The sequence below is a fragment of the Mucilaginibacter sp. GW821-FHT07G05 genome, assembly GCF_059418565.1.
Genome location: NZ_JBWKQC010000005.1, coordinates 403,700 through 519,042, shown reverse-complemented (window position 1 = coordinate 519,042; position 115,343 = coordinate 403,700). Strand labels below are relative to the sequence as shown.

The following is a 115,343-nucleotide window of genomic DNA, read 5'->3' as shown; positions in this document are numbered from 1 at the left end:
TGTTACTTTTGCCCTCAAAAGTAATGGGGCCCTGCGCCCAAGAGCAGACCAACGTTAATTACAGCACAAGCTTCAGCCTAAGTAGAGATTGCTTCGTCGTTCCTCCTCGCAATGACGATAGTACTATAAAAATACAATCAATAAGCCGCCATTTTCCCGCAAGAGCAAGCACAATTAACATCTGTAGTACCTAATAGGGTTAAAAAATGCTGATAAAAACCAATACGGTCTTTCATGTTATACATATCCTCACCTTTGCCGCATTCTATGGCGCCGTTGATGATATTGATGGTGCTGCCGAAGCCGGGTACCCGTCCTTTGGCTTTTTCGGTATCGCTGGGTTGCCACGAGCCGGTCATAGCGGCATGGGCCGATGGTTTGGGGGCTTGCGGCGTCATCCAAAAGTATATGGCGGTTTTAAAGGCCACTACCGGGTCGGTTTCTACCAGGTCGGGGTTATTTAGCAAAACCCTTTTATCACCGAATATACAGTCGGAAGCGTAACCATAATTGCCATTGTAGCTTAGCTGCATAGGACCGCGACCATAATATTTTTTACCGACAGCGGGTGGGTATTCGTCATTATTGGCAATGTAGGGCAGCGAGGTGTCGTTTTCATGTTTAAGCATCAGGCCGTCGTTGTATTGGCCGTTTTGCCCGTGGCGGGTTTCATGCGCTATATGCGCGAAAAAGGCTGCCAGTTCTTTTTTGTTAGTAAGCGCGTCTTTCTCTGTACAGAACTTAGCGAAGTCGATATAATAAACGCTATCAGGTTTTGATTTGGCCCAGCTTTCATTAAAGCCCTTATCTTCACGTATAATGGTAGCCTTGCCGGTGCTGTTATCAATACGTGATAGCTGCAAGGCCGAATAAGCCCGTTTAACGATCTTTATCTTAAATGCCGAAAGTTCCTTTGCCGCTTTTATAAAAGCCGCGTAGCTGTAAAATTTATCGCGCTGGGGGAATAGCGTATTAAACTGCTTTTCGCTCAATATGCTTTCTATGGATGCCGGTGGGGCAGTGGCAGCAGACGTATCGGCGTGGGTGCCGCCGCATTTAAAACTAAGCAGCGTGAGTATAAATAGTGAGGCAAGGGTAAGCCTGGCCGAAGTGATCATTGATTTCATACGATATTGCTACAAATAAATGTAAACATTTAGCTAATTACTCACATTTGTAATAATAACAACTGCAAATTTGTTTAATTGCATCGATATGAAAATTTATACCAAAACGGGCGATAAAGGTTATACCTCGCTTATTGGCGGCACAAGGGTACCAAAGCATCATTTGCGTATTGAAAGTTATGGTACAATTGACGAACTAAATTCTTATATTGGCTTAATCCGCGATCAGGATATTGCTGTACATGATAAAGACATATTGAAGCATATTCAGGACAGATTGTTCACTATCGGGGCTTCGCTGGCTGCCGATCCTGAAAAATCAAGAATGGTGATACCCGATCTGCATTTATCAGACATTGAATTACTGGAGCACGAGATGGACGAGATGAATAAAGTACTGCCCGCGCTGAAGCATTTTATTTTGCCCGGCGGTAGCATCGCGGTATCGTATTGCCATGTAGCCCGGTGCGTATGCCGCAGGGCCGAACGTATAGTAGTACACCTGAATGAAGCGGATGTGGTAGATGAAAAAGTGATAATTTACCTGAACAGGTTAAGCGATTATCTTTTTACACTGGCCCGTAAAGTTGGTTTTGATGCAGATGTATCTGAAAATCAATGGATACCGAGGGTGTTAAAAATGTAAAAAAAATATTGATTTTCAATTTGAAAATATTATACTTTTGCGAAAAAGTAAATTTACCGAACATTAAATATATAGAAAAAACATGTATTGGACACTTGAATTAGCATCGCACCTTGAAGATGCACCATGGCCGGCAACAAAAGATGAATTAATTGATTACGCTATCAGATCAGGCGCGCCTGTTGAGGTTATTGAAAACCTGCAAGCCTTAGAGGATGATGGTGAGCCGTATGAAAACATAGAAGAGATATGGCCTGATTATCCTACAAAGGATGATTTCTTTTTTAACGAAGACGAATATTAAATTCGTAAAAAGATAATTGCAGGCTAATATTAAATATTTTTATTAGCTACTACTTTTTGGAATGATTTTGGTTATTTAGCTATAAACATTATCAACTAAAAACATTTGCAATATGAGAGGCTTACTGTACATTATCGCTGTCATCCTGGTTATAGGATGGATATTTGGATTCTTTTTCCAACACGCGACAGGATTAATTCACGTATTATTAGTTATAGCAATTATAGCTTTACTATTAGGCGTAATCAGACGAGCGTAAAGCTTATTAAATACTATTATAAAGCCACTTGTAGTTTATACAAGTGGCTTTTTGCTTAACAATAATTCCGCTATCGCGATATCCTCCGGAAAGGTGATCTTTAAATTTCTGTGGCTGCCTTCAATTAAACTGATCTTAAAGCCCGCTTTTTCAACTACGCTGGCATCATCGGTGAACAGATTGCTGTATGGCTGCGTGTAAGCCTGCTTTAATTGACTGTATTGAAAGGTTTGCGGAGTTTGTATCAGGTACACCTCATCGCGGTTTAAAGCCGCTGAAATGCCCTCTTTTAATACTCTTACCGAATCCCTGCTTTTCACGGCCACCACAGCGTTGCCATGTTGGGCAGCGTGTGTATAAGCATTATCTATAATCACTTGTTCGGTAATCGGCCTTACAGCGTCATGCACGGCTATTACAGCATCTTCAATGTTTATGGTATCCAGGCCATTCTTTACCGAATGAAATCTCGTTTCGCCTCCGCTTACCAGCAGGTGGGGTAGTGCAAATTGATATTCGCGGCACAGGTTATTCCAGTACTTGTGGAAGTCGGGATGTAAAACGAGGATGATCTCCGGCTGATAAGTGCTGTTATGAAATGCTTCGAGCGTATAAAATAAAACCGGCCTGCCATTCAGCAGCAAAAACTGCTTAGGTACTACCGATTGCATGCGGGTGCCCGAACCACCTGCTACTATGATGGCTTTATATTTAGATTGAACAGGTAAGGTAGAAGACATGAGACGATCAATTAGTGCTTGATTGGTTCTGTTATTCTTGTCATTGCGAGGTACGAAGCAATCTCGTAGCTATGTAGGTCTGCTCTGTATTCGACGAGATTGCTTCGTACCTCGCAATGACAATTTGTTGCTTGTTGAACTGACATTACAGCGCCATAAAAGTAAAATTTAAGGACGATTAATTGAGGCAAAAAAAAGAGATGTAAGAAAAATCTCACATCTCAATTCTAATATCTCACATCTAAAAATGAATTAGATGATCAGCATGGCATCGCCGTAGCTGTAAAAACGGTATTTCTCTTTAATGGCTATTTCGTAAGCATTCATTACATTTTCGTAACCGCCAAACGCGCAAATCATCATCAACAATGTCGACTCCGGTGTGTGGAAGTTGGTGATCATTGAATTGGCAATGCTGAAATCGTATGGAGGGAAGATGAACTTGCTGGTCCAGTCGTTAGCTGCTTTCAATGTTTTGTTGGCAGATACTGCAGATTCGATAGTACGCATTGAAGTAGTACCTACAGCGCAAATACGTTTCTTTCTTTCAATACCCCTGTTTACAATATCCGCTTGTTTTTGCTCAATAATGAATTGCTCCGAGTCCATCTTGTGCTTGGTTAAATCTTCCACCTCAACCTGGCGGAAAGTGCCTAAACCTACGTGCAGCGTAACCTCGGCAAACTCAACACCTTTTATTTCAAGGCGTTTCATCAGCTCGCGGCTAAAGTGTAAACCTGCGGTTGGGGCTGCTACCGCGCCTTCGTGTTTAGCGAAGATGGTTTGGTAACGCTCTTTATCATCGGCAGTGGCTTTGCGTTTAATGTATTTAGGAAGTGGTGTTTCGCCCAGGATCTCTACGTTACGACGGAACTCCTCATCGGTACCGTCAAACAGGAAACGGATAGTACGGCCGCGAGATGTAGTGTTATCTACCACCTCGGCAATCAGCAAATCGTCATCACCAAAATATAGTTTATTACCAACGCGTATTTTACGGGCAGGGTCAACCAATACATCCCATAAGCGAAGCTCCTTGTTTAACTCTCTAAGCAAAAATACTTCAATGGTAGCACCGGTTTTTTCTTTGTTACCGTACATGCGGGCAGGGAATACTTTTGTGTTGTTAAGAATCATAACATCCTTATCATCAAAGTAATCCAATACATCCTTGAATATTTTATGCTCAATTTTCCCCGAATCGCGGTGCAGCACCATCAGGCGCGACTCATCGCGGGTATCAGAAGGCGTGTGGGCAATAAGTGACTCTGGTAAGTTGAATTTAAACTGGGATAACTTCATATCTTATAAATATTGTTGGATTTTCAAGGGCGCAAATGTATAAAAATTTTAGCAAATAAATAACAGATAATAGTCAGCTTTGTGTTATATTATCCGCAATAAATTTATTGACTGTTAATGTGTAACCAAACGAGGGTATCGTAGTCTAAAACCAAATACGATTATGATATTTTTAAAACTCTTCCGCGAAAGCTTCCTGTTCGCCTGGGACGCGCTCAGGCAAAATAAACTGCGCACCATGCTATCCCTGCTTGGGGTTACCATTGGTATATTTACCATTATAGCGGTTTTTTCGGCGGTTGATACCTTGCGGGGTAACCTGCAAAATAGTGTTAATAAGCTGGGTAATAATAGTATATACATTCAAAAATGGCCATGGCTGTTCAGTAACGACTATCCCTGGTGGAAGTTTTACCAGCGTCCTGTACCTAACTACCGCGATTTTGAAGAGTTGCAAAAACGCAGCGAAACAGCCGAAGCTATCTCTTTCGAGATCAGCGTAGATAATCGTAACATTAAATATAAAAGCAATACTGTAGAAGGGGCTTCTATTGATGCCGCCTCGCAGGATCATAACCGCACCTGGAACTTTAGTTTTGATGGCGGGCGTTATTTTACACCAATGGAATCGCGTACGGGTGCCCCGGTTGTGGATATTGGTTTTGATATAGCGTCGGCGCTGTTTCCTAACGGCGATGCTGTGGGCAAAAAGATAAAAGTGATGGGCCGTTACGTAACTGTAATAGGCGTTTTCGCTAAAGAAGGCGAAGATATGCTGGGGATATCTAAGGACAAACAAGTGTTGATGCCGCTGAACTATGCCCGTAACCTGGTGGATATTAAAAGCGACCGTTATAACCAGCAAATCGTTGTGAGGGGTAAAAGCAACCTCTCCGAACTGGAAGTTGAAAGCGAGCTGCAAGGCCTCATGCGTTCTATACGCAGGCTGCGCCCGGGAGTTGACGATAACTTTTCGCTTAACAAATCAACCCTGATATCAAATCAGTTGGATAAATTGTTTGATATGGTAAACGTTATCGGGTTTATTATCGGTGGTTTTTCGATATTGGTAGGCGGATTCGGTATCGCCAATATCATGTTCGTGTCAGTAAAAGAACGTACCAATATTATCGGTATACAAAAATCATTGGGGGCAAAAAACTATTTCATATTATTGCAGTTCCTGATAGAAGCCATTGCGCTTTGCCTTATGGGCGGGCTTATAGGGCTGCTATTTGTGTACCTGGGTACATTCGCGGTAAAGGCCATTGCCGATATACAGGTGGTGCTTGATATGGGTAACATCATATTTGGTTTATCTACATCGGTAATTATTGGTATTATATCGGGTATTGTACCGGCTTATTCCGCCTCGCGCCTTAACCCGGTAGAGGCTATACGTTCAAACTAACAACACATTATGAAAGCTCTTAGCATTGCCGCCGCGTTTGTTTTTGCATTATCAGGTTCAGCCTGCAATCAAACATCATCATCTCAAAAAACAGCAGATTCAGCTACATCAGCAACGGCTAATACAACAGCTAAAGTTGCGGCTGAAGTACCTGATAGCGGCAATGTAGATAAAGTATATACTTCATACATCGCCCTCAAAAATGACCTGGTTAAAACAGATGCCAAGGCTGCAAAAAAATCAGCCGCCCAACTGGAGAATGCCCTAAGCGCTGTAAAAGGCTGCGACGAGGCCGCTACCTTCGCCAAAAAGATCGGCGCTACTGATGATATCGTTAGTCAGCGTATATCGTTTTTAACATTGAGTAAAGATGTGATCACTCTTGTAAAAGGTAATAAAGCAGGTAAAGAAACTGCTTACGTAACATTTTGCCCAATGGCAAACGAGGGTAAGGGCGGTTACTGGTTATCTGAAATTAAAGAGATCAAAAACCCGTATTACGGCAGCGACATGCTGGAATGCGGTGAGGTTAAAGAAGAACTGAAATAATACCTGCTTATTCAGCGGGCTTTTCAACACCTTTTTGGTGTAGCAAATGTTTGGCTACTTTCTCAAATAATGCTTCGGCTAAAAACGGTTTGGTGAGGTAATCGCTCATGCCGGCGTAAAAAGCTTTGTTGTGCGTGTCGGGCATGGCATCGGCAGTGAGTGCTATAACAGGCACGTTCGGATGTGTTTTTTTGATGATCTGTGTGGCCTCGAACCCGTCCATTACCGGCATTTGCAGGTCCATGATGATCAGGTCGTAATTCTTCGCCAGTGCCATATCAACTGCAATTTGTCCGTTCAAGGCCTCGTCAACACTGGCATGCCAGCGTTTTAAAAACTTTGAGGCCACCAGCAGGTTCATTTTATTATCATCCACTACTAAAATATGCTTGCCGGTTAAATCGGTAATGGAGGCATTGCCCGGTTCGTGGCTGGTTATCTGCTGCCCTTTTTGCGATATTTCAAAAGTGATAACAAAGCTGAAGTGCGTACCAACCCCTTGCTGACTGTTTACTTCTATACTGCTGCCATGCAATTCTATCAACCTTTTGGTGATAGCCAGCCCAAGTCCCGTGCCGCCGTAGTAATTGCTCAGGTGGGTTTCCTGTGTAAACGGATCAAAAACCCGGCTCAAATAATCGGGTGATATGCCGATACCCGTATCCGTTACCGAAAATTTAATGGTTACAGTATGGTCGGTAGCCTCTTCCTTATCCATTCGGATGATCACCCGGCCCTGCGGCGTAAACTTAATAGCATTGCTGATCAGGTTGTTCAAAATTTGGCTTAAACGTGGCTGATCGCCTTTAAGGGTATCCGGTATGGTAGTGTCGGTGATCAGATCGAGTTGCAGGTGTTTTTCGCTGGCTTTTAAATTAAATGACTGCCATATTTTTTGTGCCAGTTGATGAATATCGAAGGGGGCTTTATGCAGTTCAAATTTACCGGCCTCTATCTTATTGTAATCCAGTATATCGTTAATAATAGCCAGCAGGTTTTCGCCCGAAAATTTAAGTGTGTTGAGGTATTCCAATTGTTCCGGTTTCGGGTCTTCAGTAAGTAATAGGTTAGTAGCACCTATCACCGCGTTCATCGGCGTACGGATCTCATGGCTCATGGTGGATAAGAAATCCGATTTAAACTGCGACGCGCGCTCGGCGTGCTCCTTTGCTGAAATAAGTTCGCGGGTAGCCATTTCCTGGTCGGTAATATCTTCGCCAAGACTGGTGGTTTCTTTAACATCGCCGTTATCATCAAAAGTAACCGTGTTTTGCCAACTAATGATGCGTTCTTCGCCGTTGCGGCACAAAACAGGGTTAACAAAATGGGTTTCGATTGAACGTGTAGTGAACGATTCACGCAATAAAGGGCGCACCTCCTCGGGGATAAAGTTTTCCATCCAGTTCATGCCCGTAATTTCTTTTTGCTCGTAACCCAGCATATCGGCCAGGTGTTTATTACAAAAAATGATGTGCCCGGTAGGGTCGAGGCTAACGGCTGCAAGTTTTACAGTTTCCAGTACAAGGCGGTATTTGTTCTCGCTGATCTTGTATTCTATTTCGGCTGTTTTACGTTTGGTGATATCTTGCAGGGTGCCTATAATTTTGCGCAGATTACCATCGCGTGTAATTAATTTACCTATAATAAGACTCACGTACTTGATATTGCCACCGGCGGTAATTATCCTGAACTCGTGTGACGTATTGGCAATGCGTGCCGGGCTTTTGGTAAGCAGCTTTATGATATACTTATCATCGGGGTAAATGTATTTTAATAGTAAGCGACCAAAGCCTTTTTGTAAATAGCTCCCGGTTTTAACCTCAAAAATATGGCTGATCTCGTCAGACCATGACAGGGCTTCCTCACTTACATCCCATCTCCAGTTACCTATTTTGGCAATTGTTTGGGCATCAATCAATTCACTTTGGCTTATTTTTGCCGTTCGTTCAGATAGCTTTATCTCCGTGATATCCTGTATTACGCCAAATACCCTTTTCAGGCTGCCATCTTCTTTAAATATCAGTTCGCCACGCAATATTTTGAGGTATTTTAAATTACCCCTGGGGGTGATGAACTTATGTTCGAGCGTGTTGGTAGCTACGGTCGCAATGTCCATCAGGAAATTATAGGTAATATCATGATCGTCGGGATGCACCAGTGTCATGTAATAAGTAAACTTATCCATGTCGGGCGGTACATTATCAATTTCCAGCACCGCGAAGAGGTTGTCAGACCAATAATTGCTCTTCGTATCATCATCGTACCACCAATTGCCCAGTTTGGCAATGGCCTGCGCTTCGGTCAGCAGGTTTTCATTCTCTTTAAGGGCTTGTTCGTATTTCTTTTGCCCGGTTATATCGGCTATAGATATAGAAATGCGCGAAGTGTAATACCCGTTACGGGTGTAAATAGGCGCTATACGGGCTACATACCATTTATCGGCCCCAAATACAGAATCGAACTCGAAAGAAGTTGGCTTTTTATGTTTAAGCACATAGTCGGTAGCTATCACAAACGGATCTGCCTTTTCCGCGCCGATGATGTCGCTTAATTTATTATCTATAAAGATCTTCGGATCGAAATGGAGGGGCAGCAGCTCGTTATACCAAACATTGAGGCAGTTTTTATTTTCATCCAGTTCAAAAACAATATCGTTAATGGAGTTGATGAGGGCATGCAGTTGATTGCGGCTGTCGCGTAGCTTTTGTTCGTTGCTTATGAGGGTATGGTTGACCTGTGTAAGGTTGCCCAGCGCTTTTTTGAGCTTAAAGCGATAAACCATGCGTATTAAAAAGGCGATATAGGCAATGGCAATAAAACCCGCGATCAATATAATTATTGATGATAGTGCTACACCCGGTACAGGCAATTCCAGATAAACATAAGTTAGCGCGGCGGTATTAATGAACGATATACCTAAAAATTCGCGGCGTTGGGTACATAAAAGCGTAAGCGCTACAAACACTACCATGGCGCTGAAAATATAAACCCGTGCGAATTGGTTTTCGTAAAGCAGTATACCGCTGTTAATTATTATAAAGCTGGTTAGCGTAATGTACAGGCATATTTTATAATATCTGCGTTGCAAAAACGACGCGCCAAAAGTAACGATGCAAATGCCGCTGCAAACAAGGCGCAGCCAAAGATGATCTTGCAGGGTACCATCATCAAGCAGGTATAGCGCGGGGCTAAGTATGGCCAGCACCAACAATAACAGCCGGTAAATGCTGTTATCATTATGTATTAACGAAACCAATTTGCCATTAAATGACATGCCCATACGATATGCGGAATTATGATTGGCTAAAAAATTGCTGCTATCAGTTAATTTTTTATGTTAAGTTATTATAATTTTTACAATACTAAAGTATATTGAAGATTAATAATACACAGATTTATTTACATTTGTTGCTTATACGAACATTTTCTATGTCTGAAACTGCACAACTAAAAATTGGGGATAAAACATTCGACCTTCCTGTTATTGAAGGTACGGAAGGTGAGAAGGCCATTGATATTTCTAAACTGCGCGACCAAACCGGTTATGTTACGCTGGATATAGGCTATAAAAATACAGGCGCTACCAAAAGCGCTATTACTTTTTTAGATGGTGAACAAGGTATACTTAAATATCGTGGTTACTCGATAGAAGAGCTGGCCGAAAAATCATCATTTATTGAGGTTGCTTATTTGCTGATCTATGGTGAACTGCCAACTGCCGATCAGTTAAAAGGTTTTCAGTACGAGTTGAGCCGTCATACCCTTGTACACGAGGATATGAAGAAGATCTTCGACGGCTTCCCGCAGCGGTCGCACCCTATGGGGCAGCTTTCATCATTGGTTTGCGCTTTATCAGCTTTCTACCCTGATTCATTAAAGCAAAATCAAACAGCAGAAGAGTTAAACCTGAGCATCGTTAAAACACTTGCTAAAATGTCTACCGTGGTTTCATGGATCTACAAGAAATCATTAGGCCATCCATATATCTACCCTAAAAATAAATACGACTACATAAGCAACTTCCTGCATATGACCTTCGGTCAACGCACAGAAGAGGTGGAGATAGACCCGGTTATTGTAAGTGCCATGAACAAATTGCTGATACTGCATGCAGATCATGAGCAAAACTGTTCAACTTCAACCGTACGTATCGTAGGTTCTTCGGAGTCTAATATTTACGCTTCGGTATCGGCAGGTATATCGGCACTTTGGGGCCCGCTGCATGGCGGCGCTAACCAGGCGGTAATTGAAATGCTGGAGAAAATACAGGAAGATGGCGGCGATACCGATAAATGGATCGCTAAAGCAAAAGATAAGAACGATCCTTTCCGCCTGATGGGCTTTGGCCACAGGGTATACAAAAATTTCGATCCACGTGCCAAGATCATTAAAAAAGCCTGCGACGAAATTTTAGAGAAATTAGGTATTGATGATGAGGTGCTTGAAATAGCTAAAAAGCTGGAAGAAGTAGCCCTTAAAGATCCTTACTTTGTTGAACGTAAGCTGTATCCTAACGTTGATTTTTACTCGGGCATCATCTACAGGGCATTAGGTTTCCCTACCGATATGTTTACTGTACTATTCGCTTTAGGCCGCTTACCGGGATGGATTGCACAGTGGAAAGAAATGAAAGAAAATAAAGAGCCTATCGGTCGCCCGCGCCAAATTTACGTAGGTGCTACCAACAGGGATTTTGTTGAAATAGAGAAACGATAATTCAAATATCAACCATATTAAAAGCCGGATGTCAAAAGCATCCGGCTTTTGTTTTTTTAGTACTTTAGATGGATGAGAAAGTGTGTGTTATTGATATTGTTTGCCGCATTATTACCGGTTTGCCTGTTGGCCCAGGTAAAAGTTACTTTTAAAATGGGCAAGCTACCGGTTCCAAAAGGGGCAAACTTGTTTTTAGCAGGCGATTTTAACAACTGGATCCCGGCCGATAAAAGCTGGCAATTTGTTGCCGATGCATCAGGAGGATACAGTCTGGTTAAAGAATTCAATACGGGCTCTATCAGTTTAAAAGTAACCAAGGGCAGCTGGGAAACCGCCGAATGCGATGCCGATGGTAAACCCGTTGGCAATCACACCTATCAAATAAACCGCGATACCACCATTGTACTGGATATAATAGCGTGGCAGGATAATTTTAAAGCAGCCGAAAAGAAACATACGGCGAGTGCCAATGTGCAGCTAATGGCCCAAAAGTTTAACATACCGCAATTAGGCAGGCAGCGCCGAATCTGGATCTATCTGCCGGCAGATTATAAAACATCGCGCAAAAGATACCCGGTGATCTATATGCACGATGGGCAAAACCTGTTTGACGAATACGTTTCCGGTTATGGCGAATGGGGTGTCGACGAAGCGCTGGATAGTCTGCCTGCCAAAAAGCAATGTATTATAGTGGGGATTGATAACGGCGGTGGTCAGCGTATTTCGGAATATGACCCCTACGATTCTAAATACGGTGGCAAAGGCAGGGGAGATGATTATGTAGATTTCCTGGCCAAAACCCTCAAGCCTTATGTTGACAGCGCCTACCGCACCCAAAAAGCAGCTAAATATACTACGGTAGCAGGCAGTTCCATGGGCGGACTGATATCAATGTATGCCGTCTTAAAATATCCCGATGTATTTGGCAACGCGGGCATATTCTCTCCCGCGTTCTGGATAGCGCCCGATATATTTACTTATGCCGATAAAAACCTCAATAAAAAATCCCGTTTCTACTTTGAATGCGGCGATGCCGAAAGTGCCTTAATGACCACCGACATGCAAAAAATGGCTGACCTTGCACGAAGCAAAGGCATCGACATAAAGAATGCCCCTACACTGATAATAAAAGGTGCAAAGCATAATGAGCGGCAATGGCGCAGTGCTTTTCCTGCTTTTTATGAATGGCTTGGCGGGCGTTAGTTCGTCACTTCCTCCACTATCATCCTGAGGTACGAATCATCTATGTGTGGTTAGTTTTTCATTAGGAATGTTTGAGCTTTATTGAACGTTAGTGGATGTAACTTTCTTTTTTCTCTCAAAAAAGAAAGTCACCAAAGAAAAAAGTCGCGGCTGCGCAAGGAGCTATTAAAGTTTGTGCTTAAGCAGGGGCTGTGCTATCCGTTCCTTACGATGCCGCATTTATGTGGGTTATTTACGTTTGTGCTTTTGCATTACGTTGGTCTATCACCCACTCCACAGCCGCTTGGCTCCGGCCAAGTGGCAACTATTACGCGGCCTCCGGTCGCACTATTTCAATCAATACAGCATGATGTAAGCTGAAAGCTTACGCCATGCTGTGTCACGAGTTACGCTATGCTAAACTCGCGACAGTGGGAGAGCTGCTTTTAAAGTCCTCTCCCTTGGAGAAGATTTAGGTGAGGCCTCTTCTACCGTCAGCAAACAGCTTCGGGCGAAAGCGGGCAGAACTGTGGAGGCCATGAGCGCAATGGCGGGCATAGGAGCTTGTTGCATGAGGGTGGGAACAAGAGCGTCGGGGCAAAAGTTCCAGCCCCAAGTTCTGTTCGGTTTGCAGGGCAATGGCCTTGTGCGGCAAAGAAGCCTTTTGCTGGACAAGGGTTTTGTTACTTTTGCCCTCAAAAGTAATGGGGCACTGCGCCCAAGAGCAGGCTGATGTTGATAACAGCACAAGCACAACCTAAGTAATGATTGCTTCTCACCCCAGTTTACAAAAACAGCATATTAAAACAAAAAATCCCCGCTTTTCAGCGAGGATTTAAATACCCGGTTAATCACAATCCTGTGTACCATACAGGTAAGTTTCAGTATTATTTAGCGGGAGGTTGATCATGTTACCGCCGCGGTTCATTTGCCACCAGAAACGCAGGCGCGGCTTTTCGCGGTTGCCGGTTTCGTTCATTGATTCGGCATCGTACATGCGGCCGTTCACCATCACGTATTTTATGTTCTCGCTGTTGCGAATATCATCCAGCGGATTTTCATTCAGTACGATCAGGTCGGCAAGTTTGCCTACTTCCAGCGAGCCTATCTCTTTATCCATACCTAAATAGTTGGCACCATTAATGGTAGCGCAACGTATAGCTTGCAATGGCGACATACCGCCCTGTGCCAGCATCCAAAGCTCCCAATGCGCGCCCAGTCCTTGTATCTGGCCGTGCGAACCCAGGTTCACCTTAGTGCCGCCATCGGCAATGTATTTTACATATTTCGATACATCAATGTGGCCGTAATCGCCATACTCGGCAGTGGTGCGACGGCGTGAGCGGGCATCAATGATCGATGTAGGGGTGAAGCTCAGCAAGTGGTCGTTTTTCCAAACCTCGCTACGATCGTACCAGTAATTTTCGCCGAATTGTGTGCCGTAGCTAACAATAAGCGTAGGGGTGTAGCCCGTGCGACTGGCGTTCCATAAGCCTTTCACATCCTTATAAACCGGCCAAACCGGGATGTTGTGTTCAATGCCGGTATGGCCATCGAGTATCATATTCATGTTATTGAAATAGGTAGAGCCGCCTTCAGGTACCACTTCCATTTGCAGTTCGCGGGCAGCTTCAATAATTTGCTGGCGTTGCTCGCGGCGCGGCTGGTTGTAGCTTTTAACAGAGAATGCGCCAACGGCTTTCAGTCTGCGTAAGCTTGAGCGGGCATCGTCAATACTGTTAATTACTGCTTTAAAATCGCCATCGGCACCATATAATATAGTACCGGTTGAATATACCCTCGGGCCAACCATCGCACCCGATTTCAGCATTTCCGACTGGCTGAACACCATTTCGGTATTGCTCGACGGATCGTGCGCGGTAGTTACACCATAAGCCAGGTTAACGTAGTAGTTCCAATCCTGCTGCGGCGAAATACCATCCGGACTGGCATGTAAATGCGCGTGCACATCCACAATACCCGGCATAATGGTTTTGCCTGCAAGGTCGTAAACCTTAGCGTCGTCAGGTATCTGTATATCTTTACCTATAGCGGTGATTTTGTTTTGGCTGATCACTATACTGCCTTTGTCAATCACTTCCTCGCCCTTCATGGTAATGATACGCACGTTGGTAAAGGCTATTTTGCCTTCCGGCAGATCTGTTTTCAGGCGCAGACCAATATCTGCGGTAGCGGTGGTATCTAACACCGGTGTTTTATCAGGCGATCCATCCGCGTACGGGAAGGCCGCGTTTAACGCGCGGGCATAGTACTTAGGGCCAAGTGTCCACATCAGGTTTTGGCTGTCTTTGCTCCAGTGCAGGTAAGTGCCTGCATCGCGGGTAAGTTTTACAAGCGGTAAAGCCTTGTTGCCTGCCGATAGGTCCTGCGGATTACCTGCGCTTACCATCGGTGTAATATAGCAATTGTACAGTTCGGTAAACGCCATCCACTTGCCGTTAGGGCTTGGGGCAAACTGCGTGGCATAAGTTGATGTGTATAGCGTACGCTCGTGCGCGCCGCTCAAATCCATTATCTTAAATGCCTTTTTGCCGCCCTCGTCGGTTTGGAAATAAAGCTTGCTATCATCTTCGGCAAATTGCGGACGGATACCATAACCAATAATAAATGTAGGTGTGCCGCCATTGGCCGATATGGTGTAAATGCCCGGTTTACGACTGTAAGCAAAGCCCAGCATATCATTACCTTCTCCCTTGCGGAACACGATAGCATCGCCGCGGTTGTTAAATTTAGGGGTGTAGTAAAAGCCTTTTTCAATGGTGATACGGGTAACTACTTTGGTAGCGAGGTCTATTTTGTTGATCGCGCCTTTTAATTCATCGGTCCAGTTTACGTAAACGAGTGATTTTCCATCCGGACTAAAATCAGGATCATATTCCAAATCGGTAGTAGTGGTAATACGCTCGGGTTTGCCATTGGGCAGGTCTTTTACGTAGATGTATCCGGCAGCGTTAAAAGCTACACGTTTGCCATCGGGAGAGGTAGTCAGTTGCCTGATCATCTTGGCCGAAAACTCATCCTGGAAAACCTTTTGCGGAAAGTGCAGCGCGTCTGACAGGGTTTGCTGCGAAGTAACCTCGAACGGAATTTGCGCCGCGTTTAACGAGATGATATCCAAATTCCAGATCTTTCCTTTAGCGTAAAAGATGATGTTCTTGCTATCAGGAGTCCAGCCGAAGTTAGGGTATACGCCAAAAATGGCCCAAGTTTCCTGCTGATCGTGCGACAGGTCGTCATACACCGGCCACTCTTCGCGGGTTTCTAAGTTGTGGATGTATAGTACCGATTTTAAGCGTACCCTCTTTACAAAGGCCATCAGCTTGCCATCGGGCGATAATTGCGGACGGCATGCGCCGCCGGTACCACCCGTAACGGTTTCAATTTCGCCGGTTGTGCGGTTAATGCGTTTTATGTTGTATATGCCTGCGTTAGGGTCTTTATTATATTGAAAATACGGGCCGGGCGTAACATCCTCGCTCCAGTAAACAAATTTACCATCGGGCGATACGGTTGGTTCGCCTGCATCCTGCTGATCATTTTTACGGCTGGTTAGCTGAATACCATCGCCGCCGGTTTTGTAATACATCCACATTTCGCCTGCACCTAACGAGCGTGAGCCGGTAAAGTGTTTGCGCGCTACCAGGTACTGCCCATCGGGTGCCCATGCGGCATTATTTAATAAGCGAAAGTTTTCTTTAGTAATAGAATGTTTGTTATTACCATCGCTGTTCATTATCCAGATGTTGTCGCCGCCCTCTTTATCGCTGGTGTAGCTGATCTGCTTACCATCGGGGCTAAAGCGTGGCTGTACTTCCCAAGCACGGCCGCTGGCTAAAATAGTAGCACGGCCGCCTTTAACCGGCATGCTGTAAATATCACCCAAGAGGTCGAAAACAATGGTTTGCCCATCCGGACTTACATCTAAATTCATCCAGGTGCCTTCATCGGTAGTAATGGATACCTTTTTTGGCTGTCCGCCGGTGTTCTCAATATTCCATTTTTGGGCATAAATATTAGCCGATAACAGCGTACTTATAATAATCAGGTAAACTTTCTGCATGACGTAAGACGTTTTATGGGTGCGAATTTAATTATATTGAACCATTTTAATAGTTTTGAGATTGCCATATTTAAATGACTATCCACCGAATACTACAACAATACTGGAAACACGACACATTTCGCCCTTTGCAGGAGGAAATAATCAATTCGGTATTTGATGGCCATGATACCCTCGCGCTGCTGCCAACGGGTGGTGGTAAGTCCATTTGTTTCCAGGTGCCGGCCATGGCAATGGAAGGGATCTGTATTGTAGTGTCGCCGCTGATAGCCCTGATGAAAGACCAGGTGGAGAACCTGAAAGCAAAAGGTATTGAAGCCGTTGCCATAGTATCAGGCATGGGTAAGCGGGAGATAGATATAGCGCTTGATAATTGCATTTACGGCCCGGTAAAATTTTTATACCTCTCGCCCGAAAGATTATTATCAGAACTGGTGCGCGAGCGGGTACGTTATATGAAGGTGAACCTGATTGCTATTGATGAGGCGCACTGTATATCGCAATGGGGATACGATTTTCGGCCGCCATACCTGCACGTGGCCGATCTGCGCGAGATACACCCCGAAGTACCTGTACTTGCCCTTACTGCAACCGCAACCGGCGATGTAAAGGAAGACATTCAGCAAAAGCTATTATTCGCTAAGGATGCCAAAGTTTTTCAGAAAAGTTTTGAGCGTAAAAACCTGAGCTATGTAGTACAATATACCGAAGATAAGCTGCGTAAGCTACTCGATATAGCCAACGGAGTAAAAGGCAGCGGTATTATATATGTACGCAGCCGCAAAGAAACGGCCGAACTGGCCAAGTTTTACAATGACAACGGCATAGCCGCCGAAAACTACCATGCCGGTTTAAGTATGGATGAGCGCTCGCGCAGGCAACAATTGTGGATGCAAAACCAGGTTCAGGTTATTGTAGCCACCAATGCCTTCGGGATGGGAATTGATAAGCCTGATGTACGTTTCGTCATCCATAAGGATATGCCCGAAAGTTTAGAAGCCTATTACCAGGAGGCCGGGCGTGCCGGGCGCGACGAGCAAAAGGCCTATGGCGTGTTGCTGTATAGTCCGTATGATAAGCAAAAGCAGGAGCGCAAGTACCAAAACAGTTTTCCATCGGTAGATGAAATAAAGCAGGTATACCATTACCTTGCCAACCAATACCAGCTGGCCTACGGCGCCGGTGCCGGGTTGAGTTTCGATTTTGACATTACCGCTTTTTGCGCCCGCTTTAAGCTCGATATCTTTAAAACGCTGAACTCCCTGAAGTTTTTAGAACAGGACGAATACCTTTCATTCAACGAGAGCGTTTTCCTGCCGTCTCGGTTTCGGTTTATTATATCCAGCGAACGCTTGTATAACTTCCAGATAGCCAATTCGGGCTGGGATGCCTTTGTTAAAACGCTGCTGCGCTCGTACGGTGGTTCGTTTGAAGATTACGTACATATAAAGGAGTTCGAACTGGCCAAACGTACCGGCATGAGTGTACAGCAGGTAATAGAAGGTATGCGCCAGCTGCACGATTACAAGATCATCAGCTACCTGCAACAAACCGATCAGCCGCAGGTTACCTACCTGCAACCACGCCTTACCGCCGATGAACTGTTCATCAACAAAGCCTATATTGAAGAGCGTAAAGCCATTTACCGCCAAAAAATAGAAGCCGTGCTGGCTTATGCCATCCATAAGAAATGCCGCAGCCAAATGCTGTTGTCGTATTTTGATGAAGAGAACACCCGCAAATGCGGCGTATGCGATGTATGCCTCGAAGAACGCCGCCAGCAAAACGCCGAAGATATTTTAGATATCATCAGAAACCAGATATTGGAACAGCTAAGCAACGAACCCTCAACCATCACCGCCCTCATAAAATCGATCAACAAAGGCAACGACAAACAAAAGATAGAAGCGCTCCGCCTCCTGCTGGATGCCGGCAGTATCAAAGCCGATGGTGAGCGGTATTATATATGAGTTGTAGGTTGTGTATTGAAAGTTGTGTGTAGGCTTTCTGCACTGTCATGGGTAGAAACGAGTTGTAGGTTGTGAGTTGAAAGTTGTGTGTAAGCTCTCTAAATTGTTATGTTGAGGAAGGAAATATCTGTAACCGAGTTGTAGGTTGTGAGCTTATCGAAGGGTGCGTGGGTGACGGCCTCTGCGCACAATCCTTCGACAAGCTCAGGATGACCCATTTATAAGCACTTTTATTTCCGGTTTTGTCATTGCGAAGAATGAAGCAATCTCGTCGATTTAATTTTACGTCAGTATTAACGGTATAACTCCGTATCCCAGCTTTGACAACTTTTAAAAAGTTGTCAAAGCTATAGTAATCTAAAACCCCGATCCCGGAACCCCGCCCCCCGGAACCTGAAACCTCAAACCCCGAATTTGCAACTCAATTTTCACCGCCAAAATTACCCCGTTTACCGAGGTGTACAGGCTATACACCTAATAAGCCGAATTTGCTGTAACGTTTTAAAATTGGTATCGTCTTATTGGTGTATTTAAAAACATAAATAACATAAAAAATTAATTATCAAAATATTACGATCATGAAAACTACAATATTAACCATCGCCACAGTTTGTTCATTAGTATTAGGAACAGTAAATTCAACTAAAGCAAACGATAAAGACACCAACGCTACAGTGTTAGCAGATGTAAGGAACATCAACAAAATAGAAGTACGCGGAAACGTTGAGCTATTCGTATCAGACGGTACCGAAGATCAGGTAAAAGTATACAACCGCTACTATGCCGAAAACGCTTTGGTACAAAACAGCAAAGGCGTATTGCGCATCACATCATACACTAAAGAAAAATTGGTAGTATGGGTTAAAGCCAGCGATCTGCGCGCCATTTCAGCTTATGATAACGCAAGCGTAAAATCATTCGGTAAACTTTCTGCTATCGCTTTAGATGTTGACTTGCACAACACAGCTTCTGCAAACCTGGCCATCAACACCATCAGCGCTAACGTAACAGTAGCCGATAAAGCTAAGGCCGATTTAAGCGGTAACGTAAACGAGTATGCTTTAAACTACGGCCAGGCAACAAGTGTTAACTACGCTAAACTGGTAGCTGCTTCACCTGCTAAGATCCAAAAATCAAACAGCCCGGTAACTAAAGTAATCACCAACGAGTTAGCCGCTCTTTAATCCACGCAATCACCTTTACCAAGGTCTATCATATATCAACAAGAAAGCCGTCAATTGGAAATGATGGCTTTTTTTGTGCAAATTAGTGTAACTTCAAGTCAATAATCATCGTCAAAAAAACAAATACATAATTAACTATGAAAAACAGATACCTCACTTCAATCATTATTGCAGCTGCAATTGCGGCAGGCGCGTTAACCTCATGCAACGTTAATTGCGAAAAAGGATCGGGCAGTATGCACACCGAAGTGCGCACCATGAAAGATTTTAAGAAGATAGATATATCCGGAGGTTACAAAGTTACGCTGAAGCAGGATAGCTCTTTAACCGTAGCCATTACTGCCGATGATAACCTGCTGCCATACATTAAAACCAATATTGATGGCGGCACCCTTAAAATTGATACCAAGAAAAGTATTTGCACCGAAGGTGATTTTGAACTGGTGATAGGTGTGCGTAACCTCGAAGCCATACGCACAGCCGGCGCGGTTAAAATAATTACCGACGGTAAACTGAATACCAAAGACCTGGAGATTAGCCTGGCAGGGGCGGGCACTGTTGAGATGGACTTAAACGCTGCCGATGTACATACCGAAGGCAGTGGTGTTACTACCTTGAAATTTACAGGGCAGGCTACCTCGCATACCGTAAACTTTAGCGGTACAGGCAAGCTGGATGCCTTTGATTTTGTAGTGGGCAGTTATACCATTGAAACATCAGGTGCCAGCGATAATAAGATCAATGTGCTGCGTACGCTGATGCTTAAAACCAGCGGAGCCGCCAATACCGAATACAGGGGCAACCCCGCTACCATTAAAAATGATGAGTCGGGTTCGTCTACCTTAAAAAAAGTTGACTAACGCTGTAACGACTCATGGGTTTGGTGCGTATTGTACCTAACAATCACAACAATAACAAACCAAACCCACAATGAAAAAAGTAAAGAAGTGGATAGCTTATATCCTTGTAGTATTAGTTGTAGTCGTAATATCGGCTGTATCATACATCAAAATAGCGTTGCCCAACGTAGGCGAGCCCGAAGAGATCAAAGTACAACTCACCCCGCAGCGCATAGCCAACGGTAAATACCTTGCCAACCACGTAGCCGTATGTATCGACTGCCACTCCAGCCGCGACTGGACAACCTTTGCCGGCCCGATTGACAGTAATGTATTAGGCGGCGGTGGCGAACTGTTTGACAGCAGGATAGGTTTACCGGGTGCCATTTACGTGCCCAATATAACCCCCGTAAATTTAAAGGACTGGACGGATGGCGAGCTTTTTCGCGCTATAACAACCGGCGTTACCAAAAGGGGCACGGCCATATTCCCGATAATGCCGTGGCAGGCTTACTCAAAAATGGATAGGGAAGATGTGTATGACATTATTGCCTACATCCGCACGCTTAAACCTTACGGCAAAAACTACCCGGCGCATCAGCTCGATTTTCCGCTGAACCTGATAGTGAATACCATGCCGCAAAAAGCCACCCTGGGTAAACGCCCTGCCGAAAGCGATACCTTAAAATACGGACAATACCTGGTGCAAAGCGCCTCGTGTATTGATTGCCACAGCCAGGATGATAAGGGCAAACTGCTGCCCGGTTTAGAATTTGCCGGTGGCAAAGTATTCAGCCTGCCGGGTGGTAAGTTAAGTTCGGCCAATATAACGCCCGATAAGGCGACAGGTATAGGCAACTGGACAAAAGAGCAATTTGTAAGCCGTTTCAGGCAGTATGCCGATGGCAGCGCCAAGCCATACAAAGTAGGTAAAAACGACTTCCAGACCATAATGCCGTGGTGGAAATACGGAGGTATGAAAACGAGCGATCTGGAAGCAGTTTACGCGTATTTGAAAACCTTGAAACCCGTTAATAACCAGGTGATAAAGTACCAGGCCAACACAATTGCGGCAAACACTAAAAAGTAAATAAAATTTTTCATACTTTTGCGCCTCAAATTTGGTGCGGAAATGCTGCACCTTAGTGATTAATTAAATAATCGGTAAAAGATGAATATTACACAGGAAAAAGTTGATAGCCTGAACTCTATTTTAAAAATTAACATCAACCCGGAGGATTACCAGCCAAAGGTTGAGAAAGCTATAAAGGATCAAGCCAAGAAGGCTAAACTTCCTGGATTTCGCCCGGGTATGGTGCCTGCCGCCCACATCAAAAAAATGTACGGCAAAAGCATCCTGGTTGATGAGATCAACAACCTGTTATCAGATACGCTGAACAAATATATCGAAACTGAAAACCTGGATATATTAGGCCAGCCACTGCCAAAAATTGACGACAGCAAAGAATATAACTGGGATTTTGCCGATAACTTCGAGTTTAACTATGAAGTAGGTTTGGCCCCGGTTTTCGATCTTGATTTTACATCAAAAGATGTATTAACTCAATATGTGATCAAAGTTGATGACGAAACACTGGCATCACGTATCAAAAATATCCGCCGTAGCTATGGCAAAATGACAAATCCTGACGTATCGGCAGATGATGATGTGCTTTATTCGCAATTAGAGCAACTTTCACCGGATGGTAGTGTTTTTGAGGGAGGCATCAATGAAACTGCATCAGTACGTTTAGACCTGATAAAAGATGAAGCCATCAAAACTTCATTGATCGGCTTAAAGAAAGATGATGTAGTGGAGCTGGATATTCAGAAAGCTTATGGTAACGATGCAGCTAAAATTGCAGGCTTATTAAAGATAGACGAAGAAGCAGCGGATGACTTGAAATCGAACTTCCGTTTAACTGTTAAAAATGTTAACCGTTTAGAGGAAGGAGATCTTAATCAGGAGTTCTTTGACAAATTATTTGGTGAAGGTACCGTGACTACCGAAGAGGAGTTCAGGGCTAAAATTACCGAAGAGCTGGAAAGCATGATGGCGCAGGATGCTGATCGTAAACTGCAGGACGAAATTTACAACTTTGCTACCGGCAAAGTTAACTTTGAATTGCCTGATGAGTTTTTGAAACGCTGGTTAAAAACAACCAACGAAAAACTTAGCGACGAAGAGCTTACCGAAGGTTATGCAGAGTTTTCAAAAAACCTGAAATGGACCTTAATTGGTAACAAAATTGTAAAAGAGAACAACATCGAACTGAAATACGACGAGGTTTTCGCTTTAGCTAAACAACGTTTAGACGCGCAATTCAGAATGTACAGCCCTCAGCCTTTAACAGAGGAGCAATTAGGCCAGTACACTGTACAGTTTTTACAAAACAAAGAGAACGCTAACAGGATATTTGAAGAGGTAAAAGGCTTAAAGGTATTTGATTACATTAAAAGCATTGTTACTTTAGATAAGAAAGAAATTTCTTACGCTGATTTTTCGGCCCTGGTAGCTCAGTAAGTAAAACTTACATATCATACTTTCATCAAAAGCAACTTTAACGGGTTGCTTTTGATGTATACAAGCTTGGGTTTTTTGCGGGTAAGGATATCGCACCAAATATTTTACTTTTTACAAACTATAACATAATAATAGTATTTACTAAAAGTATATATTTAACGCCGGGTAAACCGGTTAATTCTTTACATATTATAACATAACATGAGCAATATCGATAGAAACGAATTCAGGAAATACGCTGTAAAACACCACCGCATTAACAGCCTGCATGTAGATAAATTTATTTCAAGTGTTGACAGGGCTTCCCTGCCAATGTCAATGACCCCGTACATCATCGAGGAGCGCCAGCTTAACGTAGCGCAAATGGACGTGTTCTCGCGTTTAATGATGGATCGTATCATCTTTTTAGGTGATGCTATTTACGATAGCAATGCCAACATTATACAGGCGCAATTACTGTTCCTGCAATCGGCCGATGCTAAACGCGATATCCAGATCTATATCAACTCTCCGGGTGGTTCGGTTTACGCAGGTTTAGGTATTTATGATACCATGCAGTTCATCTCTAATGATGTTGCAACCATTTGTACAGGTATGGCAGCCTCAATGGCCGCGGTATTATTGTGTGCCGGTACAGCAGGTAAAAGAGCCGCGTTGCCACATTCAAGGGTGATGATTCACCAGCCATCAGGCGGTGCGCAAGGTCAGCAATCTGATATCGAGATCACTTACCACGAGATCACCAAACTGAAAAAAGAACTGTACCAGATCATTGCCGATCATAGCGGTGCACCGTTCGAAAAAGTTTGGGACGCATCGGATCGTGACCACTGGATGATTGCAGAAGAAGCGAAAGAGTTTGGTATGGTTGATGAGATTTTACGCGGCAATAACGCTAAAAGCTAATCAATTATAAAATAAATTAAAACTAAATGGCAGTTAATGCCGTTTTAACGGAATATAAAAATTAATTATTTTAATTAATTTAGCGAAAAGTATTCAAATGACTAAGAACAGCAAGGAAATCAGGTGTTCATTTTGTGGAGCGGGTAAGCAGGATTCTCTGATGCTGATAGCCGGGCTTGATGCGCATATTTGTGATAAGTGCGTTAACCAGGCTAACGAGATATTAGCAGAAGAGCTGAAAGTGCGTAAGGTAAAATCATCGCCGGCAGCACCCTCAATACTTAAACCCCACGAAATTAAGGTGCATCTTGATCAGTATATTATAGGTCAGGATGATGCCAAAAAGATATTATCAGTAGCCGTATATAACCACTACAAACGCTTAAATCAGCGTATTGAAAAAGATGAGGTAGAGATTGAAAAATCAAACATCATTATGGTGGGCGAAACCGGTACCGGTAAAACTTTACTGGCAAAAACTTTGGCTAAGGTATTGAACGTGCCATTCTGTATTTGCGATGCCACCGTTTTAACCGAAGCAGGTTATGTAGGCGAGGATGTGGAAAGTATCCTTACCCGTTTACTGCAATCTGCTGATTATGACGTTACTGCCGCCGAAAGGGGTATAGTATATATTGATGAGGTAGATAAGATAGCGCGCAAAAGCGATAACGCTTCTATTACCCGCGATGTATCAGGCGAGGGCGTACAGCAGGCATTGTTGAAGATACTCGAAGGTACCATGGTGAACGTACCACCACAAGGCGGTCGTAAACACCCGGACCAAAAAATGATCACCGTTAATACAAGTAACATCTTGTTTATATGCGGTGGCGCGTTTGACGGTATAGAGCGTAAAATAGCCAACAGGCTGCGTACGCAAACCGTAGGTTACAAACTAAAACGCGATGATGGCGAAGTGGATATGAAGAACCTGTACAGGTACATCACTCCGCAGGATCTGAAATCGTTTGGTTTGATACCGGAGTTGATCGGTCGTTTACCGGTGTTAACTTACCTTAACCCGTTAGACCGTGAGGCACTGCACAACATTTTAACCGAGCCTAAAAACTCGTTGCTTAAACAATACAAAAAATTGTTTGAGTACGAAGGTGTAAAGCTCGATTTTGAAGATGAAGTGCTTGAATTTATAGTAGACAAAGCAATGGAATTTAAGTTAGGGGCCAGGGGCCTTCGTTCCATCTGCGAAGCGATAATGATAGACGCCATGTTTGAGTTTCCATCCAAAAAAGATGTAAAAGCACTAAACGTAACGTTGGATTATGCCCGTGAAAAGTTTGACAAATCAGACCTTAAAAAGTTAAAAGTAGCTTAACATTCACAACATAGCTCAAAGCTATCTTTATTAAAACAAACACGAACCCTGGTGCATTGCCGGGGTTTGTTGTATCCGGAAGTTTTATTAATGAGTGATTTAGTGATTGGTGAATGAGTGATTGGGTAAAAGTTAATAAAAAAAAATCGGGGCGAGAATCGGTGAAATCAAAACAAACCGGTGAAATCCCCAAAAAACAAGGATCGGTGAAATCAATAATCATCGGTGAAATCCAAAGAAAATAAAATCAGGGAAATCAATAAAATCCCTATAATCAAGGTTTAATATGAGTGAAGAAATAGAAATAAAGAAAGACGAAGAGATCGTTGCGAATGCGAAAAAAGTAAAAGAAGTGCAAAGCCCGGTTAAGGCGGGATTAAAAACCAAGGAAGCAATTGTGGCCAACTGGTTGCCGCGCTATACGGGCCGTCCGCTTGATCAGTTTGGTGAGTACATCATCCTTACCAATTTCAGCAAGTACATCCAGCTGTTTTCGCAATGGAACGACGACGCACCGGTAATGGGTTTAGATAAGCCCATGCAAAGCGTAACCGCTAACAACATTACCATTATCAACTTTGGTATGGGCAGTTCGGTAGCCGCTACGGTGATGGACCTGCTAACCGCCATTAAGCCCAAAGCGGTAGTGTTTTTAGGTAAATGCGGTGGCCTGAAAAAGAAGAACAACGTAGGCGACTTCATTTTGCCGATAGCCGCCATCAGGGGCGAGGGTACCTCAAACGATTATATGCCTGCCGAAGTGCCTGCACTGCCATCTTTCGCGCTGCAAAAGGCGATATCGACCACCATTCGCGATTTTTCAAAAGATTACTGGACAGGCACCTGCTACACCACCAACCGCCGTGTATGGGAGCATGATAAGGACTTTAAACTTTACCTTAAAAAGCTGCGTGCTATGGCCGTTGATATGGAAACCGCGACTATATTTACTACCGGTTTCGCCAACAAGATCCCTACGGGCGCGCTGCTGCTGGTATCCGATCAGCCGATGATACCTGAAGGTGTAAAGACAAGCGAAAGCGACTCAAAAGTAACCGAAGGCTACGTAGAGCTGCACCTCAAAATAGGTATCGAATCGTTAAAGCAGTTGATCAATAACGGCTTAACGGTTAAGCACCTTATATTTTAATACCAATACACAAGCACGGGTTTACCGGCTTGTGCAATAGTTTTTTGCTTTTACTGCTATATCTGTAAGGGATATATCAGGGCAGAAAGCTATTTTTGCCACATAAAATTGATAAACCCTATAGCTTTGCTATACAAATTATAAAGAAGATGTGGTATAACAACATATTGGAAACCATTGGCCAAACGCCCCTGGTTAAGCTGAACAAAGTAGTTAAGGATATCCCCGCTACGGTACTGGCCAAAATAGAAACTACCAACCCCGGTAATTCTATAAAAGACCGCATGGCCCTCAAAATGATAGAGGATGCCGAAAAAAGCGGCAAGCTAAAACCAGGCGGTACCATTATTGAAGGTACATCTGGCAATACAGGCATGGGTTTGGCCATTGCCGCGGTTATAAAAGGCTACAAATGTATCTTCACCAGTACCGATAAACAATCGAAAGAGAAATTTGATGCCTTGCGTGCCTTTGGTGCCGAGGTAATTGTTTGTCCAACCAATGTTGATCCCGAAGATTCACGTTCATATTACTCCGTATCGTCACGTTTGGAGCGTGAGGTGCCTAATTCGTGGAAGCCTAACCAGTACGATAACTTGTCTAACTCACAGGCACATTATGAGCAAACCGGTCCGGAGATATGGGAGCAAACAGGTGGTAAAGTAACCCATTTAGTGGCTGGTGTGGGCACCGGCGGTACCATATCGGGCATTGCACGTTATTTGAAAGAAAAGAACCCTGCCATACAGGTATTGGGTATTGATACTTATGGTTCAGTATTTAAAAAATATAAAGAAACAGGGGAGTTCGATAAGAACGAGATTTACCCGTATATCACCGAAGGTATAGGCGAAGACTTTTTACCGCAGAACGTTGCCTTTAACCTGATTGATCACTTTGAAAAAGTGACCGACAAGGATGCCGCCCTCATGACACGCGAGATTGCCCGTAAAGAAGGTATCTTTGCCGGTAACTCAACTGGTTCGGCCGTGGCAGGTGTGCTGCAAATGAAGGATATGTTTAAGGAAGGCGATGTGGTAGTGATAATTTTCCCCGATCATGGTACCCGTTACCTCGGTAAAATGTATAACGACGACTGGTTGCGCGACCGCGGTTTCCTGAAGGATGATAAAATGACCGCCCGCGATATCATCGCCAAAAAAGAAAATGCCGAGATCATCACTATCGACTGTGAGAAAACGGTACTGGAGGCTATCAATACTATCAAATCATTAAACATCAGCCAGATCCCGGTTACCCAAAAAGGTATGGTGATTGGCAAGATCACCGAAAGTGATATACTGGATTCGCTGATTGAAAATCCGGGCATCAAATCGCAGCCGATAAAAAATATCTCCACCGCGCCGTTCCCTTTTATCGACCTGAATACATCTATCGACAAAATATCAGGTATGATCAACAAGGACAACATAGCCGTGCTGGTTGAAGATGATAACGGCAAGATAGAGATCATTACCCAATACGATATTATCAACGCTATATCAGCTTAGTTTAAAGCTGAAAGGATTAAGATAAAAGCTGAAAGGTGTTGTGCGGATTGTATGGCACCTTTTTTATTTATTTTATTGTCATTTCGAACGAGGTACGAGGAGAAATCTTCTGCTATAGAAAAGTAGTAGAACATGCACAGTGAAGAAGATCTCTCACTACGTTCGAGATGACAGGATAAAATGGTAAAATCTCAACTATAAAAACCTTTCAGCTTTATCCTTTCACCTTTCCGCTTAAATCACCACTTCTTAAATATCACAAATACTGCCAATACGATCAGTCCAAATCCCAACAGGTGGTTCCAGGCGAATTTTTCGGTTTTGAAGAATACGGTGGTGAAGATCATGAAGATGATAAGCGTGATAGCCTCCTGAATGGTTTTTAGCTGTACAAGGTTGTAGGGGCCGCCGTCGCCTTTAAAGCCTAAACGGTTGGCCGGTACCTGGAAAACGTATTCAAAAAATGCCAGTCCCCAGCTGATAAGGATAATGGAGACGAGGCCTAAATTCTTTCCCCAGGTAAAATCCTTAAACTTCAGGTGCCCGTACCAGGCAAAGGTCATGAAGGTGTTTGATATGATGAGGAAAATAATGGTTTGAATACCGCGGATGTTCATTGTGATGATATTTCTGCCAGTTCTTTACGGTAATACTCGTTAAGCACAGGCGAGGGGTTAGTAAGCAGGTATATGGCTGTTCCTTTTTCGCGTGCCAAAGGCTCTTCAACCTCACCGGCCTGCTGAAAACTGCCCGAATTACTTTGTAATTTCTTTACTGTTTCTTCATCGTTATCGCCTATGTAAATGATGTAAGCGCCGTGTATGTTTTGCGGTGCCCATAACGAAAAACTACTGTTAAGGCATACCACATCGGGCAGGTTATATTGTTTGCGGTAATGATGAATAGCACCCGCTTGTCCGTAATTTTCGGCGAAGATCTGGGTGCGTGATCTTTCTTCGGGCGAAAGCGAATGATATGTTTTGGCCACCTTTTCTGCCATCTCGTCCCAGCCGAGCATGTCGGCATAGTCTTGCGTAGTAGGGTGCTGCTTACGGTCTTCCCACGTAGTAATAAAACCAAGGAAAGGCATTTGCTCTTGAGTGAACTTAAAAAAAGCCAGCGTTTGCTTAAGCGGTAATACGGGCAGTACTATAGGCAGTAAAATTAAGTTGGGTAGAGCGAAAAATAGCACAACGGCTATCCTTAATGGTCTTTGAGCGGTTTTCATCAGCCTGTCGAAACCATAACCACCGGCAGCGAACAACATGGGGTAAGCACCGAAGAGGTAATAATTTTTGCCGTCCATCTTCAATAAAAAAATAAAGATGATGATATAAGCAAAGCCTAAAAACTGAAACTTGCGCAACCTGAATGATAGTAGCAGAAATGCCAAGCCGACAAGCCATACAAATAAAGCGATACCGTTCACCATTAATTGCTGCATAATAAAATCGCCGGCTTTAATGTATTCGAGCTGGGTACTGCGCAGTTCTTTCATGTGGCCAACCACCGGGAAATGGTGTTGCCATTGCCAGATCAGGTTGGGTAAAAAGAGTAATAAAGCCACCGCTATAGCACCTAAAACATGTTTGTTAAGCAATACCTTACGCTGCTTGCTAATAAGCAGACCTATAATTAGCGATAGCGCGAAAAAGGCCATAGTATACTTGGTAAGCATGCCCAAACCAATGGCAATACCTGTTAAATAAATATAAGCAGGCGAGGAGGTATTAATATACTTAATAATGAGCCATACGGTTAACATCCACCACAACTGATCGAACACTACGGGCTGAAAAAGGTAGCCTGAAGCGGCAAAAGCCGGCGCAAAGATCATGGAGAGACAGGCGAGGGTAATGGCAAATTTACGGCCGCCCAGTTCTACGGTTATCAAACCTGTAAGCCAAATGATAATGCCACTGCCTATGGTAGTAAAAATACGTGCCGCGAATACACTGTCGCCAAATACGGCGGTGCTAACTTTAGCCAGTAGCGCTATAAAAGGGGGGACTTCCTTATAGCCCCAATCCAGATGGTCGCCGAGGGCTAAATGCAGCAGCTCATCCCGGTGAAAACCGAAATGACTAATGGCAAGCAAGTTAAGGCCTACCTTAATAACAACAAAAATCAGTATAAAATTACAGTAAGTAGAGCGTCTATTTCTGTAAGGCATGTATAACAGGTTTGGATAAAGGTAATTATTTTATTGTAAAAAATAATAGGTGGGTGGCTGATAGTGCAGACGGCTGTTTGAAGAGCGATCCGGCTAATATCAGCAGCCCACCTATGTAAATAATGTTCTTCTTTGAACCTTATATCCTCACAATATCGGCACCTAAAGCACGCAGCCTTTCGTCGATATGCTGGTAACCACGCTCAATTTGCTCAATATTGTAAATAGTTGATTTACCTTTTGCAGATAAGGCCGCGATCAGCAATGAAACACCTGCGCGAATGTCCGGCGATGTCATCGAAATGCCCCTTAACTGTATTTGTTTATCCAAACCGATAACGGTAGCACGGTGCGGATCGCAAAGAATGATGTTGGCACCCATTTCCAGTAGTTTATCTACAAAGAACAGGCGGCTTTCAAACATTTTCTGGTGTATCAATACCGATCCTTTTGCCTGGGTAGCTACTACCAGCACAATGCTTAACAAATCGGGGGTAAAGCCCGGCCATGGCGCATCGGCAACGGTTAGTATCGATCCATCAATGAAGGTATCAATTTCGTAGTGCTCTTGGGCAGGGATGAAGATATCATCGCCCCTTAACTCTAACTGGATACCCAAACGTTTAAACACGTTAGGAATAATACCCAGTTCTTTATATTGTACATCTTTAATGGTGATCTCAGAACCTGTCATGGCAGCCAAACCGATGAAAGAGCCTATCTCTATCATATCCGGCAACATGCGGTGTTCGGTACCTTTTAATTCGGTTACACCTTCAATGGTAAGCAGGTTTGAGCCTATGCCGCTAATTTGGGCGCCCATGCGGTTAAGCATTTTGCAAAGCTGTTGCAGGTATGGCTCGCAGGCTGCGTTATAAATAGTGGTAGTGCCTTTGGCCAAAACAGCGGCCATTACCACGTTGGCAGTACCGGTTACCGATGCTTCATCTAACAGCAGGTAAGTGCCATGCAGGTTTGAAGCATCAACTTTATAAAACTCGTCGGTTGAATCGTAGTTGAATTTGGCGCCCAGTTTTTCGAAACCCAGGAAGTGGGTATCCAAACGGCGACGGCCAATTTTATCGCCACCCGGTTTTGGTATTGATGCCTTGCCGAAACGGGCCAGCAGCGGACCAACGATCATGATGGAGCCACGCAAACTACCGCCCTTTGATTTAAAAGCATCCGACTCAAAAAACTCAAGATCGATGTTTTTAGCTTCGAAGCTGTAAGTGTCGGGAGCAAGGCGCTCAACGGTTACGCCCATATCGCCCAGCAGCTCAATTAATTTCTTTACATCTACTATATCGGGGATATTGCTTATCGTTACCTTTTCGGCGGTTAACAATACAGCCGAAATTACCTGTAAGGCCTCGTTTTTAGCCCCCTGCGGTATAATTTCGCCTTTTAACTGTTTGCCTCCCCGTATTTCAAATGCGTTCTTCATATTAGTGGTTGGTGATTTTTTAACGAATAAATATGCTTCCTGTATTCATAACAATGGCCATACCCGGATTGTGTTTACCTCCCGGATACATGCTATCATTATAAACAGTAAAATTAATATTTTCTTGCACCGCCATTGTTGCGGTTGCGGTTATTTTGGTTGTTGTTGTTGCGCGGGTTGTTGTTATTCCGTGGGTTATTGTTATTTCGCGGATTATTATTGTTGGTACGGCCCCTGCCGCCGCCGGTATTTTGGTTAGTGCTCACGGCGCGATATTCTACCTTGTTCAGGTTAATGCTGTCGTCGAGTTTTAACTGCCCGCCCGATAATGCTTCCAGGTCGCTCAATATGCTTTCGTCAGATACCGAATCTTTGTTCCATTGTACATAAGCCATCTTCATAAAGTTGGCTATCGACTGTATCATGTGACGTTTACGCTCGGGCTCTTCAATATTCTTAGCCTTTTCAATCATCAGCTCAATGGTTTTGCCATAGTGCTTGTATTTAATACGCTGATGCGGGTAACGCAAAGGCTCGGGCTTCAGGTGGATAGATTCTGGAGTTGGTTTCGGGTATGGTGAATCTACATCAATCTGGTAGTCAGATATAATGTGCAGGTGATCCCATAGTTTATGCTTAAAATCGGCAACATCGCGCAGGTGCGGGTTTAAAAAGCCCATCAGGTCAATCACCACCTGGGCATAGCGGTTACGCTCTTCTTTACTTGGCAGGGCGCAAATGTATTTAACCATATTTTGCACGTTGCGGCCGTATTCTGATAATATAAGTTTATTCCTGGTTGAGTTATAGTCAAACGTAGGCGGAATTTGTTGAGCCATGTATTTTTGTTAATGAAGCTTTATATTTAACCCTATTGATCTGTTTTAATAATAACAGCGGATCGGCGGCTAAAGTTGATAAGTTATTTTAATTTTCTAATTGTAGTAACGCAAATATAACGCAATTGTGTTAATGTACAAATTTGTTATTAACAGGTTGTTATATATTACTTTATTTTAGCATTTGTAAGGAGATATATTTTGGCAGAGCAAGTAATTGTAAATAAGGTAGATATTTATAGGTTCAGTATCCCGATGGAACCTTTCAGCATAGCCACCGGTACTATGGACCACGCGCAGAACGTATTTATACGTGTACATACCAACGCGGGCTTTTACGGTGTAGGCGAATGTTCGGCCTTCCCAATGATCGTTGGTGAAACGCAGGATACCTGCCTGGCCATGGCGCGCGAGTTTGCCCGGTTATGGATAGGGCAGGATGCGCTGGATATTGCCGCCCGATTACAACAACTGCACAGCTTTACGGCCGGTAACACCACTATTAAAAGTGCCTTTGATATGGCGCTGTATGATATTGCTGCCAGGCATGCTGGTATGCCGCTTTATCAGTTTTTAGGCGGAAAAAAACGCCCGGTTGAAACCGATATTACTGTAGGTATAAGCGCCCCCGAAACAATGGCTGAAAAGGCGCTGGCCTTTAAACGATCGGGCGCCACTATATTAAAGATAAAGCTGGGTAAAAACGCGAAGGAAGATGTGGAGCGCATTCGTTTGATCAGAAGTGCCGTTGGCGATGAAATGCACATCCGCGTGGATGCCAACCAGGGCTGGAATTTTGATGATGCCGTGTACGCCCTGCAAAGCATCGCTCCATACAATATTCAATTTTGCGAACAACCCATGCGTACCTGGTACGATGATCGCCTGCCCGAACTGATGCAACTATCGCCGGTTAAAATTATGGCCGACGAAAGTGTTTATAATCATCACGATGCCCGTAAGCAGATCAACGCCGGGCTTTGCCATTATATCAATATCAAGTTCTCCAAATCGGGTGGAATATTTGAGGCTAAACAGATCCACGATACTGCTGCCGAAAAGGGGATAGCCTGCATGATGGGCGGTATGTTGGAGAGCCGGATAGGTTTGAGCGCTAAGCTGCATTTTGCTTATGCCAGCCCTAATATAAAGTTTTACGATATGGATACCTGTATGCTTGGCCACTTGCAAGACTCATGTGTAGGAGGCGTAACTTACAATGGCTACTACTTAAACATTTCCGATACTCCCGGCATTGGAGCCGATGCCGATGAGACGTTCCTTACCCAATGCGAAAAATTCACCGTGGTATAATTAATTAGCTTCAGCCCTTTCCACAACGTATTGTGTGCGATTGCAGTAATAGCAAATGTACCGTTTGAGTGGTTTCCAGAATACGAGGAACTTTACAAGAGCAGGCCGTCTAACCCTTTCGGTTAAAGCCCTGCCACATCTTGAACAGGTGTGGGTACTTTTTGCGCGTGTTGTTATTTCATTCATAATTACGCCGATTTGCCAGTATTTATAGATATGATAACGCAACGGCAGTATAATTATAAAATGCATAAAAATATAGCTTTTAGGAATATTTATTTATAACAAAATCATAAGCGAAATAATCTGTAGTTAAATAATAATTATAAGTAAATAATAAGTTGTCCTGTTCTGCAGTTTTTGTAATAAGCGCGAAATACGACAAGCTGTTCCTTTTGATTGAGATATCGTCAAATAAGAAACGCCCTTCATTTTGATATGAAAGGCGTTTCTGTTTATATAAGCTTAAATGCTATTTCCCACTCAACTCTGTAAAGTGCTTGTAAAACAATGGAATAGTTTCGATGCCTTTATAGTAGTTAAACAGGTCGTATTTTTCGTTTGGTGAGTGCAGGTTATCGCTATCTAAACCAAAACCCATTAGCACCGTTTTGATACCTAATTCGGCTTCAAACAAGGCTACAATAGGGATGCTGCCGCCACCACGGGTTGGGATAGGTTCTTTACCGAAAGATTCGGCTATAGCTTTCTGCGCGGCCTGGTAGGCAATACTATAGGTAGGGGTAACTACCGGTTCGCCGCCATGGTGTGGGGTAACCTTTACCTTAACAAAGGGTGGCGTAATTTTCAAAAAGTGATCGGTAAACAGTTTGGTGATCACTTCTGAGCTTTGGTTAGGCACCAAACGCATGGATATTTTAGCGCTCGCTTTTGATGGCAGTACAGTTTTGGCGCCTTCGCCAATGTAACCGCCCCAAATACCGTTTACTTCAAGCGTTGGTCTGGTTCCGGTACGTTCAAAGGTGCTGTAACCGGCTTCGCCCCAAAGTTCATCAACACCAAGGTCGGCTTTGTATTCGTCGTTATCGTAAGGTGCATTGTTAATGGCCTGGCGCTCGGCATCGGTAAGGTCAATCACGTCATCGTAAAAGCCGGGAATGGCGATGCGGTTGTTATCGTCATGTAATGAAGCGATGAGTTTGGCCAGTATAGTAGCCGGGTTAGCTACCGCGCCACCGTACACACCCGAATGCAGATCGCGGTTAGGGCCGGTTACTTCTACCTCAAGGTATGAAAGGCCGCGTAAACCGGTTTCCAGCGATGGGTGTTCCATACTGATCATGGCAGTATCTGATATCAATATCACATCGGCTTTAAGGCGGTCTTTATTTTGTTTTACAAAAGTGCCCAGGTTATCAGAACCAACCTCTTCCTCGCCCTCTATCATAAATTTAATGTTGCAGGGTAGCTGATCGGTTTGCATCATCAGTTCAAATGCCTTTACATGCATGTAAAACTGACCTTTATCATCGCAGGCGCCGCGGGCAAAAACTTTACCATCGCGCACGGTAGGCTCAAAAGGAGGGGTGTGCCATAATTCCAGCGGATCTGGCGGTTGTACATCGTAATGGCCGTAAACCAGTACGGTTGGCTTTGCCGGGTCAACTATCTTTTCGCCATATACAACAGGGTAGCCTGCCGTTTGGCATATCTCTACATTATCGGCACCGGCATCGTTTAGCTTTTTGGCTACAAATGCGGCGGTGTTTAAAACATCGGGTTTGTATTTAGGGTCGGCACTTACCGATGGGAAACGCAACAGTTCAAATAATTCATCAAGCATACGCTGCTTGTGCTGCTCTATATAATTTTTTATGTTTTGCATAAATCAGTTATTTAGGGCAAATATAGCGGATGTTAACCGGAACTAAAGGCTAAGAAAATTTTAAGAAGAGGAGGTTTTTTTTCGAAAAATACTTTCGAAATGTGGATAACTTTTGATGGGAAATTCTCGTATAAGATTTTTTCTGCGAGTTTTTCTCTAAAAAACTGAAATGCAGTATACGTATTTTTTACGACGATTTACGTCAAAAAATATTATAATATGGTTAAACTCATATTATTTTATTCCTGTATGGAGTAGAATAATAAACGCTTATGAGTATAATGGGCGCGGTTTTTGTACTGTGTACGAGGTTTTGTACTTGTATATACAAGTTTTAGTCAGCCGAAGAGATGTCTGATTTAGGTGAGCTGAAATCGCGGGTTGAAAAATGGGTTCTCTCTATCCTGATTTTTTGAGCTACTTCCTTTTTTGTATCCCTGGTAAAAGATAACGCGGCTACGCCCGATGTTAATAAGATGGCGGCTATAATAATGAACTTTTTCATGAATGGGGTATTAAATTTTTAATGCAAAACAGGGTGATCAATCGGCTTGGCTAATATCTTTTTTATCTCTTTTAGCATCTGCCTGGCTAATGTCTTTCTTGTCTCTTTTCGCGTCGGCCTGGCTAATATCTTTCTTGTCTCTGGCGTCGGCCTGACTGATATCTTTTTTATCGCGGATGGTAGTAGCGGTGGTATTTGCCAACGATGCTGCAACGGTTGAAAGTATTAAAGCGGCTGATAAAATGATCTTTTTCATGGTGTGCATTATGTGTGTATGCTGTGATGAATTTTGTTGTATATGTTTGTGAAAATGTGTGATCGGTAATTAGTCGGCCTGACTGATATCTTTTTTATCTCTTTTAGCATCTGCCTGGCTAATATCTTTCTTGTCTCTTTTCGCGTCGGCTTGGCTGATGTCTTTTTTGTCTCTGGCGTCTGCCTGGCTGATATCTTTTTTATCGCGAATGGTAGTAGTGGTGTTAGCCAGCGAAGCTGCAACTGTTGAAAGGATAAGAGCGGCTGATAATATGATCTTTTTCATGATGTTCGTTAAATGTGTATTATGTGATGTAGTGTGTTATAGCTGTTGTGAAAATGTGTGATCGGTAATTAGTCGGCTTGGCTGATATCTTTTTTATCTCTTTTAGCATCTGCCTGGCTAATATCTTTCTTGTCTCTTTTTGCGTCGGCTTGGCTAATGTCTTTTTTGTCTCTTGCGTCGGCCTGGCTGATATCTTTTTTATCGCGGATGGTAGTAGTGGTATTTGCTAAAGAAGCTGCAACTGTTGAAAGGATAAGAGCGGCTGATAATATGATCTTTTTCATGTTGTTTTTTTATGCGTTGTGTTCGTAGTGGTATGTGTTAATTAAGCTGAGTTGTGTGTTGTAATTAGTCGGCTTGGCTGATGTCTTTTTTATCTCTTTTAGCATCTGCCTGGCTAATGTCTTTCTTGTCTCTTTTCGCGTCGGCTTGGCTAATGTCTTTTTTGTCTCTGGCGTCGGCCTGGCTGATATCTTTTTTATCGCGGATGGTAGTAGTGGTGTTAGCTAAAGAAGCTGCAACTGTTGAAAGTATAAGGGCTGCTGATAATATGATCTTTTTCATGTTGTTTTATATATGTGTATTGTGTGATGTAGTGTGTTATATCTGTTGTGAAAATTTGTGAGCGATAATTAGTCGGCTTGGCTGATATCTTTTTTATCTCTTTTAGCATCTGCCTGGCTAATGTCTTTCTTGTCTCTTTTCGCGTCGGCTTGGCTGATATCTTTTTTGTCTCTGGCGTCTGCCTGGCTGATATCTTTTTTATCGCGGATGGTGGTAGTGGTGTTAGCTAAAGAAGCTGCAACTGTTGAAAGGATTAGGGCTGCTGATAATATGATCTTTTTCATGTTGTTTTATATGTGTGTATGTGTGATGTAAAATGTGTAGTATGTATTGTGAAAATGTGTGAGCTATAATTAATCGGCTTGGCTGATATCTTTTTTGTCTCTTTTAGCATCTGCCTGGCTAATGTCTTTTTTATCTCTTTTGGCGTCGGCTTGGCTGATGTCTTTTTTGTCTCTGTAATCTGCCTGGCTGATGTCTTTTTTATCGCGGTTGATAGTAGCGGTATTTGCTAAAGAAGCTGCAACTGTTGACAGGATTAGGGCGGTTGATAAGATGATTTTTTTCATGATGTTGTTGTATAAATAGGGGGTGTGATTATCTGTTAATTTTATGTGTTATATAAGGTGTAATTAGTCGGCCTGGCTGATGTCTTTTTTGTCTCTTTTAACATCGGCCTGGCTAATATCTTTCTTGTCTTTTCGGGCATCGGCGCTGCTGATATCCTTCTTGTCTTTGTAATCGGCACTACTGATATCCTTCTTGTCGGCCGCTATAATAAAGAGGTTGTTTCCCGCCGGTGCGAATGATGACAATACACCTGTTGTAAGTAATAAGGCGGCTGCAAGGGTTAACTTTTTCATGCTATTATTTTGTATTTAATATTTTAAGTATGTATTATTATTTATTAATCTGCCCAGCTGATGTCTTTTCTGTTGTTCAGCAGGTTTTGAATAGGTACTACCAGCTTCACTTTTTCTTCTTTTTTGCACGAGGTTAAAATGCCTGTGCTTAGTATGGTTGCGGCTATCAGTATGTACTTTTTCATATTGTTGTATATTTTATATTATCGTTTTGTATATCAATTAGTTAATCTGCCCAGCTAATGTCTTTTTTAAAGCTGCCCATATCTTTTGAAAGGGGGAGTACCGGCTTAATCACCTGTTCTTTTTTGCATGAGGTTAATATGCCTACGCTTAAGATCAATGCTGCTGCTACAAACTTTCTTTTCATGATATTTTTGTTTTAAACGATACCGAATAATATTTATTAATCAGCTGAGCTGATATCTTTTTTGAACCCAACGAATTTTTGTAAAGGTGCTTCAAGCCTCTTTATCTCCGGTTTGATGGGTGAGGTCGCATTTAGTGAATATGTCACTAAAGTTAACGTTATTGCTGTTAAATAAATTAAATTTTTCATTTAATTATACTGTTAATTATTAGTTAATGAATAGCCTATGTTTCTTTAACTCTATACACCTTTTTGGGGTAGTATAGGCAGGTTTCCCGCTGTGTTATCTTGTATTTTTTTACAAGCTTAACCGCTTAGGATATATATAGTATTATTTATTATTTTATTATATAACCTGTTGTTTATCAAACATTTAACTACACAAATATAGGTATGTTTTTCTAAAACAAAACTTTTTTTAAAAAAAGTTTTCAACAGGTTTTTAGCGTGAATTTTTGTATTATATTGCTAACTTTATATCTTTCACCATAATAGCACGTAATAGCAGTTAATGAACAAACTCCTGGTTTTTTTGGCTTGGTTAATATCTTGTAGTTCTGTATACGCAAGCGCGTCTTACGGTGCTTTGGCTCAGGATACCAATGCTGTTATCGCGTTAAATAAACAGGCCTTTGAAAGCCGCGAACGCGATCCGGAGGAAACCATTAGTGAGGCCCAAAGAGCGCTTGACATGGCCGGAAAACTCGACTATACGCGCGGTGCGGGCGAGTCCTATCGTGTAATGGGTATAGGGTATTCTTATTTGAACGAGGCCGAGAAAGCTATTGATAATTATATGAAGGCATTAACCGCCTTTAGTAAGATAAATGATTTGCAAAGTGAGGCAAAAGTATATAACAATATAGGTAACCTTTACCGCGATATTGATTACGAACAATCCTTCGTATACCTTAGTAAAGCTTTGGTGATAGCGCAAAAGCTGAACGACAAGGATCTCATCGCAAAGCTCTACCTTAATATAGGTAACATCAAATACAGGCAAAAAAGTTATAACCAAGCCCTCGGTTACTATGATAAAAGCAACGTGCTGTTTAAGGAGCTAAATGATGAAAAGAACCTTATCAAATGCCTCCATAACCGCGGGGTGATCTATTTTAACCTCAACAAGTTTGATATAGCTGAAAAGTTGCTACTGGAGGCCAATAAGCAGGCTAAGGAGAAAGATTTGAATGAAATTGTTGCCAGTGTTAACTTAACCCTGGCATCGTTGTATGTAGCCCAAAATAAGTTTATGCAGGCCGAGGATGTAGTACAGGAAGGTATTACCTATGCCGACATTATAAAGGATAAGAAATTCGCTTACGATTATCAGTATACCTCATACCAATTAGAGTATAAACGCAAGAACTACGAAAAGGCGCTGCACTACCTGCGCGATATTTACCGACAGGATAGCACGGTACATAAGTCAAACGAATCAACTAAAATAAACCTGCTCCAAAAGCAGTTTGAGCAGGAAGCTCGCCAGCGCCAAAGCGATCTTTTATTGCAGCAGCGTAAATACGACAGGGTAAGGTTTGTAGGCGTAACCACAGTAGCCGGTTTGTTGCTGGTAGTTATAGCCCTGTTGGTAGGCAATGTTAAACGCAAGGCCAAAACCAACGCCCAGCTTACCGATCTTAACCTCGAAGTATCCCGCCAAAAAGATAACCTCGACCGCATCAATCATCACCTCGAAGAGATCATTGATGAGCGTACCAAAGACCTCCAGGTTAAAAATAAAAAGCTTTCCGATTACTCATCTTACCTTTCGCACCAGATCCGTGGGCCTATAGCTACGCTCAAGGGCCTCATGAACCTCGAAAAGGAAGGTTTGGTAGATCAGCATGAGTGTATTGATATGATGGATAAATGCGTATCTGAAATTGATGAAAAGATCATCGAAATGAGCGATATGCTGCATAACCCGGCCAAAACCGGTATATCATCATAGGGGAGGAGTACCCGGCCCTTATGGCCAGGTAGGGTGTATCTGCGCCTCAAATAGGCCCAGGTAGCTGCAATACCACGATATCATTTGCAGTATCAGTAATTCGCGGTGTTTATGGTAGCCTTTGGTTTCAAACGCCAGTACCTCTTTGTCTGTAGTAACAAAAAATCTCTTTTCGCCCTCGCTTGGCTTAAAACGCGATTTCAGCAGGTCAAATGCCTTAACCTTCAGCTTGCTTTGCGGGTCGTGGATCATTCCATCTTTGGCCGCCTCGTCGTTCGATATTGAAATTAAGTAATTTGACATTTTTCTGTATGTTGATGCGTTTTCAACATACAATATCTACTCCAAAACCCCTCAAATATGGCATTTGATGAATAAACGAGAAATTATGAGAAAAAAAAATCTCGTTTTTTCTTATATCTAAACATTGTTAATCAATATTTAATTTAAGTAAAAACAAGATTGTTGTCAAAAACAGACGTGTGTCAATTTCTGAACACATTAGCAGAATAAATTACGCGTTTTTGTTGCGCAACTCTTCGTATAATAATATCACCTTACGTTGCAGGGTAGCAATTTCGGTTTCGCGCTCTAATAATTTCTTTTGTGCTACGCTCAGGTTTGAAGGTTCCGGCTCGGCCTCTTCAATATCATAAGCCAGCAGGTACACTACAGCCACTTCAAATATATTGGCTATTTGTTCAAGGCGCGACAGGTTAATGTCGGTAACGCCGGTTTCTATTTTAGAAAAGGCCGGTATAGAAATACCTAAACGGTTTGCTACGTCTTCCTGGCTCCAGCCACGTTGATGGCGCAATATCCTTATATTTTTGCCAATAGATTTATTTGTCTTTTTTTTCTCGCTCATGTCCTTCTAAATGTTTACTCAATAGTTTAATTAGGGAAAGGGTAGTCTTATCATATAAACTACCCAAACTATATGCCACATTTAAAAATTGCTTAAATGAACATTAAATGTTAATCTAAACTTAAGCGGGGAATTTTATTCGGGGAAATTAATCCCCGAATAGGGTAAATGGGGAAAAGTAATTAACTGATGATAAATAGTTTTGCAAATTTCAACAGTAACTGCTTCTGGCCTATCTCTTTAAAAAATATGGTCGCCTTAATGTCAGGTTTGTTGCCTTCAAGGCTTATTACTTTGCCAAAACCAAAGCGTTCGTGCTCCACTTCCATCCCAACTTGCAGGTTTGACGTATCCGACGGCTTAAAATTAGGCGACGGTACGTGCGCCTTGGCCAATACCGATGTTGTTTTAACCGGCGGCGCTGTAGCTGCTTTAGGTTTAGAAAAAGAATCGCCGCTGCTGCTGGTATTGCTTTTGCGGGTCCAGGCGTTTCGCTCATCATCAAAAAACGAGCCGCTGCCTGCCGATGGGGCCGGTTTAGCTGTAAAATCGAGTTCAAGGTAACGCGCGTCAATTTCATCTAAAAAGCGGCTTGGCTCGCAATTGATCAGCGTGCCAAACTTGAAGCGTGAGGTGGCGTAGCTAATGGTAAGTTTATGTTCGGCACGGGTAACGGCCACATAAAACAAACGACGCTCTTCTTCCAGGTCGCTGCGCGAGTTAAGCGACATTTGCGACGGAAACAGGTTTTCTTCCAAACCTACCACATGCACACGCGGGAACTCCAATCCTTTTGATGAGTGGATGGTCATTAAAGAAACGGTATCCGCATCTTTATTTTTATCCTTATCGTCGTTGGTGAGCAGGGCAATGTCCTGCATAAATACGTCGAGGCCTTTCTCTTCAATATCTTCACGTTCCGAAAACTCTTTTACGCCGTTCAGCAACTCCTGTATGTTTTCGTAGCGGTTTAATCCTTCAACAGATTTATCCTCGTACAAGTCTTTCAATAAGCCTGAGTGCTGCGCTATATGCAGGGCGGCATCATAAGCCGTCATGGTTTTGGTAACCACCTGGAAGCTTTGTATCATGGTGGCGAATATGCCCACTGATGCCGAGCTGCGCCCGTCTAAAAACTTCGCCGGGTTCATGATCACCTCGAAAGGGGTAATGTTGTTTTGGCCTGCGCTTAATATAATACGGTCGATAGTGGTATCTCCAATGCCCCTGCGCGGGTAGTTGATCACACGTTTCAGCGCTTCCTCATCGTTAGGATTAAAGGTAAGTCTGAAGTAGGCCACCAGATCTTTGATCTCCTTACGCTGATAAAACGAAAGACCACCGTATATTTTATAAGGTATATTCAGCTTACGCAAGCCCTCTTCCATAGAGCGCGATTGCGCGTTGGTACGGTAAAGTATCGCGAAATCATTCCATTTAAGCCCGTTAGTGGTACGCTGCTGCATAATCTCTTCCGAGATGATCTTGCCCTCCTCGTTATCGCTGAAAGCGCGGATCACTTTGATTTTATCGCCGGTTTCTTTCTCTGAGAAAACGTTCTTTTTAAGCTGTTCTTTATTGTTCGAAATGATGCTGTTGGCAACGCTTACAATGTTTTGGGTTGAGCGGTAGTTTTGCTCCAGCTTAAATATCTTCAGATCAGGGTAATCCTTTTCAAAGTTCAGAATGTTTTGGATGTTGGCACCACGGAAGGCATAGATACTCTGCGCGTCGTCGCCCACTACGCAAAGGTTTTCGTTTACGGCTGCCAGTTTCTTCACAATAAGGTATTGCGAAAAGTTGGTATCCTGGTACTCATCCACCATCAGGTACTTAAACTTGTGCTGGTATTTATTAAGTACTTCGGGGTGATCTCTTAGCAGTTCGTTAGTTTTAAACAGCAAATCGTCGAAATCCATAGCGCCCGCGCGGAAACAGCGGCTGGCGTAGGTTTCGTAAATTTTACCCATCTGGCCGCGGCCGCTGGTGAAATCTTCGGCCTGTATCTGCTCGTTTTGCTGGTAAGCCTGCCACGATACCAAATTGTTTTTGGCGGCCGATATACGGTTAAGCACAAAGTTTTGGTTGTACAGCTTATCATCAAGGTTAAGCTCCTTTAATATGGCGCGTATTACGCTCTTGCTATCGTCGGTATCGTAAATGGTGAAGTTGTTGGGGTAGCCAATTTTATCGGCCTCCACCCGTAAAATTTTAGCGAATACCGAGTGGAAGGTACCCATCCATATATTTTTGGCTTCGTTGCCAACTACCTTATTAATACGCTCGCGCATTTCGCGCGCGGCTTTGTTGGTAAAGGTAAGTACCAGTATGTTAAACGAATCGACACCCTTACGTATAAGGTGTGCAACCCGGTAAGTAATTACACGTGTTTTGCCCGATCCGGCACCGGCAATAATCATTACCGGCCCCTGAATTTGCTCAACCGCGGCACGTTGCTCTTTATTTAAGCCCTCTAAATAATCCAAATTTCTTTCCCTCTTTTCTAACAGGCGAAATTAAGGTTTTAGGTGCGAAAGCTAAATCAGAATTTATAGAAATTTTGTCTGAACCGGAATTTATGGAATTTAGTTGTCTGAACCACAATTTACTGAATTTAGGAATTTGCGGAATTAGTTGTCTGAATCAGAATTTACTGAATTCAAGAATTTACAGAATGATGTATTTTGCCCTCTTTGCGCAGCAGAGAGGGTGATCCAGCGAAGCGTAGATCGGGTGAGTCCCCCTCAGCTCTTGCATCTTCATCACTATAATCTACAAACTGATGATCGAAAAATAAAATATAAGCGGCAGATTTGCAGCTGTAAAAACAAAACACCTGTTCGTGTTTTATTAAATTATACATCAATACAATCTGCACTGCATGAATCATTTGGCTAATTCAACATCTCCATATTTATTACAGCACGTTAATAATCCGGTCGACTGGTACCCATGGGGGCCGGAAGCATTGCAAAAGGCTAAGGACGAGAACAAGCTGATATTGGTGAGTGTAGGTTATTCGGCATGCCACTGGTGCCATGTAATGGAGCACGAGAGCTTTGAAGACGAGCAGGTGGCCGCGGTGATGAACGAGTATTTTGTATGTATAAAGGTTGATCGAGAGGAACGTCCCGATGTAGACCAGATCTATATGAGCGCCGTGCAGCTGATGACGCAGCGCGGTGGCTGGCCGCTCAATTGCATTTGCCTGCCCGATCAGCGGCCTATTTATGGTGGTACATACTTCCGTAAGAACGATTGGGTTTCGCTGCTGTTTAACCTGGCCGATTTTTATAAAACCAAACCCGACGAAGCCGAGGATTACGCCGTGCGATTGACCGCCGGTATCACCCAGTATGAAACTGTTGATTTTGTGCCTAAGCAAGAAAAGGAATATACCCAAAGCGATTTACAGGCTATTATAACCAACTGGAAGCGATATTTTGATAAGGAGGAAGGCGGCATGGGTTCGTCGCCAAAATTCCCGATGCCGAATAACTGGCAATGCCTGATGCGTTACGCGCATTTGATGCACGATGATGATATAAAACAAGTCACCCTGCTTACCCTCAACAAAATGGCATTTGGGGGGATTTATGACCATGTAGGAGGGGGCTTTGCCCGGTATTCGGTTGATGGCCGCTGGCATGTGCCGCATTTCGAAAAGATGCTGTACGATAATGCCCAACTGGTGAGTTTATATGCCGAAGCTTATACCTGGCAGCCTAATGAAATATATAAGGCGATAGCCGATGGCATGATCAGCTTTGTGATGCGCGAACTTACCTCGCCTGACGGTGGTTTTTATTCGGCACTTGATGCCGATAGCGAAGGGGTGGAGGGTAAATTCTATACTTTTACCAAAGCCGAAATTGAAGCTATTTTAGGTGACGATGCCGACCTGTTCTGCATATACTATAATATAACAGCAGATGGCAACTGGGAAGAGGAAGAAACCAACGTATTTTTCCGTAACCGTACCAATGCTGAATTGGCCGCTGACCTGGGCCTAACGGTTGAAGACCTGACTGCTAAAATTGATGCCGCCCGCCAAAAAGTATTCGAGGTGCGCAGCCACCGTATCCGCCCGGGACTGGATAATAAGATCCTGGCCTCATGGAACGGGCTTATGCTGAAAGGTATGTGCGATGCCTATCGTGCTTTTGGTAAGCCGGAGTATTATGAATACGCGCTGTCAAATGCCAACTTCATCATCAATAACCTGATAAATGCCGATAGCCGTATTTCAAGGGTATACAGGGCAAATATTACAGGTGGCGATGGGATCGCATTTTTGGATGATTACGCTAATATTATAGATGCCTTTATTGCCCTGTACGAAATAACGTTCAATGAAGAATGGCTTACCCATGCCCGCAAACTGGCCAACATCGCGATAGCAAATTATTATGATGCAGAGGGAGGTATATTCTTTTACACCGCTGCCGATGATGAGCAGTTGATAGCCCGTAAAAGCGAGATAATGGATGGCGTTACGCCGGCATCAAACTCGGTAATGGCAAGGGTGCTTAAAAAACTGGGCTTGCTGTTTGATGATGAGCAGTACCTTGAAATATCGGCGCAGTTATTGCGCAATATTATGCCGCACCTGGCCAAATACGGTTCATCATACTCTAACTGGATAATGCTGCTTACCGATGAAGTTTTTGGTGTGTATGAAATAGCCGTTACCGGTAACGAAGCCGAAGAGCGCCGTAAAGAGCTGGAGAAAACATATATTCCTAACAAAATTATGTTGGGAGGAAACGCAGGAAGTTTACCTTTGCTGCAAGACAAGTTTATTGGTAAAACACAAATTTTTGTATGTAAAGACAAAACCTGTGCCTTGCCTGCCGGTAATACTGAAGAGGCGTTAAAACAAATTGAGGCCTAATTTTTTATATTATAAAATAATCGCAATGAAAATTGAACCAAAACACGTAGTGTCATTAACCTACGATCTGTATGTTGATAATGACGGCACTGAAGCTTTAACAGAAAGCGCTACGCAAGAGCAGCCATTAACTTTCTTGTATGGTGCAGGGCAAATGTTGCCAAAATTTGAGGAAAACCTAAGCACGCTTTCAACCGGCGATGAGTATGATTTCCGCTTATCGGCTGAGGATGCTTATGGCGAATATGACGAAGAAGCAGTAGCTAATTTGCCAAAAGAAATGTTCAGCGGTACAGATATTCCTGAAATTGGTACTATTATCCCTTTACAGGATAACAACGGTAACCGTTTCCAGGGTCAGGTTGTATCGGTAGCTGAAGATGCGGTTATTGTTGATCTTAACCACCCGATGGCCGGTCAGGAACTGCACTTTAAAGGCAGCATATTAAATGTACGCCCTGCCACTGAGGAGGAATTATCACACGGTCATGCGCATGGTCCTGATGGTCATCATCACCATTAATAGTTACTTTACTTTAATACATAACAAAAGAGGCGCTTTACAAAAGCGCCTCTTTTTATTTATAAGCTGATTTTTAAAATACGAGCTTACCGCTGTTATTAATGCGGCATTTTAAAAGCACCGTTGATGGTATGGCTTCGCCATTGTAATAGGCCGGGATGAATATTTTATCACCTTCGCTTATATTTTTCAGGCTCATTTTGGCTACCTTATCATACCCCGGCGCGGTAACGTGTACCTTATAATCGGCCAAACGTCCACCCGGGCTTACCAGTAGTTCTATCACCACGCTAAACTGCCCCATATAGGTGCCTTTAATATCTTGCGGTAAATAAAAGTTTCTAACATAAGGCAGGTAACCATAATAGCTGCCGCCTACTATTATCGGCTTTGTTACGGTGTCTTTTTCGGTAAATTCTTTATCAACAACGTAAACTACGTTTTTGGCACTATCGGTTGGTGCTTCGTAAAGTACCTTTTGTATATCGTAATTGTAGTTTTGCATTAAACGGCCCTTTTTATTAAAAAAGTGCCACAGCCCGGTTTTCTTACCTTTTGTATAATGGCCGCTGGCGAAGGCTATGTTTTTGCCATAAATGCACTGGTACAGTCCGTCGCGTACTTCATTGGTCGAATCTTTAAGGATACTGTATTTTTCGGTAACATTGTCGCCCAACTTATTTTTTACCTCAACAGTTTGCTGGGCGAAGCTGGTGCTTATACATAATAACAGGATGCAGGCTAAATAGATCTTTTTCACAGGAGTAGTTCTCAATATGTTGTATTAACATCGCAAACGTGCCGATGTGTGTGCCGGTTAAAATTAATTGGCTAATATGGCAAAAAATATACCTACCAGCCCACTAATTGCAAACTGTTTGACCTTGAAATGACGGCAAGGTTTAACTGTAAATCATCGTGCTGATAAATTTTTATAAAACATGATAGTTTTTTAGCATTTGTTAATAATTATGAGGCATATACGTTAGAATTTTTAATGCTAATACTTACCTTAGACCGTTGCTAATACCGCGACACTGCCAATTATGAACAATTTTAACCGAAGAGATTTTTTAAAAAGTACGGCTGTTTTAGCTGCCGGGGCGGCTGTTTTGCCATCAATAACATTTGCTGCCGATAATAAGATACAGCGTTTGGTGCTGCAATTATATACCGTGCGCGATGATATGAACAAGGATGCCGCCGGCACCCTTAAAAAACTGGCCGCGCTGGGTTATACCCATGTAGAACATGCCAACTATAATAACCGTAAATTTTATGGCTACCCGGTTAAAGAGTTTAAAACATTGTTGGATGACCTTGGCCTGAAAATGCCAAGCGGCCATACCACCATGACCATCGATCATTGGGATAAAACCAAGAATGATTTTACTGATAGCTGGAAACAAACTGTAGAAGATGCCGCCGAAATAGGTCAGCGGTTTGTGATCAGTCCGTCGTTGGGCGGCGGTTTGCAAATGACGGCCGAATCCATGAAACCTTTTATGGATCAGTTTAATAAAAGTGGCGAACTATGCCAAAAGAGCGGCATGAAATTCGGTTACCACAACCACGATTTTGAATTTACCACCAAGATAGGCGATATCACCCTGTACGATTTTATGCTGCAAAATACCGATCCTAAACTGGTTACCCAGCAACTGGATATCGGCAACATGTTTACAGTAGGCGCGCAGGCGCTTGATTATATCAATAAATATCCCGGCCGTTTCGAGCTAATGCACGTTAAGGACGAGTTGGTGCTGGCCAAAGAGCCTAAAGTAAAATACGAGAACTGCGTATTGGGTAAAGGTGTAGTGCCGCTGAAGGCTATATTAAAGGCGGCGCGTAAAACGGGCGGTACCACGCACTTCGTTATAGAGCAGGAAGAATACCAGGGACTTGGCCAAACCGAAAGCGCCGGCATCGACCTGAAAGTGATGAAAAAGTGGGGTTTTTAATAGCGTAACTTATTTATGGCATATACATTTTTATAAATAAAGTTATTATGTTTGAAGGGCCTGTAAGGCGAAAAAATAGTATTATCAACCGTTGATACTGTATTGGTATCATTTTTTTAACCAACGTACTGAATTATTTTAATGGATAGGCGCATAGCTTTAAAGAATTTGGCATTGATAATTGGCGGAGCAACCCTGTTTCCGTCGGATCTGCTGGCAGGTGGTAAAACGCTTATCCAACTCAAAAATATTACCATAAGCCCGGCGCAGGAGAAACTGTTGGCTAATGTTGCTGAAACCATTATACCAAAAACAACCACACCGGGTGCTAAAGACCTCGGTTTGCATTTGTTTGTTTTAACCATGCTTGATGATTGCTATGGCAAGCAGGATCAGCAGGCTTTCATCACAGGGTTGGGCGAACTTTCGCAGCTAATTGCTAAAACGAGTACAAAGCCATTCGCCCTGTGGCCTGCCAAACAGCGCGAAACATTATTGCTGGGCATAGATAAAGGCAACTACTCGTCCGAGCTCAAGAAATTCTTTTGGATAGCAAAAGATAAAACAGTGCAGGGCTACACGCAATCAAAATATTTTATGACCAAGCGTGTGGTTTACGAATTAATACCGGGCCGTTACCTCGTTAACGTACCTGTTAAACCGCCATTGAAGGGAGCATCAAAATAAGTATGGCTAATTTAAATATAGATAGCGTTAAGGAACGCACTTTTGATGCCATCGTTATAGGATCGGGCATAAGTGGCGGATGGGCGGCAAAGGAGCTGACCGGCAAGGGGCTTAAAACCCTGGTGCTTGAGCGTGGCCGCGATGTAAAGCATATAATTGATTACCCCACAACCAATAAATACCCTTGGGAGTTTGAGCACCGCGGCGAAATGCCGTTAGCGGTGCGCGAAGAAAACCCGATAGTAAGTCGCTGCTATGCTTTTCATGAAGACGCGGCGCACTTTTTTGTAAAGGATAAAGAACACCCTTATATACAGGAAAAACCTTTCGACTGGATCCGCGGCTACCAGGTAGGCGGTAAATCGCTGCTGTGGGCAAGGCAAACCCAGCGTTGGAGCGACTTCGACTTTGAAGGTCCCGCGCGTGACGGTTTCGCTGTAGACTGGCCTATCCGTTATAAAGACATAGCGCCATGGTATAGCTATGTAGAGAAATTTGCAGGTATATCAGGCAATAAAGACGGTATCCCCGAACTACCTGATGGCGAGTTTTTGCCGGGCTTCCCCTTAAATACGGTAGAGAACTATTTCAGTAAGCACGTAAAATCAAAGTATCAGAACAGGCACGTGATCAGCGCGCGTTGCGCCCATATTTCAAAACCCGAGCCTATCCATTTGGAGCAGGGCAGGGTACAATGCCAAAAAAGGGTATTATGCCAGCGTGGTTGTCCGTTTGGTGGCTATTTTAGCAGTAATGCTTCAACCTTGCCTTGGGCGCAAAAATCGGGTAACCTTACTTTAAGGCCATTTTCGGTAGTACAGTCCATTATTTATGATGATCAAAAAGGCAAAGCAACCGGGGTTCGCATAATAGATACCAATACTAAAGAAGAAATTGAATACTACGCCCGCGTCATCTTTGTAAACGCGTCGGCAATAAATACCAACCTCATACTGCTCAATTCAAAATCAAGCCGTTTCCCTAATGGCTTTGGTAACGATAGCGGCGTGCTGGGTAAATATGTGGCGTTCCACCTGTACACGGCCAGCATCAATGCCGAGGTAGATGGTTTTAAAGATATGACCACAGAAGGTCGTAACCCGGCCGGCGGCGGTTATATTCCGCGTTTCAGGAATGTATATAAGCAGGATACCAACTTTTTGCGTGGCTATGCTTCGGGCTTTGGTGCTTACCGTTCATCGGGCAGCCATGCCGAGGGTATAGGCGCGGGTTTTAAAGAGGCTTTGGGCAAGGTAGAACTTGGCCCGTGGTACGTAGGCTCACACATGATGGGCGAAACCATCCCGAAGGAAAGCAACTACGTAAAACTGGACGATACACAAAAAGATGCCTGGGGAATCCCGCAGCTGCGTATCTCGGTTGATTACGACGATAACGACGAAAAAATGCGTACCGATTACGTGGAGCAAATATCAGAGATGTTTACTACCGCCGGATTTAAAAATATCAGCGTAAATAAAACAGTAGGCAAAGCGCCGGGGCTCGATATCCACGAAATGGGCGGTGCCCGCATGGGGCTCGATCCTAAAACATCGGTACTCAATAAGTGGAACCAGGTACACGCCGCGCCAAATGTTTTTGTTACCGATGGCGCGTGTATGACATCCACTTCGTGCCAAAACCCTTCGCTTACCTATATGGCATTTACCGCCCGTTCGGTTGATTATGCGGTAAGCGAAATGAATAAAGGAAATTTATAATGTGTAAATCTTTAAAAATATAACGTCTTTACCATGTTTAAAAAAACAGATGAAACTTCAAGAAGGGATTTCTTAAAGACAGGGGCTGTTGCCGCTGCCAGCTTTATGATCGTTCCGCGCCACGTATTAGGTGGCAAGGGCTTTACCGCGCCAAGCGATAAACTAATTGTTGCCGGTGTAGGTGCCGGTGGTAAGGGTAGCAGCGATATCGAAAACTTTTACAAAAGCGGCAAGGCCGAAATCGCTTTCCTGTGCGATGTGGACGACCGCGCCGCGGCAGGTACCGTTAAAAAGTTTCCTAAAGCCAAGTATTATAAAGACTGGCGCAAACTGTTGGATAAAGAAGCCAAGCACATTGATGCCGTATCGGTTTCAACGCCCGATCATAACCACGCCATCATCGGCCTGGCAGCAATGCAGTTAGGCAAGCATGTTTATATTCAAAAACCGCTTACACATGATATTTACGAGGCCCGTGCTTTAACCGCGGCCGCTAAAAAATATAAAGTAGTAACCCAAATGGGTAACCAAGGTGCATCAGGCGATGGTGTAAGGCAGTTACGCGAATGGTATGATGCAGGCCTGATAGGCGATGTTGATACCGTTTACTGCTGGACAGATCGCCCGGTATGGCCGCAAGGTATTGCATGGCCTACAGGCAAGCCCGCTGTACCAAAAGAACTGGACTGGGACCTGTGGTTAGGTACCGCGCCTTATAAAGATTACATTGATAAACTGGTGCCTTTTAACTGGCGCGGATGGTGGGATTACGGTACCGGCGCCCTGGGCGATATGGGCTGTCACCTGATGGAAGCGCCTTTCAGGGTGCTTAACCTGGAGTATATTAAAGAGGTACAATCAAGCGTGGCTACCCCTTATGTGGATAACTGGCAACGTGCTTATTTCCCTGATAGCTGCCCGGTATCAACCCACGCTACGCTTACCTTTCCTAAAACCAACAAAACTCAAAAAGATGTTACCGTACACTGGATGGACGGTGGTATACAACCGGAAAGACCAGCGGAATTAGGCCCTAACGAAACCTTTGGCGATGGTGGCAACGGTATGTTGTTCATCGGTACTAAAGGTAAAATGATGGCCGGTACTTACGGTATCAACCCGCAATTATTACCAACATCGCGCACTAAAGAAGCCAACGTGCCTAAAACACTGGCCCGTGTACCGGGTGGCGACAATGGTCACTACGCGCATTGGGTGGAGGCTTGTATTGCCGGTTACGGTAAAATTGAGCTAAGCTCTCCGTTTGAACTGGCCGGTCCGCTTACCGAGGCGCTGTTAATGGCTAACCTTTCTATCCGCGGGCATAATGTTGAGGTTAAAAACGCTAAAGGCGAAGGCAGCTTCCCGGGCCGCGACCTGAAACTGGTTTGGGATAACCAAAACCTTAAAGTAACCAATTTTGACGCGGTTAACCAGTTTGTGAAAAGAGAGTACAGGGAAGGTTGGAAGTTTGGCGCTTAATTGAGCAGCAAACCTCTATTGAATTGAACATGTTTAATAATTGTTAAAACTGAAGATGAAATTAAAGTTAGGAATGATCGGCGGCGGCCAGGGTGCTTTTATAGGTGCCATACACCGCATTGCCGCTCGTATAGATGATCAATATGAACTGGTTGCCGGCGCTTTCAGCAGCAACCCCGAAAAATCACAGGCCAGCGGTTTACTGCTTGGCCTTAAACCCGAGCGTGTTTACAGCTCGTACGAAGAACTGATTGAAAAGGAAAAGCAATTGCCCGAAGATGAGCGTGTACAGGTGATCAGTATTGTTACGCCAAACCACGTACACTTCGCGCCAACCAAACTGGCATTGGAAAATGGTTTCCACGTAATACTGGATAAACCGATGACCTTTTCCCTGGCAGAAGCTAAAGAGCTTGAAAAAGTAGTAAAGGCCAGCGATAAACTGTTTTGCCTAACGCATACCTACACCGGTTATCCAATGGTGAAAGAAGCCCGCCAGGTAATTAAATCGGGCAAGTTGGGCGCTATCCGCAAGGTATATGTAGAGTATCCGCAGGGCTGGTTAAGCACCTTTTTAGAAGGGGAAGATAACAAGCAAGCCTCATGGCGCACCGATCCGGGTAAAAGCGGTATAGCGGGTGCCATTGGCGATATTGGCACACATGCCTTTAACCTGAGCGAATACGTTACCGGTTTACAGGTAACCAAAGTAAATGCCGATATTAACATTGTGGTAGAAGGCCGCAAGCTTGACGATGATGGCGCTGTAATATTGAAATATAACAACGGCGCAAGTGGCGTACTTACTGCTACCCAAATTGCAGCAGGTGACGAGAATAACGTTAAGATCCGTGTATACGGCGAAAAAGGCGGTTTAGAGTGGCAGCAGGATGACGCCAATACACTATTGATAAAATGGTTGGATAAACCTACCGAGATATGGCGTACAGGCGGTGCTTACACCAGCAAATACGTAACTACCAACATGCGTGCGCCTGCCGGTCACCCGGAGGGGTATCTGGAAGCGTTTGCCAACCTGTATAAAAACTTCGCGCTTACCATTAAGGCAGGCATCGAGGGTAAAACACCGGAGCCGGAGATGCTTGATTTTCCGGGTATTGATGATGGCGTAAGGGGCATGGCATTCGTTGAGAATGTGATCGCTTCGGGCAAATCTGATAAAAAATGGACCGATTTTGTTATCTAATCAAATAAATACCAATTATGAAAACCATTAAAGGACCGGCAATTTTTTTAGCACAGTTTGTAGGTGCCAAACCGCCGTTTGATAACTTAAAATCTATTTGCGAGTGGGCGAAAGGCCTGGGTTATAAAGGCGTGCAATTGCCTACCAATGATCCGCATTATATCGACATACAAAAAGCGGCAGAAAGTAAAACTTATGCCGACGAAATTAAAGGCATAGTAAACGAAGCAGGGTTAGAAATAACCGAGCTTTCAACACACCTGCAAGGGCAACTGGTAGCCGTTAACCCGGCTTACGATCAGTTGTTTGACGCTTTTGCGCCCGATGCTTACAAGAACAATCCTAAAGCACGCCAGGAGTGGGCGGTACAGCAGCTGAAATACGCTGCCAAGGCTTCGCAAAACTTAGGTTTGGATGCGCATGTTACCTTTAGCGGTGCCTTGATTTGGCAAACCGTATACCCATGGCCGCAAAGGCCTGCCGGTTTGGTTGATGCCGCCTTTACCGAACTGGCCAAACGCTGGGAGCCTATCCTGAACGTATTTGACGAAAACGGTATCGATCTTTGCTACGAGATTCATCCGGGTGAAGACCTGCATGATGGTATTACGTATGAAATGTTCCTCGAAAAAGTGAACAATCACAAACGTGCCTGCTTATTGTACGATCCATCGCACTTTGTGCTGCAATGCCTTGATTACCTGGAATACATCGATATTTACCACGAACGTATAAAAATGTTCCACGTTAAGGATGCCGAGTTTAACCCTACAGGCCGTCAGGGTGTGTATGGAGGTTACCAGAACTGGGTTGACCGTGCGGGCCGTTTCCGTTCGTTGGGTGATGGACAGGTTGATTTTAAGGCCATCTTCAGTAAACTTACCGCTTATGATTTCCCGGGATGGGCAGTGCTGGAGTGGGAGTGTGCCTTAAAGCACCCTGAAGACGGCGCACGTGAAGGAGCCGAATTTATAAAGAACCACATTATACGTGTAACTGACCACGCCTTTGATGATTTTGCATCAGCCGGAGGCGATGATAATTTTAATAACAAACTTTTAGGATTATCATAATGGTTTGATTATTGCCTGCTGTAGCAAAGGGCGCGTTTGCAGCCCTTTGTTATAAACAGAATAGTCAATTAAAATTTACCTTATGAAAAAGACATTTGTAATTCTTTCACTTTGTTTTCTATTAGCGGCCTGCGGCGGCAGTACTGAAACCGGTAGCAACAGCAATGATACTACAGCGGTAGACCATACCGAAGTTGACGATGCGGATACCCCTGCAACCGATACTGACACGGTACTTGCCAAACCCGAAGAGAAATCCGAAGCGGCCGAAAAACCGGAAACGCCCGAAAAGAAAGAGAAGCCTGAAAAGGCGGAGAAATCTGTAGGATCAGCCAAAGGTGCCGATTTGGTGAGTAAAAGCGATTGCCTTACCTGCCATAAGTTAGATGTTAAAATTGTTGGTCCGGCTTATGCCGATGTGGCAAAAAAATACAAACCAACGGCCGAAAATATTGATATGCTGGCCAAAAAAGTAATTGATGGCGGTAAAGGTAACTGGGGCGAAATACCAATGTCGCCGCACCCCAACGTATCAACAGCCGATGCTAAGGAAATGGTAAAATACATCTTGTCAATTAAGTAAATTATATACAATTTAAACCGATTAAATAAACCCAAATCAGAATGACCTTTTTAACCCGTTTCAAACTATCGACCATGATGTTCCTCGAATTTTTTATTTGGGGTGGCTGGTTCGTAAACTTAGGTACTTTCCTTATTAAAAACTTCAAATCGTCAGGTACGGAGGTAGGTACAGCATATTTAACACAATCAATTGGAGCGATAGTAGCACCGTTTATTATAGGTCTGATAGCTGATAAGTTTTTTTCGGCACAAAAAATATTAGGGGTACTTCACCTTATAGGCGGCGCCTTATTATGGCGCGCGTCTATGTCGGCCGATTTCGCGTCGTTTTACCCGAATATTTTACTTTACATGATCTTGTATATGCCAACTTTGGCACTGGTAAATTCAGTGGCTTTCAGGCAAATGAAAAACCCGAGCAAAGAGTTTCCGCCAATCAGGGTATTAGGTACCGTAGGATGGATCTTTGCAGGCTTTTTAGTAAGCTGGTTAAGCTGGGATAAATTAGGTGGCGAAGAAGCACTTGTAAATACTTTCAAAATGTCGGGTACAGCCTCAATCATTTTGGGTTTATTGAGCTTTGCATTACCTGCAACTCCGCCGGTTAAAAAAGGCCAAAAGGTTACCATAGGTGAGGTGTTAGGCTTGGATGCCATCAGCTTACTGAAAAATAAATCATACCTGTTATTCTTTATATCGTCAGTAGCTATTTGTATACCATTGGCATTTTATTACGGTTTCGCTAACGTGTTTTTGCAAGATGCAGGCGTTAAAGGCAGTACCATTACACAATCGTTAGGGCAGGTATCTGAAACCTTGTTCATGCTTTGTATACCATTCTTTTTTGTACGCTTAGGTGTTAAAAAAATGTTGGGTATCGGTATGTTCGCATGGGCTTTAAGGTATGTGTTATTTGCTTACGGTAATGGCGAAGCCAACTACTGGATGCTGTTGATCGGTATCGTTTTACATGGTATCTGCTATGATTTCTTCTTCGTTACAGGTCAAATTTATACTGATAACCTTGCAGGCGAACGTTTCAAAAGTTCGGCACAAGGCTTTATCACTTTAGCAACTTACGGTGTAGGTATGCTGATAGGTTCTTTAATATCAGGTAAAGTATACGATGCTTATACCACCGGCGATGTACACAACTGGCAATCAATATGGTTAATTCCGGCTGGTATAGCGGGTGTAGTGTTAGTGTTGTTCCTGTTATTATTTAAAGATAAAAACCACACCGAAACACAACCGGGCGTTGACGCGCAGGATGCCGAAGTTATTTTATAATAACCCGGTTTAAACTAAAGCAACAGAATTATATCAAATACATTAAATTGAATATGACAAACAGAAGGACATTTTTAGCCCAGGCCGGTTTAGCCGGTGCGGCTATGTTAATAGCCCCCAAAATGCTTTCGGCAAAGGGTATAAACAAAGTTGGTTTGCAACTTTACAGTCTGCGCGATTATTTGCCAAAGGATGTTAAAGGCGTTACCGCTAAAGTAGCGCAAGCCGGTTATAAAGAGGTTGAAACTTATGGCTACTCTAAAAAAGATGGTTTTTGGGGACTGGATGCCAAAGCTTACGGCGAGTTGCTGAAAGCTAACGGACTGGTATCGCCAAGCGGTCACTATGGTTACGAATCATACTTCCGTACCGGCAGCACCGAAGAGTTGGACAGCTTTATTGAAGCCGCACACACTATCGGCCAAACTTATGTGATTTTACCATGGATGAGCGGCGATTTGATTGACACTGCTGATAAATGCAAGGCTATAGCTAAAAAGTTTACCGCTGCTGCGGAATATCTGAAAAAAGCTAACCTGAAATTCGCGTACCACAACCATAATTTTGAGTGGAAACCGGTTGAGGGAACCACTTTTTACGATGTGATATTAAAAGAAACAGACCCTGCAGTAGTAAAGCTGGAACTGGATATGTACTGGGTGGTACGTGCCGGACACGATATTGCCGATATACTGGCTAAAAACCCGGGCAGGTTTGAGCTTTGCCATGTTAAGGATGCCGATAAAAGTAATGTTGAACTGAATACCGAAGTTGGTAAAGGTTCTATCGATTACAAAGCCATGTTAGCTAAAGCAGGTAAAGCCGGTGTAAAACACTTTATTGTGGAGCAGGAGAACTTTACCAATATTGATGCTTATGTGAGCATTACCGAGAGCTGCAAATACGTAAAAACATTATCAGTTTAAATTTTAAAGAAGTGAATTATAAATTAACATTAACAATATTGCTGGCAAGCAGCAGCTTCGCGGCTTTCGCGCAGGATGCCAAACCGGAAGATACCGAAGTGTGGTCGCCTGAAGTAAAGGTGGTTACGCCGGGAAAAACGCCTTCAGACGCGCCTTCAGACGCGATCATTTTATTTGATGGCAAAAACCTCGACGAGTGGTCATCAGCCGATGATAACAGCAAACCCGCTAAATGGACTGTTGGCAAAGGCATTGTAACCGTAAACAAAAAAGAAGGTGGCATTGTAACCAAACGCAAATTCAATAACTACCAGCTGCATATTGAGTGGCAGGTGCCAAAAAACATTACCGGCAGCGGCCAGGCCCGTGGTAATAGTGGCGTGTTCTTGGCCTCAATAGGTAAAGGTGATGCCGGTTACGAGTTACAGGTACTGGATTCGTACCAAAACAAAACGTATGTAAACGGACAAGCCGGTAGTATTTACAAACAGTTTGCTCCATTGGCTAACCCGATTAAACAACCGGGCGAATGGCAAACTTATGATGTGATTTGGACAGCGCCAACCTTTAATGAGGATGGTTCGGTAAAAACAACGGCGCATGTAACCGTATTTTTTAACGGTGTGCTTGTACAAAATAACACCGAGCTGTTGGGCCCAACGCAATACATTGGCAAGCCACATTATGTAAAACATGGTGCAGCGCCAATCTACCTGCAATCGCACGGTGACCCAAGCGAGCCGGACAGCTTCCGTAACATCTGGATCAGGGAACTGTAGTTGGTCATTAGGCCTTAGTCATTGGGTCATTCGAAAGGCATTTGCTTTTTGGGGCCGCTGTAGCGCCCCAGGTGAGGTCTGTCTTGGCGTCTGCCAAAAACATCGCTAAATTGACCGACATCAGCAGAGAAAAGAAGAAAGTAAAACCGAAAATTTTGCCCTTTGACCCGGCAGCAGCTTCTTCGTTGGTCAGCTTGTTATCGGCCAGCCAGGCTTTGCCGAATACTGATGGTGCATACCAAACAGCACCCAACGCGAATGCAGAGATACCGGCCACCACTACGGCGAGCCAGTTAATAGTTGAAATGTCCATGAGATAAATAATTAAGGTTATATAAATATAAACAGAATTATTTATCTCATGTTAAAAATGAATGACTTGATTAACAGTTGTTTATTTGTATGGACAACCGTATATTAATGCTCTTCTTTAAAATAAACTTTGTAGAAGTTCATGCCTTTATCCTCATCAACGCCGCGCTGTATCAGTTCTTTATCGCCGTGAATATAAATGTGGAAGTTCTTATCAAGCTTCAATACAGTTTTATAATCTTTAGCCTGCTTTTTTACCGCGTTGGTTGATATCTCAAAGCTATCGTGAATAGGCATCTCAAACTCTTCAACATACTGCTGTTTGTAGTTTTTGAACGATTCTATAGCTTCGGGGTTACCAATCACCTCGCCTGCAAACTCATCCATATCAAAGGTTTCTTTCTCCTTAAAATACTTCATTGATCGGTTCAGCAGGTCTATCTTATCGGCCTTGCTCAACTCAAACTCATCATCAAGTTTTTGGGTGACGAAGTTTTTGTAAATGCTCAGCGTATTATTGGTTTGGTTGAAGTTATCGTTACGGATCTTCAATTGCAAAAAGTCATCCTTCCAGTAAATGGCGGTGTCCTGGTTACCATTGGTTTTATCAACCACGGCCACTTTATAGCCATTTTCCTTTTCTACATTAAAAATGAGGCAGCCTTTATCCAGCTTATTAATGTTGATGGCGTTCTCCTCGTAATCCATACTGAAACCGCCTTTATCCGGAAATACTTTAAGGTAAGTTTCTTTGGTTTCCGACTTGAATATGCCTATCGCATCCAGCAGTTCGCCCTCAATTTGTACCTGACTAAAATAAGCCACATACAATTCGCCTGATTTAATTTTGGGGTGATTGGAGATGCTGTACAATTGCTTGGCAATCTTCTCCGATGAATCATGAAACTTGCTTTTATCTTCAAAGGCCTGCGTAGCAAAATGATAAATTTCGTTCAGATTGGCATCGCCGCTATTGTGCATCAGGTGGTAAACCTCGTTGCTTTTTTCAAACGGGGTTAAAAAATACTGCATCAGTAAACGCGGTATCAGTTCATCCTTTAATTCGAGCGGATATTCTGACAATGAGTACATTTCGTTTTGCGATTGGTTGCCCACATGGTGCACCGAAATACTATCAAGCGAAGCTTCAAAAAAAGTTATCATATCGGGTACCAATTACGCTATTTTTTTTGACATGAATGTTGCCAATTAATTAACGAAATTTGCGCCTTATAAAAAGCCCCTCGCAGGGCATGCATAAAAAATGAGATCAGACTTGAGCCAACCCATACATCCCGAAGAAACCATTGTTGCACTGGCTACGCCAAACGGGGTAGGAGCCATTGGTGTCATTCGCCTTTCGGGTTATGACGCCATCAATATTGCCAACCGTGTTTTTAAAGGGAAGGATTTGAGCAAACAGACCTCGCACACCATACACTTGGGCCATATTATTGATGGCGATATGATTTTGGATGAAGTGTTGGTATCGCTGTTCGTTGGTCCGCGTTCGTACACGCGCGAAAACGTGGTGGAGATTTCCTGCCATGGGTCGAACTATATTTTGGAGAGTATTATCAAGCTGCTGATAAAAAGCGGAGCCCGCTCAGCTAAGCCTGGTGAATTTACGCTGCGTGCGTTTCTGAATGGACAATTAGATCTATCGCAAGCCGAAGCAGTAGCCGACCTGATCGCTTCTAACTCGAAGGCATCACAACAGGTTGCCTTGCAGCAATTAAGGGGCGGATTTAGCAATCAGTTACAAGGTCTGCGCGCGCAACTGGTGCAATTTGCATCGCTGGTTGAGCTGGAGCTCGATTTTTCGGAAGAAGATGTTGAATTTGCTAACCGCGACCAACTGAAACAATTGGTGCATGATACCACGATAGTGATCGGCAGCCTGATCCGTTCTTTCGAGTTGGGTAACGTGATAAAACAAGGCGTAAACACCGTAATAGCCGGCAGGCCAAACGCAGGCAAGTCGACCCTGTTGAACGCGCTGTTAAACGAGGAAAGGGCCATTGTGAGCCACATTCCCGGCACCACCCGCGACACCATTGAAGAGGTACTGAACATTAACGGCATTAATTTCCGGATGGTTGATACCGCCGGTATCCGCGAAGCTACCGATGCCATTGAGCAAATAGGGGTGCAGCGCACTATGGAAAAGATAGATCAGTCGGCATTGTTGGTTTATGTTTTTGATGCATTGCAGATTACTACAGAAGAATTAAATAGCGATGTAGAAAGTCTGCAACGCCCCGGTGTAACCATGTTGGTAGTCGCCAATAAGATAGATCTGCTAAGCCAGGACCAGCTTGCTGCAATATCAACGGATGCCATATTGATATCGGCCAAAGAAAAACAACACATAGACGAGCTCAAACAAAAGATATACCACGCCGCCGTAAAACAACAACTCACCGGCGACGAAACCCTCGTAACCAACATCCGCCACCTCGAAGCCCTCCAAAAAACAGAAGAAGCCCTGGTACGCGTACTCAACGGCATAGACACCTACATCACCTCCGATTTCTTGGCAATGGACATCAAACAAGCCCTCCATTACCTCGGCGAGATCACAGGTGCTGTTACCACAGATGATCTGCTGGAGAATATATTCAGTAAGTTCTGTATCGGCAAGTAGTCGACATAACTAATTGATTATCAATTAATTATAAAATAAAAACAGAAAGTAAAAATCTTTATTTTCATTTCTTAAATGCCATTCTATCAGTCAGTTACAAATAAAACCAATCGGTATTTTTCTGCTTTTTGTTACTATTAGAAAGTAATTTCGTTGCTTTTTTGGTTCCCAAAGTGCCTTTTGTTCCTCATTTTTCAGTGTCATGTAAATCGTTGTAACTATCGATAACTAAATAGCACTAAATGACACTAAATATTACAAAACACTACAATTTTAGGGAGATACAACGACGGATATGTTTGCCATGATTTTTTGGGGCCGGTGTTAATGTGGATAATTAAATTGTGGAAATTTAAAATACATGAGTTCAAATTTCACGATCCAAAGAAAATGTGTGCATTGTAAACAAACATTCAATGCCAAAACCACTGTCACCCGATTTTGCGGCAAGCTGTGTAATAAACGGTTTAACGCTGCAAAACAAAGAAATGAAAAGATTGAAACGGAAAATCTACAGCCTATTATTTTGTCCGCTCAAGCAATGCAACCCCTTAAAAATGTAGAGTTTTTAGATACTCAAAAAGCTGCAGTATTGCTTGGGGTATCGCGTAGTTTTATTTATCATTTAATAAATACGGGTAAGCTTATCGCCTACAATCTTTCTATTCGCCGGACAATCATTCTAAGAGGAGACATTGAGCAGTTATTTCAATCAAGGACGCTTATGGCACCTCTTCCCAAAAAGAAGGTATCCAAAATGCCCGCGATCAATGACTGTTATAATATGGGCGAGATACACGAGAGGTTTAAAATCTCAGACGCAGCAATATATAATTTGATCAAAAGAAACAACATTGATAAGTTTCAGGTAGGCCGATTCACCTATGTTGCCAAGAAACATATTGAGTCAATTTTACTTAATCAAATCTGATGGCAAATGTAACTATAAGAAGGAAATCGCTATCAAAAAATCGCCAGTCACTTTATCTGGACTATTCACCACCTTTATTCAATTCAATAAAAAATAAGCTTCAGCGATATGAATATTTGAAGCTGTTTATTTATGATGAACCTAAAAGTAATATTGAGCGTAAGCATAATAAAGAAACAATCAAGTTAGCTGAATGGGTTAGACTCAAACGACATCTTGACGTTCATAGTAACAGGTTTGGATTTTTATCTGAATCTAATAGGGGAGGTAATTTTATCAATTACTTTAAAAAATATACTGCGAAGCGCCAGAAAACCGATTCTGATAACATGGCCATGGCTTTTCGGTATTTTGAAGATTTTATAACCAGCAATAATCTGAAAACTTGTGATTTGAATGACTCAATATGTGAGGGTTTTAGATCCTATCTTTTGAATAGTCCTGGAATCAGCTTTAGAGAAAAGCCAATTTCGAGAAATACGGCCGTTAGTTATTTTGCGAAATTTAGATCCGCTTTAAAAGAAGCGTTTAGCAAGGGATTGCTGGCGGAAGATTTCTATTCGTTAGTCAAGCCTATAAAAGCAAACGAAACACATTGCGAACGTTTGGAATTGACGGAACTCCAAACACTAATATGGACGCCAATGGAACCTGATGTAATTAAACGCGCAGCAATATTTTCTGCTTTAACAGGTCTTAGGTTTTCAGATGTTAAAGCTTTAAAATGGTCTGAGCTAAGAGGTCAGCCTGGTAAATACTATTTACAATATCGCCAACAAAAAACGTTGGTTGCTGAATACATGCCTATTGCTGACGATGCTGTTAAAATAATGGGAAACAAAGGAAAGCTTAACGAGTCAGTTTTCAAAAAATTGACTTATTCCTCAATCAGAGTTTTCTTAATAAGGTGGCTAGCAAAAGCTGGCATCAAAAAGAATATTACGTTCCATTGTTTCAGGCATACTTATGCAACATTACAACTCGAGTTTGGAACAGATCTGTATACTGTTTCTAAAATGCTAGGGCATAAGCATATTAAAACAACGCAGGTTTATGCCAAGGTGGTGGACAGTAAAAAAAATCAAACAGTTAAAAGAATCAAAGTTAATATAGACAAGCTTAATGTGACTAATTCGGCATAATATCTACAAAAGGCCGGTTATTCCGGCCTTTTTCATATTACCCCGTTTAAATTTTTACTGAATGGTTTTTGGTTACGCAGGATATAAACTTTGGGATGATAAAACTTATTCTCTTTTTGATAAAGGCAGGCATTGAAATTTTCGTCTTCCTGTTCCATTAGCGTCCTTAAGGCTTTTGGCGATGTGGGCAGGTGGATAAGAAGCAAATGACGTACCCATTATTTAGTAACACTTAATCATCACTGCGATGTTCGTTGTAATAAGTGTAACATTTTAACGGAGGCCGTATCTAATCCCGCAAATTTGATCCACTTTTACCCCGTTCATGACCGACTTTGAAGACATCTACCAGCAATATTCGCCCCAGATTTACCGGGTCTGCCTGGGTTATACGAATGATGCGGAGCAGGCCAAAGACCTGATGCAGGAAACCTTCATTTCGGTTTGGAAAAATCTGGCTGGTTTTCGGCAGGAAGCGCAGCTGGGGACCTGGATATTTCGGATCGCGACCAACCACTGCCTGCGGGCGCTGGAGATAATACGACGAATGCCGCCAGCGGAAATGCCCCTGCAGCTGGCCGATGTGCCGGAGGAATCACCCGAAGAAAAGCTGAGCTGGCTCTACCGGGCTATCGCTACGCTCAATGAAACTGAACGTATCATCATTTCGCTGGAACTGGAAGGCCTGCCGCAGGCCGAGATTGCGGCGGTGGTCGGACTGAGCCAGGTCAACATACGGGTGAAGATCCACCGGATCAAAGAAAAACTGGCTAAACAATTAAAGATGTATGAACGAATTTGACCAACTCCGTACCCTCTGGCAAACGGCTGACACCAGCGCCCTGCCTGATTCACAGGCCATGCTGCGCCTGGTACGCAAGTTCCGCAACCAAAAGCTACAAAAAAAATGGTTAGTCATCGGCCTGGCCGTGCTCTTTTCCCTACTGATCACCGCAGTGTTATGCCTGGTACATTTTCAGTTGCCAGGCACATATATTGGCGGCGCGTTGATAACGCTGTCCGGAATCTTATTAGCTATCACTAACCTCCGTTCGCTCAAACGCTTCTACCGGCTCAATGACTACAGTAATGCCGAGTTTCTTGCCTTTATCGAGCAGACCAGACGGAACCAGGTACGCTATTACCAGAAGACCATGGTTTGGATCGTCGCACTGGCATCTATAGGCTGGTTCCTATACCTGTACGAAACCGTTGCGCCGTATCCCGAATGGCTGGCAGGTACTTATTGCTTCGCACTTGCCTACATCTGTGTGCTCTGGTTTATCGTACGCCCACGCGCCTTCCGCCGGGATGCCCGGAAACTTGACGCTCTGAGGCAAAAAATTGAAAACATATCCAAACAATTAACATAAATGAAATCAACACTTTTTACCAAACCGGTTCTGCTGCTCCTTGTAAGCGGTCTGTTGCTGACCAGTCTGACACCCATCCTGGCCCGGTATTACCCCTTTCCCGATAGTGTGAAAGGCTTCCTGACTGGTGTGGGTCTTATGCTGGAGGTGCTTGCCCTTAGCCGGATCCGGCGAAAAAAGAAACTGTTCTGCACAACGTCATAATAGGAAATGTCCTTTATAGAAGCCGTTTAAGGCTAATCAAACAAATTTTGCTGATTACCATTTAAGCTATAATCACGGTTAATTTATAGAAAAGAAATTTAATCACAACAACCTGCTACAATACACGTTTAACATGCAATGGTTACAATTGTTAATAAACCTGCCAGCGTTTTTGTTATAGATGATGAGCCGCTCGACAACATTATATTTAAAATGTTAATTAAAAGAGTCGACGATGATATTAATGTAAATGCTATTAATGACGGGCGAAACGCCATTGATCAGCTTCGGGAAATTGGTACAAACACCCCGGAGAGTCTACCTGACTACATTTTTTTAGACCTCAATATGCCGGGAATGAACGGTTGGGACTTTCTGAAGGAGTTCAAACGACTTGGACTTAACCGGTTTAAGAAAATTCAGATCAATATTTTATCATCATCGGTTTTCAGTGAAGACATTGTAAGATCACGGTCAAACCCATTAGTAGACAATTTTTTTAACAAGCCGATTAATTTAGATAACCTGAAAACCATCTTCAAACCCGGTGACTTTATCAGCGGTCTTACCTTGTTATAGGTTTCTAATATGTCTTTACGAAAAAAAATTCTGATCATTGAAGATGACAATGATATCCTCGACACCATTTCAGCAGTTCTTGATATTGCAAATTTTGAAGTTGCCGGAACTAATGGCACCAATGATATTTTTGAACTGACCCGGCTCCACCAGCCTGACCTAATATTGACCGACTATATGCTACCCGGGCTTACCGGAGGGCAAATTTGCAAGATGATCAAAAGCCACCACGAAACTGCTGATATTCCTGTTGTGCTGATGTCAGCATATCATAAGCAGGCGATAGCGATAGGAAACTTTAATTATGATGCTTTTATTAAAAAGCCGTTCAATATAGACTACCTCGTAAGCGTGATCACCAGTTTCTTAAATTAATTACCCTTTAAATGATGAACTGAGATTTATCTTCAAACAAAATTTATTTATAGGAGTTAATACAAACTGTTAATAAGGATTGTGGTTCCCAACCACACAATAAGTTAAGGAGGTGCTCTCGTGGTAAGGGGCATCTCTTTTTGTTAATACTTAGTTGGCTATTAAATAAAAACTATTTAATAACTTATTAATAAAGGCTGTCATACATGATTTGCAAACATTAGAGATATCATCTAACGTCACTAAAATTTATGATGGTCTCAATTTAGTGATCACATTTAAACATCAGTGATATCCTATATCTTTTCTTGTGAAAAATCGAATATGGTTTGTCTTAAATGAATTTTCATATTATGAAAGTAAATTTCTTTTAAAACATTGTAAATGTTTTAATTGTTATATCTGTGTAGTAATAATAATACATATATAACTTTCTATTAAAATATTTAACAATATGCCAATTCGCTACTCTAAGTATCTGTATGTGATCTTGTTCCTGTGCGACTTGTTTTTGCTTAATTTTTCATTTCTAAAATCACATGATATTATTCACTACTATTACTACGACAGTAATATCCCTCTTTTTCTTATAATAACGCTAAATATAGCATGGTTGTTTAGTACTATTCAAGCCCGTAATTTAAAACCGCGCTTAATTTCCAAGATAAATGAGAGCTTAAAGCGTTTTGTTAAAGCGTTAACTTATCATATCATCATCATTGGGAGTATTATTTACTTTTTTAAATTGGTAAATATCTCCCGTTTAGAAATGATTGCAGGTTATTTTTTGTTTTTTGTGCTGGTGTTTTTAAGCCGGCTAGTTATTTATCTTGCAGTAAAGCTGCAGCGTAACAGGGTTAAAAGCCTGAATAAAATACTGATCATCGGTAATGAAGACATTGCCATGCGTTTTATAGATATTGTAGCATCCAGTAATACTAACCGATACGACCTGGTCGATTTTATTGCCGCAAGCCAGGTTAAACGCAGTTCTTTTGACAAGCTTAAGAAAACTATTTTAGATCACCGGCCCGAAGAAATTTTTATTTGCCTTGCCAAGCTTGATCAGCATTTGTGTGACCAGCTCATTCAATTTGGTGAGATATATGACATTAAGGTTAATATAGTACCCGACTTAGCAATCAATAATGATAGTTTCTCTGCTGTTATTAATTATGGTGATATTCCTGTAGACGATTTGATTGCTGGGACTTATCTTAGTTTAGATAAAAGAGTATTAAAAAGAGGTTTTGATGTATTTTTTTCCACTTGCGTTATGGTCACCGGCGCTCCGTTTTTCTTTGCGCTTTTATGTTTAACAAAACTCACTTCAAGAGGTCCAGTATTTTATAAGCAAGAACGCATTGGTAAAAATGGTAAACCGTTTATTATATATAAGTTCAGGAGCATGTACATAGACGCTGAAAAATACGGCCCGCAATTGTCAAAAGATAATGATCCGAGAATTACTAATTGGGGGCGATTCCTGCGTAAGAGCCGATTGGACGAATTGCCGCAGTTTTGGAATGTACTGAAAGGTGATATGTCGGTTGTAGGACCAAGGCCAGAGCGGCAACATTATATTAATCAGATTATCGAGCACAAACCTCATTACGCCCAGTTGCTTTGCTTAAAGCCCGGAATCACCTCGATAGGGCAGGTATATTATGGTTATGCGGAGAATTTGGAGCAAATGTGTGAACGTGTAAACTATGATATCAACTACCTTCAAAAGGTGAATATACATTATGATATAACCATTATTTTGCGGACTGTAAGAATAATGGTTCAGGGTAAAGGCAAATAAGATTACTTAATTGCCTTTATACCCTTTTTTGTAGCCCCGCCATTTACTGATCGTTTTAGCCGCCATCTCAAACAGCCGGAGTGGATTTCGTTTAATAAGATACGTAAATTGTGATAATATAAACCTGACTCCCTCTTTGGCAGGCTTACCAAACTCACGGTAAAGTTGCGGATTTTGGCGGTGAAATTTGCCTATTTCTATATACCTTTCATATTCCTGTTTGTTACTATAGTTGTGAGAATGATATACCGGAGCCTCGGCTACATAGGCAATTTTCCAGCCTTTGCTAATCATCTTTGCGGTAATCAGCGTGTCTTCCCCGAATTGTGCATCAACAGGAAAGCCCCCCACTTCTTTGTAGGCTGTATAACGATAAGCCGCGAACGAGTTGGAACAAAATATCGTTTTAAAGCCATATTCATTTATGTCGGTTTTCGACCTGATGTACGACTTATCAGGATAATTGAAGTTCCGGTTATGGCGCTCCAGTAATGTGGCATTTGATTTTGGTAACTGGCGGCCATAGGCCACGCCAATCTTTTGATCACTAAATAATACCGCTATTACGTTTTTTAAACTGTCTGAAGACGCTAAAATCGCATCCTGGGTCAGATAAATATAAATATCAAAGCCCGGATATAATTCAATAAGTTTATGCCTTGCATATCCGTGCGTGAAATCTTTCTTTTCAATACTCGTTACTTTAACATCATGCCGTTCAGCTGTAGCCACGGTATCGTCAGCGGAATCCGAGTCAATAATAGCGAGCAGATCGGGTTTTTCAGATTGTGACTCGACGCTTGCTAACAGCTTTTCCAAATCGGAGCCTGCATTGTAGGTGGGTATAAATAAAGCTACTTTAAAATGTAGAGTGCCGGGCTTATTCATAGGGCGGAGAGGGTCGGTGTATTATTTTTCTTAGCATTAGCTTCGGTTAGCAAAAACTGAAGCAGGTCATCCCAGCAAGTGAAATAAGGCCAGGCCGGGGTTACAGGTTGGTTAATATCGAAAACCAATGTTTTATCGATTATCGTTGCCATATAACCTGCGAGTTGCTGTTCGTCATCGGGGGCAAAGAATTTCGCTTTTTGGTAACTGCCGATAGTTTCGTGGGCATAAGGCAAATCAGCGATCAGTATGGGCTTATCATACTGCATAAACTCTGAAACGGGCAAACCCCAGGTTTCCAGTTTTGATGGAAAAACAAGACTGTCTGCTTCATAGTATAGCGCCTCAACAGTCTTTCTGCTTTGTAAGCCAATAAATCGTATCTGAGAGATATGCCTGAATCGATCGACAACCTTACGTGCATAGGCATTTTCCTGCCCATCCATGGTGATTACCAGTTCAAAGTCGGGTATGGTTTGTTGTAATATTTCAGCTGCCCTGCAAAGGGTCTCGATGTTTTTAAATACCCGCGGAAACGTAGGATAAAAGAACACGTGACGATCAAAATTTACCGGTAAGGAAGCTAACAGATTTCTATTTTCCGCTATGATCCCTCCTTTTGAAACAGGCGAGGCCACAATTGCATTTACACCATATAACTCTCTGAACTTTTGCCGCAGCCATTCCTGCTGTACAATTACGAACGCGTTTTTTTTGATATTGATACGGTATAAATATTTGTAAAAAAGCGTAAATAGTGAAAATGTAGTATCGTAAAAGAATTTGGAAAGATCGGTTTTATAAAAAGGGGAAGCGTTATGGCAGTATACTACCTGCATAGGGCAGGTAACTGTGGGCGTCATGTCGTGCAATGCAATCCAAAGATCGGGCTTCAGTTGTTTGGATAACTTGTTTGAAGTGATGTACTCAAATTTTATACGTTTACGCCAGGCGGTTTTTATCTCCGGATATTCGATGATCTGGTAATCGTCCAGGTATTCAGCGACCAGGTTTCGTTTATGTACCAATACGATCACTTCCAGCCCTAAAGTTGCTTTTAAGGGCCGCAACGCTTGAAGAACATCTTTTAATACGCTTAAAATTCCACCCTCCACTAAATTTACACCCGAAATAACAATTTTCAGCATACCGTTTTATAATTCTCGTTCATCACCCATACCGGGATTTAATTTCTTATAAAACAACATAACAGTATACAGCAGGCCGATGTTTTGCATTAGCCCTAATTTGTATATTTTATGTTTTTTCATGACCCTTAGCCATGCCAATCTGCCTGTACGATAAGCTTTCAGATAGCTTTCAAGCATGAGTTTTTTATCATCAGTAAGTTTACCGTCAAAAATATCCAGGAATTTTTCCAGCATGGTGATCTGGCTTCTAAAGGCAGTTATTTGTCGTTTAAATCCAGTAGTGAAGCGTATTACTCTTTTCTTAAAACCGGCACCCTGTGCGGTAACGTTGAGCTCGTGCTGACGGTACCTGATCAGTTTTTCATGGATATAAACGGCCCGGCCAATTGCGGTAGCAGTAAGGCTTATCCAGTAATCGTGATTTTGTGCTTCCGGCGGGATATGATCTATTGCTGTGATAAGCGGTTTATTGATCATCATAGTGCAGCCGAACGCGTAATTTTGAGCGATGGTATGGTTGAAATCCATCCGGTGCATAAGCCGGATCTCCTCGTGTAAAAAACTGCCGGACGAGGTCATTAGTTCAAGGTTTCCATACACCATTATAGGCGCTTCGGGGTATTGTATTTCTGTCTCTTGCATCGTGGCAAGTGTTTTTTCTATTTTTTCAGGCAGCCAAATATCGTCCTGATCACAAAACATGATATATCGTGTGTCAGTACTCTCAGCGGCCATATCATATAAGACGGCGAAATTGGAACGGGCACCTTTAATGGATGTGTGGTTAATTTGTAATGAAATATTGGTATGCCGGTGAGTATAACCGGTAGCGATCGCTATCGTATTGTCGGCTGAACCATCGTCTCTGATTATTAACTTCCAGTTAGTATAAGTTTGTCGCAGCAAACTATCTAACTGCTCCTTTATATAATGTTCGCCATTATAGGTGGCCATGAGTATCATTATGGTCGGTGTATTCGTCATTTAGATGTTATGGTCAAGTTTAACCAACTTCATAACCAACTTTTTGTTTTTTCATGTTATATAGTGGCACATATAACATAAAAGCCAATATTAAAAAAACAGGAAATATAAGGAGTACATTTTCTATGCCGGTTATAGCTACAGGCGGGTCAGTTTCTACAAAGCATAAATTGATGTATAAAAACATAAATAACAGTTGTCCTATTACATTCTTTTTTAAGCCGAAGAAAAGTTTGTTACGCAAAAAACCAAGCGAAAAACCTATCAAAAAAGAAAAGATAACACTACCGTACATGCCGTAGTAAATATATCCAAATACATTGTGCCGCGCGTTCGGACCGGCAATAAGATCAGCATCGTTATAGATGTGAAATAATTGCACACCTAATACTTCCGGCTGATAGTCGCGCGGAACTATTCGTAAAGTGCTGAAGATGTCGCCAAATAGCGCCAAAAAATATTTTGAACCGTTTATGGTTTCGATATTATTATTGGGGTAAGAAAAGTAATAAGTATCGCCAGATGCCACGAGGCGATAAAGGAATATATTTAAACTGTTACCTTCACCGGTATCGCTGCTTTTTAGCTGGGCGAAAATTACAATAAAAGCAAATGATAAACCTCCTGCAATAATATAACGTTCGTACTTCCTGAGATTGATAAAATACCGTTTCAGTTTTTGGGCATTTAGTATAAGGTAAATAAATAATACAAACCCAAGGCTCATAAATAAGCTTTTACTACCCGATAAGGCAAACGAGAGTAATAAAAATGCAGTGTAGACGAACAGGTAAAATTTAAAACCGGCGCCTTTTTTTACTTCGAGTAAAAGATAGACTAAAAGAAATGCAGTTGCAGGCCGTAATACATCCAGTACCCGGCCCAGTATGCCAAGTCCGCCACTATCAGTATAAGCACCTAATCGCGATTCCAGGAACAGGGGTATACCTACTAATTTGTAACTCAGCAATTGTACAAAAATGTAAGTAACGGAAGTAACTATAAAGAGGATTTTTATCAGCATACTTTCATATTCAAAATATGTTTTTATGTTGGTACCCGATACAATACTGGTGCGGGTTAAAGGCTTAAAAAAGAACAAACCAATAAAAAAAGCAGCTTGAGTTAACAGGTAACTGATAAAATATTTTAATTCAATACTTCGCGTTGCATATAAAAATACCACTACCGAAAAGCCGAATACGGAATAAATGAGATTGAAAATCAGCGGATCGAGAAATGAAATATATGTTTTTTTGAAAAGTATAAAGTATAAAAATAGAGATACTGCAAGTATACCCAGATACAGGTAAAGGTTATCATACAACAACAAACCAAAGGTATACCAATCCATTTATGTTTAGCGCAATTTAAGTCTTATCGTTAAACCGAAATATTTCCAATATATAAATGATAGCACCCTGTACACTGGGCCATAGTTTTCTTTCACAATGGAAAATACCTCATGAAAGTTTTTCTTGTTACTTGTGGCGCCGTCCAATCCATGGAAGGCAACCACCGGCGCGTCGTAAACCTCGAATTCCAGTTTACTTTTGTAATAGACCTGGCATAGGGCGAAATCACAAAAAAAGCGATATTTCAGATCATGCACCAGGTTTTCCGTACGTTTAAAAAATGCACCCTGATGGGGAATGGTGTTCATGATTTTCAACCAGTCGTTCACCTCCGGGTAGTGCGTTACATCTCCGGTTACTTTCACCGGGAAACAAACCACATCAGCATTAGCGGCCGCCAATTGCTCATGGGGCAAAGTGAAGAGCTTGTCGCCCGCTAATATAAATACAATGTATTTGCCTTTTGCCAACATTACGCCTTTATTAAGCGCGTCAGGTATGCCTTTATCCGGTTCACTTAAAAACAAGTCTATTTTATCGGCATATTTTTCTATCACCTCTTGCGTGCCGTCGGTAGAGTTTCCATCTATGACGAGGTATTCGAAGTTATCAAAAGGTTGATCGATAACGCTTTTTATAGTCGTTTCAACAAATGCGGCTGCGTTATAAGTAACGGTAATAATGCTGATCAGGGGTTCTTTCATTGCTTATATAAACTATCACTTTAAATTCCTTGTTTTAACCAAGGAAAAAATAAACTCGTTTTTGAAATAAGTGAACTGAAGTAAAATAAATGTCAGGATATACACCAGCACGTCGGTCATGATAAGCGCTAAACCGCTGATCCAGTTCGACAATATCCAGCGCGACGATACGGCAATACCCAGGCTGATGAGAATATGGATCAAAAGCGCACGATCAACAGATAGTTTTATTCTTTTTGATGCTGATATCACTATATACAGGCAAACCATGCTTTCGGCAAGTACACAGGCAATGGCGGCACCTGTGAATTTTAAATAGGGGATGAGCAGAAAATTAAAACACAAACTGACCACTAAACCCAGCAAGGTGGCATGGAGTATTTTGTTTTCCTGGCCTATCGGCATTAAAAATTGCGTGCCGCAAACATTACAGAGGGCTATAATGAAAGGTAATACTGATAAAATACGCAGCGTATTGGCCGCAAAAAGGTATTGTTTTCCTGATATGATGGTTAATATTTCCTTGGGAAAGAGCATGCAAAAACAGCAGAATGGTAGGGTGAGTAAAAAAACGATGCTGAGTGATTTGCGCATGATGTTTTGTATAGCGTCCATATCTTTACTTGCGAAATAGCCAGCGATGCGGGGAATCAATACCATTCCAGCACCATTGACAACCATCCAGAATATCCGTACCAGTTTCAGGGGGACATTGTAAAAGCTCACCGTTTCCGGATTGGTGAGCATGCCGAGTATGATCGTGTCCAGTATAGCGTAAATACTAACTGAAACATTAATGCTGAACAGGATGAGCAGTGGTTTAAAATGCGTTCGAAATGCCAGCCCTTCATTAAAGGGCCGGTAATGTTTTTTAAGATAATTGAAAAGATTAAGCGCAGCATTCAGCACAATCACCATGGTAGATATGGCATAATAGATCAGGTAATCGTCGCTTTGTTTTACCATAAGCAGAATACTGATCACGCTGAGCACCTTAATGATCATAGATCGCCCGGTAATATAGGTGAAGTTTTCAATGCCCTGATAAAACCACTCCATTAAAAAGGCGCTGCAAATAATGTTCACACACGCTACCTTAACCAGGGTGCTATCATTGATTAAAGATGGTACCACAGAAGGCGCAAATAACAATAAAACAGAAAAGACCAGTGCCAGCGTGATCTGTATAAGCAGCAATTCGGCTACCAGTTTTGATCGCGTCGCAGGTTCATCTTTCACCTTTGATATTTCGCGGATACCATAGTAGGGGATACCTACAGCAGAAAATATGATCAGGTATTGCGATATGGCATCCATAAAGAAATATTTGCCGATACTGCCTGCCGACAATGTGCGGGTAACATAAGGAAACGTAATGAGCGGGAATACTATTGCCGAAGAAGTAAGCAACAGGTTACTGATCATATTTTTCCGGATGCCCATTATGCGCTGATGCTATGTTCTTTTGTTATGGCAGCAGCCATATCGATACTGCTTTTGATGCAAACATCCATATTATAATATTGCCATTCGCCAAACCGGCCAAGCGTATATATCCCTATATCTTTGAGGTGATTTTTGATGGCTTCAGTGGCACTTTTGTAATGCTCGTCAAAAACCACATAAGCATGACCGGATACATGATAATCTACAGGGCGTATTAAAAACGGATCTTTCCTGCCATTTTCAAGCATCTCGTCATAAGTTTTTTCGCCTACAACTTCAGTGATGGAGTAATTTTTAGCGGGGCTGAAAAAATTGCCGATATGGATGTACCTGTGAAAAAAATTGTCGCTTTCCGGTATGTACGTCCAGGTATTGCGAGTACCCTTCGTTTCCCAAAGCATGGTGGTTACCCTGTTATATTTCAATTTTTGGGCCTGTTCAAGTATTTCATTAGGGGTTCCGCTTATTAGTGAGGGTAGTATATTTAAAGGTAATGTAGATATTAACAGGTCATATTCCTTTTCATCGTTAATTACCCACTTTCCGTTTGGCTTTTCAACTATGCTTTCAACCTGGTAGTTTGTCACGATTGTTAATCCCCTGGCCAAGTTGTCGATAAAGGTATTTTGATCATTAGTATTAGGATAATAAAATGAGGCATGAGGCATTTTATCTTCCTCATTGCTGATCAGGCCTTTAAAAAAAGAATACTTGTCCGGGATAGGCAATTTACCTTCTACCCAATCGGGGCTCATGTCGGCGGGTTTACGGTTCCATATTTTTGTGTTATAGGGTATAAAGTACTGTTCGGCAAGTGTATCCCCAAACTTTTTTCTGAACCAATCTTCAAGGTTTTCATAATGGTGATCGTCATCCGCCGCTAAAAAATCCCTGGTGATCGCAATGGCGAGGTCATTGTCAAATTCACTGATCTGTTTAACAGCGTATTCTATCGGATAAGTGAGTTCGTTACCGCTTAATTTTATGGTGGCCCTGCGCTGTATCTTATGCCAATCTTTTTCCGGCAAAATCTCCTTAAATACAAAGTCAAGCACATCATTATATTTCGTATTAAAACAGTGCCCGCCGGTAACATGGTAGGCTATCCCTTCTGCGTTTCTTGTGCGCGCTATCCCCCCATGTACAGGGGCGCGTTCAAGCAGCTCCACATCGTGTTGTTTTCCTAATTGCCGTCCGATACTTAACCCTGAAACGCCTGCTCCTAATACTCCTATTTTCATTTCTTTATTTTGATAACATTATTACTGACCTCAAAAGGCGCAATGCCAGCAAGCCTATGACGGAGAACACAAAAGCCAGCAGACCTCCTATTACAATCGCCTTGAGTTTGCTGAGATGGTTATCGCTCAGCGGAAATACCGGCTGATCAATAAACTGGATAAGGGGTGTTTGCTGCCTAAGTGATATTTTAGATATTTCGAGGTTTTTGATCATTTCGCTGTAAATAGCGGTATTGGCCTGCACATCAACTTGTTTGCGCTGCGATGGTACTTTTAATATAAGCAAAGCAGGGTTGGCGTTTGGCGTAGCGTCAATCCCTGAGGCAACGCCGCTGATGGAAAGATTGAGCATGCGTTTAACACTATCGGCCTGGTGCTGCAATATGCTTACGTTCAGCGCCGCTTTTTTTGTTTTGGTTTGTACGTAAAAGTCATTAACGTTTTTTACCAGTTGATCGGTAAATAACTTGGCGAACACTTCATCTTTAGCTGTAAAAGCTACCCGTATAATGCTCAGTTTTTTATCGGGTTTGCCTACTTCGAGATTCTTTTTGTTGAGCTTTTCCGTTATATCAGTGATGATGCTGTCCTGTGTTCTGTTGAAGTGTTCCGGATCGCCATTGAAATTTACCGGGCCAATATGGTCATCCTTCCATTCTTCCATTAATCTATTGGAAGTGACATAACGATCTATCAATTTTTGTTTTTTACCGTTGATCACCGTTTCAGTAAGCAAGGTTTTTTTCAGCATTAACCGCGACTTATACAGCTCAAGTATGTTATCGCCTTTAAATATGCCGCCGCCGCTGCCGCCCAGGTCAATGCCGGCAAGTGAAGCCAAACCTGAATATTGGCCAAGCATGCCTTCTTTGTCGGCTTCATCCAGTACAAATGTGCAAACCGCGGTATACTTGGTTTTAATGAAAACAGACCAGGCAAGCCCAAGTAAGGCCCCGATTATAGTGTATAAGAGAATTATAGCAGACTTGCTTTTGATGTAAATAACGAGTTGCCGGATTTTTACAAAGATACTCCGAACTGATATTTCATGCGATTCGGGAAGACCGGAGGGGTTGTTTACGGTTTGCATAAAAATCAAATATTATCTGCGTAAGCTTATAATTCCGAAAATGATGGCGGCAACAGAGGCCAACCCCGATGTGATACCTAAGATTTCCTGGGTAGTATTGGCTCTTGGCGGTAACTTTTTTGGTACATATATTTCGCTGCCGGGTTTAATAGCAGGTCGGCTGGTAAAAAACAGGAACTTTCGTGTACCGCGTACCGTACCATTGGCATACACCACGTATGCACCGCGCTTTAAAGCTGTAGGAGCAAAGCCTCCCGCATTAATCACATAATCGTTAAACGACTTGCTTTTTTCAAACACTACGGCGCTCGGGAAGAGAACTTCCCCGTTAACGCGGACTATCTGCTGTTGTTTCGGAACGCGTATCACATCACCGTCCTCTAATATCAAATCGGTGATGGATCCCGGTTTTTCCAGTATTTTTTTCAGGTCGATACCTATGTAATTATTGCGGGTTTGTACATCGGCGGAGTCTTTAAAAGAACTTTGAATGCGTTTTAACCTGTCCGACCTTTCCTGTATAGCCGATGAATCGCGTTTATTCTTATCCACTCCCAAAATAGCGATGTTGGTTCTTTTGAGTGAGCTCCCGTCGGCGTCGGCTGCTGCGGTAAGGCTTCCCGCGCGTATCAATATATCCGATATTTTTTCGTTTTTCGTTTTTAACGTGTAATAACCGGGGTATAATACCTCACCTTCTATTTTAACCGTGCGTTGCTTTTCATATCCCGGCAAACTGTAAACAGATACTATGTCGTAAGGGTGAAGTGTAAAGTCAGCATTATTGAGGTCAAGCTTATTATCGAGGTCAACACTGAAAACGATGGCTACATCGCTGTTCAATGACTTTGGATCGCTGTCCGTTTTACGTTGTGCCACTTCTATCCGTTTGGCGCTGGCTCCCTCGGTAAATCCACCGGATTGCACAATGAGATCGGCCACCTTCATTCCTTCGGCAAAAGGAAATGCGCCCGGTTTCCTCACTTCGCCTTTGATGGTCACATTGTATTTATCGCGAAGATCAAACAAGGAGGTGATAGCTACACTATCCTCTCTTTGCAAGGGTATGTCGGCAGCGCTTTTGTTAAGTATCGCTTTAATATCAAAAGAGATGAGTTCCTTTGAGTTGTCTTGTTTCAGGCGGGTGATGCTTCCGCGACCGGTGAACGCATCTTCTTTCAGCCCGGCTGCTTTTCCAATTAAACGCGATAGGGTAAGGCCTTTTTCCAGCTCATACATACCAGGTCTGAAAACTGCTCCGCTAATACTTACCTGGTTTTCATATCTGTCCAGGATACGGTCAACTATATATTTATCTCCCCTCAACGGAATGTAGTTTTTATAATCGGCTTCGTACACATCTGTTATTTTACGTTGTTGGTCACTTATCTGCAGGACTTTTATACGGTTGGTGTAGGCCACATCAGAAAAACCACCTGCAAAACCAAGCACATCCTGCAAGGTTTCTCCCGGTAAAACTTCAAATATGGCAGGCGTTTTTATTTCACCAGCTAATTCTACATGTGTGCGGTAAGTAGGCACCCTGATAATGTCCTGATCCTGCAGGCCGATATTGTTGATCTGGTCGCCCTTTAAAAGAAAGTCGTAAACATCCAGTGTCCTGATCAGCTTGTTGTTTCGTATGATCTCGATTTGCCTGAAACTACCGTTATTGTTGGGGCCGCCTGCTGAATACAGCGCGTTAAATGCTGTCGCGAGGGAAGGAAGGGTGTAAGTGCCGGGTTTATTTACCTGGCCCACCAATATCACTTTGATGCTTCGTATATTTCCTAAGCTAACTTGTACAGTAGTACCACGGCCGACAGCGTAATTGCCTGCCGCGAGTTTACTTTTTATATTTGCGGTTGCCTGCTCAATTGACTTCCCGGCAACGTTGAGTAAGCCTATGCCCGGGATATTGATGTTCCCTTCCGGCGAAACATCGAGTTTCCAATTGGCTAAAGAGTTGCCGTAAACGTTGATATTCAACTGATCGTCAGGCCCGATAATATAGTTTTTAGGAGTAGCTAATTTGAGGTTCGGGGCAAAGGTGAGGTTCGAGTTTTTAAATAGATCCGATCCGAAGACCTTAGGAAATATTTTATCGAACAGATCGGGTTTGATATGTCTGGTAGAATCGGGCTCCGGTATGAAGCTTAGTTTTCTTGTAGAGGGTATCGAGTCGGCGGTTTCCGTAGGGTTATTTTTACTGTCCGTGTTTTGCTCCTGTCCGTTTTTTAATAAACGGATACGGGCCTTTAACTTTACGGCTTCTGTAGCGGGCAGGCCTTTACGCTCTGCAATTTGTACGAGCTGCGCATCTGACAAGTTTGAGGCGTTGGCTTGCTGTATTAACTGCCTGATCTGTCCGTCAGAAAGATTATCCACACTGATGTTACTGAGATCGTCCGGTATTTGCTGCGCGTAGGTAGATAATGAATATAAAAGGATGAGGAAAAGTGTAAAAAGAAAAAAAGCAGGTCTAAGTTTTGTCATAGTTAAATGAGCGTAATTTTAAGTCGCCTTACTGGTTTGCGTTATATATTCAAACGGTTACTTGATATGGTACAAACAATCGGAAGAAATGTTTGTCAGGCATCCGGAAATCAAAAGATAGTACGTATGTAAGGCAGACACGAACTTGATTAACCATTAACCACCTCGCCGCCATTTACGTGGATCACCTGCCCGGTAATAAAAGATGCGTCGTCGGATGCCAGAAACACATAGGCAGGCGCTACTTCGGAGGGCTGTCCCGCTCTTTTCATCGCCGTTTCCTCACCAAAGGATTTGATCTTCTCCGTATCGAAAGTAGCGACGATCAAGGGTGTCCAGACAGGTCCCGGCGCCACGGCATTTACCCTTATATTCCGTTTGACGATGTTTGTAGCCAATGAGCGTGTAAAAGAAGTAATGGCTCCTTTAGTCGACGAGTAGTCGACAAGATTCGGCGAGGATCTGTAAGCGGTAACCGAAGTAGTATTGATAATGCTATCACCCTCTTTTAAATATTCCAGCGCTTCATTGGCAAAATGAAAGTAAGCATATATATTAGTCCGGAAGGTATCGTCAAGCTGCTTTTCGTCGATAGCTTTAGGATCTTTCTGCGGCACTTGCATACCGGCATTATTAACGAGGATATTTAGCGCGCCAAGCTTCTCTGCGGTTTCTTGTACTGCTTTTTTACAGAATTTGCTTTTTTTGACATCGCCTTTGATCACGAGACACTTTACACCTTCAGCAATTACCAGAGCTTCTGTTTCTTTTGCGTCGATATCTTCATCAAGGTAAACAAAGGCGATATCCGCCCCTTCACGGGCAAAGTGTATACACACAGCACGCCCAATACCACTGTCTCCGCCGGTAATGAGGGCTACTTTTCCTTTAAGCTTCCCCGAACCAAGATACCCGGTTTTGATATATTCCGGCGCGGGATCCATTTTCGCCTCAATGCCTGGTTGACGGTTTTGTTTTTTTGGTTTCTTGGCCATGTATGCGTTTTTTAGTTAATGTTTCAATTTGTGTACCAAAAAACAAATCGGACCAACTTTATTTGCCACCAAAAGTATCCGGCGCATCGTACGATCATGATCAAGCCAGCTGAAGAGCACCGCTAACAAGGCAAGTTCCGAGAACTGCATCCTTAGTCCAAAAGTTTTATTAGCCGGTGATCCAATGTTTTCGTAAACACCGCTGGCATCTGTAACGTTTAAGTGGAAGCCAAAACAGGAAGATCTTCATTAAAAGGTTTCTCGGAATTCTGTAAAAATCGAGATGGTTGGCACCACATGAACAGTTTTTACCGGCAGAATTGGAAGTAGTTGACGCGCCTATCATAAACTAACGGTTTTAATGTTACAAAAATCTCCGTAATTCCGGTTTATGATGTATTGGTTATATTCTAACACATATTGCCTGGTTTTGTTGATGTTATTTAAAAAAGTTGCAATTGATAATTACATCATATTTTACGTCGGCGAATTCATTGGAACAATAATTGAATATCAAAGCAAATTCAATTGAGATGCCATGGCAAAGAAAACTAAAAAGGATCCCTGCTGGTCGGGTTACCATAAAGAAGGGACTAAAAAGAAGGACGGAAAAACTGTCCCTAATTGTGTAAAAGCGTCTGATAAAAAGGATTGATGGTGGATAGAGAAAAGCTCAGGGACTGGGTTAGGGAACAGCATGCGGGGCAGTTGATCAAATATACCGACAACCCCTATTTTGAACACCTCGAATATGTGGCAGAGAAAGCGGAGAACAAGGCCTTACTTGCATATGAAATAGGTTTGTGCCACGATCTTTTTGAAGAAACTAAGATTAGCGCGGGTCAATTGATGGTTGTACTTACAAGCTTTGGATATGGTGAGGCAGAAGTGGTTCATATTACAGATAGCGTTACTGAACTTACTGATAAGTTTACTAAAAAGGCCTACCCCAATCTAAGTAAAATAGAACGGAAACGGAGGGAGGCAGAGCGGCTGATCCATATCAATCCCGATGCGCAAACCGTCAAATATGGCGATCTTATCTACAATATCAATTGGGTATTGCAGTATGAAAGCACCGGGAGAAAAGAAAATTATCTGCGGAAAAAGCGAGCGCTTTTAGGCAAGATGACCAAAGGTGATCCCGGGCTGAGATATGAGGCTTTAGAGCTTATCCGCAAGGCTGAAAATGTCAATTCAGTTTAGTGATAGCATAATTAACAGCGTTGATTATACCACAATTACTTTAAAATAGTGGCGATAAATTAGAGCAGCTGTTCACAATGCAGTCGTAACCGAAAGCGAATGGTATTTTTGAAACAATGATGTATGACTGATCCCACTTTTTACGCCGGTACCAGCGGCTTGCAGTCGCCAATACCCAAGCGTGACTTTCCACCTGCGTTTGCGGACAAGAGCCGACTGACCTATTATTCCTCCTTGTTCAATTCCGTTGAGATCAATAGCTCCTTTTATAAGTTGCCCATTGCTAAAACACTGGCCCGCTGGGCAGAAGAAGTACCTGAGGATTTTCGCTTTACATTCAAATTGTGGAAGGAGATCACGCACAACAAGAATCTTGCATTTTCAAGCGTTGACGTAGCAACATTTATAGAACGTATTAATAACGTTGGTGCTAAAAAAGGCGCCTTGCTCGTTCAGTTCCCGCCAAGCCTGGCTAACGCCGTGATGCCACAATTGGTAGATCTGCTAAGCTCAATCAAGGAGAGTGATCATGCAGAAGCCTGGCCTATCGCTTTAGAGTTCAGACATAAATCCTGGTATGAAGAAACAACCTATGAATTGCTCAACAGTTTTGGTGCAACCATGGTGATCCATGATCTGCCTGCCTCAGCCGCACCTATGCAGTCAATGGAAGCAAACGACGTTTACTTTCGCTTTCATGGGCCTAATGGTGATTACCGAGGCAGTTATGACGCCGATTTTCTGGCTGAATACGCCAGCTATATCAGGGAATTTCAGGAAGGGGGGAAAACGGTGTATGCGTACTTCAACAACACGGTGGGCAATGCACTTGGCAATCTCAGTACATTAATTGATGAACTTAACTGCGACTGATTAGTCAGCGACTTGTCTTTGCATCGTAGTTTGTTAATAAGACAGTGATCCCGGCTAATGCGGTAAAGGCAATATTGAAGATCAATGAACTACGGTTCCCGCGTATGGGTTTATAAAACGTTTGCAGCGCAAACTGCGCTACATTAAATGGATCAATACTGCCATGGGTTTCCATGGGAATGATGCCTTTGAGCGCGACGGGTTGTTTGGTAAGGGCCACATACGGAAGCAACAACACCGCTTCAGCTATATAAAGCCTCACCTTTTTATGGAATTTCAATAAGGAAGGAACGGCAAGCAGTGCGCCAACCAATGCGTAATCAATGATCGCATGTGCTTTTGGCGAGATGGGTTTAGGAATGATCATAGGTTAATGATTAACTGGCCAGACGTTGTTCGGTTTGGTATTCACTTTCGATCCTGAACAACGCTTCAGTGCTGACCGGTTTACTTAAAAAGTCCTTCACGAAATCATACTCATCAACCAGCGCCTTGTCTGTGGGATCTATGGAGGAACTGAGGATATAGACATCCGGCTGTTTGTGGAGCGAGGTATACAGTATTTCCAAATGCCGCAAAAATTCGCGACCGCTGAACGGCATATTCAGATCGAGAAAGATTAGGTCCGGCAGCACAGTAGGTTCATCATGAAATTCTTCCAAAAAGGAAATAATGGCCCCGCCGTTAAAAGTGAAAATCGCATCCCGGAAAATATCAAAACGTTCCAGTGTTTTTTTCATGATCAAATGGTCGACAGGATTGTCGTCAACTACGATAACTTGGCACATAATAAAGCTGGTTAGATGTAGCTTGGTTAAGCAATTCTTATGCTATTTCAAGCTGATCATTAAGATGTTATCAAGACTTTTTTGAGATATGGTGCGGTCCGGCTTGCTTTACTCGTAACTATAGTCAACGGTGTACCCTCGGCCACGATCTTGCCTCCATCCTCACCGGCACCAGGCCCGATGTCGATCACCCAGTCACTGGCCGCAATGACCTGCATATCATGTTCCACCAGGATCACAGTGTTACCCGCATCGACCAAACGGTTGAGCTGGAGCATCAGCCGCTCCACGTCCGCAGGATGCAGCCCCGTCGTTGGTTCATCCAATATATACAGTGTCTGCCCGTGTTGCGCACGCTGCAGTTCGGTCGCCAGCTTGATCCGCTGCGCCTCTCCGCCGGACAGTTCGGTCGCCGGCTGCCCCAACCGCAGGTAACCCAGGCCGACCTCGCTAACCACTTCCAGCGCCCGGCTGACCGTTGGGTCTTCATCAAAAAAAATCGCCGCCTCATCGACTGTCATACCCAAAACCTCGGCAATATTCTTGTCCTTGTACGTGATCGCCAGTGTCTGCGGATTATACCGGGTGCCGCCGCAGGTCGGGCAGGGGGTATATACGCTCGGCAGAAACAATAGTTCAACCATCACAAAACCTTCGCCTTCGCAATGCGGGCAGCGACCTTTAGCCACATTAAAGGAAAAACGGCCGGCATCATACTTTTTTGCTTTGGCGGCTTTCGTGGAGGCGAATAGTTTACGCACATGGTCAAACAGGCCTGTATAAGTAGCCAGGTTGGAACGCGGTGTGCGGCCGATAGGCTTCTGATCGACCACTACCAGCCTTTTGATGTTTTTCATGCCGGAACTGATCTGACCACCGAGCGTGATTACTTCTGTTTGCTCCAGCGGATCAGCTTCGGTCTCCTCCGCGATATCGATTTTCAAACCTAACTGCCCCGCGACCAGTTCGACCAGCACCTGGCTGACCAGCGAACTTTTCCCCGAACCGGAAACCCCGGTAACGCTTGTCATTACGCCCAGCGGGAAAGCCGCTGATAAGTTGACTAAATTGTTCCTGGTAACCCCTTCCAGTTTCAGCCAGTCTTTTGGTACGCGGGCTTTCGCTTGCGAGGCGGCAACTGATTCATAGATATACCGTCGCGTAACAGATGCTTCAATATTTTTCAACCCGGCAGGTAGGCCGCTATATAAAATATGCCCGCCTTTTTCGCCCGCTGCCGGGCCGACATCAACGATCCAGTCCGCATGACGGATCACATCGATCTCATGTTCTACCACGAATAAGGAATTGCCTGAAGCTTTCAATTTATCTAAAGCGCGGAGCAAAGCTTCCGTATCGGCCGGGTGTAAACCTGCAGAGGGCTCGTCCAGCACATAAACAACACCAAACAAATTCGACCGGACCTGTGTGGCCAGCCGCAAGCGTTGTAATTCTCCCGGCGAAAGAGTAGGTGTGCTCCGCTCGAGCGTGAGGTAGCCCAACCCCAAATCAAGCATGACCTGCAAGCGGCCAAGAAAATCTTCCGCGATCCGCTGTGCGACGAGGACCTTTTCCGGATGAGCAGTTGCTATCTTCATTAATGCAGGCGCATCACCCAGCGCGTAGGGCTGAAAGATGCCCGCCAGCTTGTTCAATGCCAATCTGGACAAATCGGCGATATCATAGCCGGCAAACTTGACGGATAAGGATTCCCGCCGCAAACGTTTGCCTTTACATAAGGGGCACTCACTGCTCAGCATGAACTGCGCGACGCGCTTTTTCATCAGCTGGCTTTGGGTATGGGCGAAGGTATGCTGCACATAACGCCGGGCACCCGTGAACGTGCCCATGTAATCAGGCTGGCGTTTGTTTTTAATAAAGCGCTGTATCTCTTCATGTGTGTAGCCGGAATATACCGGTACCACAGGCTGTTCCTCGGTAAACAAGATCCAGTCGCGGTCTTTTTTAGGCAGTTCTTTCCAGGGCGTATCAATACTGATACCCATCGTAGTCAAAATATCTCGTTGATTTTGCCCCTGCCATGCCGTTGGCCAGGCAGCGATAGCTTTTTCCCGGATCGTCAGCGTATCGTCGGGTACCATGCTTTTTTCCGTTACCTCGTAAACCCGTCCCAAACCATGGCATTCCGGGCAGGCACCTTCCGGGGTATTAGGTGAAAATGCTTCTGCGTATATAATGTCCTGCCCGATGGGATAATCTCCTGCCCGGGAATACAGCATCCGCAGGAGATTTGCAAGCGTCGTTACGCTGCCGACAGAGGAACGCGTACTGGTTCCGCCGCGCTGCTGCTGCAAGGCTACCGCAGGGGGCAGGCCTTCAATCTCATCGACCTCCGGTACGGCCATCTGGTTGAATAGCCGGCGGGCATAGGGTGATACCGATTCGAGATAGCGGCGTTGTGCTTCCGCATACAGGGTGCCAAAAGCCAGAGAGGACTTTCCGGATCCGGAAATGCCGGTGAACACGACCAGCGCATCCCGGGGGATATCCAGGCTGACGTTTTTCAGGTTGTGTTCCCGCGCGCCGCGGACTTTTACAAAGCCGTCGAATTGTTGCTTCTTATTCATCATGTTTAAGACAACAACATCGCCGCCTTGTTTGACAATATTTTCTCAAACGGAAACAACCAATAGTTTTAAATGTTAATTAGAAATTAAAACGCTTCCTGCAGATACCATCCCCTTCATTCATCAATCATCATTATGAAAAACGAAACCGGTACCGAACCAAAGTTCGCCACCAAAACTACCGCCACGGCGGAACCCGCCTTACTGGAGCTGTTCAAGGACGGCATAATGGACATTTACTGGGCCGAGAACCATTTGGTAAAAGGGCTTCCAAAAATGATCAAAGCGGCCACGTCTGCTAAATTAAGCAGCGCCATCGAAGACCATCTGGAACAAACTAAAAATCACGTCAGCCGCCTGGAAAAAGTATTTGAACTGCTGGGCGAAAAACCGCTTGCCAAAAAATGCGACGCTATGGAAGGGCTGAGTAAAGAAGGAGAGGGCATCGTCGAAAGTACCGAATCCGGTACCGCCACCCGCGATGTGGGCATTATCCTCGCCTCGCAAAAGATCGAACATTATGAAATTGCCACTTATGGCGGCCTGACGCAATTAGCTAAAACACTTGGGCTGGATGAGGTAGCTGAACTGCTGTATCAAACCCTGACCGAAGAAAAGGCAGCCGATCAGCTATTGACCGATGTCGCTGAAAACGACGTGAACTATAAAGCTTCAGAAGAAGCCTAACCTAATCCCAATACATAAGATAATGGCAACAAAAAAAGTCACCGGGAAAGGTGAAGATAAAACCGCCGATACAAAAAATGTTAACAAACGCACGCAACCCGTTAACGATAAGATAGAAAACCTTGCGCCACATACGTCGGACAGTACCGGCGAGTTCATGACCACTAACACCGGTTTGAAGATCAACGATGACCAGAACTCCTTGAAGGCGGGCGACCGCGGGGCGACCTTGCTGGAAGATTTTATACTGCGTGAAAAGATCACGCATTTTGATCACGAACGTATTCCGGAAAGGGTAGTGCATGCCCGTGGTTCGGGCGCCCATGGGGTGTTCAAGGTTTATGAATCCCAGTCTGCCGTTACCAAGGCATTATTTTTGAACGATACCGCAGCAGAAACGCCAGTGTTTGTTCGCTTCTCTACGGTTGCCGGTTCAAAAGGATCGACTGACCTCGCGCGTGACGTGCGTGGTTTCGCCGTACGTTTTTATACACAGGAAGGGAACTTTGATTTGGTAGGCAATAATATGCCGGTGTTCTTTATCCAGGATGCCATCAAATTCCCTGACCTGATCCATGCCGTAAAACCGGAGCCGGATAATGAAATTCCGCAGGCAGCTTCGGCGCACGACACTTTCTGGGACTTTATTTCCCTGACACCCGAATCTTCCCACATGATCATGTGGGCAATGAGCGATCGCGCGTTGCCACGCAGTTACCGCATGATGGAAGGGTTTGGTGTACATACTTTTCGTTTTGTAAACGCCGAAGGCGTAGCCAGCTTTGTTAAATTTCACTGGAAACCATTGTTGGGCGTACATGCCGTGGCCTGGGACGAAGCGCAGAACATATCGGGCAAAGACCCCGATTTTCACCGCCGCGACCTGTGGGACGCTATCGATAGCGGTGCATATCCGGAATGGGAGCTGGGTGTACAGATCGTGCCGGAAGAAGATGAATTCAAGTTCGAGTTCGACCTGCTCGACCCGACCAAGCTGATCCCCGAAGAACTGGTGCCTGTTCAACGTATCGGTAAAATGACACTTAACCGTAACCCGGATAACTTCTTTGCTGAAACGGAACAAGTGGCTTTTCACTTAGGGCATATAGTACCCGGCATCGATTTTAGTAACGACCCGCTCCTGCAGGGCAGGCTGTTCTCTTATACAGATACCCAGCTGACCCGTCTGGGCGGCTCGAATTTCCAGGAGATCCCGATCAACCGGCCCGTTGTTCCGGTACATAACAACCAGCGTGACGGCTTTATGCGACAAACCATCAACAAAGGCAAAACGGCTTATAGCCCCAATGCCATCGGTGGTAATGATCCAAGGCAGGCCAAAGAAGCGGAAGGCGGTTTTGTAAGCTATCCTGAACGTATTTCGGCCAGCAAAGTCAGGGCAAGAAACAAAAGCTTTTTCGACCATTTCAGCCAGGCCACGTTATTTTTCAATAGCCAGTCGGAACCGGAAAAGAACCACATTACCGATGCCCTAAGTTTTGAACTGGGCAAAGTAAAAACAGTGGCTATCCGTGAGAGGATGCTGGCGTTATTGGCGCAGATCGATAAAGGTTTGGCGGCAGCAGTTGCTTATGCTTTGGGCATTCATATCCCGGGGAACCTGGCTGAGCAGTTGAACCAAAACATCCCGGCAGATGGAGATCCTGCAGACTTCGCCTCCATACAGGTAGAAAGTTCCTTAGCACAATCACCTGTGTTGAGTATGGCGAATACCGTGAAAGATTCCATTCAAACCCGTAAGATCGCTATACTGGCCGCAGACGGCGTAAATGAAAAATCATTGACCGGTGTAAAGACAGCTATCGAAGCCGCAGGTGGTGTGGTTGAAGTGATCGCACCGCGCTTAGGATTCATTACCGCTGACAATGACCAGCAGATCCATGTGGATGAAAGCCTGCTTGGGGCTGCTTCGGTACTTTTCGACGCGGTATATGTACCCGGTGGAACCAATAGCGTAGCTTCGTTAGAAGCAGATGCGGATGCCATACATTTCCTGAACGAAGCTTTTAAGCATTGCAAGGCGATTGCCGCCGACAGTGATGCCGCGCAGGTTTTGGAAGCAACTTACTTCAGCAAAAAGTTACCGGATGAATACAGTGAAGATACCGTATTAGCAGAAGGAATTGTGGTAAGCGATGATGCTGATTACTTATCAGCGTTATTTATTAAAGCCATCGCCCAACACCGTTTCTGGGAACGGGAAAAACCGAGAAAAATCCCGGCATAACAAACCCGTCAAAAAAGCCGCTCCTGTTTCAGGGGCGGCTTTTTATTTATGCTAATAGCGAGAGTGCTTCCTGATTGCCCTGCTGCACCGCCAAATCAGTAACCGACAGACCACGTGTATCAACAATAGTTTTGTCGGCACCATGCCCGACCAACAGTCGCACCAGGTCATTTCTGCCGAACATGGCTGCGAACATCAGCGCCGTGCCGCCATTGCCGTGCTGGAGGTTCAGATCGGCACCGTGACCGATCAGCAAATCAGCGATATCAGGATAACCTTTAAAGGCAACACCCATCAACGCGGTATTACCGCCATTATCAGCCGCGTTAACATCCGCACCATTTTCAAGTAACAGCTTTGCAGCCTCATACTGGTTATTATAGCAGGCGATGATCAGCGGTGTATAACCTTTTTCATCCCTTGCATTTACATCCGTGCGTTGCCTAATTAATTCTTGAATCACGGCAACCTCGCCTTTGCGGGCTGCATGTATTAGTACGTCGTTGTAATTGGTCATTTGATAACTTTTACATTCAAAGGCACAACTGTACAGAATGTTTTAAAGAATAGTCTCTTTGTTGTTACCAGTCTTTAAGAAATCTTGAGCTTTGGTTAGATGCACGATCATAAACAGACGAACAATTGCAAAATCAAACTGTTACCCAAGCATGAATAATAGGATGATAATGGCGGCTGCCATTGCCGCTTTGGCCGTTGTTGGCTGCAATAACCCCAAGATCAAACAAGATAAATCCCGGCAGGATACGACTAAAAGCAATTCCGTTGTACCGGTTTCGCAAAACGCGATGACGTTGCCGGCACTGGATGCGCTGTTTTATGATAAAGAATTTACCGCTTCTTTAAAATCGCAATTAGGGTTAACCGCTTCCGAGATCGGGAAACTCCAGTCCGCGGCGCATACTTCAGTCCGCGATTTAAGCGAAGATGGGGTGGATGCAGGTTCGGCAAAAGCGGCTACGGAAACTTACGAGCAAAAAATCAAAGAGATTGTCGGCGAAGCGAAAGCACAGCAATTGCTGCAATTAGTGAATGACCGTTATAGTAAAGGTTTGGAAGGACTGGCACCTACCCAACCAAACTTCGTCCCGAAAGATACCCGGATCGTGGTCAACGCGCCTGCGTTTCGTTTAGATGTCTTCCGGGACGGGAAGTTGATAAAGACCTACCGTGTGGGAATTGGTTACCCGGAGTTTCCATTACCGACAGGCATGCGTAGCGCCGATACCCTTATCTTTAATCCAAGCTGGACACCGCCCGACGAACCTTGGGTAAGAGGTAAGTTCGCACCGGGCCGGAAGGTATCTGGAGCTAATGAAGATAATCCTTTAGGCGCGATCAAAATACCTATCGGGATGCCTTCGCTGATCCATGGCGGCAAGCCGTTGGAGAAAATTGGCAATTTCGCGTCACATGGTTGTGTGGGCATGACAAACAAACAAGTGCAGGATCTTACAGCATTAGTAGCACAGTTAGGTGGCTCAGAATTGACGGCCGCAGCTATCAGCCAATTGCGGAAAGCAGGAAACACCAAATCGGTTAAGCTCAAAAACCGTGTACCTGTAGACCTCCGTTATGAAACTATCGTGGCCGAAAACGGCTCTTTGCATATTTACCGGGATGTATATGAACGGGGTACGAACACGCCGGAAAACGCGAAAGCCATTCTGAAGATTTATGGCGTTGATTATAATGGACTAACTGAACAGGAAAAGAGCGATCTTGACAGTGCCCTGAATGAGATGAACCGGGATGCCAAAGGCAATGCCATTGCCGCGGACAGTCTGCCGGAATCAAAAGGCGGAGTACCTGGCAGCAAGATTTCCCGTTCAAAAAACGGCAAGGTGACACCACGTGTGAAAGGAGAAAAACAGATTCAAGTTTCAATAGCGGCATTACAGGGTAAAGGCTACCCGGCAGCGATTGACCTGGATACCGGAAACTAATCATTTGCGGAAATTCAATATTGCTATGTTTGGTTTACAGCACTTGTTGAGTTGTAATTTCTTGATTTGCGTACAATTTTTTTCCTGATCTGTACCGTAAAATTTAAATGGTATGTAAATTGTGTAGGTTATTTATCTATTTATAATTAAACAATAAAAACCATGAGATCATTATTGTACATCATAGCCGTCATCCTTATTATTGGATGGGCAATTGGAACTTTCGCTTATGCAGCGGGTAGTTTAATCCAAGTATTGCTGGTTATTGCCATTATTTCTATTGTATTGGGTGTAATACGCAGAGATACCACCACTATATAAAACAAGGACGCGTTGTATTTAAAACCCGGCCATTGCAGGCCGGGTTTTTTGTTTTAAAAAAGCTACTCCTGTCATGTTTATTTTTTAAAGCTTAAAATCATAAACAAAATATTTCATTGTAGTTAAATAAACAAACATTAAAACCAAAATCTACCATGAAAGCAGCAGTACTTCACAAACCCGGCGATATCCGTTACGATACCGTTGACGATCCGCGTATCGAACAGGATACCGACGTAATTTTAAGAGTTACTTCCACCGCAATTTGTGGATCTGACCTGCATATATTAAGCGGTGGTGTGCCGCAAACGCATCCCATGGTAATGGGGCACGAGTTTATGGGCGTTGTTGAAGAGGTGGGTAAGGGCGTTACTAAATTAAAGAAAGGCGACCGTGTGGTTGTGCCGTTCCCTATCTCCTGCGGACATTGTTTTTTTTGCCAGCATGAGGCTTCTCCGGCCTGTGAAAACTCCAATTATAAACATTACGGACCTAATGGAGACATGACCGATCAGAAAGGTGCAGCCTTGTTTGGTTATACCGATTTATATGGCGGTTATTCAGGCGGACAGGCCGAGTACGTGCGCGTACCTTATGCCGATATCAGCCCGCGTATTGTACCTGATAACATGAGCGATGAACAAGTACTGTTCCTGACTGATATTTTTCCGACAGGTTGGTCGGCGATAGACTGGGCGCAGCTGAAAGGGGGTGAGGTAGTCGCCATTGTCGGATCGGGCCCGGTTGGTCTGATGGCACAGAAAGCCGCCTGGTTGAATGGCGCCAGCAGAGTAATTGCCATTGATCCTCTAAACTACCGTTTGGAGAAAGCCAAAGCGGTTAATAAAGTAGATACGCTAAATCCTAACGAAGTAGATGTGGTAGAAGCTATAAGGGAAATGACCGGCCGCCGCGGTGCCGACGTTTGTGTGGATGCGGTAGGTTTTGAACCGGAACGTAATATTCTTGACAAAGCGAAAGCGCTGTTCAATTTGGAAGTTGGCAGTATGAAAGTACTGGATATGGCTTTTAAAGCAGTTCGCCGCATGGGTACTGTTTCTATCATGGGCGTTTATGGTTCTACGTATGATAATTTTCCGTTACACCGTGTATTTGACAAAGGCATTACGCTGAAAATGGGCCAGGCACCGGTATTAAACCACATTGATAAATTGATTGAGCTGGTAAAAGAAGACAAAGTGGTGCTGGATGATATCATTACCCATACACTGCCGCTCAGTGAAGTAACGCATGGCTACGAGATTTTTGACAAGAAAGAAGAAGACTGCGTGAAAGTGGTATTAAAGCCTTGGGAGCAGCGCAAGGAAACCGAAAATAAAGAACCTATAAAAATAGAGAACTAATGGAAAATAAAAAGACGGCGTTAATTACAGGAGGCACCAGCGGTATTGGAAAAGAACTGGCTAAACTGTTCGCCAAAGATCAATATAACTTAATTATCGTAGCCCGTAACCAGGCCGACCTGGACAGCACAGCAGCTGAATTGCGTAGTACGGGCGTCGACGTGCAGACAATTGCCAGGGACCTTTCGGATATGGAGCAGGCAAAAGCATTGTGCAACGAGATGAATACGCCCATTGATGTGCTTGTTAATGATGCGGGTATGGGCGTTTACGGATTGTTTAAAGATAATGAACTGGAGCGAGAGTTAAATATCATACACCTGAACATTTGTGGCACAGTGATACTGACAAAGCATTTTGTGAAACAAATGGCCGAACGCGGGGATGGCAAGATTTTAAACCTGGGTTCTGTTGCCGGTAAGCTGCCGGGGCCATGGCAGGCAGTGTATCACGCCACTAAAGCATTCGTATTATCCTTTACAACGGCCATTCGCGAAGAGTTAAAAGATTCCGGGATCACCTTTACCGCGCTGATGCCAGGCGCAACCGATACTGATTTCTTTAATAAAGCCGGGATGACTGATAGCAAAGTGATACAGGATAAAGAAGCCTTGTCAGATCCTGCAGATGTGGCCAAAGACGGTTATGATGCTTTGATGGCCGGTGAAGACCGTGTGATTTCGGGTTTAAAAAATAAGGTAAAGGTGAATATGAGCAATCTGATGCCTGACAGCGCCGTAGCGCATACCATGTACGAACAACAACAACCTGTAGAACAACAATCAAACGACAACAAAAATTAACTACCATCCATCTATGGAAAATACAACAGTTCCGGAAAAAATAGCTACCAAGGCCTATGGCGCATCTGGTGCATTAATTGGAGGGGAAATCCTTAAACCGATGGAGTTTGAGCGTGATGCCCCGCAAGTAAACGAAGTTTTGATTGAGGTGCTCTATTGCGGCGTTTGTCACTCGGATGTACACAAGGTGAAGAATGACTGGAAGAATACGATATACCCTTGTGTACCGGGGCATGAAGTGATTGGGCGGGTAGCTTATGCAGGTAAAGCCGTTACCAAATTTAAAGTGGGCGATATTGTCGGCGTAGGCTGTATGATCGACAGCTGTAAAAGCTGCTCTGCTTGTGATGAAGGGGAAGAACAATTTTGTGAACACCCACACGGACCTACTATGACCTACAACGGCTACTTTGTACCGGATGGATCCGGATACAATACCTTTGGCGGTTATTCCAACAATTTGATTGTTAAGGAAGATTTCGTATTGCGCATACCTGAGAATCTGGATATCACAAAGGCGGCACCTATACTTTGCGCGGGTGTAAATACCTATTCTCCGCTAAATCATTGGGGGGTTAAAGCCGGTGATAAAGTGGCTGTGGTAGGTATCGGCGGCCTTGGCCATATGGGCGTTATGATAGCTAAAGCCATGGGAGCCGAAGTAACAGCCATTACAACTAAGGAAGGGAAACGTGCTGTAGCGCAGCAACTGGGCGCAGATCATGTGATCGTTTCAGAGAACGAGGAGGAAATGAAACAATACGAAAAGTATTTCAACTTTATTTTAGTCACCATTCCTGATCCGTTTGATGTTACACCTTACATCTCGCTAATCCACCGCAGGGGAAATATAGTTACTGTTGGTTTACTGGCGCCTTATAAAACACCACTGAACAACATGGAACTGGCATCCCAGGCCCGTAGTGTAGGCGGTTCTTTAATTGGTGGTATCGCCGAAACACAGGAAGTGCTTGATTTTTGTGCAGCGCATTATATTCTGCCGCTGGTGGAAACGATCAATATTCACGATATCAACGAGGCCTACGAAAAAATGAAGGATGATGATGTGCGTTTCCGCTATGTCATCGATATGAATTCTATCAAATAATAATCTATCAAATAACCACCTATGAAAAAGACCATTGTTTTTATACACGGCATGTTCCAAAATCCGGTAAGCTGGGAAAAATGGATTGCCTATTTTAATTCAAAAGGTTACGACTGTATCGCGCCGGCATGGCCGCTGCATGAAGGTAGCCCAATTGATTTAAGAAACAACACTCCCGCCGGGCTGGGCGATTTGCATTTACAAACCATTGTGCACGCCATGGAACAGTTAGTGACCTCATTACCCGAAAAACCGATCGTTATCGGCCATTCCGTAGGCGGACTGATCACCCAGTTATTAACCGCGAAAGGACTGGTTGATATAGGCGTTCCCATCGATTCCGTTGCACCGAACGCGATGCTTGCCTTTGACTGGGGTTTTATGAAGAACAGCACGTTAATTGCAAATCCTTTTAAAGGCAACGAACCATTTCTGATGGACCTGGAAAGTTTTCAGGGATCCTTTTGCAATACCATGAGTGCCGAAGCAACTGAAAAGGCATATAATGAAACCGCTACCCACGATAGTCGTAACGTGCTGCGTGATTGTATGGGTGAAGCCGGACAGATCGACCTTGACCTGCCGCACGCACCTTTATTATTCATTGGGCAAGTAGTACCACAGAACAACGCAAACAGTTTGCGAAGTGTTGCAAATAAACGCCTCACTATCATATAGTTGATGTGTTTTTGGTTGGTGTTCTTTGTTGTTCTTTGGTGTTGTTGTGGTTAAATTTGTTACCTATTAATTACCGAAAATCAATTTTGTTACCGGTAGAAAATGCAGGCGAAATAAGGTAGTCCGGATTACCTCTAATTCCGTCTAATTCATCTTAATTACAAGCTTTTCCGTATAAATGATTTTTTATGCGGGAATAAAGAGCAGAAGGAATGGGCTGTCAGGAGCCATGGTGAGCCGTGGTTTATATATCCTTTACAGTTCAGGAAGTGCTTTTACTTTAGCATGAAAATTTATTTATTGTATAGCGCGGGGGCTCCTCAAAAGATATGGTCATACCAGCGCTGGTCTGTCGACAGGATGCTGATGCCTGGTGGTTCCGGAGGTAGTGCCGCCTGCGAGATCTTGATTAGTTCCCCGAACTTCGTCATTCTACAGCGTAACATATAAAAGATTAAAAATGTCATACATTGGTGACATCTATCGTATTTTTGTGGCAAATGGCGAATGCTACACTAATTATAATAAGTGCAGTAAAGGTACTGAATGAAGACTTTTACGCCCCAATGGAAAAAATTGCGGATGCTGCCGGCGTGAATAAACGTACACTTTACAGATATTTTAAAGACAGGGAATCACTGATCTCTGCTTGTTATGCAGATATGCTGCAAACTTGGTACGATGCTATGCTCACAGCTTACAATAAACATACCGACCCCATAATGCAATTAGAGGAGATGCTTTATGCCGCTATCGACTGTGGGGTTAAGTATATCTTTTTAACAAACATGGCTGATAGGACCATAAACACCGATCAGTTTGATAAAGGCAAGATAATCAAATACGAACAAGCCAGAGACAAATGGTTCAGCATTGTACCTGATCTGCAAATCAAAGGATTGATCGATGGCAAACTATCCGGGCCCTGGATCAGGATCCTATTTGTGAACATAGTGCGGACGAGCGTACAGGCTTTGGACTCCGGAGATGTTGCTCCAAACGATCTGAAACGGCTTTCCTGGCTATGCTTTAGCCGGAGCATCGGCATTAATAAATAACTACATAACTCTTTACCTATGATACATTCCTTCCTGCTTATAGGGCAGTCAAATATGGCGGGCCGCGGTATCCTAAATGCTGTACCGCCTATCATCAACGGATCTATTAAAATGCTACGCAACGGCCGGTGGCAAATGATGGCAGAGCCTATACACAATGATCGCTCAACAGCCGGCGTTGGGCTTGCATCGTCTTTTGCCGCCTGCTGGCAATCAGATCATCTACATGATGAGATAGGGCTCATCCCTTGTGCTGATGGTGGTACCAGTCTTGAGGATTGGCAAATTGGCGGGGCACTTTTTGATCATGCTGTAGCACAAGCTAAACTTGCGCAACGTAGCAGCAAGTTATCTGGTATTTTATGGCATCAGGGAGAAAATGATTCTTCTTCTGAATTAGCTGCAGTGTATCCGGGAAAGTTTGAGGTGATCATCAATGAATTGCGTAAGCAATTAACAGCACAAGAAGTCCCACTCATCATTGGCGCTTTAGGTGATTTTTTACCCGATGGTCTATATGGCTCCTATCTCAAAGACTACGGGTTAGTTGATGATGCTTTGTTTTCTTATGCACGCTCAAGCAGTAATTGCTATTTTGTTACTGCAAAAGGTTTAACAGCCAATGAAGATCAACTTCACTTTAATGCTGCGTCGTTAAGAAAACTGGGCGTACGTTACTATCATGCTTTTAAACATCAGGCTGATATTACCGCACCACTGCCCAATGAGGATGGATTGCTTAAATTGATTTATGACCGACCGTTATCACAAAAAGAACAGGCATTTATTGCAGAGAACCTTTTCGCATCTGGTAAGATATCACTGAACCAGTTCCGGGAGCAAATGAAGATATTGACAGGTCGTTAGTATCACTTGGTCAAAAGGTGTGCTAAAGAAGGATGGCGACGCTGATCACTAATAATTATGACCTTTCTTTATATGAATGGTCACAATAACGCAAAAGTCCCTGATCGGATCAGGGACTTTAAATTGCAGTTTTATCGATGAAAAAACTCAGATTACAAAAGAAGTTACCTGACTGATCATTCCATCCTTAAAACGCCAAACATCGCAATAGGAACTCTTTTTTGATTCGCCGTTTTTTTCTATCACTAACTGACCAAGCTCAACTACCATATCATCCTCTTTGATGGAATTTTCTGTTGTAAAAGTAATTCCATCATAAGCTGAGCTGATGTATTTAAGAAGTTCGATCTTTCCATTGAAGGTGCTGCCACCGACGTTTTCCCATTTGATATCTTCGGTGCAGCACGTGATGAATTCTTCATATTTTCCTTCCCCCAAAACTTTGTTCGCCTTTAAGAAAATATCTTGATTACTCATAACTGATCTTTGTTTAATGATTGTTTTAATTGCCTATCTGTACACCAATCTTCCCATAGAAATCTTTATCACCCTCTTTAAATTCAAGCAGGCTATGCGCCTTACCTATTTCCGACAATGGGAAAATTTTGTTTAACACTGGTTTCAGCTTTCCGGACTCTATGAGTTTTGTGAGTTCGTCCAATTTATTTCTGCTTTGCCTGGTAAATACAAAATGGTAAGTGGCATTTTTACCCCATGCGTAAATCAGGTTTTGAGGTTTTTCAATATCAACTAATGTTACAACCTGTCCCATTTGGCTTAAAACCTTACCGCTGTCTGAAAGTGTGTTACCGCCTAAAGTATCGATCACCACGTCCACGCCTTGGTTGTTCGTCAATTCAAGGATCGCATCGATATAATTTTCCTTTTCATAGTCAATGATATGATCTGCTCCCAATCCTTTCAAAAATTCATGGTGTACAGTTCTCGCCGTTGTGTAAACGACCGCACCCATAGCCTTTGCCATTTGAATAGTGGGTATGCCTACGCCGCCTGCGCCGCCATGTATCAGGATAGTTTGATTGATCTTCAGTTGTGCCCTGGTGTAAAGCATTTCCCAGGCAGTGCCTGCTGCTAATGGAAAAGTAGCGGCTTCCAGATGGCTTACGTTCTTCGGTTTGATACCGATGATGGATTCTTTCGCAACATGATATTCTGCATAGCTTCCATTCCCGTTAAAAATTTCCGGCGTATAATATACCTCGTCGCCCACCTTAAAATTTTTAACGCCTGTTCCAATCTCTACAATCACACCCGACACATCATGCCCGGTAATAACCGGAAGCTGCAGATCATTTTTATAATCTCCCCGGCGAACCTGGAAATCCAGTGGATTCACTGATGTTGCCATCACTTTTACTAATACTTCGTCCACTCCCGGTTTTGGGGTTGGCACTTCAGATATTTCAAACTTTTCAACCGAGCCGAACTCGTTTAGCACTGCTGCTTTCATAATACATTTAGTTATTTAGGTAAATTCCTAAGTTTATATTTAAAAAATTTATAAGTTCTCTTTGATCAACTGAGCTAATTGCTGTATCGCTTCTTCATTACGTTTATAATAGGTCCATTGATCTTTTCTTGTAGCCATCAAAAGGTCTGCTACTGCCATGTTTTTAAGATAAACTGAAACCGTAGGAACAGACATTTTTGCCTTTTTAGCGATATCTGACACACACACACCTAATGATGGATTATAATCAGCCAACTCTTCGGCCGGAAAATAAGTAAAGGGATCTTTCAACCAGGTAAGGATATCCAAACGAGTTTGATTAGATAATGATTTAATAACTTCCAGCAATTTCATAGAACAAATTTAGGTATTTACCTAAATACCTACAAGCTAACTTTTGAGAATTTACTCTTTTATGATAAAAGCTCGGTAAGCCTTTTTATTCAATGCGCATGAATACCACACTTGAAAATATCGCCAGCTATGCTTTGCTCAACCTGCTACATGTACAGGCAGAACTATTTGACCCCAGTTAACTCGCCAACGGAGCCTTGTATCTGTAAAGCTGCCGTTTGATCCGGCTTAAGGAGTCTTTATTGATACCCAGGTACGAAGCGATGTCCCGTTGCGGGAATCGTTCTATCAGATCTGGATGACAGGCAACGAAGTCCTTATACCGATCCTCAGCAGTGACGCTGATCGCCGCGTTGATCCGACGCTGACAGGCGATGATATCCCTGCTATCCAGTTCGCGCAACATTTGAGAACAGGCGGGTATCTTTAAAATATCGATCAGGTCAGACCTTCTGATCAGCAGCATTTCGGTATCCTCGACGGCCTCAATGAAGTAAATGCTCGGCGTGTACATGAGGTAACTCTCGCGATCTCCGATCCACCCGTGTTCGATTCCGAGACAGACTATATGCAGACCGCCTTTCTGATCCAGGAAATACTGCTTCATTGCGCCCTTGGTGATGAAAGCATAAAACTTGCAATGGCTTCCCGGCTGAAGCAGATACTGTCTTCTCCGAACTTTGTACGGAGTTAGTGCATTTCTGATCAGCGCTCTTTCATCTTCCGTTATCGGGCTGTAATTGAAGCCCTGTAAATAGTTAAAAAACACTTCATACATAGGCAGGTTGTATTATCCTGGTCGGTTAAGGTGAATGGATCATGAATTTACCCCGTGTGTTTAGTACGGGTCAAAGCATTTAAGTTCCTGCGGAACTCCAATGGAGAAATGTTCGTTTTTCTCCGGAACAGCTTGTTGAGCGATTGTGGGTGTTTAAATCCTAACTGGTAGGCAATTTCCGAAACGGTCAGATCAGTCACGGATAGATACTCTTTTGCTTTATCGACCAGCTTTTCCTGGATATGATGCAATGCGCTCTCGCCGGTCAACGACCTCAGCAGATCACTGAAATAGTGGGGTGAAAGGTTAAGCCTGGCCGCTAAATATTCAACGGTAGGTATGCCGTTTTTTAAAGCGTCTTTCCCGTCGAAATGGTCATTCATCAACTGTTCCATTTTAGCGAGAATGGCATGACTGACAGTCTTGCGGCTGATAAATTGCCTTTCATAAAAGCGGTTACTATAACTCAATATCAGTTCGATCTGCGCAAGGATAACCTCCTTCGAGTGCTTATCAGCCTGCTGTAGTTCCTCCTCTATTTTCAAAAATATCTCACCGATACATTTTTCTTCTTTTTCTGATAAATGCAATGCCTCGCCGGTCATATAAGAAAAGAAACCATAAGTTCTGATCTTGGATGCCAGCGGGTGATCGTGCAGGAATTCAGCGTGAAAAAATAAAGCATAACCGGCGTCCGTCCCTTTCTCATAGGTCGGCGGGCCATCGAGTGACATGACCTGTTTCGGACAGATAAACGTCAATATCCCTTTCTCGTGATCATATTCCTGCTGACCATACTGCATCCTGCTTTTGACATTACGTTTCAAAGCGATACAATAAAAATTGAGGGAAAAACGCTTCCAAATCGGATCGTCCACCGCACGGACATCCGCCACCCTTACCATGCTGATCAAAGGATCGAGCGGCTCCGGTAAAGATAGCAGACGGTGTTTATCCGTAATAGTGCTGATAATTTCCATTCGGGATAGCTGTATTTATTTTAAGCAGGCCATTCGCGATATGCGCCGGCCTCACAATCATTTACCCAGTATTTGTTCTCTGATCTCTATTCTCGAAGCTTCACTTCCAATCTCCATCCGCCTGTTATACGCTGCCCGGGCATCGCGTGTAGGAATATATGTGACTTGGTCTTTGTCATCCGTGGCGGCTTCATAAACAACCTCGGCGACCTTTTCAGGAGAGACAGCCTGTGACATCATACTCTCTGTCATCGCATATAGCCTATCTTCAAGTTCCTTGTAGGCGGAATGCGAATTCTTATCCAGCGACCTGCCTAAAAAATCTGTGGCCACCGCGCCGGGTGCTATGGTCTTGATCCGGATGTTATGTAAGCCCAACTCGAACGACATACTTTCAGACCAGCCCTGAACACCAAATTTCGCGGCATGGTAGATGGAATGCAAAGGAAAAGCCAATAATCCACCCATCGATGTGGTGCTGATAAAAACCCCGCTTTTCCTTTCCCTGAAATGCGGAATAAAGGCCTGCGTTACCATGATCACCCCCACAAGGTTAGTGTTTAGCTGCTTCAGAATCTGTTCCTCGCTAAATGCTTCCATGGCACCCATAAGGCCATAGCCGGCATTGTTGAACACCACATCCACACTGTGAAGCCTTATTGCTTTTTCTGCCGTTTGCCTGATTTGTTCCAGGTCGGTCACGTCCAGCGGTAATAAGGTAACATTCGCCAGTTGGTTAAGTTCTTTTTCTTTTGCCGGCTCCCGCATGGTAGCAATCACATTCCAGCCCTTTCCCTGAAACAATTTGGCTGTTGCTTTTCCAAGCCCGGTGGAAGCCCCGGTAATAAAGATCGTTTTATTCATATGCAGAAAATTCAGATGTACACGGACCGCTGCCGTACAGACAAAGCCGCTAAGCAAATTTACCTGAGAAACACTTTTGCGCACTAACCAGACCGCTGATTCTTGTATCCCTATTGGGTATTTTACTTTTCTTGATCTAAATGATCAATATCTTCGTCTCGAAAGTTGCCCGATGAGAGGTTTGTTCTTTTTGTTGCTGACTGCATTGCTTACGTTGGAAGAAAAAGGTCGTCAGGCTGTTACTTCAGTAAGTACATGCCGTTCCCCAATGATCATCTGCCGATGTTTTGCTCCCCATTTGGCAAGATCATGGATAAGATCCTGCAGCGACCAGCCATAGTCGGTCAGATTATACTGAACCGTCACAGGCTGCGTATCAAGTACCGTCCTTTTGATCAGCTTGTTCATTTCCAGTTCTTTGAGTTCTTTGCTTAACTGTTTGTTGGAAATACCGTTAAGGTCGTTCAGGATGTCTGAGAACCTTCGCTTGTTGTAATAACACATTGAAGAAAGTATGGAGATTTTCCATTTTCCATTTAAAACATCCATAGCGTCATGAATCGCCATGATATCCGCTTTGTGACATATTTGCTCTGCCATAAGTTACTTGGTTACCCGAAATATACTGTTACTTTTAGTTACAAAGTAACGTAAATAAATAAACTGTTCCTAATTTTGCATGGTATTTAAAAATTAAAACAATGAGTTTTTCAAACAAGAATGTAATTATAACCGGCGGAAGCCTGGGGATCGGTTTTGCTACGGCAAAGGCATTTATTGAGAATGGTGCGAACGTACTGATCACCGGCAGAAACCCGGAGACGCTGCAGAAAGCGGCCGAAGAGATCAACAGTCCGAACTTACAAACTCTGGCAGCCGATACTTCGGATATGAACGGCATTGCGGCACTGGAAAAATGGGTAGCCGATAGCGGTAAAAAAGTTGATGTGCTGTATCTTAATGCAGCTATCGCAACCTTCATGCCTATATTGTACGTTACAGAAGCTGACTTCGACGCGCAGTTCAATACGAACGTTAAGGGGCACTTCTTCACCCTGCAAAAGCTGATTCCGCATTTGGTAGACGGCGCCTCTGTGATCTTCACCTCGTCTGGCGTGGTTACAGCCGCAAGTACAGCAGGCAGCGTTTACTCCGCAACTAAAGCTGCGTTGAACAAGATCGCTGATATTGCGGTGAACGAACTGGCTGAAAGAAAGATTCGTGTAAATATCGTTAGCCCTGGCCCAATAAAAACCCCCGGACTGCTTTCTGTGGTAGATGCTGACACGCAAGATTACCTGGCCTCAAAAAATGCCCTTCAAAGATTAGGGAATGCTGAAGAGGTTGCCAACACCGTGTTGTTCCTGGCCTCTGACGGTGCCGGCTACATCAATGGCGCCGATATCGCTGTAGATGGTGGTTCAATTCAGTATATGCTTAGATAACAAATTATATATTACGCAAGTGAAGAAATGGCCGGCAGTTCAAGCTTCCGGCCATTCTGTATTAGAAATCACAAAAAGTCGGGATAATATATCAAACCTGTATTGTTACCGGCCAACATTAACACAAAAAGACAATGGAAAAAAGAGAAATAAACCCTTGGACATGGCAGGACGATCGTAACTATGTACAGGCCGTGGAGGTAAGGAATGTGCAAAGCACACTTTATTGTGCCGGACAGGCCGCAGTTCATCCTGACGGAACATCGAGCAACGCGGATATGAAAACGCAATTGCTGCTGGCCATTCGTAACCTGGAAACTGTTATAGCCGAATCCGGTTATGAATTGAAGAATATCGTCAGACTGAATGTTTACACAACATCGAATGACGAGTTTCTGCCTCACTTCGATGTCCTTAAAGATTGGGTAGCAAAAAACGGTATCCGCCAAGCCTTAACGCTTTTTCAGGTGACTAACCTTTTTGAAACCTTAAAGATCGAACTGGAAGCTACCGCTGTAAAGTAATATCGAACTGGAAGCTACCGCTGTAAAGTAATAAGGCCTGGCCGAAGCTTCAGAATATTTGCCGGAGCGGCATGTTGTGGGCCGCTATTTGCGTGCAGAATTACAAATGGCTGCATTACGGTAAAAAGATACTGGAGAACGGAACAAATTGATATATCCGAAGTCGACCGCTGCCCAGGCATCGAAGTTGCCGATGTTCTGCCGTTTCATATCTTTTGGGCGCAGGTATTATAGATCAGTTACATCTCCGTCAGGCTGTTTAAGAGCAATGTTTTCGGCTGAAAGGTCACACAAAGGTCCGAACGTAATTTGCCATGTAAGGTACTACGGGGAAAAACATATTGGGTATCTTCCGGGTGTCGGCGATATTCCCGAGGTCGGAACTCCAGCCGGACAGCCAAGTCGTCCGTGGTACCACCCTGATCAGATGACGCCGCGGACGACAGAGCTTTCCGAAAAAACTACCAGCGCAGGGTTTCCACGAAGAACGAACCGTTCTCCATCATTGCATCGAAGAACTGCTGCTTGGTATCAAGACGGTTCCAGTCCCGTTGCAATTCACAGGCAAACTGTGTCACTGATGACAGCTGCACCCCAGCTTGCTCCATGCGGCGTAAGGCTACCTCATGTGCGATGGGCGAAGTACCGCCGACCGCATCGACGATGGTATAGATCTCGTAACCTTCTTTCAGCAAGTCCAGCGCCGGAAAGCATAGGCAGACCTCGGTCCACAGGGCGCAGATAACCAGTTTCTTTTTGCCGAGTGCTTTTATCGCGTCTTGGAACTCTTTGTCCTCCCACGAATTGACGGTTGTCCGATCCAGTTCCGTAACATCCGGTAACACCGACCGGAGATGACCGATGGTCGGTTTATTGATACCCGTCGCCACGTTGACGGTAGTCAGGACGATGGGCAGCCCGAAGGCTTTGGCTACCTTGGCTACGATGACGATATTTTTAACCAGCTCCTGATGATCCATGGACCTTACGGAATTGATTTGCAGGGGTTGATAATCGATAAGGATCAGCGCGGAATTTTCCGGAGTGATCAGGTGATCCTCTTTGGGATCGCGGATGGGGGTAATGCTACTCATGTCAGATGAAATTAAATGGTTAAACTGATGTCGGTATCAGGGTCAGCCAGGCGCTTTGTGGCCCGGTCTGCACTCAAATCTCCGCAACAGGATGCCGCCGAAAGATGACCTATGCCATAAAATAAGGTAGACCTAAGTCTACTTTCTCGGATCGGCCTTATGTAACCCCAGTTCACCGGCAGCAGTTTAGTCACGCGTAAAGGCCTATTCTCCCGAATGGCCTTCAATAATCACTATTTTTTTTACTGCTTCCGATCACTTTTTACCATATGATAAACAGATTTGGCTGAATGTTAATGAACTTTACTTCAGTATTTTAACATCTATATTATGAGTAAAAAAATTGTACTGATAACAGGAACGAACAGCGGCTTCGGCTGGCTGACCGCCCACAGTGTCGCCGCCCTCGGGCACCAGGTATACGCTACGATGAGGGACATCGCCGGCAAGAACGCAGAACGGGCAAATGAATTATCACAGCTCGGGAACGTGACCGTGCTCGACGTGGAACTGACGGATGACGCGAGCGTAAAAAAGGCGATCGACAGCATCATCGCTAAAGAAGGCAGGATAGACGTATTGGTGAACAATGCCGGTGCCAGCATGTTTGGGCTGGCAGAAACCACGACCGTCGCCGACATCCAGCGCATGCTGGACATCAATCTGCTGAGCCCGTGGCGTACGACCAAGCTTGCACTGCCGGCCATGCGTGAACGGTCGGAAGGCTTGATCATCAACGTTACCAGCGGGTTTGGGCGCGTAAGTTTTCCCTATTTCACCGCTTACTGCGCCTCGAAATATGCGCTGGAGGGATTGAGCGAAGGCCTGTATTATGAACTGCGACCGCTGGGTATCGACCTGGCGATCCTGGAACCGGGCGGTTTCCCGACCGAAATGGGCACCAAAGCACAGTTCGGAAGCGACGCGTCTATCGCTGAAAGCTATAGAGCCCTTGACGGGTTTCCGGAGAAGATCTTTGCCGCTATTGGCCAGTTATTCGAGACTCACAAACCTGATCCGCAGATGGTCGCCGATGCCGTGGTCGAACTGATCGGTCTGCCAAAAGGAGCGAGACCTTTGAGAACAGTGGTCGACCCGACGACCGGAGAATTTATGAAAGCAATCAACGCCGCGCAGCAGGTCGAACTCGAAAAGGCCATGGAGGCGTATGGGCTGAAAGAGCTTTTAGCGTAAGTGCCTTCTCATCTTCATATTGCAGGCCGGCCCCTCACCTCCAGGCATTAGCCGAAGAGTATGAAGGACCGGCTTCCTTTATCTAAAACAGCCTATTTAAGCGATATCCGATCATGAATGATCATATAAAAGGTCTACTTCCTAATAATGTGGTCGTGGACGGTGCTATCGCGACTGACGGCCATTACCCGAACGGCAGGCTTGACGAAGGAATTTATCTCTATAACAGGATCTTACCGGTGATAGGGGTGGGCGATAAGGCACCGGACTTAACCTGTTCAATCGACCTGATTTTTATCCTCCCTGATGGCAGCTGTTATACCGGCACCTGCATCCGTGAAAAATGCCGGGCCTGCCAAAAGAAAAATCTCGTTCACTGCGTTGAAGCGAGTCAGCCCGGCGGAACGTAGCTGATCCTGAGACCGGTATTCGCTGACGATACCCTTGACGACGTTGGTCTGTACCAGGGCGGTCTTCGATGAGATACCCGCGTCCTTCAGATCGCTGGCGAAAGCGAAATTCGTTACCCCCAATTTCAGCGCTTCACGCAGCGCCATGCGCCCCACCTCGGTCATGATACTTTCGTTGAAAGCGTTGCGATCACCCAAACCGATCAGCAGCAGCTTTTTTCCGGCGATCATGCCGGAGGGGAGATCAAGGAAGAACGTCGTCAGGTATTTGCCGCTGAACTTTCCGCTTTTACGGATGGCGGTCAGCTGCCCTTTCAGGGCCTCGTCAAGATGTACAAGACCATTAAGCTCGGCGGACAGCGCCGGCGGAGACTTGAAGATGTCGCCTTCGGTGTATTCAAAGACACAGGCAATCTGAAGGTCGGCCGTTGCCGAGGACGGCCCCTGTACCAGGCCGGTAAATCTGATACCATCGACGGTGCCCCAGGTCTTCGAGGTACCGACCGGGATGGTGGCCTGCTGAGAGAAACCGGATGAGCAAGGTAGCAGGAGCGCCAGTACGATCAGCGCTTTAAATGTTATTTTAGAAAGGTTGTTTTTCATGTTATCTGGTTTTAATATGAACGGATCAGAAACGGAGGTGCACCTGGTAACTCATGAACAGCCCATCTTTGTGAGCGGGGATGATATCGTTGATGAAAGCACCGGTTTTAAAGTATTGAACGCCGGAGTTAAAGGACAGGTATTTACTGACGCTCCATTCGACGCCCGAGAGGAACACCGTACCGATGTAGCGTTCGGACGATCCGCGTGAACCTGTGCTGAACCTACCATTTGGCCGGTAAACGCCATCATTGAGGGAGTAGCGCCAGTTGAGCACCACATCCAGCGTCAGTGTCACTTTTCTGCCCATGTTCCGGGTAAGATAAGGGTGAATAGCGATGAGGTTCACCGGGCCTAACTGGGGATTGAACCCGAAATAGCCCGCTTTAGGATAGATCGGGTTAAAGGTCTGCAACCTGCCGTCATCCGGCGAACTGTCGCCGGAAATATAATCGTTCTTAAGTCCTGCAAGCGGTTCTCCCCTGATATCCGCGAACCGCCAGGACAGATCGATAGAGCCGGCCCAGGCCTGTATCGAACGTTCGCCGAAACTCCCGGACTGGAGTGCCCCTTCAATATTATAATTGAAGCCCTTATCCGAATGCCCGAGGCGAAAGCCGAACGTGTGCCTTGTTTCGCCGGCAACGCCTTCCTCGTATTCCAGCTGCGGCGCACGAAAACCGATATAATAAAGATCGAGGTCGCGTTTTCCCGGGAACGATCTGGTACCGTAGGCTCCCCATAAGCCAGGTGTAGACGATGTGCTGTTGTCGAACACGCCAGGTCTGACCTGCGCGGCCGCCATTACGAAGGCATCGATCTTCAGGACGGCGTCAGCATACATCGCCCTTGCACCGTCGAAATACAACCGCGCGTTCGGGCCGTCCTGCACCGAGATCAGCCGACCTGTACCGTAGTTGATCTCCTGGCGTCCGAGGCGGAACGTCAGGGAAGATCCGCTGGTGGAGCGGAAAGGCATTGCATCGGCGAACAGGTTCTGAACGTTCAGCATATCCTCGTCGATGGGCCGCGGGCCGTTGTTCCTCCCGGCCTCCAGCGCGCTTCTTAGCTGCCCGAAAAGACGAAAGCGGTCGCTGAGGTGCAGGTCGGCATGGAGATGGAACCTGGATGTAACATAAGGGTCGGTGCCGAGTCCCGACTCGCCCCAGTCTTCGTTACGTACATAATCGTACTCGGCCCTGAACTCCCCGCCGAAAGACAGATAGGACGATCCGTCGGTCTTGCGCGAGAGAGGCAGGTATTTTAAAGAGCCGTAAGCGTTACGGACCGTATCTTTTAGATAGGTATAGTCCTCATCGAAGCGCATTAGCTTGAATGACTGAGCTACGGCCGAATGCGTCACCGGTAAAAGAAAAATGATGAGAAATACCCTTTTGATCACCGCCATATCATTTGTGCTGATAACCCCCGAAATATTTTACGGGCGACCATTCCGGGATCACCGGCAGCGCGGTCGGCGCAACCGAGCGGTATTCATTATTCCCGTAGACCACTTTGCCGTTCACGATGGTCAGCAGGGCCGTTACCGATTTGATCTCATCTTCCTCGATCTTGAAGTAATCCTTATCCAATATAACGAGGTCCGCAGCATAGCCCTTTTGTATACGGCCTTTGTCGGGCTCCCTGATGAGGTCATAGCCACCGGTCGTGGCCAGCCTAAGAGCGGTCGTCCGGTCGAGGATATTCTCGGGGGCCATCACCTGCGTACCGCCTACCGTGCGGCCGGTCGTGATCCAGTATAAGGCAACCCATGGGTTATAGCTCGCTACGCGTGTACCGTCGGTACCCAATCCGACTGGCAGCCCGAGGCCGAGCATCTTCTTTACAGGCGGTACGCCCAGTGCTGCGATCTTACCGTAACGATGGATAAAACTCTCTCCCTGGTAGGCCATCCGGTGCTGGATAGCGATGCCGCCGCCGAGGGCTTTGATCCGCGCCAGGTTCTCGTCCGACACGGTTTCGGCGTGGTCGAAGAACCAGACCAGACCTTTAAGCGGTGTTTCACGATCGACCTCCTGAATGACGCCCAGGAACCTGGTGATGCTTTCATTGTAAGTGGCATGGATTCGGAAAGGCCAGCGCTTCGTAACCAGCAGCCGGAGCACCTCTTTCAGGCTTTTCTCCATGGTTGGCGGCAGTTCGGGACGCTGAAAAAGAAAGTTCTCAAAATCCGCGCCGTCGGATACCAGGTTCTCACCGCCGCCTTCGACATGATAATCGATCGTATTGATCCCATTGCGGTTGCTATGATCGTCGATGGTGACCATACCCAACCATTTCGTGTAGTCCTGAAGCTCGGTCCCTTTTTTCTGGGCAAAAAGATAGAATGGCAAACGAACGGTGATCTTTCCCTGTTTATTCAGCTGGTCCGTGATCGTATAGTCGTCCGGAAAATTCTGGAAGCCGCCCCCCGCGTCCATCACCGCGGTTACGCCGAGCCTGTTGAGTTCCGTCATGAATTGCAGCGTGGAATTGACCTTTTCTTCCGGCGAAAGCTCCGGGAGTTTCGCCAGCGTGGAATACAGGATAAAAGCATTTGGTTCCGCCACCAGGTAACCAGTCGGCTCACCGTCGTTGCCCTTCTCCATCAGACCTCCCGGCGGGTTCGGCGCATCCCCGTTAAGCTGCAGGGCCTTTACGCCGGCCTTATTAAGCCAGGCCTTGCCGTACAAATAGAGTATGAATGCCGGTACATCACCGGTCGCCGCGTTGATCTCTTCAGCCGTGGGAAGCCTTTTTTCGGTGAACTGGTATTCGTTCCAGCCGCCTACCACGCGCACCCATTGTCCCTTCGGGGTCCGTGAGGCTTGCTCTTTCAGCATTTGCAGAGCACGCTTAAGAGACGTTACACCGTCCCAGCGCAGTTCGGCGTTGTAGAAACGCCCCGCGCGGATCATGTGCTGGTGGCTGTCGAACAATCCGGGGATCACGCGCCTGCCGCGCGCATCGATGACCTTCGTCTTCGAAGTTCTCAGCCTCAGCACCTCCACGGCGGTACCTGTTCGAAGTATCTCGTTGCCGGAAATAGCAACAGCCTGAACTTCCGTGTTCCGGTCATCCAGGGTAGATATCCGGCCATTGGTGATGATCATGTCCGCTTTCTGGGCGAAAGCCGTTCCGCTCGCTAACAACGTCAACAATAAATAATAATATGTTCTCATAGGTATATTCCTCAAAAAAGGCAGGCGATGGGCCTGCCCCGGTTATCGAATCAGTGCTTCAGCATGTCTTGCGCATATATATATATATCCTGCCCGTATGCGCCGCGCTGTATCCGTTTAAGCAGCTTATTCTGGTTGTTCGCCATTTCTTCTGCGTATTGCTTTTTCGGCATTTGGCGACGGATCAGTTTAAAAATTCAGCCGGGAACAGCATTATCAGGCTGGAGAGGCGGGGGTAAACAGTTATGCCTTGTGACAGCTTCGGAGATTGCGTTGCCCTGGTAAACTGCGGTCACTTATGCCAATCCTTGCTCCATACGTCATCATATTCAGCGGGGTGGCTTTGGAACTGGGCGGCGACAAAAGGACAAAGCGGGATGATTTTTAGCTCCTTTTCGCGCGCGTAGCGCACCAGTTCCGCGAGCAGCAGTTTGGCGTAACCCCGGCCCTCGTACTCTGGGTTTACTTCGGTGTGGAACACAGCAAGCCTTCCGCCGGTCATGGCCAGGTTCATCTTGCCTGCATGCGTTTCGTTTGATAAGAGCTGCACTTCTCCATGTACGCGGCCTGTAAAAACGACCTTAGCTATTTCCATTCTTCTGCTGTCTGTTTGTTATATCGTTAGTTGATCTTTCATCAATAGTTATGACCCCGAACGACAGGGCCACTGTGCCTGTGCGACTGCTCGGATCCATTCTTACCAAATTTCCGAAACCATGCAATTCTAAAAGATGATCTATGACAGAAAAAAACGTAGACCTATGTCGATAATATCAGGTCGGATCAAGGGTTTTAAACACCCCGGGCTTAATTTGCTCAGGGTCCCACTCAACACGGCTCACGCCCCGCCATACATTCTCTTTTCTGCTTCATTTTTTACCAAATGGTAAATGTTTTACGAAGGATAGCCGGTATATTTACTGATGGAAGAACTCATAAATTTCATCCTTCAGTTCGGCGAACTCAATGAGCAGCAGATCCAATTAATAAAGGGCAAAGCGAAGCTGTTGAAATTGCCGAAAGAGGGCTATCTCACCGAAGCCGGGAAGATTCCCAAGCAGGTCGGCTATTTATTGAACGGCGTGGTCCGTTTCGTCTATTATAACAATAAGGGGCAGGAGATCACCCATTACTTTGTCGGCGAAGGCCAGTTCGTTACAGATTACCCGAGATTCGAAGCGGGGATCGTGGCATCCGAGTACATCCAGGCGGTTACGGCCTGCGAATTTCTCGTCTTCTCAAAGGAAGATTGGGACGAGATCGGCAATACAATCGTTGGATGGGGGCACATTGAAAGCAAAATGGCGAAAAAGTGTTTAACCGAATCCATTGACCGGCGAAGCCGCTTGATAACCGAGGACGCCACGTCGCGTTACCGGTCGTTCATGAAAGATTTCGAAAAGATCATTTCCCGTATCCCGCTATCCTACATCGCTTCCTACCTCGGGGTAACTCAACAGTCGCTGAGCAGAATAAGAAAAAACATCCGCTGATCATTATTTACCATATGATAAACGGATTGTGTGATCATATACCAACATTTGTATAATGATCATTTCCTGCAAAAGCGCATGGTAATGCGGCTGATGTTGAAGCGAAAAGTCGCCGGGAGCAGTTCCGTATTTCAATTGTAATACGTAGGCAAAAGGGATGATCAGGCAGCGCAGTACCCGTGTCAATGGTTATTAGGCCATAGCATACAGGTATCTGTTCTAAACATGCTAAGTATTTGTTCCAACCACCTTAAACTATTGTCGTATCGCGATTTATCTATGCATGAAGCATTTTTTAATTATCTGCAGGGATTCAATTATTGCCCGGTAACTGAGGAAGAAAGAGCACTGATCAAAAAAGCGCTGATACCCCACAAAGTGCGACGCAGGCAATACCTGCTGCAGCCGGGGAACCAATGCAAGTTCTATGCTTTTATCGTAAAGGGTGCGATGAAACAATATTTCCTGGATCAAAAAGGTGGCCTGCACATGGTTTGCCTTGGCATAGAGAACTGGTGGATCGGTGACCGCGAGAGTTATATCCTGTACAACCCGAGCATTTATTTCATCGAGGCCGTAGAGGATACCGAAATACTACTTATCCGAAGGTCGAACTTGTTCGAACTCCTTAAAGTACCCGCCTGCTCACAAATGCTCCGGGAGCAAGACAATAGGGATATCATCGCCTGCCAACGCCGGATCAACGCGGCGATCAGCGTCACTGCTGAGGATCGGTATAAGGACTTCGTTGCCTGTCATCCAGATCTGATAGAACGATTCCCACAGCGCGACATCGCCTCGTATCTCGGCATCAATAAAGACTCCCTGAGCCGGATTAAACGACAACTTTATAAGAACAGAGGCACATCGGCAAACTGAACGGTCGCAATCGTTTTTAATAATTAAATACCCGCTTTAATTTAAGGTATGGTAACGGAAAGTAATAAAATGACATAAGACTACTGACGGCTCTGGTCCTGACGGTCTGCTGATCGGCGAAGCAGTGGCGTGGTCCGTCCGCAAAAAATTACAAAGAAAACTATGGAAAATACACAAATTCATTACCGCAAGGTGAACGTGAACGGCTTGAACATCTTCTTCAGGGAGTCTGGCCCGGCAGGCGCGCCTACATTGCTGCTGCTGCATGGTTACCCAACCTCGTCGCACATGTTCAGGAACCTGATCCCGCTCCTCAACGAAAATTATCATGTGATCGCACCCGATCTTCCCGGTTTCGGCTATTCGGACGCGCCGGATCATAAAAGTTTCGAATATACTTTCGATAACCTTGCCAGAACAGCGCAGGGTTTTATCGACGAAACGGCGCTGAAACGATTCGCGATCTATATTTTCGATTACGGGGCGCCTGTCGGCCTGAGACTGGCCATGGCGAACCCGGAAAAGATCACCGGCATCATTTCACAGAACGGCAACGCGTATGAAGAAGGCCTGAGCAAAGAATGGGACCCGATCCAAAAATACTGGAAAGACCCGTCGCAGGGGAACCGTGATGCATTAAGGGATTTCGTTTCGGAAAAAGCGACCTGGTTCCAATACCATGAGGGCGTATCCGACCCGGCGCTGATCGCGCCCGAATCTTACACGCTTGACCAGTATTTCCTGGACAGGCCGGGCAATATCGAGATCCAGCTGGACCTGGTAAAAGACTACCGGACCAATGTGGCGCTTTATCCGAAGTTCCATGAATATTTCCGGAAGTATCAGCCCAAAACTTTACTCGTGTGGGGAAACAGGGATCCGTTCTTTTTGCCTGCGGGGGCCGAAGCCTACCTGAAAGACCTGCCTGGTGCCAGGTTGAAATTCTACGACACCGGTCATTTCGCTTTAGAGACGAATGGGAAGGAGATAGGCGCGGACATCGCTCAATTCATGGCCGGGTTACCCCGTTAAATTCCGTATATCAAAAAAGAGTACGGCTGACCGTGCTCTTTTTTGATATGCGGAATTTTGGATCAGGACGTTACCGCTACGATAACCGGTACATGCGAAGATCTTAAAGCGGGTTTTCGGAGACACCCAGATCACGAATATCCAGCAGGTGCTCCGCTTTCCTGATCGCCTCATCGGTGTAAATATTCTCTTTCCTCATCTTGAAAAGTTCCTGTCGCTGCGCTTCATGGATATCGGCTATGATGCGCTGATACTCTGCTTTCTCCCCGGCGTTTCCGCCGATCGGCCCTGCGGAAACCTCGTGCTGATTGTTGCGTTCTATTTCATACTTCAATCGTTCCGCGTATGACCGTACCAATGTGTTGGCACTGGCCGAAGTATGTTTGGCGTTCATGCGTTGCAGGGCCAGGGTATCCAGCCTCAGCCTGATACCCGCATGCTGTTCGTGTAACGGTAGTACCGGATCCAGTTCGGTAACAGCCAGCCACCTGATGATGACGGGAAGCGTGAGGCCCTGAAAAACGAGCGTAACGAAAATAACGACGAAGGTTATAAAAAGGATGAGGTCGCGGTTCGGGAAGGGCGTACCGTTCTTCAGCAAAGGGATGGATAAAGCGGTCGCCAGCGAGACCACGCCGCGCATACCTGCCCAACCGATGATCAGGGGATTTTTCCAGCCAGGTCCTGGAACATCCTTCATCTTTTTGCTGATCAGCCAGGGTACCCGAGAAAGTGAGTACGCCCATACGATCCGAAGGACGATGATCGTCAGGCTGATGAATAGGCCATAGCGGATACCCTGAAAGACGGAGATATCGCCGAGCCCGTGAACAATATCCGGCAATTCCAGGCCGATCAGCACGAATACCAGCGCGTTCAGTACAAATATAAGGGTATGCCATACCGCCGTCATGTTCATGCGGGTGCCGCCGGTCGTAAAAATCTCATGAGCGCGGAACGACATGAACAATCCGCCGCTGACCACGGCCATTACGCCGGAGAAATGAAAATGCTCAGCGGTCAGGAACAGGATATACGGGGTCATCAGCGTGAGCGAAGTATCGATGGCCGGGCTGGTCGGCAGGAAACGGTGCACCGCGTACATCAGGTGCGCACCCACCAGTCCGACGACCACACCCATCCCCGCCACGATAAAAAATTGTCCCGCCGCCTGTTGCAGGGAGAATGTGCCGGTAAGTATGGCAGCCAAAGCGAACCGGAAAACGATCAGCGAAGAAGCGTCATTGACCAGGCTTTCGCCTTCCAGTATAGTGATCGTGCGGCGCGGTACTTTAAGCCCTTTCAGCACGGTGGTCGCTGCCACGGCATCGGGCGGAGATATAATGCCGCCCAGTAGAAAACCTAAGGCCAGGGTGAATCCGGGGATATAGACTTTTGCCGCGTAGGCAACCACTAAGGAGGTCAGGAATACCAGGCCGAATGCCAGCAGGGCGATGGAATTCTTCCATTTCTTGAATTCTTTCCATGAGGTATACCAGGCCGCTTCATACAGCAGCGGGGGCAGAAAGATCAGGAAGATCAGCTCAGGGTCTACTTTGACGGCGGGCATACCCGGAATGAACCCAATGGATAACCCCGCCAGCACCAGGAATACGGGATAAGCGATGCGGATCTTTTGGGCAAGCATGACCAGGAGCATAACGACAAAGAGAAGTGCGAGGATCAGCAGTAGGTTTTCGTGCATCTTTTTTAGCATGGTCTGCAACAGGCAGCGGTTGATCTATGTATTAAGTTCAGTAATGATGTTGATGTTACCTTTCAGGAGCTTCGATACCGGGCAGCTTTCGGCAATCCTTGTCAGCCTTTCCTGCAGTTCCTGACCGATCCCCGGGATCACCAGCTTCCGGTAAATATGCAGCGTAGCGCCATTCTGGTCGAGCTTGTGCATCATATTGGCTTCGACTGACATTTCAGGCAGAGCCAGGCCCTTGTGATCGGTATACATCCTGAGCGTGGCCAGCGTACAGGAAACCAGCGAAGCGAGCAGCAGTGTATAAGGATCGGGGCCGAGGTCTTTGCCGCCCAGATGGTCGGGTTCATCGGTGATCAGCAGACCGTTCCTCCAGCGGATGGCCGCCCGGTATTTTTCAGGGCCAATGGTGCCGGTAACCGGTGATTCCAGGATGTATTTCATCAGGGCGTGTTTTTTTAGGTTAGTTATATCGAGTAACCGACAGTTCAGCAAAATGATGGTTTGGCGATATCAATTTGCCTGCGATACCTCCGTATGCTCCTTGATACTTAACGCGCCCGACGGGCACTTAGCCACCTGGTTAATAATCTCCTGCGTAGTGGCATTTTCCGGCCGGATCCAGGGGCGGGCTTTAGGATCGTAAACCTGCGGCAGCGTTTTTACGCATATACCCGAATGGATGCAGACTTTTGGTTTCCAAAGGATAGTTATTTCTCCGTTAAAATATTCAAGCGTTTCCATAAGCGATCTTTCGTTAAGTTAAATTCATTGTATGATCAGCATCGAAGATCGTCAACCGCAAAAATAAAAAAGTAGACTTATGTCTACTTTTGAGTATCAACAGGACATGCCTTAACGCTGAAGAAGCTGGCGCTTGACCCGGCTTAACGTGTCTTTCGTAATC

The 115,343-nt window shown here is 44.3% G+C and carries 114 protein-coding genes (1 of these 114 cut by a window edge); 57 read left to right on the top strand and 57 right to left on the bottom strand.

Annotation, left to right across the window (positions count from 1 at the left end):
- Positions 1-137: 137 nt before the first annotated feature.
- Positions 138-1,127, bottom strand: a complete 990-nt coding sequence (locus AC07NA_RS15890; RefSeq protein WP_494898559.1) for a chitinase — start codon at positions 1,125-1,127, stop codon at positions 138-140.
- 88 nt (positions 1,128-1,215) lie between these two features.
- Between AC07NA_RS15890 and AC07NA_RS15885 the strand changes: the two genes are divergently transcribed.
- The 3 genes from AC07NA_RS15885 to AC07NA_RS15875 all read left to right on the top strand — a co-directional run bounded on the left by AC07NA_RS15885 (position 1,216) and on the right by AC07NA_RS15875 (position 2,336).
- A complete protein-coding gene (locus AC07NA_RS15885) occupies positions 1,216-1,773 on the top strand; it encodes a cob(I)yrinic acid a,c-diamide adenosyltransferase (RefSeq protein WP_494898558.1) in 558 nt (185 codons plus the stop codon).
- An 82-nt stretch (positions 1,774-1,855) separates the two neighbouring features.
- Positions 1,856-2,077, top strand: a complete 222-nt coding sequence (locus AC07NA_RS15880; RefSeq protein WP_002996718.1) for a DUF2795 domain-containing protein — start codon at positions 1,856-1,858, stop codon at positions 2,075-2,077.
- Between the two features lie 112 nt (positions 2,078-2,189).
- Positions 2,190-2,336 (top strand): lmo0937 family membrane protein, encoded by a 147-nt coding sequence (locus AC07NA_RS15875; RefSeq protein ID WP_345214256.1) that lies wholly within the window; start codon positions 2,190-2,192, stop codon positions 2,334-2,336.
- Between the two features lie 35 nt (positions 2,337-2,371).
- Here the strand turns inward: AC07NA_RS15875 and AC07NA_RS15870 are convergent, their stop codons facing one another.
- Together AC07NA_RS15870 and queA are read right to left on the bottom strand one after the other, a co-directional pair.
- On the bottom strand, positions 2,372-3,076 hold the full coding sequence (locus tag AC07NA_RS15870; RefSeq protein WP_494898556.1) for a 2-C-methyl-D-erythritol 4-phosphate cytidylyltransferase: 705 nt from the start codon (positions 3,074-3,076) through the stop codon (positions 2,372-2,374).
- A 252-nt stretch (positions 3,077-3,328) separates the two neighbouring features.
- Positions 3,329-4,378: a tRNA preQ1(34) S-adenosylmethionine ribosyltransferase-isomerase QueA gene (gene queA, locus AC07NA_RS15865; protein WP_345214254.1), complete on the bottom strand. Its 1,050-nt coding sequence runs from the start codon at positions 4,376-4,378 to the stop codon at positions 3,329-3,331.
- Positions 4,379-4,541: 163 nt separating this feature from the next.
- On the opposite strand from queA, the gene AC07NA_RS15860 reads away from it, so the two are divergent.
- Together AC07NA_RS15860 and AC07NA_RS15855 are read left to right on the top strand one after the other, a co-directional pair.
- The gene (locus AC07NA_RS15860; protein ID WP_494898554.1) at positions 4,542-5,789 is read left to right on the top strand and encodes an ABC transporter permease; all 1,248 of its coding nucleotides are present in this window, start codon (positions 4,542-4,544) and stop codon (positions 5,787-5,789) included.
- Between the two features lie 9 nt (positions 5,790-5,798).
- Positions 5,799-6,338, top strand: coding sequence for a DUF3347 domain-containing protein (locus tag AC07NA_RS15855; protein WP_494898553.1), 540 nt, complete (start codon positions 5,799-5,801; stop codon positions 6,336-6,338).
- A gap of 7 nt (positions 6,339-6,345) precedes the next feature.
- Here AC07NA_RS15855 and AC07NA_RS15850 read toward each other — a convergent pair whose 3' ends face one another.
- The gene (locus AC07NA_RS15850; protein ID WP_494898552.1) at positions 6,346-9,618 is read right to left on the bottom strand and encodes a PAS domain-containing hybrid sensor histidine kinase/response regulator; all 3,273 of its coding nucleotides are present in this window, start codon (positions 9,616-9,618) and stop codon (positions 6,346-6,348) included.
- Positions 9,619-9,767: 149 nt separating this feature from the next.
- Between AC07NA_RS15850 and AC07NA_RS15845 the strand changes: the two genes are divergently transcribed.
- Both AC07NA_RS15845 and AC07NA_RS15840 read left to right on the top strand, forming a co-directional pair.
- Entirely contained in the window at positions 9,768-11,054 is a 1,287-nt protein-coding gene (locus tag AC07NA_RS15845; protein ID WP_494898551.1) for a citrate synthase, read from the top strand.
- A 72-nt stretch (positions 11,055-11,126) separates the two neighbouring features.
- Complete coding sequence (locus AC07NA_RS15840) at positions 11,127-12,257, top strand: alpha/beta hydrolase (protein ID WP_494898550.1); 1,131 nt, start codon at positions 11,127-11,129, stop codon at positions 12,255-12,257.
- Between the two features lie 826 nt (positions 12,258-13,083).
- Here AC07NA_RS15840 and AC07NA_RS15835 read toward each other — a convergent pair.
- Positions 13,084-16,317: an amidohydrolase family protein gene (locus AC07NA_RS15835; RefSeq protein ID WP_494898549.1), complete on the bottom strand. Its 3,234-nt coding sequence runs from the start codon at positions 16,315-16,317 to the stop codon at positions 13,084-13,086.
- A 74-nt stretch (positions 16,318-16,391) separates the two neighbouring features.
- Between AC07NA_RS15835 and AC07NA_RS15830 the strand changes: the two genes are divergently transcribed.
- The 9 genes from AC07NA_RS15830 (at position 16,392) to AC07NA_RS15790 (ending at position 27,737) form a co-directional block, all read left to right on the top strand.
- Positions 16,392-18,287, top strand: a complete 1,896-nt coding sequence (locus tag AC07NA_RS15830) for a RecQ family ATP-dependent DNA helicase (protein WP_494898548.1) — start codon at positions 16,392-16,394, stop codon at positions 18,285-18,287.
- Positions 18,288-18,865: 578 nt separating this feature from the next.
- Entirely contained in the window at positions 18,866-19,471 is a 606-nt protein-coding gene (locus tag AC07NA_RS15825; protein WP_494898547.1) for a GIN domain-containing protein, read from the top strand.
- Positions 19,472-19,608: 137 nt separating this feature from the next.
- The gene (locus tag AC07NA_RS15820) at positions 19,609-20,331 is read left to right on the top strand and encodes a head GIN domain-containing protein (protein WP_494898546.1); all 723 of its coding nucleotides are present in this window, start codon (positions 19,609-19,611) and stop codon (positions 20,329-20,331) included.
- Positions 20,332-20,401: 70 nt separating this feature from the next.
- Complete coding sequence (locus AC07NA_RS15815; protein ID WP_494898545.1) at positions 20,402-21,400, top strand: c-type cytochrome; 999 nt, start codon at positions 20,402-20,404, stop codon at positions 21,398-21,400.
- An 81-nt stretch (positions 21,401-21,481) separates the two neighbouring features.
- Positions 21,482-22,834: a trigger factor gene (tig, locus tag AC07NA_RS15810; RefSeq protein WP_494898544.1), complete on the top strand. Its 1,353-nt coding sequence runs from the start codon at positions 21,482-21,484 to the stop codon at positions 22,832-22,834.
- A gap of 201 nt (positions 22,835-23,035) precedes the next feature.
- Positions 23,036-23,740 carry an ATP-dependent Clp endopeptidase proteolytic subunit ClpP gene (clpP, locus tag AC07NA_RS15805; protein WP_345213953.1) on the top strand — a complete coding sequence of 235 codons (705 nt, stop codon included), beginning with the start codon at positions 23,036-23,038 and terminating at the stop codon, positions 23,738-23,740.
- A 97-nt stretch (positions 23,741-23,837) separates the two neighbouring features.
- The gene (gene clpX, locus AC07NA_RS15800) at positions 23,838-25,076 is read left to right on the top strand and encodes an ATP-dependent Clp protease ATP-binding subunit ClpX (RefSeq protein ID WP_494898543.1); all 1,239 of its coding nucleotides are present in this window, start codon (positions 23,838-23,840) and stop codon (positions 25,074-25,076) included.
- 286 nt (positions 25,077-25,362) lie between these two features.
- A complete protein-coding gene (locus AC07NA_RS15795; RefSeq protein ID WP_345213955.1) occupies positions 25,363-26,226 on the top strand; it encodes an AMP nucleosidase in 864 nt (287 codons plus the stop codon).
- 149 nt (positions 26,227-26,375) lie between these two features.
- Positions 26,376-27,737 carry a pyridoxal-phosphate dependent enzyme gene (locus AC07NA_RS15790; RefSeq protein ID WP_494898542.1) on the top strand — a complete coding sequence of 454 codons (1,362 nt, stop codon included), beginning with the start codon at positions 26,376-26,378 and terminating at the stop codon, positions 27,735-27,737.
- Positions 27,738-27,976: 239 nt separating this feature from the next.
- Here AC07NA_RS15790 and AC07NA_RS15785 read toward each other — a convergent pair whose 3' ends face one another.
- The 4 genes from AC07NA_RS15785 to AC07NA_RS15770 all read right to left on the bottom strand — a co-directional run bounded on the left by AC07NA_RS15785 (position 27,977) and on the right by AC07NA_RS15770 (position 32,196).
- Entirely contained in the window at positions 27,977-28,354 is a 378-nt protein-coding gene (locus AC07NA_RS15785) for a DMT family protein (protein WP_345213957.1), read from the bottom strand.
- On the bottom strand, positions 28,351-29,910 hold the full coding sequence (locus AC07NA_RS15780) for an ArnT family glycosyltransferase (RefSeq protein WP_494898541.1): 1,560 nt from the start codon (positions 29,908-29,910) through the stop codon (positions 28,351-28,353). Before AC07NA_RS15780 ends, AC07NA_RS15785 begins: the two co-directional genes overlap by 4 nt.
- Positions 29,911-30,049: 139 nt before the next feature.
- On the bottom strand, positions 30,050-31,357 hold the full coding sequence (gene murA, locus AC07NA_RS15775) for a UDP-N-acetylglucosamine 1-carboxyvinyltransferase (protein ID WP_345213959.1): 1,308 nt from the start codon (positions 31,355-31,357) through the stop codon (positions 30,050-30,052).
- A 113-nt stretch (positions 31,358-31,470) separates the two neighbouring features.
- A complete protein-coding gene (locus AC07NA_RS15770; RefSeq protein WP_345213960.1) occupies positions 31,471-32,196 on the bottom strand; it encodes a DUF4290 domain-containing protein in 726 nt (241 codons plus the stop codon).
- 255 nt (positions 32,197-32,451) lie between these two features.
- Here AC07NA_RS15770 and AC07NA_RS15765 point away from each other — a divergent pair, with 255 nt between their 5' ends.
- Positions 32,452-33,510 (top strand): mandelate racemase/muconate lactonizing enzyme family protein, encoded by a 1,059-nt coding sequence (locus tag AC07NA_RS15765; RefSeq protein WP_494898564.1) that lies wholly within the window; start codon positions 32,452-32,454, stop codon positions 33,508-33,510.
- Between the two features lie 472 nt (positions 33,511-33,982).
- On the opposite strand, the gene AC07NA_RS15760 is transcribed toward AC07NA_RS15765, so the two are convergent.
- The 12 genes from AC07NA_RS15760 to AC07NA_RS15705 form a co-directional block, all read right to left on the bottom strand.
- A complete protein-coding gene (locus AC07NA_RS15760; protein WP_494898540.1) occupies positions 33,983-35,356 on the bottom strand; it encodes a dipeptidase in 1,374 nt (457 codons plus the stop codon).
- Positions 35,357-35,690: 334 nt separating this feature from the next.
- Positions 35,691-35,861, bottom strand: a complete 171-nt coding sequence (locus AC07NA_RS15755; RefSeq protein WP_494898539.1) for a hypothetical protein — start codon at positions 35,859-35,861, stop codon at positions 35,691-35,693.
- 37 nt (positions 35,862-35,898) lie between these two features.
- Entirely contained in the window at positions 35,899-36,117 is a 219-nt protein-coding gene (locus AC07NA_RS15750) for a hypothetical protein (protein WP_345213965.1), read from the bottom strand.
- Between the two features lie 69 nt (positions 36,118-36,186).
- Positions 36,187-36,402: a hypothetical protein gene (locus AC07NA_RS15745; RefSeq protein ID WP_345213967.1), complete on the bottom strand. Its 216-nt coding sequence runs from the start codon at positions 36,400-36,402 to the stop codon at positions 36,187-36,189.
- Between the two features lie 68 nt (positions 36,403-36,470).
- Complete coding sequence (locus AC07NA_RS15740; protein ID WP_345213967.1) at positions 36,471-36,686, bottom strand: hypothetical protein; 216 nt, start codon at positions 36,684-36,686, stop codon at positions 36,471-36,473.
- Between the two features lie 64 nt (positions 36,687-36,750).
- Positions 36,751-36,966, bottom strand: coding sequence for a hypothetical protein (locus tag AC07NA_RS15735; RefSeq protein WP_345213967.1), 216 nt, complete (start codon positions 36,964-36,966; stop codon positions 36,751-36,753).
- Between the two features lie 68 nt (positions 36,967-37,034).
- On the bottom strand, positions 37,035-37,250 hold the full coding sequence (locus AC07NA_RS15730) for a hypothetical protein (RefSeq protein ID WP_345213967.1): 216 nt from the start codon (positions 37,248-37,250) through the stop codon (positions 37,035-37,037).
- Positions 37,251-37,319: 69 nt separating this feature from the next.
- Positions 37,320-37,535, bottom strand: a complete 216-nt coding sequence (locus AC07NA_RS15725) for a hypothetical protein (RefSeq protein WP_494898538.1) — start codon at positions 37,533-37,535, stop codon at positions 37,320-37,322.
- Positions 37,536-37,598: 63 nt separating this feature from the next.
- Positions 37,599-37,829 (bottom strand): hypothetical protein, encoded by a 231-nt coding sequence (locus tag AC07NA_RS15720; protein WP_345213970.1) that lies wholly within the window; start codon positions 37,827-37,829, stop codon positions 37,599-37,601.
- A gap of 44 nt (positions 37,830-37,873) precedes the next feature.
- Positions 37,874-38,014 (bottom strand): hypothetical protein, encoded by a 141-nt coding sequence (locus tag AC07NA_RS15715; RefSeq protein ID WP_345213971.1) that lies wholly within the window; start codon positions 38,012-38,014, stop codon positions 37,874-37,876.
- Positions 38,015-38,055: 41 nt separating this feature from the next.
- The gene (locus AC07NA_RS15710; protein ID WP_345213972.1) at positions 38,056-38,199 is read right to left on the bottom strand and encodes a hypothetical protein; all 144 of its coding nucleotides are present in this window, start codon (positions 38,197-38,199) and stop codon (positions 38,056-38,058) included.
- A gap of 36 nt (positions 38,200-38,235) precedes the next feature.
- The gene (locus tag AC07NA_RS15705) at positions 38,236-38,388 is read right to left on the bottom strand and encodes a hypothetical protein (RefSeq protein ID WP_345213973.1); all 153 of its coding nucleotides are present in this window, start codon (positions 38,386-38,388) and stop codon (positions 38,236-38,238) included.
- Positions 38,389-38,710: 322 nt separating this feature from the next.
- Here AC07NA_RS15705 and AC07NA_RS15700 point away from each other — a divergent pair, with 322 nt between their 5' ends.
- On the top strand, positions 38,711-40,153 hold the full coding sequence (locus AC07NA_RS15700) for a tetratricopeptide repeat protein (RefSeq protein WP_494898537.1): 1,443 nt from the start codon (positions 38,711-38,713) through the stop codon (positions 40,151-40,153).
- Between the two features lie 18 nt (positions 40,154-40,171).
- Here AC07NA_RS15700 and AC07NA_RS15695 read toward each other — a convergent pair whose 3' ends face one another.
- From AC07NA_RS15695 to AC07NA_RS15685, 3 genes are all read right to left on the bottom strand, one after another.
- Positions 40,172-40,456 carry a hypothetical protein gene (locus AC07NA_RS15695; RefSeq protein WP_345213975.1) on the bottom strand — a complete coding sequence of 95 codons (285 nt, stop codon included), beginning with the start codon at positions 40,454-40,456 and terminating at the stop codon, positions 40,172-40,174.
- Positions 40,457-40,667: 211 nt separating this feature from the next.
- Positions 40,668-41,021, bottom strand: coding sequence for a helix-turn-helix domain-containing protein (locus AC07NA_RS15690; RefSeq protein ID WP_345213976.1), 354 nt, complete (start codon positions 41,019-41,021; stop codon positions 40,668-40,670).
- Between the two features lie 182 nt (positions 41,022-41,203).
- Entirely contained in the window at positions 41,204-43,507 is a 2,304-nt protein-coding gene (locus tag AC07NA_RS15685; protein ID WP_345213977.1) for an ATP-dependent helicase, read from the bottom strand.
- A gap of 395 nt (positions 43,508-43,902) precedes the next feature.
- Between AC07NA_RS15685 and AC07NA_RS15680 the strand changes: the two genes are divergently transcribed.
- Both AC07NA_RS15680 and AC07NA_RS15675 read left to right on the top strand, forming a co-directional pair.
- Entirely contained in the window at positions 43,903-45,915 is a 2,013-nt protein-coding gene (locus tag AC07NA_RS15680; RefSeq protein ID WP_494898536.1) for a thioredoxin domain-containing protein, read from the top strand.
- A 25-nt stretch (positions 45,916-45,940) separates the two neighbouring features.
- On the top strand, positions 45,941-46,438 hold the full coding sequence (locus AC07NA_RS15675; RefSeq protein ID WP_345213979.1) for an FKBP-type peptidyl-prolyl cis-trans isomerase: 498 nt from the start codon (positions 45,941-45,943) through the stop codon (positions 46,436-46,438).
- A gap of 73 nt (positions 46,439-46,511) precedes the next feature.
- Here the strand turns inward: AC07NA_RS15675 and AC07NA_RS15670 are convergent, their stop codons facing one another.
- A complete protein-coding gene (locus AC07NA_RS15670; protein WP_494898535.1) occupies positions 46,512-47,198 on the bottom strand; it encodes a hypothetical protein in 687 nt (228 codons plus the stop codon).
- Between the two features lie 286 nt (positions 47,199-47,484).
- On the opposite strand from AC07NA_RS15670, the gene AC07NA_RS15665 reads away from it, so the two are divergent.
- The 10 genes from AC07NA_RS15665 (at position 47,485) to AC07NA_RS15620 (ending at position 58,149) form a co-directional block, all read left to right on the top strand.
- Positions 47,485-48,399: a sugar phosphate isomerase/epimerase family protein gene (locus AC07NA_RS15665; protein ID WP_494898534.1), complete on the top strand. Its 915-nt coding sequence runs from the start codon at positions 47,485-47,487 to the stop codon at positions 48,397-48,399.
- 141 nt (positions 48,400-48,540) lie between these two features.
- On the top strand, positions 48,541-49,086 hold the full coding sequence (locus AC07NA_RS15660; RefSeq protein WP_494898533.1) for a gluconate 2-dehydrogenase subunit 3 family protein: 546 nt from the start codon (positions 48,541-48,543) through the stop codon (positions 49,084-49,086).
- Between the two features lie 2 nt (positions 49,087-49,088).
- A complete protein-coding gene (locus AC07NA_RS15655) occupies positions 49,089-50,807 on the top strand; it encodes a GMC oxidoreductase (protein WP_494898532.1) in 1,719 nt (572 codons plus the stop codon).
- Positions 50,808-50,840: 33 nt separating this feature from the next.
- Positions 50,841-52,289 (top strand): Gfo/Idh/MocA family oxidoreductase, encoded by a 1,449-nt coding sequence (locus tag AC07NA_RS15650; protein ID WP_494898531.1) that lies wholly within the window; start codon positions 50,841-50,843, stop codon positions 52,287-52,289.
- Between the two features lie 55 nt (positions 52,290-52,344).
- Entirely contained in the window at positions 52,345-53,496 is a 1,152-nt protein-coding gene (locus AC07NA_RS15645; protein ID WP_494898529.1) for a Gfo/Idh/MocA family protein, read from the top strand.
- Between the two features lie 17 nt (positions 53,497-53,513).
- On the top strand, positions 53,514-54,569 hold the full coding sequence (locus AC07NA_RS15640; protein ID WP_345213986.1) for a sugar phosphate isomerase/epimerase family protein: 1,056 nt from the start codon (positions 53,514-53,516) through the stop codon (positions 54,567-54,569).
- Positions 54,570-54,651: 82 nt separating this feature from the next.
- Entirely contained in the window at positions 54,652-55,152 is a 501-nt protein-coding gene (locus tag AC07NA_RS15635; protein WP_494898528.1) for a c-type cytochrome, read from the top strand.
- 41 nt (positions 55,153-55,193) lie between these two features.
- Positions 55,194-56,444: a nucleoside permease gene (locus AC07NA_RS15630; RefSeq protein ID WP_494898527.1), complete on the top strand. Its 1,251-nt coding sequence runs from the start codon at positions 55,194-55,196 to the stop codon at positions 56,442-56,444.
- A 53-nt stretch (positions 56,445-56,497) separates the two neighbouring features.
- Entirely contained in the window at positions 56,498-57,370 is an 873-nt protein-coding gene (locus AC07NA_RS15625; RefSeq protein ID WP_494898526.1) for a sugar phosphate isomerase/epimerase family protein, read from the top strand.
- An 11-nt stretch (positions 57,371-57,381) separates the two neighbouring features.
- Complete coding sequence (locus AC07NA_RS15620) at positions 57,382-58,149, top strand: 3-keto-disaccharide hydrolase (protein ID WP_494898525.1); 768 nt, start codon at positions 57,382-57,384, stop codon at positions 58,147-58,149.
- Between the two features lie 7 nt (positions 58,150-58,156).
- On the opposite strand, the gene AC07NA_RS15615 is transcribed toward AC07NA_RS15620, so the two are convergent.
- Positions 58,157-58,462 carry a DUF1761 domain-containing protein gene (locus AC07NA_RS15615; RefSeq protein WP_494898524.1) on the bottom strand — a complete coding sequence of 102 codons (306 nt, stop codon included), beginning with the start codon at positions 58,460-58,462 and terminating at the stop codon, positions 58,157-58,159.
- Positions 58,463-58,566: 104 nt separating this feature from the next.
- Positions 58,567-59,625 carry a nucleoid-associated protein gene (locus AC07NA_RS15610; RefSeq protein WP_494898523.1) on the bottom strand — a complete coding sequence of 353 codons (1,059 nt, stop codon included), beginning with the start codon at positions 59,623-59,625 and terminating at the stop codon, positions 58,567-58,569.
- A gap of 100 nt (positions 59,626-59,725) precedes the next feature.
- On the opposite strand from AC07NA_RS15610, the gene mnmE reads away from it, so the two are divergent.
- The 9 genes from mnmE to AC07NA_RS15565 all read left to right on the top strand — a co-directional run bounded on the left by mnmE (position 59,726) and on the right by AC07NA_RS15565 (position 67,519).
- Complete coding sequence (mnmE, locus tag AC07NA_RS15605) at positions 59,726-61,108, top strand: tRNA uridine-5-carboxymethylaminomethyl(34) synthesis GTPase MnmE (protein WP_494898521.1); 1,383 nt, start codon at positions 59,726-59,728, stop codon at positions 61,106-61,108.
- Positions 61,109-61,469: 361 nt separating this feature from the next.
- Positions 61,470-62,039: a helix-turn-helix transcriptional regulator gene (locus AC07NA_RS15600; protein WP_494898520.1), complete on the top strand. Its 570-nt coding sequence runs from the start codon at positions 61,470-61,472 to the stop codon at positions 62,037-62,039.
- Positions 62,039-63,181, top strand: coding sequence for a site-specific integrase (locus AC07NA_RS15595; protein WP_494898519.1), 1,143 nt, complete (start codon positions 62,039-62,041; stop codon positions 63,179-63,181). The genes AC07NA_RS15600 and AC07NA_RS15595 overlap by 1 nt, the downstream gene beginning before the upstream one ends.
- Positions 63,182-63,506: 325 nt before the next feature.
- On the top strand, positions 63,507-63,983 hold the full coding sequence (locus tag AC07NA_RS15590; protein ID WP_494898518.1) for an RNA polymerase sigma factor: 477 nt from the start codon (positions 63,507-63,509) through the stop codon (positions 63,981-63,983).
- Positions 63,970-64,554 carry a hypothetical protein gene (locus AC07NA_RS15585; protein WP_494898517.1) on the top strand — a complete coding sequence of 195 codons (585 nt, stop codon included), beginning with the start codon at positions 63,970-63,972 and terminating at the stop codon, positions 64,552-64,554. Before AC07NA_RS15590 ends, AC07NA_RS15585 begins: the two co-directional genes overlap by 14 nt.
- A complete protein-coding gene (locus AC07NA_RS15580) occupies positions 64,555-64,758 on the top strand; it encodes a hypothetical protein (protein WP_494898515.1) in 204 nt (67 codons plus the stop codon). It begins immediately after the preceding gene.
- A gap of 138 nt (positions 64,759-64,896) precedes the next feature.
- A complete protein-coding gene (locus AC07NA_RS15575) occupies positions 64,897-65,337 on the top strand; it encodes a response regulator (protein WP_494898514.1) in 441 nt (146 codons plus the stop codon).
- A gap of 9 nt (positions 65,338-65,346) precedes the next feature.
- The gene (locus AC07NA_RS15570) at positions 65,347-65,712 is read left to right on the top strand and encodes a response regulator (protein WP_494898513.1); all 366 of its coding nucleotides are present in this window, start codon (positions 65,347-65,349) and stop codon (positions 65,710-65,712) included.
- 454 nt (positions 65,713-66,166) lie between these two features.
- The gene (locus tag AC07NA_RS15565) at positions 66,167-67,519 is read left to right on the top strand and encodes a sugar transferase (protein WP_494898512.1); all 1,353 of its coding nucleotides are present in this window, start codon (positions 66,167-66,169) and stop codon (positions 67,517-67,519) included.
- A gap of 6 nt (positions 67,520-67,525) precedes the next feature.
- Here AC07NA_RS15565 and AC07NA_RS15560 read toward each other — a convergent pair whose 3' ends face one another.
- The 10 genes from AC07NA_RS15560 to AC07NA_RS15515 all read right to left on the bottom strand — a co-directional run bounded on the left by AC07NA_RS15560 (position 67,526) and on the right by AC07NA_RS15515 (position 79,869).
- Positions 67,526-68,407, bottom strand: coding sequence for a glycosyltransferase family 2 protein (locus AC07NA_RS15560; protein ID WP_494898511.1), 882 nt, complete (start codon positions 68,405-68,407; stop codon positions 67,526-67,528).
- Positions 68,404-69,555 (bottom strand): glycosyltransferase, encoded by a 1,152-nt coding sequence (locus AC07NA_RS15555; RefSeq protein WP_494898510.1) that lies wholly within the window; start codon positions 69,553-69,555, stop codon positions 68,404-68,406. The genes AC07NA_RS15560 and AC07NA_RS15555 overlap by 4 nt, the downstream gene beginning before the upstream one ends.
- Before the next feature lie 6 nt (positions 69,556-69,561).
- Positions 69,562-70,542 (bottom strand): glycosyltransferase family 2 protein, encoded by a 981-nt coding sequence (locus tag AC07NA_RS15550; protein ID WP_494898509.1) that lies wholly within the window; start codon positions 70,540-70,542, stop codon positions 69,562-69,564.
- 19 nt (positions 70,543-70,561) lie between these two features.
- Complete coding sequence (locus tag AC07NA_RS15545; RefSeq protein WP_494898508.1) at positions 70,562-71,896, bottom strand: O-antigen polymerase; 1,335 nt, start codon at positions 71,894-71,896, stop codon at positions 70,562-70,564.
- 6 nt (positions 71,897-71,902) lie between these two features.
- The gene (locus AC07NA_RS15540) at positions 71,903-72,601 is read right to left on the bottom strand and encodes a glycosyltransferase (protein WP_494898507.1); all 699 of its coding nucleotides are present in this window, start codon (positions 72,599-72,601) and stop codon (positions 71,903-71,905) included.
- Between the two features lie 15 nt (positions 72,602-72,616).
- Positions 72,617-74,044, bottom strand: coding sequence for a flippase (locus AC07NA_RS15535; protein WP_494898506.1), 1,428 nt, complete (start codon positions 74,042-74,044; stop codon positions 72,617-72,619).
- Entirely contained in the window at positions 74,044-75,288 is a 1,245-nt protein-coding gene (locus tag AC07NA_RS15530; RefSeq protein ID WP_494898505.1) for a protoporphyrinogen/coproporphyrinogen oxidase, read from the bottom strand. The genes AC07NA_RS15535 and AC07NA_RS15530 overlap by 1 nt, the downstream gene beginning before the upstream one ends.
- Positions 75,289-75,292: 4 nt before the next feature.
- Positions 75,293-76,378, bottom strand: coding sequence for a lipopolysaccharide biosynthesis protein (locus tag AC07NA_RS15525; protein WP_494898504.1), 1,086 nt, complete (start codon positions 76,376-76,378; stop codon positions 75,293-75,295).
- Between the two features lie 12 nt (positions 76,379-76,390).
- The gene (locus AC07NA_RS15520; protein WP_494898503.1) at positions 76,391-78,874 is read right to left on the bottom strand and encodes an SLBB domain-containing protein; all 2,484 of its coding nucleotides are present in this window, start codon (positions 78,872-78,874) and stop codon (positions 76,391-76,393) included.
- Positions 78,875-79,023: 149 nt separating this feature from the next.
- A complete protein-coding gene (locus tag AC07NA_RS15515) occupies positions 79,024-79,869 on the bottom strand; it encodes an SDR family oxidoreductase (protein WP_494898502.1) in 846 nt (281 codons plus the stop codon).
- Between the two features lie 654 nt (positions 79,870-80,523).
- Between AC07NA_RS15515 and AC07NA_RS15510 the strand changes: the two genes are divergently transcribed.
- Positions 80,524-81,075 (top strand): hypothetical protein, encoded by a 552-nt coding sequence (locus AC07NA_RS15510; RefSeq protein ID WP_494898501.1) that lies wholly within the window; start codon positions 80,524-80,526, stop codon positions 81,073-81,075.
- 123 nt (positions 81,076-81,198) lie between these two features.
- Positions 81,199-81,948 (top strand): DUF72 domain-containing protein, encoded by a 750-nt coding sequence (locus AC07NA_RS15505; RefSeq protein WP_494898500.1) that lies wholly within the window; start codon positions 81,199-81,201, stop codon positions 81,946-81,948.
- Between the two features lie 4 nt (positions 81,949-81,952).
- Here AC07NA_RS15505 and AC07NA_RS15500 read toward each other — a convergent pair whose 3' ends face one another.
- From AC07NA_RS15500 to uvrA, 3 genes are read right to left on the bottom strand one after another with little or no spacing between them, the layout of a single operon-like run.
- Positions 81,953-82,315, bottom strand: a complete 363-nt coding sequence (locus tag AC07NA_RS15500) for a hypothetical protein (RefSeq protein WP_494898499.1) — start codon at positions 82,313-82,315, stop codon at positions 81,953-81,955.
- A 10-nt stretch (positions 82,316-82,325) separates the two neighbouring features.
- Positions 82,326-82,736: a response regulator gene (locus AC07NA_RS15495; protein ID WP_494898498.1), complete on the bottom strand. Its 411-nt coding sequence runs from the start codon at positions 82,734-82,736 to the stop codon at positions 82,326-82,328.
- A 59-nt stretch (positions 82,737-82,795) separates the two neighbouring features.
- Complete coding sequence (gene uvrA / locus AC07NA_RS15490) at positions 82,796-85,327, bottom strand: excinuclease ABC subunit UvrA (RefSeq protein ID WP_494898497.1); 2,532 nt, start codon at positions 85,325-85,327, stop codon at positions 82,796-82,798.
- Positions 85,328-85,459: 132 nt separating this feature from the next.
- On the opposite strand from uvrA, the gene AC07NA_RS15485 reads away from it, so the two are divergent.
- Together AC07NA_RS15485 and AC07NA_RS15480 are read left to right on the top strand one after the other, a co-directional pair.
- A complete protein-coding gene (locus AC07NA_RS15485) occupies positions 85,460-86,011 on the top strand; it encodes a YciE/YciF ferroxidase family protein (protein WP_494898496.1) in 552 nt (183 codons plus the stop codon).
- 22 nt (positions 86,012-86,033) lie between these two features.
- The gene (locus AC07NA_RS15480) at positions 86,034-88,259 is read left to right on the top strand and encodes a catalase (RefSeq protein WP_494898495.1); all 2,226 of its coding nucleotides are present in this window, start codon (positions 86,034-86,036) and stop codon (positions 88,257-88,259) included.
- Between the two features lie 46 nt (positions 88,260-88,305).
- On the opposite strand, the gene AC07NA_RS15475 is transcribed toward AC07NA_RS15480, so the two are convergent.
- Entirely contained in the window at positions 88,306-88,776 is a 471-nt protein-coding gene (locus AC07NA_RS15475; protein ID WP_494898494.1) for an ankyrin repeat domain-containing protein, read from the bottom strand.
- A gap of 151 nt (positions 88,777-88,927) precedes the next feature.
- Between AC07NA_RS15475 and AC07NA_RS15470 the strand changes: the two genes are divergently transcribed.
- The 8 genes from AC07NA_RS15470 to AC07NA_RS15435 all read left to right on the top strand — a co-directional run bounded on the left by AC07NA_RS15470 (position 88,928) and on the right by AC07NA_RS15435 (position 96,422).
- The gene (locus AC07NA_RS15470) at positions 88,928-90,223 is read left to right on the top strand and encodes a L,D-transpeptidase (protein WP_494898493.1); all 1,296 of its coding nucleotides are present in this window, start codon (positions 88,928-88,930) and stop codon (positions 90,221-90,223) included.
- Positions 90,224-90,385: 162 nt separating this feature from the next.
- Complete coding sequence (locus AC07NA_RS15465) at positions 90,386-90,544, top strand: lmo0937 family membrane protein (RefSeq protein ID WP_494898492.1); 159 nt, start codon at positions 90,386-90,388, stop codon at positions 90,542-90,544.
- A 155-nt stretch (positions 90,545-90,699) separates the two neighbouring features.
- Positions 90,700-91,908 carry a zinc-dependent alcohol dehydrogenase gene (locus tag AC07NA_RS15460; protein ID WP_494898491.1) on the top strand — a complete coding sequence of 403 codons (1,209 nt, stop codon included), beginning with the start codon at positions 90,700-90,702 and terminating at the stop codon, positions 91,906-91,908.
- The gene (locus AC07NA_RS15455) at positions 91,908-92,711 is read left to right on the top strand and encodes an SDR family NAD(P)-dependent oxidoreductase (protein ID WP_494898490.1); all 804 of its coding nucleotides are present in this window, start codon (positions 91,908-91,910) and stop codon (positions 92,709-92,711) included. Before AC07NA_RS15460 ends, AC07NA_RS15455 begins: the two co-directional genes overlap by 1 nt.
- 13 nt (positions 92,712-92,724) lie before the next feature.
- Positions 92,725-93,819, top strand: a complete 1,095-nt coding sequence (locus tag AC07NA_RS15450; protein WP_494898489.1) for an NAD(P)-dependent alcohol dehydrogenase — start codon at positions 92,725-92,727, stop codon at positions 93,817-93,819.
- A 21-nt stretch (positions 93,820-93,840) separates the two neighbouring features.
- Positions 93,841-94,497 (top strand): alpha/beta fold hydrolase, encoded by a 657-nt coding sequence (locus AC07NA_RS15445; protein WP_494898487.1) that lies wholly within the window; start codon positions 93,841-93,843, stop codon positions 94,495-94,497.
- 566 nt (positions 94,498-95,063) lie between these two features.
- Entirely contained in the window at positions 95,064-95,555 is a 492-nt protein-coding gene (locus AC07NA_RS15440) for a TetR/AcrR family transcriptional regulator (RefSeq protein WP_494898485.1), read from the top strand.
- Between the two features lie 18 nt (positions 95,556-95,573).
- On the top strand, positions 95,574-96,422 hold the full coding sequence (locus AC07NA_RS15435; protein ID WP_494898484.1) for a sialate O-acetylesterase: 849 nt from the start codon (positions 95,574-95,576) through the stop codon (positions 96,420-96,422).
- 147 nt (positions 96,423-96,569) lie between these two features.
- Here AC07NA_RS15435 and AC07NA_RS15430 read toward each other — a convergent pair whose 3' ends face one another.
- The 7 genes from AC07NA_RS15430 to AC07NA_RS15400 all read right to left on the bottom strand — a co-directional run bounded on the left by AC07NA_RS15430 (position 96,570) and on the right by AC07NA_RS15400 (position 101,469).
- Entirely contained in the window at positions 96,570-96,899 is a 330-nt protein-coding gene (locus tag AC07NA_RS15430; protein WP_494898482.1) for a nuclear transport factor 2 family protein, read from the bottom strand.
- A 25-nt stretch (positions 96,900-96,924) separates the two neighbouring features.
- Positions 96,925-97,893, bottom strand: a complete 969-nt coding sequence (locus AC07NA_RS15425; RefSeq protein WP_494898481.1) for a zinc-dependent alcohol dehydrogenase family protein — start codon at positions 97,891-97,893, stop codon at positions 96,925-96,927.
- A 48-nt stretch (positions 97,894-97,941) separates the two neighbouring features.
- Positions 97,942-98,247 (bottom strand): ArsR/SmtB family transcription factor, encoded by a 306-nt coding sequence (locus tag AC07NA_RS15420; protein WP_494898480.1) that lies wholly within the window; start codon positions 98,245-98,247, stop codon positions 97,942-97,944.
- A gap of 178 nt (positions 98,248-98,425) precedes the next feature.
- A complete protein-coding gene (locus tag AC07NA_RS15415; protein WP_494898479.1) occupies positions 98,426-99,025 on the bottom strand; it encodes a Crp/Fnr family transcriptional regulator in 600 nt (199 codons plus the stop codon).
- Between the two features lie 47 nt (positions 99,026-99,072).
- Positions 99,073-100,005 (bottom strand): helix-turn-helix domain-containing protein, encoded by a 933-nt coding sequence (locus tag AC07NA_RS15410; protein ID WP_494898478.1) that lies wholly within the window; start codon positions 100,003-100,005, stop codon positions 99,073-99,075.
- Between the two features lie 57 nt (positions 100,006-100,062).
- Positions 100,063-100,869: an SDR family oxidoreductase gene (locus AC07NA_RS15405; protein ID WP_494898477.1), complete on the bottom strand. Its 807-nt coding sequence runs from the start codon at positions 100,867-100,869 to the stop codon at positions 100,063-100,065.
- Positions 100,870-101,100: 231 nt separating this feature from the next.
- Positions 101,101-101,469, bottom strand: a complete 369-nt coding sequence (locus AC07NA_RS15400; protein ID WP_494898476.1) for a winged helix-turn-helix transcriptional regulator — start codon at positions 101,467-101,469, stop codon at positions 101,101-101,103.
- Positions 101,470-101,570: 101 nt separating this feature from the next.
- Here AC07NA_RS15400 and AC07NA_RS15395 point away from each other — a divergent pair, with 101 nt between their 5' ends.
- Both AC07NA_RS15395 and AC07NA_RS15390 read left to right on the top strand, forming a co-directional pair.
- Positions 101,571-102,314 (top strand): SDR family NAD(P)-dependent oxidoreductase, encoded by a 744-nt coding sequence (locus AC07NA_RS15395; RefSeq protein ID WP_494898475.1) that lies wholly within the window; start codon positions 101,571-101,573, stop codon positions 102,312-102,314.
- Between the two features lie 134 nt (positions 102,315-102,448).
- On the top strand, positions 102,449-102,838 hold the full coding sequence (locus tag AC07NA_RS15390) for a RidA family protein (RefSeq protein WP_494898474.1): 390 nt from the start codon (positions 102,449-102,451) through the stop codon (positions 102,836-102,838).
- A gap of 461 nt (positions 102,839-103,299) precedes the next feature.
- On the opposite strand, the gene AC07NA_RS15385 is transcribed toward AC07NA_RS15390, so the two are convergent.
- A complete protein-coding gene (locus tag AC07NA_RS15385) occupies positions 103,300-103,932 on the bottom strand; it encodes a hydrolase (RefSeq protein WP_494898473.1) in 633 nt (210 codons plus the stop codon).
- Positions 103,933-104,262: 330 nt separating this feature from the next.
- Here AC07NA_RS15385 and AC07NA_RS15380 point away from each other — a divergent pair, with 330 nt between their 5' ends.
- Positions 104,263-105,126, top strand: coding sequence for an SDR family oxidoreductase (locus tag AC07NA_RS15380; RefSeq protein ID WP_494898472.1), 864 nt, complete (start codon positions 104,263-104,265; stop codon positions 105,124-105,126).
- 278 nt (positions 105,127-105,404) lie between these two features.
- Here AC07NA_RS15380 and AC07NA_RS15375 read toward each other — a convergent pair whose 3' ends face one another.
- The 4 genes from AC07NA_RS15375 to AC07NA_RS15360 form a co-directional block, all read right to left on the bottom strand.
- Positions 105,405-106,139 (bottom strand): M17 family peptidase N-terminal domain-containing protein, encoded by a 735-nt coding sequence (locus AC07NA_RS15375; protein WP_494898471.1) that lies wholly within the window; start codon positions 106,137-106,139, stop codon positions 105,405-105,407.
- Between the two features lie 25 nt (positions 106,140-106,164).
- On the bottom strand, positions 106,165-107,547 hold the full coding sequence (locus tag AC07NA_RS15370) for an alginate export family protein (RefSeq protein WP_494898470.1): 1,383 nt from the start codon (positions 107,545-107,547) through the stop codon (positions 106,165-106,167).
- 1 nt (position 107,548) lies between these two features.
- Positions 107,549-109,321, bottom strand: a complete 1,773-nt coding sequence (locus AC07NA_RS15365) for an amidohydrolase (protein WP_494898469.1) — start codon at positions 109,319-109,321, stop codon at positions 107,549-107,551.
- 292 nt (positions 109,322-109,613) lie between these two features.
- Complete coding sequence (locus AC07NA_RS15360) at positions 109,614-109,916, bottom strand: GNAT family N-acetyltransferase (RefSeq protein WP_494898468.1); 303 nt, start codon at positions 109,914-109,916, stop codon at positions 109,614-109,616.
- A gap of 328 nt (positions 109,917-110,244) precedes the next feature.
- Between AC07NA_RS15360 and AC07NA_RS15355 the strand changes: the two genes are divergently transcribed.
- From AC07NA_RS15355 to AC07NA_RS15345, 3 genes are all read left to right on the top strand, one after another.
- Positions 110,245-110,814, top strand: coding sequence for a Crp/Fnr family transcriptional regulator (locus AC07NA_RS15355; RefSeq protein WP_494898467.1), 570 nt, complete (start codon positions 110,245-110,247; stop codon positions 110,812-110,814).
- Between the two features lie 279 nt (positions 110,815-111,093).
- Positions 111,094-111,693: a Crp/Fnr family transcriptional regulator gene (locus AC07NA_RS15350; RefSeq protein ID WP_494898466.1), complete on the top strand. Its 600-nt coding sequence runs from the start codon at positions 111,094-111,096 to the stop codon at positions 111,691-111,693.
- A gap of 162 nt (positions 111,694-111,855) precedes the next feature.
- Positions 111,856-112,725: an alpha/beta fold hydrolase gene (locus tag AC07NA_RS15345; protein WP_494898465.1), complete on the top strand. Its 870-nt coding sequence runs from the start codon at positions 111,856-111,858 to the stop codon at positions 112,723-112,725.
- 103 nt (positions 112,726-112,828) lie between these two features.
- On the opposite strand, the gene AC07NA_RS15340 is transcribed toward AC07NA_RS15345, so the two are convergent.
- The 4 genes from AC07NA_RS15340 to AC07NA_RS15325 all read right to left on the bottom strand — a co-directional run.
- Positions 112,829-114,430, bottom strand: a complete 1,602-nt coding sequence (locus AC07NA_RS15340) for a Na+/H+ antiporter (RefSeq protein ID WP_494898463.1) — start codon at positions 114,428-114,430, stop codon at positions 112,829-112,831.
- Between the two features lie 36 nt (positions 114,431-114,466).
- A complete protein-coding gene (locus AC07NA_RS15335) occupies positions 114,467-114,880 on the bottom strand; it encodes an OsmC family protein (RefSeq protein WP_494898461.1) in 414 nt (137 codons plus the stop codon).
- Positions 114,881-114,949: 69 nt separating this feature from the next.
- Entirely contained in the window at positions 114,950-115,180 is a 231-nt protein-coding gene (locus AC07NA_RS15330; protein WP_494898460.1) for a (4Fe-4S)-binding protein, read from the bottom strand.
- Positions 115,181-115,291: 111 nt separating this feature from the next.
- A protein-coding gene (locus AC07NA_RS15325) for a Crp/Fnr family transcriptional regulator (RefSeq protein ID WP_494898459.1) crosses the window boundary here: on the bottom strand, positions 115,292-115,343 show its 3' portion. The gene runs 533 nt beyond the window's last position; the window shows 52 of its 585 coding nt (coding positions 534-585); its start codon lies beyond the right edge, outside the window; it ends in the stop codon at positions 115,292-115,294.

Coding starts and splice junctions, on each gene's coding strand:
- AC07NA_RS15890 (WP_494898559.1), bottom strand. CDS start 1,127: ATGAAATCAATGATCACTTCGGCCAGGCTTACCCTTGCCTCACTATTT.
- AC07NA_RS15885 (WP_494898558.1), top strand. CDS start 1,216: ATGAAAATTTATACCAAAACGGGCGATAAAGGTTATACCTCGCTTATT.
- AC07NA_RS15880 (WP_002996718.1), top strand. CDS start 1,856: ATGTATTGGACACTTGAATTAGCATCGCACCTTGAAGATGCACCATGG.
- AC07NA_RS15875 (WP_345214256.1), top strand. CDS start 2,190: ATGAGAGGCTTACTGTACATTATCGCTGTCATCCTGGTTATAGGATGG.
- AC07NA_RS15870 (WP_494898556.1), bottom strand. CDS start 3,076: ATGTCTTCTACCTTACCTGTTCAATCTAAATATAAAGCCATCATAGTA.
- queA (WP_345214254.1), bottom strand. CDS start 4,378: ATGAAGTTATCCCAGTTTAAATTCAACTTACCAGAGTCACTTATTGCC.
- AC07NA_RS15860 (WP_494898554.1), top strand. CDS start 4,542: ATGATATTTTTAAAACTCTTCCGCGAAAGCTTCCTGTTCGCCTGGGAC.
- AC07NA_RS15855 (WP_494898553.1), top strand. CDS start 5,799: ATGAAAGCTCTTAGCATTGCCGCCGCGTTTGTTTTTGCATTATCAGGT.
- AC07NA_RS15850 (WP_494898552.1), bottom strand. CDS start 9,618: ATGGGCATGTCATTTAATGGCAAATTGGTTTCGTTAATACATAATGAT.
- AC07NA_RS15845 (WP_494898551.1), top strand. CDS start 9,768: ATGTCTGAAACTGCACAACTAAAAATTGGGGATAAAACATTCGACCTT.
- AC07NA_RS15840 (WP_494898550.1), top strand. CDS start 11,127: ATGAGAAAGTGTGTGTTATTGATATTGTTTGCCGCATTATTACCGGTT.
- AC07NA_RS15835 (WP_494898549.1), bottom strand. CDS start 16,317: ATGCAGAAAGTTTACCTGATTATTATAAGTACGCTGTTATCGGCTAAT.
- AC07NA_RS15830 (WP_494898548.1), top strand. CDS start 16,392: ATGACTATCCACCGAATACTACAACAATACTGGAAACACGACACATTT.
- AC07NA_RS15825 (WP_494898547.1), top strand. CDS start 18,866: ATGAAAACTACAATATTAACCATCGCCACAGTTTGTTCATTAGTATTA.
- AC07NA_RS15820 (WP_494898546.1), top strand. CDS start 19,609: ATGAAAAACAGATACCTCACTTCAATCATTATTGCAGCTGCAATTGCG.
- AC07NA_RS15815 (WP_494898545.1), top strand. CDS start 20,402: ATGAAAAAAGTAAAGAAGTGGATAGCTTATATCCTTGTAGTATTAGTT.
- tig (WP_494898544.1), top strand. CDS start 21,482: ATGAATATTACACAGGAAAAAGTTGATAGCCTGAACTCTATTTTAAAA.
- clpP (WP_345213953.1), top strand. CDS start 23,036: ATGAGCAATATCGATAGAAACGAATTCAGGAAATACGCTGTAAAACAC.
- clpX (WP_494898543.1), top strand. CDS start 23,838: ATGACTAAGAACAGCAAGGAAATCAGGTGTTCATTTTGTGGAGCGGGT.
- AC07NA_RS15795 (WP_345213955.1), top strand. CDS start 25,363: ATGAGTGAAGAAATAGAAATAAAGAAAGACGAAGAGATCGTTGCGAAT.
- AC07NA_RS15790 (WP_494898542.1), top strand. CDS start 26,376: ATGTGGTATAACAACATATTGGAAACCATTGGCCAAACGCCCCTGGTT.
- AC07NA_RS15785 (WP_345213957.1), bottom strand. CDS start 28,354: ATGAACATCCGCGGTATTCAAACCATTATTTTCCTCATCATATCAAAC.
- AC07NA_RS15780 (WP_494898541.1), bottom strand. CDS start 29,910: ATGCCTTACAGAAATAGACGCTCTACTTACTGTAATTTTATACTGATT.
- murA (WP_345213959.1), bottom strand. CDS start 31,357: ATGAAGAACGCATTTGAAATACGGGGAGGCAAACAGTTAAAAGGCGAA.
- AC07NA_RS15770 (WP_345213960.1), bottom strand. CDS start 32,196: ATGGCTCAACAAATTCCGCCTACGTTTGACTATAACTCAACCAGGAAT.
- AC07NA_RS15765 (WP_494898564.1), top strand. CDS start 32,452: ATGGAACCTTTCAGCATAGCCACCGGTACTATGGACCACGCGCAGAAC.
- AC07NA_RS15760 (WP_494898540.1), bottom strand. CDS start 35,356: ATGCAAAACATAAAAAATTATATAGAGCAGCACAAGCAGCGTATGCTT.
- AC07NA_RS15755 (WP_494898539.1), bottom strand. CDS start 35,861: ATGAAAAAGTTCATTATTATAGCCGCCATCTTATTAACATCGGGCGTA.
- AC07NA_RS15750 (WP_345213965.1), bottom strand. CDS start 36,117: ATGAAAAAGATCATTTTATCAGCCGCTTTAATACTTTCAACCGTTGCA.
- AC07NA_RS15745 (WP_345213967.1), bottom strand. CDS start 36,402: ATGAAAAAGATCATATTATCAGCCGCTCTTATCCTTTCAACAGTTGCA.
- AC07NA_RS15740 (WP_345213967.1), bottom strand. CDS start 36,686: ATGAAAAAGATCATATTATCAGCCGCTCTTATCCTTTCAACAGTTGCA.
- AC07NA_RS15735 (WP_345213967.1), bottom strand. CDS start 36,966: ATGAAAAAGATCATATTATCAGCAGCCCTTATACTTTCAACAGTTGCA.
- AC07NA_RS15730 (WP_345213967.1), bottom strand. CDS start 37,250: ATGAAAAAGATCATATTATCAGCAGCCCTAATCCTTTCAACAGTTGCA.
- AC07NA_RS15725 (WP_494898538.1), bottom strand. CDS start 37,535: ATGAAAAAAATCATCTTATCAACCGCCCTAATCCTGTCAACAGTTGCA.
- AC07NA_RS15720 (WP_345213970.1), bottom strand. CDS start 37,829: ATGAAAAAGTTAACCCTTGCAGCCGCCTTATTACTTACAACAGGTGTA.
- AC07NA_RS15715 (WP_345213971.1), bottom strand. CDS start 38,014: ATGAAAAAGTACATACTGATAGCCGCAACCATACTAAGCACAGGCATT.
- AC07NA_RS15710 (WP_345213972.1), bottom strand. CDS start 38,199: ATGAAAAGAAAGTTTGTAGCAGCAGCATTGATCTTAAGCGTAGGCATA.
- AC07NA_RS15705 (WP_345213973.1), bottom strand. CDS start 38,388: ATGAAAAATTTAATTTATTTAACAGCAATAACGTTAACTTTAGTGACA.
- AC07NA_RS15700 (WP_494898537.1), top strand. CDS start 38,711: ATGAACAAACTCCTGGTTTTTTTGGCTTGGTTAATATCTTGTAGTTCT.
- AC07NA_RS15695 (WP_345213975.1), bottom strand. CDS start 40,456: ATGTCAAATTACTTAATTTCAATATCGAACGACGAGGCGGCCAAAGAT.
- AC07NA_RS15690 (WP_345213976.1), bottom strand. CDS start 41,021: ATGAGCGAGAAAAAAAAGACAAATAAATCTATTGGCAAAAATATAAGG.
- AC07NA_RS15680 (WP_494898536.1), top strand. CDS start 43,903: ATGAATCATTTGGCTAATTCAACATCTCCATATTTATTACAGCACGTT.
- AC07NA_RS15675 (WP_345213979.1), top strand. CDS start 45,941: ATGAAAATTGAACCAAAACACGTAGTGTCATTAACCTACGATCTGTAT.
- AC07NA_RS15665 (WP_494898534.1), top strand. CDS start 47,485: ATGAACAATTTTAACCGAAGAGATTTTTTAAAAAGTACGGCTGTTTTA.
- AC07NA_RS15660 (WP_494898533.1), top strand. CDS start 48,541: ATGGATAGGCGCATAGCTTTAAAGAATTTGGCATTGATAATTGGCGGA.
- AC07NA_RS15655 (WP_494898532.1), top strand. CDS start 49,089: ATGGCTAATTTAAATATAGATAGCGTTAAGGAACGCACTTTTGATGCC.
- AC07NA_RS15650 (WP_494898531.1), top strand. CDS start 50,841: ATGTTTAAAAAAACAGATGAAACTTCAAGAAGGGATTTCTTAAAGACA.
- AC07NA_RS15645 (WP_494898529.1), top strand. CDS start 52,345: ATGAAATTAAAGTTAGGAATGATCGGCGGCGGCCAGGGTGCTTTTATA.
- AC07NA_RS15640 (WP_345213986.1), top strand. CDS start 53,514: ATGAAAACCATTAAAGGACCGGCAATTTTTTTAGCACAGTTTGTAGGT.
- AC07NA_RS15635 (WP_494898528.1), top strand. CDS start 54,652: ATGAAAAAGACATTTGTAATTCTTTCACTTTGTTTTCTATTAGCGGCC.
- AC07NA_RS15630 (WP_494898527.1), top strand. CDS start 55,194: ATGACCTTTTTAACCCGTTTCAAACTATCGACCATGATGTTCCTCGAA.
- AC07NA_RS15625 (WP_494898526.1), top strand. CDS start 56,498: ATGACAAACAGAAGGACATTTTTAGCCCAGGCCGGTTTAGCCGGTGCG.
- AC07NA_RS15615 (WP_494898524.1), bottom strand. CDS start 58,462: ATGGACATTTCAACTATTAACTGGCTCGCCGTAGTGGTGGCCGGTATC.
- AC07NA_RS15610 (WP_494898523.1), bottom strand. CDS start 59,625: ATGATAACTTTTTTTGAAGCTTCGCTTGATAGTATTTCGGTGCACCAT.
- mnmE (WP_494898521.1), top strand. CDS start 59,726: ATGAGATCAGACTTGAGCCAACCCATACATCCCGAAGAAACCATTGTT.
- AC07NA_RS15600 (WP_494898520.1), top strand. CDS start 61,470: ATGAGTTCAAATTTCACGATCCAAAGAAAATGTGTGCATTGTAAACAA.
- AC07NA_RS15595 (WP_494898519.1), top strand. CDS start 62,039: ATGGCAAATGTAACTATAAGAAGGAAATCGCTATCAAAAAATCGCCAG.
- AC07NA_RS15590 (WP_494898518.1), top strand. CDS start 63,507: ATGACCGACTTTGAAGACATCTACCAGCAATATTCGCCCCAGATTTAC.
- AC07NA_RS15585 (WP_494898517.1), top strand. CDS start 63,970: ATGAACGAATTTGACCAACTCCGTACCCTCTGGCAAACGGCTGACACC.
- AC07NA_RS15580 (WP_494898515.1), top strand. CDS start 64,555: ATGAAATCAACACTTTTTACCAAACCGGTTCTGCTGCTCCTTGTAAGC.
- AC07NA_RS15575 (WP_494898514.1), top strand. CDS start 64,897: ATGGTTACAATTGTTAATAAACCTGCCAGCGTTTTTGTTATAGATGAT.
- AC07NA_RS15570 (WP_494898513.1), top strand. CDS start 65,347: ATGTCTTTACGAAAAAAAATTCTGATCATTGAAGATGACAATGATATC.
- AC07NA_RS15565 (WP_494898512.1), top strand. CDS start 66,167: ATGCCAATTCGCTACTCTAAGTATCTGTATGTGATCTTGTTCCTGTGC.
- AC07NA_RS15560 (WP_494898511.1), bottom strand. CDS start 68,407: ATGAATAAGCCCGGCACTCTACATTTTAAAGTAGCTTTATTTATACCC.
- AC07NA_RS15555 (WP_494898510.1), bottom strand. CDS start 69,555: ATGCTGAAAATTGTTATTTCGGGTGTAAATTTAGTGGAGGGTGGAATT.
- AC07NA_RS15550 (WP_494898509.1), bottom strand. CDS start 70,542: ATGACGAATACACCGACCATAATGATACTCATGGCCACCTATAATGGC.
- AC07NA_RS15545 (WP_494898508.1), bottom strand. CDS start 71,896: ATGGATTGGTATACCTTTGGTTTGTTGTTGTATGATAACCTTTACCTG.
- AC07NA_RS15540 (WP_494898507.1), bottom strand. CDS start 72,601: ATGAAAGAACCCCTGATCAGCATTATTACCGTTACTTATAACGCAGCC.
- AC07NA_RS15535 (WP_494898506.1), bottom strand. CDS start 74,044: ATGGGCATCCGGAAAAATATGATCAGTAACCTGTTGCTTACTTCTTCG.
- AC07NA_RS15530 (WP_494898505.1), bottom strand. CDS start 75,288: ATGAAAATAGGAGTATTAGGAGCAGGCGTTTCAGGGTTAAGTATCGGA.
- AC07NA_RS15525 (WP_494898504.1), bottom strand. CDS start 76,378: ATGCAAACCGTAAACAACCCCTCCGGTCTTCCCGAATCGCATGAAATA.
- AC07NA_RS15520 (WP_494898503.1), bottom strand. CDS start 78,874: ATGACAAAACTTAGACCTGCTTTTTTTCTTTTTACACTTTTCCTCATC.
- AC07NA_RS15515 (WP_494898502.1), bottom strand. CDS start 79,869: ATGGCCAAGAAACCAAAAAAACAAAACCGTCAACCAGGCATTGAGGCG.
- AC07NA_RS15510 (WP_494898501.1), top strand. CDS start 80,524: ATGGTGGATAGAGAAAAGCTCAGGGACTGGGTTAGGGAACAGCATGCG.
- AC07NA_RS15505 (WP_494898500.1), top strand. CDS start 81,199: ATGACTGATCCCACTTTTTACGCCGGTACCAGCGGCTTGCAGTCGCCA.
- AC07NA_RS15500 (WP_494898499.1), bottom strand. CDS start 82,315: ATGATCATTCCTAAACCCATCTCGCCAAAAGCACATGCGATCATTGAT.
- AC07NA_RS15495 (WP_494898498.1), bottom strand. CDS start 82,736: ATGTGCCAAGTTATCGTAGTTGACGACAATCCTGTCGACCATTTGATC.
- uvrA (WP_494898497.1), bottom strand. CDS start 85,327: ATGATGAATAAGAAGCAACAATTCGACGGCTTTGTAAAAGTCCGCGGC.
- AC07NA_RS15485 (WP_494898496.1), top strand. CDS start 85,460: ATGAAAAACGAAACCGGTACCGAACCAAAGTTCGCCACCAAAACTACC.
- AC07NA_RS15480 (WP_494898495.1), top strand. CDS start 86,034: ATGGCAACAAAAAAAGTCACCGGGAAAGGTGAAGATAAAACCGCCGAT.
- AC07NA_RS15475 (WP_494898494.1), bottom strand. CDS start 88,776: ATGACCAATTACAACGACGTACTAATACATGCAGCCCGCAAAGGCGAG.
- AC07NA_RS15470 (WP_494898493.1), top strand. CDS start 88,928: ATGAATAATAGGATGATAATGGCGGCTGCCATTGCCGCTTTGGCCGTT.
- AC07NA_RS15465 (WP_494898492.1), top strand. CDS start 90,386: ATGAGATCATTATTGTACATCATAGCCGTCATCCTTATTATTGGATGG.
- AC07NA_RS15460 (WP_494898491.1), top strand. CDS start 90,700: ATGAAAGCAGCAGTACTTCACAAACCCGGCGATATCCGTTACGATACC.
- AC07NA_RS15455 (WP_494898490.1), top strand. CDS start 91,908: ATGGAAAATAAAAAGACGGCGTTAATTACAGGAGGCACCAGCGGTATT.
- AC07NA_RS15450 (WP_494898489.1), top strand. CDS start 92,725: ATGGAAAATACAACAGTTCCGGAAAAAATAGCTACCAAGGCCTATGGC.
- AC07NA_RS15445 (WP_494898487.1), top strand. CDS start 93,841: ATGAAAAAGACCATTGTTTTTATACACGGCATGTTCCAAAATCCGGTA.
- AC07NA_RS15440 (WP_494898485.1), top strand. CDS start 95,064: ATGGAAAAAATTGCGGATGCTGCCGGCGTGAATAAACGTACACTTTAC.
- AC07NA_RS15435 (WP_494898484.1), top strand. CDS start 95,574: ATGATACATTCCTTCCTGCTTATAGGGCAGTCAAATATGGCGGGCCGC.
- AC07NA_RS15430 (WP_494898482.1), bottom strand. CDS start 96,899: ATGAGTAATCAAGATATTTTCTTAAAGGCGAACAAAGTTTTGGGGGAA.
- AC07NA_RS15425 (WP_494898481.1), bottom strand. CDS start 97,893: ATGAAAGCAGCAGTGCTAAACGAGTTCGGCTCGGTTGAAAAGTTTGAA.
- AC07NA_RS15420 (WP_494898480.1), bottom strand. CDS start 98,247: ATGAAATTGCTGGAAGTTATTAAATCATTATCTAATCAAACTCGTTTG.
- AC07NA_RS15415 (WP_494898479.1), bottom strand. CDS start 99,025: ATGTATGAAGTGTTTTTTAACTATTTACAGGGCTTCAATTACAGCCCG.
- AC07NA_RS15410 (WP_494898478.1), bottom strand. CDS start 100,005: ATGGAAATTATCAGCACTATTACGGATAAACACCGTCTGCTATCTTTA.
- AC07NA_RS15405 (WP_494898477.1), bottom strand. CDS start 100,869: ATGAATAAAACGATCTTTATTACCGGGGCTTCCACCGGGCTTGGAAAA.
- AC07NA_RS15400 (WP_494898476.1), bottom strand. CDS start 101,469: ATGGCAGAGCAAATATGTCACAAAGCGGATATCATGGCGATTCATGAC.
- AC07NA_RS15395 (WP_494898475.1), top strand. CDS start 101,571: ATGAGTTTTTCAAACAAGAATGTAATTATAACCGGCGGAAGCCTGGGG.
- AC07NA_RS15390 (WP_494898474.1), top strand. CDS start 102,449: ATGGAAAAAAGAGAAATAAACCCTTGGACATGGCAGGACGATCGTAAC.
- AC07NA_RS15385 (WP_494898473.1), bottom strand. CDS start 103,932: ATGAGTAGCATTACCCCCATCCGCGATCCCAAAGAGGATCACCTGATC.
- AC07NA_RS15380 (WP_494898472.1), top strand. CDS start 104,263: ATGAGTAAAAAAATTGTACTGATAACAGGAACGAACAGCGGCTTCGGC.
- AC07NA_RS15375 (WP_494898471.1), bottom strand. CDS start 106,139: ATGAAAAACAACCTTTCTAAAATAACATTTAAAGCGCTGATCGTACTG.
- AC07NA_RS15370 (WP_494898470.1), bottom strand. CDS start 107,547: ATGGCGGTGATCAAAAGGGTATTTCTCATCATTTTTCTTTTACCGGTG.
- AC07NA_RS15365 (WP_494898469.1), bottom strand. CDS start 109,321: ATGAGAACATATTATTATTTATTGTTGACGTTGTTAGCGAGCGGAACG.
- AC07NA_RS15360 (WP_494898468.1), bottom strand. CDS start 109,916: ATGGAAATAGCTAAGGTCGTTTTTACAGGCCGCGTACATGGAGAAGTG.
- AC07NA_RS15355 (WP_494898467.1), top strand. CDS start 110,245: ATGGAAGAACTCATAAATTTCATCCTTCAGTTCGGCGAACTCAATGAG.
- AC07NA_RS15350 (WP_494898466.1), top strand. CDS start 111,094: ATGCATGAAGCATTTTTTAATTATCTGCAGGGATTCAATTATTGCCCG.
- AC07NA_RS15345 (WP_494898465.1), top strand. CDS start 111,856: ATGGAAAATACACAAATTCATTACCGCAAGGTGAACGTGAACGGCTTG.
- AC07NA_RS15340 (WP_494898463.1), bottom strand. CDS start 114,430: ATGCACGAAAACCTACTGCTGATCCTCGCACTTCTCTTTGTCGTTATG.
- AC07NA_RS15335 (WP_494898461.1), bottom strand. CDS start 114,880: ATGAAATACATCCTGGAATCACCGGTTACCGGCACCATTGGCCCTGAA.
- AC07NA_RS15330 (WP_494898460.1), bottom strand. CDS start 115,180: ATGGAAACGCTTGAATATTTTAACGGAGAAATAACTATCCTTTGGAAA.